Source organism: Uliginosibacterium silvisoli (assembly GCF_036017035.1).
GTDB classification, from domain to species: domain Bacteria; phylum Pseudomonadota; class Gammaproteobacteria; order Burkholderiales; family Rhodocyclaceae; genus Viridibacterium; species Viridibacterium silvisoli.
Window position 1 is genome coordinate 1 of the sequence record NZ_JAYXHS010000005.1, and the last position, 115,343, is coordinate 115,343.

Sequence of the window (115,343 nt, forward strand, 5' to 3'; positions counted from 1 at the left end):
GTCAATCTGCTCAACAGCGGTTCGACCCTCACCTTCCAGGTGGGCGCCGGCACGACGACCAACGACCAGATCACCGTTAGCACGACCGACATCCGCGCCTCGACGCTGGCCATCGACTCCGGCTCGATCCAGATCTCCGCCGCTTCGCTGGCGCTGGCTGCGATCACCAACCTCGACTCGGCGATCAACACGATCACGACGACCCGCGCTCGCTTCGGCGCCGCGCTGAATCGTACGGAAGCCGTCGTGTCCTCGCTGCAAGTTGCAGTTGAGAACCAGTCGGCTGCACGTGGGCGAATCGTCGATGCGGACTTCGCGTCGGAAACGGCCAACCTGTCGCGTAGCCAGATCCTGCAGCAAGCGGGTACGGCGATGCTGGCGCAGGCGAACAGCTTGCCGCAGCAAGTCTTGAGTCTGTTGCGTTAATAGCTTGAAGCGGGAGCCGGACACCCCGGCTCCCTCCGGCAACACAAGGAGGCCACAACATGGCGATCCAACCAGTAGGCCCTTACGTTCCACCAACCACGCCGGTCAGCCCGGCTACAGCCGTTTCGCGCGAAGCATCCACAAACCAGGCAGAAGAACCCGCTCCGAAGGCGGCCGAACTTGCAGCAAACACCCAGCCCAGCCGGGAGCAACTGGACAAGGCTGTAGGCGAGGTCAAGAAGGCCCTCGCACCTGTGGCACGGAACCTGCAATTCTCGATCGACGACGAAACCGGACGTTCTGTGGTCAGAGTGATCGATGCCTCAACCAACGAAGTGATCCGGCAGTTTCCAAGCGAGGAGCTGCTGGCCATTACGCGATCCATCGACAAGCTCTCCGGTCTGTTCGTCAAACAGAAAGCTTGATGTTTCGCTTTGGCGAGACCAGTGTTTTAGTCAGGAGAAGCAGTCATGGCAACAGGATCCATTACGTCAGCAGGGCTTGGTTCGGGCATCGACGTTGAGGCCCTTGTCACCAAGCTGGTCGCACTCGAGCGTGCACCGATCGAGCAACTGCAGGCCAAGGAAACCAGTGTCAAGACGCAACTGTCGGCCTACGGCACGCTGAAGAGCACTTTGTCCGCCTTGCAGGATGCGGCAGAAGCGTTGCAGACCAAGGACAAATTTGCCTCCAATACGGCAAATGTTGCCGACTCGGCAATTGCTGCGGCCACGGTCGATAGCACTGCCACCGCCGGTAGCTACTCGCTCGAAGTTGCCAAACTTGCCCAGACTGAAAAGATCCGGAGCACAGGCTACGCGAGCGCTACCTCGACGATTCCGACTGGCACGTTGAAGATTGACCTGGGCACGTTCGACGGCGCGAGCTTTACTGCCGACTCTGCTCGCTCGTTCAACGTCACCATCGATTCAAGCAACAACACCTTGTCGGGACTGCGCGATGCCATCAACAACGCCAACGCTGGCGTTACGGCATCGCTGGTTAACGACGGCACGTCGACTCGTCTGGTGGTCTCTTCAAAGGACACTGGCGCGAGCAACGCCTTCCAGCTCTCGGGCTTGACCGGCTTCGACTTCAATCCCGCCGCATCCGGCTCGTCGAGCATGCTTTCTACCCAGGTTGCGCAAGACGCTGCGTTCACGCTGGACGGCATTGCCATGACGCGCTCTTCGAACACGGTCACCGATGCACTCACCGGTGTCTCACTGACGCTCAAGGCGAAGACCACTGCAGCGACGACGGTGAATGTCGGAAGTGACACGACGTCGATCACAAGCAAAGTTAACGCCTTCGTCACCGCCTACAACAACGCTGTGGGGCTGATGAGCAGCCAGACAAGCTACAACGCCACCTCGAAAACGGCTGGCCCGTTAAATGGCGAATCATCAGTACGCAGCATCCAGTCTCAACTGCGCAGCATCATGGGCGGCACCGTCGGCAGCACGGTCGGCATGTCACGCCTTGCCGATGTCGGCATCCAGATCGGCACCGACGGCAAGCTGACAGTCAATAGTGACAAGCTGAGCACGGCGCTCAAGGACCCGACCAAAGATGTCGCGTCGCTGTTCACCACCAGCACCACAAACCCTGGCTTTGCTTCGCAGATCGCCACGCGCGTCAAATCGATTCTCGGCACCGATGGCATCTTGACCACGCGTACGGATGGTCTGAACAAGAACATCAAGAGTACCGATGACAACATTGCCAAGATGGAGCTGCGCATTACGGCGATCGAAGCGCGTTACCGCGCGCAGTTCAACGCCATGGACAGCACGATCGCCGGCCTGACGACAACCGGCAACTTCCTGACGACACAGCTGGCCAAACTGTTATGACACAGGCCCTCATACACAGATACAGCTGACTGAACCCGGCCAACGACAAGCCAACCTAATTCCGTAACTGCAAGACTCCTCGCGAGGAACGAAATGTTCGCAACCCAATCAGCTGCGGCCTACGCAAAAGTCGGTATCGAGACCAACGTAACGACCGCCAATCCACATCAGCTCGTGCTGATGCTGTTCGATGGCGCCCTGCTTGCCATCAACAGTGCGGCCATCTCCATGTCCAACGGCGATGTCGCAGCCAAAGGCAGCTCCATTTCCAAGGCCATCGAGATCGTCACCTTCGGTCTCAAGGCCAGCCTCGACAGCGAGTCGGGAGGCGATCTCGCCATCCGCCTTGGCTCACTCTACGACTACGTGTGCCAGCGCCTGTTCTTTGCCAACACCAACAACAACGAAGCCGCCCTCACCGAGGTGTCGACCCTGCTGACCGAATTGCGCGAAGCCTGGGCCCAGATCGGGCAACAAGTCCAAGACTCGCAGATGCAGGCAGGCTGACATGGGGATGCAGGACAACATGGTGCACTACGAAGCAATGTGCCGGCTCACCGGCCAGATGGCCGAAGCTGCACGCGGCAACGACTGGGACCTCCTCGGTTCGCTTGAACGGGAAGTCGCAACCATCCGTGAATACCTGCGTGCCGAAGACGCCAGTGACATGGCCATGGATCTGAGCGAAGCCGAACGTGAACGCAAGCGTGAGTTGATCTTGCGCATGCTGGCTGATGACCGCGAAATCCGCCGCCACACAGAGCCATGGATGGCGAGCGTGCGCGCCCTGCTGGCGGGCTCGGCCGCCGAACGCAGCGTACGCAAGGCATACGGCAGCAGCCATTGAAACCACGGAAGCCTACTCGCGGAAACTGGCTGCACAATTGATTTGCCAGCATCCGGAAAGGCGGCTCAGAATCACCCGGAGCAAGGAGTGACAGCATCCGCAACCGCGTGGCGTGAATCAAGAGTGAATCGAAAGTGAGCCAGGATTGATTCCCGCAGACCTTGCCTCCCGACTCCGCATACTCATTGACAGTGAGGTCAAGGCTCCCGCTCCGATCCAGGAGCTGCTGTCGGACTTTCCTGAACTCGAGACTGGCCAGCGTTTCTCGGCCACCATACAGAGCCCGCTGGCCGACGGTACTTTCCGCGCGCTCGTGAACGGCCGTAATCTGACGCTGTCGGTACCCGAAGGCGCCAAGAGCGGCGACGTGCTTGAGCTGATCGTCACCGGCAAACAAGACAAGACCATTACCGCCCGCCTCGCCGACACAGGCGGTACCGCCAACACGGCAGCAACGGCAGGGCAACCGAGACTGAGCGCCGCAGGCCAGCTCATCAGCCAGCTACTGACCGGCCGCTACGGCGACACTCAGGCTGCGACGCTCAATGGCAATGAACCCCTGCTGGCAGAGCCGCCCATCAAAGCGAGTGGCCTCCCCCCTGTACTGCGTCAGGCCGTCAGCGAAAGTGGTTTGTTCTACGAGGCTCACCAGGCCCAGTGGGCCGAGGGAGAAGGCTCGCTGGAGAGCCTGCTGCGCGAACCGCAAGCACGCTTCGGTACCGCCATCGCGCAGACCCTGACAGGCAGCCCCTCTTTGCCCGCTGCGTCGCCTGACACTACCTCAGACAGCCTGCCGGGCACTGGCGCGAACCCACAAGACAACCCGGACCTTGACCCTGCCCACCACCAGACCGGCCAGAACAATGCTGGGCAACTGGCGCAGAACCATCACGCACCGGGCAGCGACGCTGCTGCACGCAGCGGTACGCTGCACTCAGGTCAGGACGCAGACACACAGCGCGATGCCACAGCTGACAAGGCGCAGGGTTCAAGCACAAATGCGCTGAAGATCTCCGAACAACTCATGCCGCTGGTACATCAGCAGCTCGAAACACTCGCCACACATCAAGCTCTGTGGCAAGGGCAGATCTGGCCGGGCCAGAACATGCAGTGGCAGATATTTGACCCCGAAGGTCAATCGCACGCCTCCGGAGACCAAGGTAGCGACAGCAACGAGCCTCCCCCCTGGCAGAGCATCTTGCGCCTGAAGATGCCGCGTCTTGGCGACATTGAAGCGCAGCTCATCGTCACCGCGGCCGGGGTCGCGATACGTGTCAGCGCCGACTCCACGCGCACCATCGAGCAGTTGCGGCAAGGTGGCGAAGCGCTGGGCAGTGCCCTGGAGGCGGCCGGGGTCGCCATGACAGGCTTTGTCGTACAAGCGGGAGACTCCTTTGAAACAGGGGTCTGACACGCCTTCATCGCGCTCGAGCGCAGTTGCCCTCGCCTACCACGCCGGGGAGAGCGCGCCGCAGGTCGTCGCAAAGGGGCAGGGGCTGATTGCTCAGGAAATCATCGCGCGCGCACGAAGCGCCGGCGTCTATGTGCACGAATCGCCGGAGCTCGTCTCACTGTTGATGCAGGTGAATCTGGACGAGCGCATCCCTCCGGCGCTCTACGTCGCCATTGCAGAACTGCTCGCCTGGCTCTACCAGATGGAGCAAGGTGGCCCCACGCCGGCAAAACCGGCGCCTGGTGTATAGTCAATCCGATCCTCTCCGAGACCTCAAGGCATGGCTGAAATCGCACGTCCGGCAGCAAAGTTCGAGCTCCTTCAATCTGATGATTTCGAGCAGTACCTGCTGCATGAACGGCGCGAAGTGGCCTACGTCCTGCGTCAGCTGGCTGCACACCGCTGCATGATTACGGCATATCTCGGCAGCGGCTCGCGTTTCATCATGAGCAGCGTACTGGCTGTCAGCGACGACGATCGCCGCGTTCATCTCGACCTCGGCGCCGACGAAGCCCTCAACAACGAGGCCGCCAGCGCAAACAGCCTGCTGTGTGTGACGCAACTCGATAAAGTAAAAGTCCAGTTCTCTATCAACGCTCCACGCATCGAGACCTTCGGCAAATACCCCGCCCTGGTTGCCGACACACCCGAAGTCCTGCTGCGTCTGCAGCGCCGCGAGTACTACCGGCTGACAGCGCCGGTATCGCACTCCCTGATCTGTCGTATCCCCTCCCCCGGCCAGAACAGCCGCGTCGAAGCGCGCGTCATCGACATCTCCGGAGGCGGCCTGGCGGTCATCGTGCCACCGAAGGACATGAATCTGAGCGCAGACGAAAAGTACCTCGACTGTCGCCTGGACCTGCCGGACTTCGGCCCCGTCACGGCGACGCTGCGCGTGCGCAACATTTTCCGCATCACCAACCGCAGCGGTACCGACATGTTGCGCGCCGGCTGCCAGTTCGAAGACCTGCCGACCCCCATGGCCAATGCCATCCAGCGTTACATCCTGCGTGTCGAACGCGACCGCAAGGCCCGTGAAATCGGCGAGTAACCGATACCGGCCCTCTGCTGGAGCGACTTTTGTGACCGGTCGCCAGCGTATTTCACAGCCTCAGCGCTTTTGACTGCGCGAGACAGACGAGCCCTTGCTAGAATCGGCCTCCCGCTGGCCCCGGCCCGCGATGCTGCCCGACCCCTTACTGGATGGCTCATCCCGCTACTGGCGAAATGCAATTACCACTTCAGCGACTATCCCTCCGGCAGGTCTCCCTGCAGCCTTTGCTTGTTGGCACGGCCTGGTTGCTTGTGCTCGCAATCAGCGCGTGGATTGTTGCCGGCTGGTATTGGCACTTGAGTGCCGCGCCCGTTCAGTCCGCCCGCCCTGCGCCGGTCAGCGACCCCGTTGCTGCAGCCCAGGACATTTCGTCGCGCCAACTGTTCGGAACGCTGACCAACAGCCAGGGCCTTGCAGCTACCTCCGCCCCGCCGCCAAGCATGGTGCTCATTGGCGTATCGACGCGCTGGGGAAAACTGCCGGGCTACGCGATCATCAGGGACGGTAGCGCAAATGCAAATTCGTTCATCGAAGGCGAGGACATCGCCAGCGGCATCAAGCTGGTACGCGTACTGGCAGACTCGATCGAAATAGATCGCAATGGTGTTCGAGAGACCATCTCGTTGAACGTGACCACGACGCCATCGGCCGATACACCGCAAGCCCGCACCACGCAGCCGAATACGCAGCCCAATCTGCAACCGAACACCCAAGCCAACACCCCGCCGGCGCCTCCCCCTCCGGCCGCAGACAACTAACCGTAGCGATCAGGCAATACATGACGCCTTCATTCATTTCCGTCTTGCGCAACAACGGGCAAGCCCATCTCTCCGCCATCCTGTCGGCTTGCATCTGGCTCTCGTTCAGCCTTGCATCGCCGGCAGGCATCGCGCAAACAGCCCAGCCTGCGCCGCAAGCAACTGCCCCGGTTGCGACGACACAAAGCAAGGATGTCGTTGAAAGCGGTGAGACTGTCTCGCTGAACTTCAACAACGCCGATATCGATGCGGTGGTGCGTGCGATCGGCAAGATCTCCGGCCGCAATTTCATCATCGACCCACGCGTGAAGGGCACGATCAATATCGTCACCAGCCGCCCGGTCAATCGCACCCTGGTCTACCCGATCCTGCTCTCTGCGCTGCGCCTGCAAGGCTATGCGGTCGTCGAAAGCGGCAACGTGTCGAAGGTCGTACCAGAAGCAGACGCCAAGCTGCACGCAGTGCCGTCCGGAAAGAATGCGTCGCCCGCAGCGGGCGGAGACCGCATCGTCTCCGAGGTTTTCCAGATCAAGCACGAGTCCGCCACACAGCTCGTGCAGGTCATCCGCCCCTTGGTCACGGCGAACAATACGGTGAGTGTCTATCCAGGTAACAACTCGCTGGTGGTGACCGATTACGCCGAAAACATCAATCGCATACGGCGCATCATCGAGTCCATCGACGTGCCACAGGGCGATGCACAGGTTGTCCAGATATCCAACGCGTCGGCGGTCGATATGGCGACCATGCTGACGAAACTTTTCACGGAAGCCGGCAATACCGAAGCCAGCCAACGCGTGAGCATCGTTGCGGACCCGCGCAGCAATTCGCTGCTGGTGCGCTCAGATAACCGCTCGCGCATCCAGGCCGTGCGCAGCATGATCATGCAGCTCGACCAATCCGGCACGCTCGGCAATCTGCGCGTGGTCTATCTGAAGAATGGCGATGCCACGAAAATCGCACAATCCCTTCGGGCACTGGCAACAAACGACACCTCGCAAGGAGGCGCAACGAGCGGCCAGCGGACCCCCACAGCCTCTGCCCAGGCGAGCAGTACAGGCACGGCGCCCGGCGCGGCCGCCGCCTCGGGCACGCCGGCCAGCTTTGGCAGCAGCGTCAGCGGCGCCTACATCTACGCGGATACTTCGACGAATTCGTTGCTGATCAACGCATCGGACAGCATGTATAACAGCCTGCGCGGCATCATCGAGCAACTCGATCGCCGCCCCGCACAGATCTATGTCGAAGCACTGATTGCGGAAGTCAGCGCCGATCGCGCCAGCGAGTTCGGTATCCAGTGGAACAGTGCGGTGCCAGGCAAAGGAACCTCCATATTTGGCGGTACAAATTTCGGCGGCACCGGGCAGAATATTTTCAGCATTTCGCAGAACCCCGGTTCAGCTGGCAATGGCCTGAACATCGCAGTTGGCGGCGGCACGGTGAACATTCCCGGCATAGGCCCCATCGTCAACATCGCCGCTCTGGTACGTGCGCTGGAGCAGGACACGGACAGCAACGTGCTGTCGACGCCAAGCCTCGTCACGGTCGATAACGAAGAAGCCAAGATCGTGGTGGGCAAGAACCTGCCCTTCGTGACAGGCAGCTTTACCAATAGCGCCAACGGAGCCTCCAACCCCTTCCAGACCATCGAGCGCAAAGACGTTGGCCTGACGCTCAAGATCCGGCCGCAGATCACCGAAGGCGGCACGATCCGCATGTTGATCTCGCAGGAAGCCTCCAGCGTCCTGTCGACCGACGCCACCTTGGGCCCGACCACCAGCAAGCGCTCACTCGATTCGACGGTCATTGTCGATGACGGCGCCTTCCTGGCCCTCGGCGGCCTCGTCGAAGACAGCTACTCGGGCGGCGTACAGAAGGTGCCTCTGCTGGGCGACATTCCGTACCTGGGGGTCTTGTTCCGCTACGATTCACGCAAACGAAGCAAGACAAATCTGGTGATCTTCCTGCGCCCGGTCATCCTGCGCTCGCCGGAGGATTCCAACTCGATCACCGGCAGCCGCTATGACTACATCATCGGTCAGCAGAAAGCCAGCGTCACCGACGGCCTCCTCGACACAGGACCCAAACAGCCGTCACTGCCACTGCGGCTTGATCCCACGATTAAACTACCCACGACCGGCACGATGGATACGACACCGTCAGTACCGATCCCCCTGCCAGCGCGCCCCTTTCAGTAAAGCGCCATGAGCACCGGCACCCTGCCCTACGCCTTCGCCCGCACCCATGGCGTGCTGCTGCTGTCTGCCGAAGACAGCAGCGCCACCGTCCTGGTGCGTGAGGACGTGCAACCGGAAGCGCTCGTCGAAGTGCGCCGCATGCTCGGCCTGCCTCTCAAACTCACCACGGCCGCGCGTGGCAGCTTCGACGCACGCCTGGCAGAGGCCTACGGCGAAGCATCGCAAGATGCGGCCTCCGTGGTGGACGACCTGGGTCAGGACGTCGACGTCTCGCGCCTGATGGAAGACATCCCGGTCATCGAAGACCTGCTGGAGACGCAGGAAGACGCGCCCATCATCCGCATGATCAATGCCCTGCTGCAGCAGGCGATCCGCGAGCGAGCGTCCGACGTGCATATCGAACCCTTCGAGCGCTATTGCATGGTGCGCTATCGCCGCGACGGCACGCTGATCGAAGTGGCAAGACCGCATCGCGCGCTACATGCGGCGCTGGTTTCGCGCATCAAGGTGATGGCCGAGCTCGACATCGCCGAGAAGCGCATGCCGCAGGACGGCCGCATCGGCCTGCGCATCGCCGGCCGCGCCATCGACGTACGCGTATCGACGCTGCCCACGCAGCATGGCGAGCGCATCGTGCTGCGTCTGCTCGACAAGAGCGCCAACAACTTCGGACTCGACACGACCGGCATGGACGTCGGCACGCTGGCGTCCTTCCGTCGTCTGCTGGCCCAGCCACACGGCATCGTGCTCGTTACCGGGCCGACAGGCTCCGGTAAATCCACCACGCTGTACGGCGCGCTCCGCGAGATCTCCAGCACCACGCGCAACATCGTCACCGTCGAAGACCCGATCGAATACGACTTGCCCGGCGTCGGCCAGATCCAGGTCAACCCGCGCATTGAGCTGACCTTCGGCCGCGCGCTGCGCGCCATCCTGCGTCAGGACCCGGATGTCATCATGATCGGTGAAATCCGCGATCTCGAAACCGCGCAGATCGCCGTACAGGCCAGCCTGACCGGCCACCTCGTGCTGGCCACGCTGCACACCAACGATGCCACCTCAGCGGTCACGCGCCTGATCGATATGGGTATCGAGCCCTTCCTGCTCGCATCCAGTTTGCGCGGCGTACTCGCCCAGCGTCTGGTGCGCTGCCTGTGCACGAATTGCCGCACCCAGCGTACATCGACACCGACCGACTATGAGTTGCTCGGCGTTCAGCCCGACCAGATGCTCTACGCGCCCGTTGGTTGCCCGCAGTGCACGCAAACGGGCTATGCCGGTCGTACCGGCATTTACGAGCTGCTGGAGATCAACCCCGAGCTGGGTGCCTTGATTCACGATAACCAGCCGGAAAACGTCATCCGCGATACGGGTCTGAGCTACGGTTTGCGTCTGTTGCGCACGGACGGCCAGCGACTACTCGCCGACGGCAAGACATCGCCCGAAGAGTTGCTGCGCGTCACGCGCGACTGACTCCCGTCTTCACCTTCAACACTCCCAGCCACTGAGCAACCATGGCCGCATTTTCCTATCAGGCACTCGATCCGCAAGGCAGTGAAAGTAGCGGCACGCTTGAGGCGGACAACGCTCGGCATGCGCGTACCGTGCTGCGCGAACGCGGCCTGTATCCCACCAGCATCACACCGCTCGGTGAGAACCAGAAGGGGCAACAGCGTTTGCGGGTCAGCACGGCGGAGCTATGCCTGCTGACCCGCCAGCTCTCCGCGCTGCTGTCTGCCAAGCTCACGGTCGAACAGGCATTGCTGGCGGTCTCGGAGCAGACCGACAAACCGGCTGCACGTTCGCTATTGGCGGCCGTGCGCAGCGAGGTCATGTCCGGCTACTCATTGCGCGCTGCGCTGGACCGCTTCGACGACGCCTTTCCGGTGATCTACCGGGCTTCGGTATCGGCCGGTGAGAAGTCAGGACAACTCCCCTACGTGATGGAGATGCTGGCGACCTATCTCGAGCAGCAGGACGCGCTGCGTCGCAAGATGCTGCAGGCCCTGCTCTATCCCGCCATCGTGACCTGCGTCGCCATGATGGTCATCATCGGCCTCATGACTTACGTGGTGCCGCGCGTGGCCGAGGTCTTCGTGCAATCGCATCAGACTTTGCCGTTGCTGACACGGCTGCTGATTGGCGCCAGCGATTTCCTGCGCAACTGGGGCCTGTGGTTGCTGCTGCTGATCGTCGCAGCGGTTTTCGCTTTCCGCCACGCCTTGCGTGACGACGCCGTCCGGCGCCGCTGGCATCGCTGGTTGCTCGGCCTGCCGATGCTCGGTCGCCATCTGCGTTCGCTCGACACCGCGCGCTTTGCCAGCACCCTGGCGATTCTCGTCAGTGCCGGCGTGCCATTGCTGGCGGGGCTGGATGCGGGTCGTCAGGTGATGAAGTGCCTGCCCCTGAAAGACGCCGTTGCGCTGGCGGCAGATCGCGTGCGCGAGGGCTCTTCGCTTTCTGCCGCGATGCGCCAGGCGCGTACCTTTCCGCCCTTGCTGATCCACATGCTGGCCAGCGGCGAAGCGACCGGCGACCTGTCCACCATGCTGGCGCGGTGTGCCAGCCTGCAGCAGGCCGAGGTGGAGAACCGCAGCCTGACACTCACCACGCTGCTGGAGCCATTGTTGCTACTCGGCATGGGCGGCAGCGTGCTGCTGATCGTGCTGGCCGTGATGCAACCCATTATCGAACTCAACTCGCTCGTGAAGTAACGGGCAGGCATGATTGAACATCATCACAAGAAATCACGGAGAGACTTGATGCAACACAGCCGAAACCATCACAGCAAACGCAGCCTCGCACAACGCGGCTTCACGCTCATCGAGATCATGATCGTCATCGTAATCATGGGCATTCTTGCCGCGTTGATCGTGCCGAAGATCATGGACAAGCCGGATGAGGCGCGCACCGCCGCAGCCCGGCAGGACATCCAGACCATCATGACGGCGTTGAAGCTCTACAAACTCGACAACCGCGCCTACCCCAGTAGCGACCAAGGGCTCAACGCGCTGATCACGGCCCCCACCCTCGCGCCACTGCCGCCCAACTGGAAGAAAGGCGGCTACCTGGAACGCCTGCCGAAAGACCCTTGGGGCCAGGACTACCAGTACCTGCAGCCGGGCCTGCATGGCGATATCGATGTGTGGAGTCTCGGCGCAGATCACGAAGCAGGCGGTGAAGGCAGCAATGCGGACATCGGCTCCTGGGGCTGATCCTGCCCGACGCCCTGCAGCCTGCAAGACGACCATGACGCAACACAACTCGGCGCCGTAAGCACCATGCGTTCGGCACGGCGTGGTTTCACGCTCATCGAAGTCATGGTGGTGTTGTTGATCATCAGCATCACGGTTGCCGTGGTGAGCGTCAATTTCGGCGTACTGGACCGGCGCAACACGGCTGACGAAGTCGAGCGCCTGCAACGCGTACTGCAGTTCGCGGCCGAGCGTGCCGCGGTGCGCGGCAATCCCATCCAGGTGGAATTCCTGCCCGGCAGCTATCGCTTCAGCCAGCTCGACGCGTCGGGCAAATGGCAGTTGATGTTCGAGCCACGCGAACTGATCGAACACGACTGGCAAGCGGGGCTCGCACCCGGTCAGCTCAGCGTTGCCGATCGCCCCGTTGAAGCGGCTGATGCCCGCATCGTCTTCACTTCCGAAGCGCCACGCTTCCGGCTGGAAGTCTTGACGCCGGACGGTATCCGCACGCTGACCGGCAACTCCGCCGGGGAAGTGCTGACCGACACCGCGATCACAACGGTCGGGGTGCGCTCATGAAGCGCCAGCAGAATGCCTTCACCCTGCTTGAAGTGCTGATCGCACTGGCGATGCTGGCCATCGTGCTGACCGCGGCATTTCGCGGCATCAATCTCGTCGCCTCGCAGGCTGCTGAACTGGGCGAGCGTCACATGGCGCAATGGGTCGCGCAGAACCGCCTTGCCGAGCTACGCATGACGGAGCAATTCCCGGACACGGGCCCGAACAGCGGCAAGGTCGAGCAAGGCGGCCTCGCCTTTACCTGGCAGACCGATACACGCCCCACGGACAATCCGTTGTTCCGCCGCGTCAACATCAAAGTGCTGAATGCAGATGGCGTGCAACTGGCCAGCCTCATCGGCTTCGTATCCAGGCCATGATGCGCACCAAACGCCTCGCCTGCGGTCTGACCTTGATCGAGCTGCTGGTCGCGCTAATCATCCTCGCCGTCATCGGCCTGATGTCATGGCGCGGCATCGACGGCGCCCTGCGCAGTCGTGACCACATCGTCGGTATCGAGCAACGCTGGCAAAAGCTGTCGCGTGGTTTCTCGCTGATCGAACACAATCTGCTGCAGACAGCAGAGCGCGGCTCATCACTGCCGGCGGCCTTGCCTGACTTCACCCTGCAAAAGTTACCGAACGGCAACCAGCGTCTGATTTTCTGGCGCATGGATCCGGTACAGGGCTCGCGCCTCAGCGGTTTCCGCGTGGACGGCGACAAGCTGATGCTGCTTCGCTGGATGCACAACGTGCCGCTCAGCATGGCATCGACCAGTTCATCGAGTGCGTCGTCCGCAACCTCATCCGCCGGGTCGTCAAGCATGAGTCTCGACATATCCGGCAGCATACAGCCGGCAGCGGGCACCGACATCGATGCCGAAAGCATTCTTGATGGCGTGCACAATGTGCGCTGGACGGTACACATGCTGACATCGGACAAGAGATCAATCTGGCTGGACTCCTGGCCTCCCGCTCCCAACTCCGGGCTGCCACGCGGCATTCGCCTTGACATGGATATCGACAATGTCGGTCACGTACAGCGCCTGTTCGCCCTTCGCTAGGCGCGGCCTCGCGCGTCGACGGCCACGCCAGCGCGGCGCAGCCATCCTCATGGCCATCCTGACCGTGGCGCTCGTTGCAGCTGTGGCCAGCGCCATCGTCGCCGAGCACGGTGCGGCGATCGAGCAGCTCGAGGGGCGCAGCGATCAGGCGCAGGCGCGCTGGCTGGCACGCGGCGCGGTCGACTGGGCACGCAATGTCCTGCAGTTCACCAAGGTGCGCGGCCAGCGCGAACTGCAGACCGGCAACATCGACACACTGACGGGCAAGTGGGGCGAATGGGCCATCCGCGTGCCGCCCACGCCAGTCGACGAAGGCGAGCTAAGCGGCGAGATCGAGGAAATGTCGAGCCGCTTCAACGTCAACAAGCTCGTCAATCTCGGCGTGGTGGATGTCGCCCAGCAGGCGATCTTCCTGCGTCTGCTGGTCAACATCGGTCTATCGGAAAGTGTGGCCGATGCAATGAGCGACGCCGTCATCGACTGGATGGATGCCGACGACCGACCACGCCCCAAGGGCGCGGAATCGGCCTGGTACGCGGAGCAACGGCAAGTCATCCTGCCACCACAGGCCGCCCTGCTTTCGATCAACGAACTGCTGGCCGTTCGTGGCATGACGCCAGCACTGCTGGAACGTTTGCGGCCGCACATCACGGCGCTCCCGAGCGATGCCGATCGCATCAACGTAAATATCGCCACGGCGGAGGTGCTCGCCGCTTATATCGCGAATCTTTCTCTCGTCCAGGCACGCAAAATCGTCCTGGATCGACAGCAACGGTTTTTCACGACTGTCGCCGACTTTACCGCGCGGCTGCCGGCGGGCAACAGCTACAATGCGACCCAGCTTGACGTACAGAGCCGCTATTTCCAGGCGACCGGACGTGCAACCTGGGGCGTAGCGTCGACACACATGCAGGTGCTGTTGCGGCGCGATCAGGGCCGGCCCGAAATCATTCGCGAGACCATCCTGTGAGTACGCCTGCCACCCGCGCTGCAATCCAGCTCAAGCCAGAACTACAAGACTGCCCATGACCACGCTGCGCATCCTCATCTCCGACGCCTGGCCCGACCAGGCCGAAGCCCACTGGGTGGTCCTGGACCAGAACAAGGTCGTCTCGTCAGGTCACTCCACGCCCGCGAACTGGCCGCGCGCGACGCGCACCGAAGCCATCCTCACGGGCGCACAGGTCGGCTGGGCGCAAGCACGTCTGCCGCAAGCCAAGGCACGCGAACAGTTGCGCGCCTTGCCGTTTGCCATGGAAGAACAATTGCTGCGCGAGCCCGACAGCCAGCATTTCACGCCAACCTGGCGTGACGGCGAGAACTGGTCGGTTCTGGTCATCGCACGCGAGCGACTCAAACGACTGACCGCACAATTCGCCGCGCTGGGCCGCCCGCTGGATGCAGCATGGTCGGCCATCGCCTGCTTGCCGCTGACACCCAACGGCTGGACGCTGGCCGTCGATCACACACACTGCCTGCTGCGTCTGTCAGCCGCTCGTGCAGTGATCGATGACATGCCACCACCCGATGCCGGCGCCGACGCGCTGCCCGCCATCGTCTCGATGCTGCTCAGCCAGGCCCAGGCACAGGGCAGCCTGCCTGCCCGCATCGTGACCATGGGTGCTGGCAGCCAGGTCACCAAGGCGCTTGCCGCACATCAACTTGAAGTGGTGCCGGAAGCCACCTGGCTGTGGCATGAGGTGCCGGACGATGCTGCCAACCTGCTGCACGACGAGTTCCGCGCCGCGCATGCGCGCGGCCAGCTACTGAACGCATTGCGCCCGGCACTTATCCTTCTCGCCATGGTGCTCATCGGACATCTCGTACTTGGCATCGGCAGCGCCTTGCTGCGCCAGCAGGACCTGAAGGAAATCAAGTCGCGCATGACGCAGCTGGCGCGCACACAACTGCCGGGCCGGGCCTTGCAGGACCCATCGCTGCAACTGCACCGTGAGCTGCAATCGCAGCGCCAGCAACGCGCCCAGCTGGCCGACGATGATGCGCTGGCCATGCTCAGCGACCTCGCCGTCGCCCTCGGCAGCGACGCGATGGCTGCACTGCAAGCCGTGCACTACGACGGCGGCACGCTGGTGGTGACGCTCGCCAAGCCGATAGACATCCCTGCCTTGCAAAGTCGCCTGGAGGCCCGCGGCGTAAAGAGCGCCGTGCGCAATGCCAATGTGCTGGCCCTGCAAAGGAGCGCATCATGAACCGCAACGCTCTGACCCAGGCGCGCGAACAGATCCGTGAGGCACTGTCACGACTGAACGCCCGCGAACGCAACATGCTCGTCATGGGTAGCGCGCTCATCGGCCTCACGCTGCTCTGGCTGTTGTTCGGCTGGCAAGCCAAAGCGCATCGCGAGCTGGACGTCGCCGTGCCACGTGCCGCCGCCCAACTCGCACGCATGCAAGTGGAATCCGCCGAGTTGGCGCGTCTGCGCAGCCTGCCGACGCCGCCCGCAGCCAACCTCGCGCAGCTCGTCAGCGTATTGACCGACACGGCAGCCGGACGCGGGCTGGCGCTGACGGTGCGCAACGATGGCAACCAGCTGGTTGTCAGCGGAAAGGGCCTCAACTTCGATAACTGGACGCAATGGCTGGCCGAGACCCAGCGCAGCAATTCGGTGCGCCTGACTTATCTCGACGTTGCCCAAGCGCCGGGTGGCCCGCAGATCGAAGCGCGGCTATCCCCCCTGTGATGCATTGGCCCAACGCTGCCGTGCGCTGGCGTCTGTCAGCCTGAGATCGTCGTCATGTGGCGCAAGCTCCTCCTGTTCATCGCCCTGCTCATCTCGTTCCTGTTGATCCGCGCCCCGGCAACGGTGTGGGACGCCGGGCTGCAACATCTCACCAAGGGACAACTGGCGCTACTCGATGTCACGGGCAGCGTCTGGCATGGCCAGGCACGCCTCTCCGTGCGTGATACCGCGAACGGCCAGCGCATTCCCGTCACCCCCGTGAGCTGGCAATGGCGGCCGCTGGACTTTCTACGCGGACGTGTCGGCTGGGCCTTCTCCGTAGCTGGCCTACCGCCTTTCACACTGGCCGCTTCTCCGCTGGGAATCTCAGCCAACAGCGTTGCCTTGCAACTACCCGTGCGTACCGTACTGGAGCAGATCCCGAACACCGTCGCCCGCGCTGGTTGGCACGGCGACTTCAGTCTCAACGCCAATCAATGGCACTGCAATTGGCGCGGCCTGTGCGATGGCCATGCGGAACTGTTCTGGCGCGGTGCCGCCTCGGACCTGTTCCCCAATCGCAGCTTCGGCAACTACCGCCTGGCGATCGATGGTGAAGCTGGCAACACCCACCTGAAGCTCGACACCCTGTCTGGTGAAGTACGTCTCAACGCCAGCGGGCAGATCTCGGCCCAAGGCGCCGCACAGATCCAGGGCTCGGTCGAAGGCGACCCCGCCTTCGTCGGCCGTCTGCCCGATGTAGCAGGTCGCTGGGTGCAGCGCACGAGTGATCCGGGGCGGATATCGTTCAGCTTCAACGGCTTTGCCACGGCGAATCCAGCGAAACGATAAGACGCTGGCCGGCCGCATTTCATTGCCTCCATCGCACACCCGGGCGTAGCTCCGTGTCAGTACGGCGAGGGGAGAAATCCCGCTCGCGCCATGCTCCCGTCTTCCAGAAAACAGGGCGACGCCCCAGGCACCTGCGTGCTGAAAATTCAGCCGAGAGCCAGGTTTTTTTGCTCTGTAAGTGCCCCCGTATTCGCCTGTCGGACAAATTTACGAGGGCGGTTAGCCATGCGGCAATAGCGGGAAAACTCCCTTTAAATTCAAAACCTTGAAAATCACGCACAGAGCTTGCTTATTGGTACTGAGAGCTCTGATTCAGGGAGACAAGAGCCTTCATCACGACCAATATGCACGTCAAAAGGAGCCACCCAGCCATGCGCAAACTACTTGCAGCTCTCGCCTTCTCTGCACCTTTGCTCGCCAGCGCAACGGTCATCGATTTTGAGGCCATCGCAGACGGTGGCTCGGTCTCCAATCAATATGCAGGGGTTACTTTTTCATCGCCCGGCTCTTCTGTTGAAGTCGGGGCGTACGGGCAATCATCCTGGGGAACCGGAGCCCCAAAAATCGCCTGCCCACGTAACCTGAATAGCTATTGCGGCGGCACCATGGTTGTCGACTTCGCCAGCGCGGTGAACAGCCTCAGTTTCTATTTCACCGGCGACAATCGTGTGGGAGTCGACGGTAGTGTCGCAGTCTGGTTTGGCGCCAGCTTGCTGGGGTCGGTGGATTTGATCGGAGACGGCAATGGCCTGACAGCTCACCTGATCGATCTTGCCAGCTTCGGAGACGTGACCAAACTGGAGATTTCCATATCTCAGCAAGAATTCAGCGTCGCAGGTCTGGGCTATGACGATTTCAGCTTCAACCTCGCCAACGACGTACCTGAGCCAGGTACGCTCGCACTGGCCTGCCTGGGCTTGCTCGGTCTCGGTTACACAACGAGACGCCGCGTAGCTGTGTGAGTTGAAAAACCCACGGATGCTTCCATAAAAAAGGCGCACCTCGGTGCGCCTTTTTTATGTCCAGATAGAACAGCAGGCTCAGGCCTTCAGCGCCCCCAGCACCTCATCCAGCATTTTCTTGGCGTCCCCGAACAACATGCGGTTGTTGTCCTTGTAGAAGAGCGGATTGTCGACGCCGGCATAGCCGGAGGCCATCGAGCGCTTCATCACGATCGAAGTCCTGGCCTTCCAGACTTCGAGCACCGGCATGCCGGCGATGGGGCTGGCCGGATCATCCTGGGCTGCCGGGTTCACGATGTCATTGGCGCCGATGACCATCGCCACGTCCGTGTCCGGGAAATCCTCGTTGATCTCGTCCATCTCCATCACGATGTCATATGGCACCTTGGCTTCCGCGAGCAGCACGTTCATGTGCCCCGGCATGCGCCCGGCGACCGGGTGAATCGCGAAGCGCACGTTGACACCCTTCTCGCGCAGATACGCGGTGATCTCGAACACGGTGTGCTGGGCCTGAGCCACTGCCATGCCATAGCCCGGTACGATGATCACGCTCTTCGCATCGCGCAACATCTCCGCCGTCTCAAGCGCCGACACCGGGGTCACCTCACCCGCTGGTTGGGCTGCTTCGCCGCTGGCCGCCTTCGGCGCGCCACCGTCAGAGCCGAAGCCGCCGGCGATCACGCTGAGGAAGTTACGGTTCATCGCGGCGCACATGATGTACGACAGGATCGCGCCACTGGAGCCAACCAGCGCACCAGTCACGATCAGCAAGTCGTTGCTGAGCATGAAGCCCGTGGCCGCAGCAGCCCAGCCCGAGTAGCTGTTGAGCATGGAGACCACGACGGGCATGTCCGCGCCACCGATGGCCAGCACCATGTGGACACCGAACAGCAGCGCGATCACTGTCATCACGATCAGTGGCGTCATGCCGGCCTGTACGGTTTCAGCCTGCAGGAAGGCGTAGCCGAAGTAGATGACAACCAGCAGGCCGATCAGATTGATGAGGTGGCGGCCCGGTAGTAGCAGTGGCTTGCCGCCGATCTTGCCGGAGAGCTTGCCGAAGGCGATGACCGAGCCCGAGAAGGTGACAGCACCGATGAGGATGCCGACGTAGATCTCGATTTCGTGGATGGCCTTTTCTGCACCGCTGAAGGTGATCGACGTGTCGATGTAGCTCGCAAAGCCCACCAGACACGCTGCCAGACCGACGAGGCTGTGCATGAAGGCGACCAGCTCGGGCATCTGCGTCATCTTGACGACGCGTGCCAGGTACAGGCCGATGGCACCACCGACAACGGTGGCGCCGATGATCCACGGCAGCCCCACCGAGGCGACGCGCGGGCCGAAGACCGTAGCCAGCACGGCGATGGTCATGCCGATCATGCCGTAGAGGTTGCCGCGGCGCGCGGTCTCCTGGTTGGACAGGCCGCCCAGACACAGGATGAAAAGAATGGTTGCCCCGAGATAGGAGACAGTAGCCAGACTTGCAGACATTCTTCAGTTCTCCTTATTTGCGGAACATCGCAAGCATGCGTTGCGTGACGGCAAAGCCGCCGAACATGTTGATGGTGGCGAGCACGATGGCCCCCAGCGCCAGCCAGCGGATCACTTCGTCCGGACGCGAAATGGCCCCTGACAGCGGCGGAGCGATCTGCACCAGCGCACCGATCGCGATGATGGAAGAGACCGCATTGGTCACGCTCATCAGCGGCGTGTGCAGCGCAGGCTTGACGTTCCACACCACCATGTAGCCCACGAAGCAGGCCAGCACGAAGACCGTGAAGTGGCCCAGGAAGGCCGCCGGTGCATTGGCGCCGATGATCCAGAACAACGCGGCCGCAATGCCGAAAACGACCGCCAGCTTCTGGTGCGACATCGGCTCCGACGGTTCGCCATGGCCATGAGCAGACTTCTTCGCGATGGGTGCTGCAGCAGCAGCGGGCTTGGCTGCAGCGGCGGGAATCTTCGGGACCGGGGCGGGCCAGGTGATCTCGCCTTCCTTGATGACGGTGAGGCCACGGATCGCGTCGTCTTCGAAATTGACGTTGATCTGGCCATCCTTGGTCTTGCACAGCTCCTCGGTCAGACGGAACAGGTTGGTGGCATACAGCGTCGAGGACTGGCGCGACAAACGGCTCACGAGGTCGGTATAGCCGACGATGGTCACACCATGCCTCACGACCGCCAGGCCCGGCTCGGTCAGCTCGCAGTTGCCGCCTTGTTCGGCAGCCATGTCCACGATCACGCTGCCCGGCTTCATGGACTGCACCATGTCGGCCGTGATCAGCTTGGGCGCAGGCTTGCCCGGAATCAGCGCGGTGGTGATGATGATGTCCACCTCGCGAGCCTGCTGCGCGTACATCTCGCGCTGCGCCTGCTGAAAGCCCTCGCTCATGACCTTGGCGTAACCGCCACCGCCCGAGCCGTCTTCCTCGTAGTCGACCTTGACGAACTCGCCGCCCAGCGACTTCACCTGGTCAGCCACTTCGGCGCGCGTATCGTTGGCACGCACGATGGCACCCAGGCCCGCTGCCGTGCCGATGGCAGCGAGACCCGCCACACCTGCGCCGGCAATGAACACCTTGGCCGGCGGCACCTTGCCGGCGGCCGTGATCTGGCCGTTGAAAAAGCGACCGAAGGCATTGGCAGCTTCCACCACCGCGCGATAGCCCGCCACACCCGCCTGCGAGGTCAGCGCATCCATCTTTTGCGCACGCGACAGCTGGCGAGGCAAGGCGTCGATGGCCAGCACGGTGACCTTCTTTGCCGCCAGCTTCTGCATCAGATCCGGGTTCTGCGCCGGCCAGATGAAGGAAACCAGGGTGCTGCCCTCACGCAACAGACCGACCTCTTCATCACTCGGGGCACGCACCTTAAACACGATGTCGGCGCCCGCCCACAATTCCGCCGCGCTTGCCGCGATACCGGCACCCGCTGCGCGGTAGGCTTCGTCGCTGCAGTTGGCAGCATCCCCCGCGCCGCTTTCGACGACGACCCTGAAGCCCAGCTTGATCAGTTTCTCCACAACTTCAGGAACGGTCGCAACACGCTTCTCTCCCGCAAATATCTCCCGAGGTACTCCAATGAGCAGTGACATGCGCAGTTCTCCCTAAACACCCAACCAAGCATCCAACTAGAAATGAAATCTGTTCGTCCCGCCCGACACCCTGAGGGTTTCTCCGGCGACCGACGCAGCAGCGGCATGATCCACGAAGCGCCGCCACAAGGCTCTGCGGCAGATCATACTTGCGCACGACGGTCTGGAGCCGGTCAGGGGCGCATTGTGCCGCCGTAGCCCGCAGACGCCGCGCAGATGCATCATACTCAAGCTCGCCGCCCGACAGGCATGACTGTCGGCATGCCCACCCGTTCGGAGAGTCTTCCGTGATGAGCCGCCTCAGCAATCGTTTGAAGAATCGTTTCAAGAAACCTGCAACGCCACGCGCACCGCATCAGAGCGCCAAAGCCGGCCAGGCCCCCGGCAGCGTGCAGTATGTCGGCGAGATCAAGGTACGCGAACCTGCGCTGACGGTCTTCGACTTCGATGACAAGGAACTGGCGGAGGTCACCTTCAAGACGCTGGAAGAATCACGCACCTACCAGAAGCAGCACAAGAACATCTGGCTGAACGTGTACGGCCTGCACGACCCCGATGTGATGAAGGAAATCGGCGGACGCTTCAACCTCCACCCGCTGGTGCTGGAAGACATCGTCAACACGGCGCAGCGCCCCAAGTTCGAGGATTACGGCAGCTACATCTTCGTCGTGCTCAAGACCTTCAACTTCGATGCAGACCAACGCGATTGCCAGCCCGAACAGATCAGCCTGGTCCTCGGCAAGGAATTCGTACTGAGCTTCCAGGAGCGGCCCACGGGGGTGTTCAAGCCGATACGCGAGCGCATCCGCCAACGCCACAGCTTGCCGCGTCGTGTCGGTGTGGATGGCGTCATGCATGCGCTGATCGACGCCGTCGTCGACCGCTATTTCGTGATGGTCGAAGCCCTGTCGGAAGCCGTGGAGCAACTGGAAGACGAGCTGATCACGCAGTCACCGCGTGACGCCATTCCGCGCATCAACCACCTCAAGCATGAGACGCTGGAACTGCGCCGTGGCATCTGGCCAACACGGGAAACGCTGACCGCTGTACTGCGCACTGAAGAACACCTGATCAGCCGCGAGACGCTACCTTACTTCCGCGACATCTACGACCACTGCATACACGTCATCGAACAACTCGATGGCCTGCGCGAATTGATCGGCGGCCTGCTCGACATGCACCTCGCCAGCGTCAGTCACCGCCTCAATAACGAGCTGCGCCTGCTGACCATCGTCACGACCATACTGGCACCGGCTACCTTGATCACCGGCTTCTTCGGCATGAATTTCCAGTACATGCCCTGGCTCAACAGAAAGGATGGCTGGGAGCTTGCCGTGATCGCCGTGGTCGTAGCCGGCATACTGCTGTTGGGTACCTTGCTGTGGCGGCAACGTCGCACGCGCAAAGGGTTCTGACTAGAAAGCGAGCCATGCCGATTGCCATACCCTCACATCTGGCAGCCATCATCCATGAGCTCGGCATTGCGGAAGAATTGCTGGTTGCCCGCGGACTATCCGTTTTTGAGGAAGCTGAAGCGCTTGAACTGGCAGAGCTTGGCGAAGATGGCAGAAGGCATCTCCTCGCTCCGCATGCAACTACTGCCTGGGTCTCCATGAAAGAGGCTGCGTTTCAAGAGGGTATCTTGCTCTCCATCGTTTCAGCTTTTCGTAGCATTGCCCGTCAGACAGAAATCGTCCGATACAAACTCGCTGCGGGCTCGACAATCGACGAAGTGATGAGCGTCTGCGCGGCGCCGGGCTTCAGCGAACACCACACGGGCCGCGCCGTCGACATCACAACACCAGGCACCGCGGCCCTTGAAATCGAATTCGATCAGACGCCCGCGTTTGCATGGCTAACAAGGAATGCGCAGCGATTTGGTTTCCATTTGTCGTATCCGCCCGGCAACTCGAAAGGCTATCAATACGAGCCATGGCACTGGTGCTTTCACTGCACCTGATTTCCTTTTCTCTAAGCTGGCAACACAAGTGCAAAAAAGGGTGCAATTCACATTGCACCCTTGCTCAACAAGTCTCGTCGTCAAGCCTTGTCGGTGCCGAACTGGAAAGCCAGCGATTGCGATTTGCGATTCAGCGCAACAGAGATCGGCAACTGGCTGGCCACTGGCCCCCACAGCTGACGCGGGCCCGGCGAGGCAAACAGATCGTCTTGCGCCCAGGCTTCGCGACGCGACACGAAGTACTGCATGGCCGGAGCATCGATCTCCACCAGAGCCTTCTCGATCACGACTGCTTCGCTGCCATGACGACGCTCGACGTCGAGCAAGCCCGCCAGCGGAATGGCCAGCGGCACGCCGCCCGAGAAGATGTCGCCAACACTCGCCATGTAGCCCGTCTTGCCCGCCAGCAACAAGGCACCTGCGGTCAGGCCGAGATTCAGCGTGTACGCCGCATCGAACAAGGTGGGCGCACCGCAACGGCCTTCGTAGCCGAAGAAGTGGTTCTGCGTGGCGAACGGAATTTTCGTGCCGCTCGCGTCGGCAATTTCACGCACGCGACGCTTGGTCATGTCGATCAGCAACTGCTCGGTCGGGATCAACGACAGCTGCAAGTTGCCATGCGAATCACGCTCCGCCAGCAACATGTCCTGGATGTATTCCGGCAAGGATGCGAACAGCTTTTCATGCTCGGGCGACAGGGACTTCGTGACGAAAGCGCGCTTCTCCTCCCCCTCCAGCGCTGCCAGCACCGCTTCGTGTTGCGCCATGCCGTCGTTGAGTTCTTCGATCAAGGCCTTCATCTCGGGGATGAATTCGATCAGGCCTTCCGGCACCAGCAACACGCCATGGTGAATGCCTTTTTTCGCACGGGCCACGACGGTCTGTGCGATCTGCTCGATGATTTCAGCCAGCGACTGCTTGCGTTGCGCGATCTCTTCCGAGATCAGCGTCACCGCAGGCTTGGTCTGCAGCGCCACCTCCAGCGTCACATGCGAGGCAGCACGCCCCATCAGCTTGATGAAGTGCCAGTACTTCAGCGAGGAACGCGAGTCCTGCAGGATGTTGCCAACCAGTTCGGCATAGACGCGCGTGGCGGTATCAAAGCCGAAAGAGATCGGCAGCAGTTCGCCAAGTTGCAGGTCACCATCGATGGTCTTCGGCACGCCGATGACCTGCACGCCGCGACCGTCGGCATGCACATTGGCAAACAGTTCCTCCGCCAGCACGGCGGCGTTGGTATTCGAATCATCGCCACCGATGATGACGATCGCATCCAGCTCGTGCTTGACGCTGACTTCGCGCACCTGGGCGAACTGCTCGGCCGTCTTGATCTTGGTACGGTCGGTGCCAAGGAAGTCGAAACCGCCGGTATTGCGGATCACCGCGATATCAGCATCGGTGATCGGCGCCATGCGGCCATTGAGCAAGCCTTTCGGCCCCCCTTGCACACCCAGCAAGGTGTTGCCGGCGCCCAGCATCTGCTTGAGCCCCACTACGACATTGTGACCACCTGGCGCCGGACCACCGGAGAACAACACCGCCACGCGCTTGCCGGTCACCGCCTTTGCAAGCGCCTGGCCTGCACGCAGCACCTCGCCAGCATTGGCGGCCACCGTACGCGGAAACAGCTCAGCCACGCGTGCAGCACTGGCCGTGGCCAGCTTTTCACCGGAAGCCACAAACTCGACAGCATGCAGATTACCCGCACTACCAAACGCGGGAACGATGGGCAGCGGCAGGCTGCGCAGAGCTTCTTCTAGCAAGGAGCGATGCTGCTCCGTCTGGGTAAGGGTGTCGTTAAGCGAGGTCATCTTGAGTCTTCAGGGAGGGCAAAGAACGCGGATTATCGCCTGAATGCGCGTAGCCGGGAATTGCAGCGGCCGGACCGTGAGTGCAGCGCAGCGTGACCTGATGTCAGGACTCGCTATGATGGCCGCGCATTACCAGACAAAAAAAGCAGGAGGAGACGATGACAATGCAAGAAGCTCAGGATGTGCGTGACGCAACGCCGGCAATCGACGAACCCCGTTTCTTGCTGGACGGCCGCATTTCACGCGTGATCTCTCACGGGGTCCTGCTGGCCGTACCGGTCATGCTCGTGATCGGTATTGTTGTAGCGATCCTGCCCAAGCACTGAGTCCGTCGACGAGCACGCCCGTTTCACTGCGCCCGGCATGGGCATGGTGAAACGGGTGGTGCCACATTTTCCAGGGGCTGTCTTTTCCAGGATCTGTCTCGCGTCGGCTTGATGCAGATCATGCATCGCGCGGGGCGACGAGAGGGATGCGCAACAACAGCGTTGTGCCTGCAGATGCCCTGCGATCGAGCGCTATCGTGCCGCCAAGCAGTTCATTCACGACCTTGCGCGCCACGTACAACCCCAGGCCGCTACAGCCTTCACTCAGCCGCGTGGTGAAGAATGGCTCGAAAATCCTGTCGGCCACGTCTTCGGCTATGCCGCCCCCGTTGTCGCTGATGCTCAGCTGGACATGCGCTTCCGTCGGCCGCGTCACGCTGACCAGGACGCAGCTCGGCTCGCCACCCTGCTGCCGGGTGGGAAGCCCATGCTCAACCGCGTTATCGAAGACATTCGATAGCACCTGGCCCAAGGGTTCCGGGTAGCTGTCAAGCAGGATGTCGCTGGGGACCTCCAGCCGCAACACGCAACCGTACCGTCCCATCGCAGGCTCGAACAGCGCAGCGATATCCTCTACCAGCTCACGCAGTACGAAGCTGCGGCGCAGTGAGGACGAGTGATCCACCGCCACGGACTTGAAGCGGCCCACGCGGTCTGCAGCCATTTCCAGCGAATCGGCAAGGATGCGGCACCCTTCGCTCAGATCGTCGGTGAATGACATCATTTCAGAGCGCCGCAACGGGCCGTCGGCTAGTCTCCGGAACGCATTGCAACGTTCCAACAGACTGGTCGCCATCACCCGCGCATTGCCAATGGGTGTATTCAGTTCGTGCGCTACGCCGACGACCAGGCGACTGAGGCTCACCAGCTTCCTCGCCTCAAGCAGCTGGCCATGCGTACGTTGCAACTCCTCGAAGGCGCGCGCCAGCTCCTCGTTGCGTGTCGACAAGTCACGGGTGCGCTCCAGCACACGCTGCTCCAGCGTGTAATTGAGCTGCTCGATGCGCTCATTGCTGGCCGCCAGGGCTGCGACCCGCGCATGCTCGGCACTGTCCATGCGGCTACGTTCGATGGCAATGGCCGCCAGGGGCGTTGCTATCCTCACAGCGTCGCGATGCAAGGCGTCCGGGCCACGCACCTCGCGGAAGTACAGGGCAAAAGTGCCGAGAATCTGCCCGTCATGCGCAAGAATCGGCGAAGACCAGCAGGCGAGAAGACCGTGAGGCAGCGCCAGGCTCTTGTAGTCCTCCCACAAGGGGTCATGCTCGATATCATGCACCTCGACGGGCAAGCCCGTGAAGGCAGCCGTCCCGCAGGAGCCTGCATTCGGCCCTATCGGCGAACCATCGATTGCGGCGACGAACACAGCAGGCAGGCTGGGCGCCGCGCCATGATGCATAAGCCCGTCTTCCAGCAAGAGCACGGAGCACATCACGTCACCGGCCAAGCTCTCGACGCCATGGCACAGCAAACTCAGTGCGTCAGACAGATCGCGCCCCACGGCTACCGCTTCGAGAACAGCGTTCTGCAGACACAACAGTGCCGATGCGCGCCCCTGCTCTACGCTGGCAGCAGAAAGAGGCGAGACAATCGAGACAGGATGCTCCATGGATACTGCGCTCCGTACAGGCCGGGCCGACCGGGATAGCCTTGCGATGGCGCAAGCATGCGGACCAGTCTGTCAGTTGCCATTTGCATCGCTACAGGGATAACGACGAAACGGATCTGAACTGTATGGCGGACGCGCCCCTCGCGCAGGCAGCGTACGCCAATTGAATAGCCGGGGAAGCCGATGTGCCCAAAAGGCTTGCGTAGCGATGCGGCCAGCCTGCGGCCCAAGGCGCCCGGCGAAAGGCTTCAGGGGCGTGGCGAGGCGGGCGACGGCAGCTGCTCGAGGAAACTGACCACCTCGTCGAGCACGCGCGTCCTGCGCATGGGTGGCAGGCTTTGCCAGACGCGCTTGCCATAGGGCTTTGTGAGCATGCGCGGGTCGCAGATCATCAACACGCCCTTGTCGCGCTCGCTTCGGATCAGGCGTCCGGCGCCCTGCTTCATGTTGATGACGGCGCGCGGCAGCTGGTATTCCATGAACGGATTGCGGCCCTGCTTCTCCATCCATTCGACGCGCGCCTTGAGCACGGGGTCGTCCGGCGGTGCAAAGGGCATCTTGTCGATGACGACAACGGACAAGGCATCGCCCGGCACGTCCACGCCTTCCCAGAAGCTCTGGCTGGCGACCAGCACCGCATTTCCCAGGCGCCGGAAGCGCTCCAGCAATTCGGTGCGCGAGCCCTGCCCTTGCACCAGCAAGGGGAAGTCGAGCTTTTCCTTCTCGAAACGCGCCTCCAGCCCGTCCCGCACGCGTTGCATTGCGCGCAACGACGTGCACAAAACGAAGGCACGCCCCTGCGCAGCGCGAATCACCGGAAAGGCCGCGTCGATCACGGCATCCGTGTAGGACATGCTGTTGGGATCCGGCATGCCTTCCGGTGCGTAGAGCATGGCTTGCTCGCCATACTCGAACGGGCTGCCCCACACGGCCGTCTCGGGCGGCACTTCGAGCTGCGATAAGCCCAGCTCGTTGTTGTAGTGCTCGAAGCTCCTGCCGACTGCCAGGGTGGCCGAAGTGAAAATCCAGCTCTTGGCGTTGCCTTCGACCTGCTTCTTGAAGATATCGGCGACACGCAGCGGCGTTACGTTGAGCGAGGCGGACTGGCTGAAGACCTCTACCCAACGGATCAGGTCGGGCTCCATCATCTTGCGCCAGCGCGCGACGCGGTCAGCAATCACGCTCGCACGTTGCCAGCACTTCTCCAGCCCCTCGGAGCGCTCGGCCTGCGATTCGGCCAATCGCAGGAATTCCACGAATTCGGCTTCAAGCGCATCGACTGCCTTGTGGAATTCGAGGTTGTCGCCCATCTGCGCGTAGCCGAAGCGCGCGTTCTCGCCGCTGATGGTCAGGCGCAGGTCGCGCGCTGCTTTCTCGATGCTGCGCGTGGCGTCCTGCAGCGGCATGAAATCCTTGGCTGCCGCGATGCATTCGTGGCGCGTGTCGCGGGCGAGATCGAGAATCTGGCCCGTAGAGACGCTTTCGCCGAAAAACAGGCTGGCAGTCTCCGGCAACTGGTGCGCCTCGTCGAATACCACCGTATTGAAGGTCGGCAGCAGTTCGGCCATGCCTTCATCGCGCAACATGATGTCAGCAAAGAACAGGTGGTGATTGACGACCACCACGTCGGCCTCCTGTGCATTACGTCGCGCTTGCATGACGAAGCACTCCTTGGCGAAGGAGCATTCCTGGCCGAGGCAGTTCTCGCGCGTCGAAGTCGCCGCCAGCCACACGGTGGCGTCTTCCGGCACCTCGGCACATTCGGCCTTGTCGCCGGTTTGCGTACGCTCCATCCAGCGCGAGATCTGCTGGATGTAATGCACATCCTCGCGATTCATGAAGCGCCCGTCGGTCTTCGAATGCTGGATGTGGTAGTGGCAGGCGTAGTTCTGTCGCCCCTTGAGCAAGGCAATCGACACCGGCACCTTGAGGGCTTTGCGCACCGCCGGCAGGTCGCGGTGGAACAGCTGGTCCTGCAGGGTCTTCGTGCCCGTGGAAATGATCACCTTGCCACCCGACAACAAGGCCGGCACGAGGTACGCGAAGGTCTTTCCCGTACCGGTGCCCGCCTCGGCGACCAGCACCCGATTGCCCTTGATGGCGCGCGAGATGGCCCCGGCCATCTCGGCCTGTTGCGGTCGTGGCCGGAAGCCGGGAATCACGCGCGCAAGCGTGCCGTCTTCGGCGAAATGGATAGCTACGGGATTGATTTCTTGGGACATGGAACGGGCGGACAGAAGCTGCGTGATGTTATCACGCGGGCCCCATCGCCCCGGCCACCGCCACACTCGCCGGAAACGACTGCAAAGTCCGGAAATACGGGGTCAAAGCGTGTTCAACTGGTTTGCAGGGGCCTCTGCGCTGGGCTACAGTCCCGGGCATCCCGACGCGTACCGCCACCACTGCCCGACAGCCCGCATGCCAGAAACTGCCAACTTCGGTGCACCTGCCACTAGTCCAAGCAGCAAACACGAACCGGATCGCCGCCTGACGATCAAGGAAGTCCTGCGCCTGATGCTGCAGGACAATTTGCTGTCAAGTGCCGAGGCGGACGAGATCTTCAACAATCGCCACCTGCACAAGTCGGGTGTGCACCCCTTGAGCATCGTAGCCGATCAGAAACTCAAGGCACCCGAGCCGCCTCACCAGTTGCTGCACATCGAAGCGCTGACCGAATGGTTGGCGGGCAAGCTGGGCATGCAGTACATGCACATCGACCCACTGAAGATCCATTTCTCTTCAGTCACCGAGGTCATGACCAGCGCCTACGCCGCGCGCCTCAAGGTCTTGCCCGTGCAAGTCACGAGCAGCGAAGTCGTCATCGCCACCGCCCAGCCTTTCGAGCGGGACTGGGAGCGCGAACTTCAACCCATCCTGCGCAAGCCGATCCGCCGTGTACTGGCCAACCCGGTGGATATCGAACGCTTCCAGATCGAGTTCTACAACCTGGCTCGTTCAGTCAAGAACGCAGCGGGCGAGCAACGCGGCAATGCGCTCAGCACCTTCGAGCAACTGGTCGATCTCGGCGACAGCAATCGCCAGTTCGATGCCAACGAACAGCACATCGTGCGCATCGTCGACTGGCTGTGGCAGTACGCCTTCGACCAGCGCGCATCGGACATTCACGTCGAACCACGCCGCGACATCGGCATCGTGCGCTTTCGCATCGACGGCGTGCTGCATCAGGTCTATCAGCTGCCGATGACGGTCATCACCGCAATGACCAGCCGCATCAAGATTCTTGGCCGCATGGATGTCGTCGAGAAGCGCCGGCCGCAGGATGGCCGCATCAAGACACGCACGCCGCAGGGTGCAGAAGTCGAGTTACGCCTGTCCACGCTGCCAACAGCCTTCGGCGAAAAACTCGTGATGCGGATTTTCGACCCCGAAGTACTGGTACGCAGCTTCGCCGAAATGGGCTTCACCGAGGAAGACCAGCAGCGCTGGGATTCGATGACCTGCCAGCCCAACGGCATCATCCTCGTCACCGGCCCGACCGGTTCGGGCAAGACCACCACGCTCTACTCCACGCTCAAGCAGCTGGCGACGTCTGAAGTTAACGTGTGCACCATCGAAGACCCGATCGAAATGGTCGAGGATGCCTTCAACCAGATGCAGGTACAGCAATCGATTGATCTCGGCTTCGCCGACGGTGTGCGCGCCTTGCTGCGGCAAGACCCGGACATCATGATGATCGGCGAAATCCGCGATCTGGAAACAGCAGAGATGGCGATCCAGGCAGCATTGACCGGCCACCTCGTGCTATCCACGCTGCATACCAACGACGCCCCCTCAGCGATCACACGCCTGCTCGACATCGGCGTGGCGCCCTACCTCATCAACTCCACCCTGCTCGGCGTGATGGGACAGCGCCTCGTGCGGACGCTATGCCCGCTCTGCCGCCGGGCAAGCGCACTCGAGGGCGTGGACGAAGCGAACTGGATGCAGCTGGTCTCGCCTTTCAAGGCCGCAGCGCCCTCGCATGTCCATAAACCGATTGGTTGCCTGGAGTGCCGCAACACCGGTTATCGCGGCCGCATGGGCATTTACGAAACCTTGCTGATGTCAGCCGCCATCCGGCAACACGTCATGGCCGGTGCCGATCTGGCCCTCATCCGCCAGACCGCCTATCGCGAGGGCATGCGACCGCTACGCATATCAGGGGCCTTGAAAGTCGCCAAGGGCATGACCACCTTGGAAGAAGTCATCAAGGTTGCTCCGCCAGCCTCTGACGACATCCCGAATTAGGCGTCTGCTCCCCGCGCGGAGCCAAGTCGGGGATAATCACGCCCTCAGCAACTCATCGTCTCGCGCGAGATAGAGCACTTGACCCCGGATTCCCCCCCCACCGCCAGCCCCAACGCCGCCGACAAGGCTGCGCCCGACAGATTGCGTTCGCCGTGGCAACGCTTTCTTGCATGGCTCGATATGTTTTTCGTCGATCACGGCCTGTTCCGCGCGGCCTACAACAATCTGCATGCCTTGCCCGGTGGCCTGTATCGCGCCAGCCAGCCGACCCCGCGGCAGATCCGCAAGTATCAGCAGAAGTACGGCATCAAGACCATCATCAATTTGCGCGGTGCCGACCAGACACCCCGCTACGCCCTGCATGAAGATACCTGCCGTGCGCTGGGTATCACCCTCGTGAATCACAAGGGCATCCTGTCGCGCAGCGCGCCGGAAGTCGACGCCGTGCTGGCAACAAAAGAGATGTTCGACAACATCGAATACCCGGCCCTGATTCACTGCAAATCGGGTGCAGACCGCGCAGGTTTTGCCAGCGCCCTGTACCGCATGTTCCGTCTGCATGACCCGGTGACCAAGGCCGAAGCCGAGCTGGACTGGCGCTATGGCCACTTCAAGGGCTCGAAGACGGGCATCCTCGATTTCTTCTTCGAGGAGTACCAGGCGTTCAACGAGAAACAACCAACGGACTTCATGACCTGGCTGACACAGCACTATGATCGCGACGCGCTGAAGTCGAAGTTCAAGGCTGGCGGCGCAGCCGACTTCGTCGTCGACAAAGTGCTGCATCGCGAATGAGCCTATTGCGAATCCCGAGAGACGCCCGGTGAAAGAATCCTTCCTCCTCTACAAGCGACTGCTCGGCTACATCCGCCCTTACTGGCGTGTCGTGCTCTTGTCATTCCTGGCGATGGCTGTCGGTGCATTGTGCGCGCCCGCCATGCCTGCCCTGCTACAGCCCCTCATCGACAACTTCAACGCCCGCAGCGACGCGGTGAGTGCTGCGCCCACAACAGCAGTCGCCGCCCACGGCATGCTGGCCCAAATGAGCACCTGGGTCGACCAACTCAAGGCGGCGCTGCGACAGGACATTCGCCTGATCCCCCTGCTCATCCTCGTCGTTGCCATCGTCAAGGGCATCACCGACTACGTGGCGAGCGTGGCGAGCCAGTGGGTGTCCAACAAGGCCATCCAGGACATTCGCGAGGACGTGTTCCGTCACCAGATCCTCTTGCCTGTCGCGGAGCATCAGAAGCAGACCTCGGGCCGCATGCTGTCGCGCATTTCATACGATATCGGCCAGGCCGGCAGCGCCTTGTCTACCGCGTGGATCGTCGTCATCCAGGATTCGCTGACCATCCTGTTCCTCACCGTCACCCTGCTCGTCACGGCCTGGGAACTGACGCTGGTGATCCTTGCCATTGCGCCCGTGATCGCCTGGATCATCCGCATGGCCAGCTCCAAAATGCGCTCCTCCAGCCGCGACATGCAGAGCACGATGGCCCTGCTCACCAACATCGTCGAGGAGTCCATTGCCGGCCTCAAGGAGATCAAGATCTTCGGCACCCAGGCGCACGAGAACGAGCGTTTCAAGCGCGTCGGCAACCAGTTGCGGCGCGAGTCGATGCGCGTCGTACGCGTCTCTTCGCTCAACGTACCGCTCGTACAGATCCTCGCCTCCGCGGCAATCGCTATCGTCATTTTCGTCGCGACGTCTTTGTCCGCCAGTCGTGATTTCTCGTCGGGCCAGTTCGTCGCCTACATCACCACCATGGCGCTGCTGTTCGAACCGATCCGCCGCCTGACGAATGTGAACTCGACCATCCAGCGTGGCCTCGCGGGCGCACAAAGCATTTTCGAGTTACTCGACACGCCGCCTGAAACCGATCAAGGCAAACTGCCCGCACCAAAGAGTGGCGGCGCCATCCGTTTCGAGCATCTGGGTTTCCGCTACCCGGGACAGGAGCGCGCGGCGCTGGTCGACTTCAATCTCGATGTTGCAGGCGGGGAAACAGTCGCCTTCGTCGGCGCCTCGGGCAGCGGCAAGACGACCTTGATGAGCCTGATCGCCCGCTTCTTCGATGCGGACCAAGGCCGTATCCTGATCGACGGCGTACCCATCGACGCCATGCCACTCACCGAGCTGAGAGCGCAACTGGCGCTGGTGGGCCAGCACGCAGCCTTGTTCGACGACACGATCAGCAACAACATCGCCTATGGCCGTCAGGGCGCAACGCAGGAGGAGATCGTTCAGGCCGCATCCCAAGCCCACGCACTGGAGTTCATCCAGAACAAACCAGAGGGCTTCGCGCTGCGCATCGGCACCAACGGCAACCAGCTCTCCGGAGGCCAACGCCAACGCCTGGCCATCGCCCGCGCCTTCCTCAAGGATGCGCCCATCCTGCTGCTCGACGAAGCCACCTCGGCGCTCGACAACGAGTCTGAGCGCGTCGTGCGCGAAGCGCTGGTCGAGCTGCGCCGCAATCGCACAGTGCTGGTCATTGCTCACCGACTGACCACCATCCGCGATGCCAATCGCATTGTCGTGATGGATCAGGGGCGTATCGTCGAGGTCGGGTCGCACACTGAGCTGCTCGCAGCCAATGGGGCCTACGCACAGCTGCTGGCCAGTGGCGAAGAAATCATTCACGACTGACGCAGACGAAGCGGAACGGTCATCTCGGCAGGCACAATAGTCGCTTGAGAAAACCACCCTTCCCACAAAACGGAGCCCGCTCATGATCGCCACCCTCAACCATCAAGCCCTGCTGCAAGTCGCTATCGATGAAGCGATGCTTGGTCTGTCGGAAGGCGGCGTGCCCGTCGGCGGTGCGTTGTTCGCGGCCGACGGCAGCCTGCTTGGGCGCGGCCACAATCGCCGCGTGCAGGAAGGCGATCCATCGATCCACGGCGAAACGGATGCTTTTCGCAAGGCAGGTCGCCAGCGCAGCTATCGCGACAAGATCATGGTCACGACGCTAGCACCTTGCTGGTTCTGCAGCGGCCTGATCCGCCAGTTCAATATCGGCACCGTCATCGTCGGTGAATCGGTGAATTTTCCCGGCGGCATCGACTGGCTACGCGAGAACGGTGTGACCGTCATCGACATGGCCTCGAAGGAATGCATCGACATGATGTCTGACTACATCATCAACAACCCGGCAGTGTGGAACGAGGACATCGGCGAAGAATGAGAGCCTTGAAGGCCCTTCTGCGAAAGCTCTTGCGCAGCGACCCGCTGCCCACGCTCAAGCGACGAGGTCTCGTCGTTGGCGAGAACTTCTACATGCAGGACGGCTGTGTCATCGACGCCTGGCATTGCGGCCACATCCGCATCGGCAATGACGTGACGCTCGGCCCCAACGTCACAGTCCTCGCGCACGATGCCAGCACAAGACGCGCGCTGGGCCTCGTCCGTATTGCCAAGGTGAGCATCGGCGACCGTGTATTCATCGGCGCAGGCAGCATCGTCCTGCCCGGCGTGAGCATCGGCAGTGACGTCATCATTGGCGCAGGCAGCGTCGTCACGCGTGACGTTCCGGATGGCTCCGTCGCCGCAGGCAATCCCGCGGCGGTCACCGGTAGCCTCGCGGACTACCTTGCGCGCAAACGGGAAGAGATGGCAGCCGTGCCCAATTTCGGCGAGGAATACACCTTGCGTGCAGGAGCTGATGCCGCACGCATCGCCGAAATGAACGCCCGCATGACGGACGGCATCGGCTACATCGCCTGAGCGCCGAGGCGGCTACTCCAGTATGTCGACCTTGAGCCACACGTCGGCGCTATTGCTCGCACGCCCTGCGCGGTACTCCAGCGTACCGCGCTGCTCGTTGCTCCGCTCGACATTGCTGCCGCCGAGAGGCAGCCACTCACCCAGTCGCCCCTCAATCCGCGTATTCAGGCTCGTGCCTTCAATGACGCCATAACGCCCAATGCGCTGGTTCTGCGGCGAAATGGTCAGCACCACGCGCTCACCCACCAGTTCGGGATGTGCCACGAAACCCGTGCCGACATCGACATACTGCGTTGTCTCTGTCACATAGCCAGTAGCCGGCTGCCGTACCATCTGGCGCATGGGAATCGGCACCGAGCGGCCGAGGAAGATGGAGGCATCACCACCATCCACCGTCTGCACCTGCTGGGTTGCATTGCTCGAGCCTATCGTCGTGCCGGCATTGGCATTCAACTCGCCGCTTGCCCTCACGCCATCCGGCCCGATGATGACGCGCCCACTGGAAACTCCCAGATTGCTGCCCTCAGCGTTCATGCTGCTGCCTTGACGCACCGAGATCATCAAGCGCCGCTGTGGCGTATCCAGTGCCGCCAGCGCGCGCCGGAGTTGCGCGAGGTTTTCGGGCGAAGTACGCACGAACAGCTTGCCCGCCGCGCCGGAGATGCTGCCCCCGGGTTCGAGCAGATTCTGCAGGGTCGGCAGCACCTGTTCCGGCAACCGGTATTGCAGTGGAATGATCTCGAGGCGTTGTTGCGCCACGAGCGTCACACTCCACAGCAAAGCAATGAAACAAAGGGCTTTCTTCACATCAGCTCTCCTGTCTGCACAATCCGGCAATCCATCAGAATTCGCCCGTATCACGTATCCTTCGGGCCCCATTCACGCCACCACCCTCAGGAGATCATCATGCTGCGTGTCTGCATTATCGGCGGCAGCGGTCACTACCGCTATGTGCTCGAAGGCCTCGACAAGCGTGCCCGGCTGGTTGGCTTCGCACCGGGCTCCGACGGCGAAGACATCGGCAAGCTCAAAGCAGCCCTCGCCGACAACAAACTCGACGCAACGCAGTACGAAGACTGGCAGACGATGCTGGACATCTGCCAACCCGATATCGTCGCCATCAACTGCCATTTCGGCGACCATGGCCTCCTCAATATCGACAGCCTGAAGCGCGGCCTGCATGTCTTCTCCGAGAAACCCGTTGCCACGACACTGGGCGAACTGGCGACCTTGCGCGCTGCCCATGCAGCCAGCGGCAAGTGCTTCTCTGCCATGTTCGGCATCCGCTACAAGCCGTGGTTCCTGACTGCACATGAGGCCGTCAAGGCCGGGCGGATCGGCGAGATACGCCTGATGCAGGCCCAGAAGTCCTACAAGCTCGGCACCCGCCCTGCTTTCTTCGCCACGCGCGGCACGTATGGCGGCACCATCCCCTGGGTTGGCAGCCATGCAGTCGACTGGGTGAGATGGCTCTCAGGAGAAGAGTTCAAGTCGGTGTTTGCAACACAATCGACGCGACACAACCAGCACAACGGCCAGCTCGAAGTCAGCGCGCAATGCCAGTTCACACTGGGCAAGGAAATCTGCGCCTCGGTCAGCATCGACTATCTGCGCCCGGCCACCGCCAACTCGCACGATGACGATCGCATCCGCATTGTCGGCACGGAAGGGGTACTGGAAGTGCGCGAGAAGAACGTGCTGCTGATTGACGCCAAGACACCGGGAGTTCAGACGCTTGCGCAGTCGCCGGAGAAGTCCATTTTCTCGGAGTTTATCGACGAGGTCCTCGGCACCGGAAAATGCATGGTCTCGGCCGACGACGCATTTGCCGTCACGCAAGCCAGTCTCCTTGCACGCCAATCGGCCGACGAGAGCAAGCTCCTGAGCTTTGTCTGACCGGCCGTCGGCCAAGCGCCCTGCATCCTGTTGCAAATGGGCAACACCCCCGCAAACCCAGGCAAGCCATATGGCATTATGCCGTCAGGGAGGAGTTCACCCACGCAGGACCCGGGTCGCTTCGCTGGATTCACACTCTTACGGAAGGCAATATGAAAGTAACAACGCTTGCCATTCTTGGCGTGCTGAGCCTGAACATCGCTCACGCCGAAGGTATCAAGGCCGTCAACAACCAGATCGGTTTGAGTTTTGGGGGCCAGCACATCGACTACGTTGAAAAGGACACTTACAACGTCACCAGCGATGGCATTCTGGACTCTGAAAAAGGCTGGCAGCCAGGCTTGAAGCTTCATTACAGCCTGCAGGGCGATCGCCTGGGCATCAAGGATCTCTACTTCAAGGCCTCCTACGCCTACGCCAAGGGCATGACGGACTACAAGGGCTACTTGCAGAACCTGAACACTGGCGCGTTGACCCCCTACAACACCGAAACCCATACCAGCAGTACCGATGCACAGCTGAAGCTGGGCAAGGGCTTTCTTGTGGGTTCAAAGACGCAGCTGACCCCCTACGTGGCTTACAACTATCGCGAGTGGGAACGCGACATGTCGTTCGACCCATATGGCTATCTTGAAATGTACTCGCATGACGCGGCTTCAGTCGGCCTGCTGACGCAGTATGCGTTCACGCCTAACCTGGTCGGCTCACTGGATTTCAGCGTGGGCTATATGTTCAACGCCCAGATGGTCGTCGAGAATTATTACAAGTTCGATCTCGGCAAGCGCCCGGTGTACGCGCTCGAACTGGGCCTCGACTATGCCATTACGAAGGCATGGCACGTGTTTGGCAACATGCAATACATGCAGTACAACTACGGCGAATCGAATACCGTTCCGACCGTGATTGGCAACATGGTGGAGCCGAACTCCAAGTCAAAGATCCTGCAGTTCTACGTCGGCGCGGCCTACGCTTTCTAAACCGTAACGCCTGATCAAGAAACGGCTCCGCAATCAGATGCGGGGCCGTTTTATTTCCAGCAGGTGGTGGCAGTGGCAGACGCACCGGAGAGGCTCACTCCGGCCGGTGCGGCTCCGCCAGATATTCGCGCGTGCGCATTTCGATCAAGCGTGAAACCGTCCGCGGAAACTCCTGCGCATTCGGCCCTTCCCGATATAACTCGCCTGCCTCTGCTGCTGCGCTGACGATGAACTTGACCCGTGCGTCATAGAGAACATCAACCAGCCAGGTAAAACGCCGCGCTTCGTTACCTTGGACTCTTGTCATAACGGGCACGTCTGAAAGCAGGAGCGTATGGTGCTCGCGGGCAATTTCCAGATAGTCGTTTTGTGAACGCATGCCGCCGCACAAGGTCTGGAAATCAAACCACAGAACACCAGGTGCCATGCGGCGCGCTTTCACCTTGCGCCCCAGCAGATCGATCTCCCCTGCCTTGCCCGGCGAACCAGCTATCTCGCCGAAATGAGCCGCCAGCCTGCTATCTGCTTCGAGACCGTTCGGCACGATGAAAGTATTCATGCGTTCGAGAGAACGCAGGCGATAGTCCGTCCCGTCATCCACTTCGACGACATCGAAGCGCTCTTTCATCAGCTTGATCGTGGGAATGAAGTTCTGACGCTGCAGGCCATTCGGATAGAGCCCATCCGGAGGGTAGTTTGACGTCATGACAAACACCACACCGCGTTCGAACAAAGCCTCGAGCAAGCGCCCAAGCATCATTGCATCCGCAATGTCCGAGACGTGAAATTCGTCGAAGCACAACAGGCGCGTCTTCTCTGCAATGCTGTCGGCAACATGTGCCAAGGGATCGTCATGATCTTTCGCCTCACGCAACTGGGCGTGGATCGATTGCATGAAGGAATGAAAATGCGCGCGGCGTTTGCGCTTGTACGGAACAGCATCGAAGAAGCTGTCCATGATGAAGCTCTTGCCCCTGCCGACCCCACCCCACAAATAGACGCTTCTGGGCAAATCGGGATTGAAGATGAGCTTGCGCAGCGCTGAACGGCGCTTGGCCTTAAAGGCCAACAAACCGGTGTAGAGCTCCTGCAGGCGTTCGACTGCGCCCAATTGCGCAGAGTCTGCCTTGTAGCCACGCGCGGCCAGCAGGGCGTTGTAGGCGTCGATTACACCCAGTTCGGGAACATTGAGGATCTGGTGGGACATGACTCGTCTACTGTGGCGCGCAAAATGAAACGGGGTGAAGCGTACTTAGCGCTCCACCCCGCTCTACCGTTACTTCAACGGAACGCTTCGATCAGAAATGGAGCGAACGCTTGTCGACAGCGAGCGCTGCTTCATGCATCACTTCCGACAGCGTCGGGTGCGCATGGCTGGTACGAGCGATGTCTTCCGACGAAGCGCCGAACTCCATGCTCACGACAGCTTCAGCGATCAGCTCGGAAGCATTCGTACCGATGATGTGCGCGCCAAGGATCTGGTCGGTTTCAGCGTGCGCCAGCACCTTCACGAAGCCGGTCGAGTCACCCTGACTCAAAGCGCGGCCGTTCGCCAGGAAAGGAATCTGCCCCGCCTTGTAAGGGATGTTGGCAGCTTTCAACTCCTGCTCGGTCTTGCCAACCCAGGCGATTTCCGGATGCGTGTAGATGACCCATGGAATCAGGTTGTAGTTGATGTGACCCGCCTGACCGGCGATCACTTCAGCCACCATCACACCTTCTTCCATACCTTTGTGCGCGAGCATCGGACCCGGCACCACGTCACCCACTGCCCACACGTTCTGCAGGTTGGTGGCGCAATGCTCGTCGACCTTGATGCGGCCACGATCATCGAGTTCCAGACCGACCGCTGCGACATTCAGGCCGCCCGTGTTGGGCACGCGGCCAACGGCAACGATCAGCTTGTCGACTTCCAGCGTCTGCTCGCCATCATCGTTCTCATACTTGATGGTGACGATGTTCTCGCCAGGCAACACTTCCTTGATCTTGATACCCATGTGGATCTTCAGACCTTGCTTGGTCGTGAAGATCTTCCAGGCTTCCTTGGCAACCGCCGCATCGGCTGCGCCGAGGAATTCAGGAGCTGCTTCAAGAATGGTCACTTCCGAGCCCAGGCGCTTCCAGACCGAACCCATTTCCAAGCCGATCACGCCCGCGCCGATCACGCCAAGACGCTTGGGCGCCTCGTTGATATCGAGCGCACCGGTGTTGTCCATGATGAGCTTCTGGTCCACCGGGATGCCAGGCAAGTGACGTGCGCTGGAACCCGTTGCAACGATGACGTGCTTGGCGCTGACGATTTCGTCTGCGATCTTGACCTGCCACATGCCATCGGCCTGCCCCACAAAGCTGCCATGACCCGGCAGGAAGGTGACCTTGTACTTCTTGAACAGACCTTTGATGCCAGTGACGAGTTGCGTGACGATGTTCGTCTTGCGCTTGATCATCAGCGGTACATCGATCGTGACATTCTCGGCCTTGATACCGTGCATGACGAACGAATGGTTGGCCTGATCAAACAACTCCGACGAATGCAACAGCGCCTTGGACGGGATGCAACCTACGTTCAGGCAGGTACCACCCAGACGTGGCTCGCCCTTCGGGTCGGCATAGGAATCAAACTCACAGCAAGCCGTATTGAGCCCGAGCTGCGAAGCGCGGATCGCTGCGACGTAGCCGGCTGGGCCGCCGCCAATCACGACGACATCGAATTGTTTCGACATTATTCTTTCCTCTTAGGGGGAGGCTCCGGCGGGCTGCAATCAGCCGCGCCGGAATGGATCATCAGATTTCGAGCAACAGACGCGCAGGATCTTCGAGCGCTTCCTTCATGGTCACCAGCCCCAGGACGGCTTCACGACCGTCAACGATGCGGTGGTCATAGGACATGGCAAGGTAGTTGATCGGACGCACCACGACTTGACCGTTCTCAACCACTGCGCGGTCCTTCGTAGCGTGCACCCCGAGAATCGCAGACTGTGGCGGGTTGATGATCGGCGTCGACAACATCGAACCGAACACGCCGCCATTGGAGATCGAGAAGGTACCGCCGGTGAGCTCTTCGATCGACAGCTTGCCGTCCTTGGCTTTCTGACCGAATTCGGCAATCTTCTTCTCGATGTCGGCCAGACTCATCTGGTCAGCATTGCGCAGGATAGGCACCACCAGACCACGTGGCGAGCCAACAGCGATACCGATGTCGATGTAGCCGTGATAGATGATGTCGTTACCATCAACCGAAGCGTTCAGGATCGGGTACTTCTTCAGTGCGGCACAAGCAGCCTTGACGAAGAACGACATGAAGCCGAGCTTCACGCCATGTTCCTTTTCGAACTTCTCCTGGTAACGCTTGCGCATCTCCATGACTGGCGCCATGTTCACTTCATTGAACGTCGTCAGGATGGCGTTGGTAGCTTGCGACTGCAGCAGGCGCTCGGCAATACGTGCGCGCAGACGGCTCATTGGCACGCGCTGCTCAGCGCGATCTGCCAGCACGCTTTCAACCGACACAGGCGACGGCGGTTGCGGCAGTGGCTGACCCGCACCAACAACAACCGGCACCACGGTCGCAGCCGACGGCGCAGCAGGCTTGCCTGCGCCGATGGCGTCTGCCTTGGTCACGCGACCGCCAGGGCCCGTGCCTTGTACGCTGGCTTCGTCGATCCCCTTCTCGTTGAGGATCTTGCGCGCGGCTGGGCCATTGATGGACGCAGCTGCACCGGCACCCGCAGGGGCTGCCGCAGCTGCGGGCGTTGCAGCCGACGGCGCAGGCGCGCCTTCGTTCGAGGCACCTGCCTTGGCTTCGGTATCGATCTGTGCGATCAGATCCAGGCTGGTCACGGAGGAACCGTTGCCCTTGATGATCTTGACCAGCACGCCATCAGCCGGGGCCGGCGTTTCCAGCACGACCTTGTCGGTCTCGATGTCGATCAGGTTCTGGTCGCGCTTGACGGCTTGACCTTCCTTGGCGTGCCAGCTGACCAGCGTCGCTTCGGAAACTGACTCGGACAACTGCGGAACTTTTACTTCGATGATCATGTTGTTTTTTCCTTGGTGTATGGGGTGCGAAGGACGCGGCTTACTTCGCCGGAACGCCCTGGTCCAGAGGACCGAACGCACCTTCAATCACTGCCTTCTGCTGAACGTTGTGCTTCGCTGAGTAACCCACGGCTGGAGATGCGGAGGCCGGACGAGCGATCAGGAACAGTTCCTGATCCTTGCGCAGGCACTTCGCCAGATGCTGGCGCGATGCAAACCAGTACCAGCTACCCTGATTGCGTGGCTCTTCCTGACACCACACCACTTCCTTGGCATTCGGATATTTGTGCACGACTGCATCGAAAGCCTCTTCCGGGAACGGGTAGAGCTGTTCGACACGCACGATAACGACATCCTTGATGTCCTTCGCACGACGCTCTGCCAGCAACTCGTAATAGACCTTGCCGGAACACAAAACAATGCGCTTGGCCTTCTTCGCATCAATATTGTCGACTTCGTCGATGATGGTGCGATAGGTGCCGCTCGCCAACTCTTCCAGCGAGGACGTGGCATCCTTGTGGCGCAGCAGCGACTTCGGCGTGATGACCACCAGCGGTTTACGCAGCGGACGCACCATCTGACGACGCAGCACGTGGAAGATCTGTGCTGGAGTCGAAGGCACGCACACTTGCCAGTTGTCTTCAGCGCACAGCTGCATGAAGCGTTCGATACGCGCTGACGAATGCTCTGGGCCCTGCCCTTCGTAACCGTGCGGCAGCAGCATCGTGATGCCGGCCTGACGCCCCCACTTGGCTTCACCGGAGGCGATGAACTGGTCGATGACGACTTGCGCGCCATTGGCGAAGTCACCGAACTGAGCTTCCCAGATGATCAGCTGGTTCGGCTCTGCCGTCGCATAGCCATACTCGAAACCGAGCACACCGGCTTCCGACAGCACGGAATCGATGACCACGAACGAAGCCTGGCCGTCCTGGATGCTTTGCAGCGGAATCGCACTGCCTGCATCCCACTTTTCGCGATTCTGGTCGTGGAAAACGGCGTGGCGATGCGAGAACGTACCGCGGCCGCAATCCTGACCGGACAGACGCACACCATAACCTTGTGCGACCAGCGAGGCGTAAGCGAGGTTTTCACCCATGCCCCAGTCCAGCGCGCGAGCGCCTTCACCCATGGCCTTGCGGCCTTCGACAACCTTCGCAACCGTAGGGTGCAAGGTGAAGCCTTCCGGCATCGTCGTCAGACGCTGCGCGAGACGCTTGAGTTCGGCCAAGGGCACGCCCGTATCACCTTCATCGGTGTAGGGCTTGTGCAGGTAGGGGCTCCAATCCTGCGCGTACTTGCGGCTGTGACCCGACAGAACCGGGTTGTAGAGCAGCTCGCCACGGTCCAGATGCTCGCGGTACTGCGCAATGATGCCGTCCGGCTCGTTCGCACCGCACACACCCGTACCAATCAGGCGATCAGCGTACAGCTTGCGCGTGCCAGGGTGCTGAGCAATCTTCTTGTACATCAGCGGCTGAGTAACCATCGGCTCGTCGGCTTCGTTGTGGCCGAGTTTGCGATAGCACAGCAGATCGATGACAACGTCCTTCTTGAAGGTCTGGCGGAACTCGACTGCCAACTGGCAGGCAAGTGCCACGGCTTCAGGATCATCGCCATTGACGTGGAAGATCGGCGTGTCGGCCATCTTGAAGATGTCCGTGCAATACATCGACGAACGCGAGTCGCGTGGGTCGGAAGTCGTAAAGCCGATCTGGTTGTTGATGACGATGTGGATCGCACCACCGACACCATAGCCACGCGTCTGACTGAAATTCAGGATTTCCTGGTTGATGCCCTGACCTGCCACCGCAGCGTCACCGTGGATCAACACCGGCAGGACCTGGCTCTGGTTGCCGTCGCGGCGCTTCTGGCGCGCGAAGACCGACCCCAGCACGACGGGGTTCACGATTTCGAGGTGCGACGGGTTGAAAGCCAGCGTCAGGTGCACCGGGCCGCCAGCGGTATTCACATCGCTGGAGAAGCCCTTGTGGTACTTCACGTCGCCGGCAGCCAGCTCTTCGGCGTACTTGCCTTCGAACTCGCCGAACAAGGTCGACGGGCTCTTGCCCAGCGTATTCACCAGCACGTTCAGACGCCCGCGGTGGGCCATGCCGATGACGATTTCCTGCACGCCGTTGGCACCCGCCGTGTTGATGACGCTGTCCATCGCCACGATGGCGGATTCGCCACCTTCGAGCGAGAAACGCTTCTGGCCGACATACTTTGTGTGCAAGTACTTTTCCAGCGTTTCGGCAGCCGTCAGGCGTTCGAGGATGCGCTTCTTCTGCTCAGCGGGGAAAGCCGGCGTCGAGCGCATCGGCTCCAGACGCGACTGGATCCAGCGCTTCTGCGCGATGTCGCTGATGTACATGTACTCGGCAGCCAGCGTGCCGCAGTAGGTCTGGCGCAAAGCTTCGAGAATCTCGCGCAATGTCGCTTGGCTGTTCTGCTGGAACTGGAACGAACCGATATTGAATGGCGCCGACAGATCGGCTTCGGTGAAGCCGTAATGCGATGGCTCCAGCTCGGTAATTGAAGGACGTTCCTGACGCTTGAGCGGATCGATCTGCGCCCAGCGGTTACCCAGGAAGCGGTAGGCATTGATCATCTGCAGCACGCCAACCTGGCGCTTGTCAGCGACGCCGGTCGAGGTGCCAGCGGTCTTGCCTTGCTTGGCCATCTGCGCGAACGACGCGATGACAGGCGCATGCGCCACGTCACGGCCGTTGCCAGGCATATTCTGAAGCTGGTCGAAATAATCACGCCACTGATCAGATACAGCTGCGGGATTCTCGAGGTAGGTCTCGTACAGCTCCTCGATGAACGGCGCATTGCTGCCGAACAGATAGGAGTTGTTAAGGAAAGGTTTCATCATTTGGGATCACCTGTATTTTCGGGTGTGATCAGGGCGGAGGGCGGTGTGGGTTGAAACGGCTGGCGAGACACCCCGCCAGCCACATACTTCAGGATCGAATCAACGTTGAGCAATCGGCTTGACGTCGCGCGTCGTAGCACCGGTGTAGAGCTGACGCGGACGACCGATCTTCTGTTCCGGATCGCCGATCATTTCGTTCCACTGGGCAATCCAGCCGATGGTGCGGGCCAGCGCGAAAATACCGGTGAACAGCGGCACAGGAATGCCCATGGCCTTTTGCACGATGCCGGAGTAGAAGTCGACGTTCGGGTAGAGCTTGCGGCTGACGAAGTATTCGTCTTCCAAGGCGATCTTTTCCAGTTCCATGGCGAGCTTGAACAGCGGGTCGTCTTGCAAACCGAGTTCGCCCAGCACTTCGTGGCAGGTCTCACGCATCAGCGTAGCGCGCGGATCGAAGTTCTTGTAGACGCGGTGACCAAAGCCCATCAGCTTGACGCCGGAGTTCTTGTCCTTGACCTTGGCAATGAACTCGCCGATCTTGGCCACGCCACCCTGGTTCTGGATGTCGTTGAGCATCTCCAGGCAGGCCTCGTTGGCGCCACCGTGTGCCGGGCCCCACAGACAGGCGATACCGGAAGCGATACAGGCGAACGGGTTCGAACCGGACGAACCAGCCAGACGCACGGTCGACGTCGAAGCGTTCTGCTCATGGTCAGCATGCAGGATCAGGATGCGATCCAGTGCACGTGCCAGCACCGGGTTCGGCTTGTACTCTTCGCACGGCGTTGCGAACATCATATGCAGGAAGTTCTCCGCATAGCCCAAGTCGTTGCGCGGGAACATGAACGGTTCGCCCACGGTGTACTTGTAGGCCATCGCCACGATGGTTGGCATCTTGGCGATCAGGCGGATCGCAGCGATATTGCGGTGTTCCGGGTTATTGATGTCGAGCGAGTCGTGGTAGAAGGCCGACAGTGCACCGACCACGCCCACCAGAATCGCCATCGGATGTGCGTCGCGGCGGAAACCTTGGTAGAAGCGCGTCAGCTGCTCGTGCACCATCGTGTGGGTACGCACATTCGTCTCGAACGCATCGTACTCAGCTTGCGTAGGCAGCTCACCGTTCTTCAACAGGAAGCAGGTTTCGAGGAAGTTGGCGTTAACCGCCAGTTGCTCGATCGGATAACCACGGTATTTCAACTCGCCCTTATCGCCATCGATGTAAGTGATGGACGACTTGCAGGATGCCGTCGACATGAAGCCGGGGTCGAAGGTGAAAGCACCCGACTTCGCATACAACGAACGGATGTCGATCACGTCCGGGCCGATCGAGCCGGTCAGGACGGGGAACTCATAAGACTGACCATCCAGGGTCAGCGTGGCATTGCGTGGGGTCGTCATAAGTTTTCCTTCCCTTCCAGTACGTTCAACAGGATTACAAACTTGTGTTCGCAATATCGGGAGCGCTGCGTTTCAGCAACGCAACCGTCGATTGCCAATGCGGAACCTCGCATTCCTCTTTGCCACTGAGCATGGCCCACAGCTCATGGTCATCACAGGTCAGCAGGTCCAGCAGATTCTCCAGCTCTGGCTCGCTCAACGCGTCCAGATCGTTGGCGATGAAGCGCGTGAAAAACAGGTCGAGCTCCAGCAGACCTCGCCGGGCACGCCATTTGATCTTTTCACGCAAGACATACATCGCTCGGTTCCGTCCTTACACTGCACGCGACAGCATCAATTCCTTGATCTTGCCGATGGCCTTGGTCGGGTTCAGATGCTTCGGGCACACATCCACGCAGTTCATGATGGTGTGGCAGCGGAACAGACGGTACGGATCTTCCAGATTATCCAGACGCTCGTTCGTTTCTTCGTCGCGCGTGTCGGCGATGAAACGGTAAGCCGCCAGCAGACCCGCCGGGCCCACAAATTTGTCCGGGTTCCACCAGAAGCTCGGGCAGCTGGTCGAGCAGCACGCGCACAAGATGCACTCATAGAGGCCATTGAGTTCTTCACGCTCTTCCGGCGTTTGCAAACGCTCACGCTCAGGCACGGGCGTGTTGTTGACGACGTAAGGCTTGATCGAGTGGTACTGCTTGAAGAACTGCGTCATGTCGACGATCAGGTCACGAATGACCGGCAGGCCCGGCAGCGGACGCAGCGTGATCGGCTGCGCCAGGCTGTCGATGTCGGTCAGGCATGCCAGACCATTCTTGCCGTTGATGTTCATCGCGTCCGAGCCGCACACGCCTTCGCGGCATGAACGACGGTAAGACATCGAATCGTCCTTGCCCTTGAGCTTTGTGAGCGCGTCGAGCAGCTTGCGATCGGACGGGTCGAGTTCGACCGAAATATCCTGCATGTAAGGCGCAGCGTCCTTATCCGGATCGTAGCGATAGATCTTGAATTGAACTGTGCGCACAGTGGTATCAGTGGCCATTTTTATGAGCTCCGGAATCAGTACGCACGCGTTTTCAGCGCAACGGTTTCAACAGTCAGCGGCTTGAGATTGACCGGCTTGTATTCGAGGCGATTGCCGTCGCGATACCACAATGTGTGCTTGAGCCAGTTCTCGTCGTCACGGCCATTCGGACGTTCCGGGGTATCCGGAGCATCGTCACGCACGTGCGCACCGCGCGATTCCGTACGGGCATTTGCCGACAGCATCGTGGCCTTGGCAACCTCGATGAGGTTCTCCAGTTCCAGCGCTTCGGTACGTGCCGTGTTCCAGACTTGCGACTTGTCCTTGATCTCGGTTTGCTGAACAGCTTTTTCGATTTCGAGAATCTTGTCCACGCCTTGCTGCAGCAGATCCTTGAAGCGGAACACGCCAGCGTGAGCCTGCATCGTGCGCTGCATTTCCAGACGCGTTTCGGCCACGTCCGAACCACCGGTCTGCGTATTCAGGCGATTGACGCGCGCCAACGACTTGTCGATCTCGCTTTGCGGGATTTCCTGCAAGGCTGCCGGTTCATTCTTGATGTACTCGATCATCGACTCGCCCGCGCTCTTGCCGAACACCAGCAGGTCGAGCAGCGAGTTCGTGCCGAGACGGTTCGCGCCATGCACCGACGCACAGGCACATTCACCCGCAGCATAGAAGCCGGGGATGACGTTGCCGTAATCGACCACTTCGCCACGATAGTTCGTCGGAATGCCGCCCATCTGGTAGTGACAGGTCGGCACGACGGGGATCGGTGCCTTGATCGGGTCGGTACCGGCGAACTGGATCGAGATTTCGCGGATACCCGGCAGACGCTTGTTGATCACGTCTGCGTCGAGGTGGGTGATGTCCAGCATCACGTGATCCTTGTTCGGACCACAGCCGCGACCTTCGTTGATTTCCGTAACCATGGCGCGCGAAACGACGTCCCGCGAAGCCAGATCCTTGGCGTTTGGTGCATAGCGCTCCATGAAACGCTCGCCCCCCGCGTTACGCAAGATGCCGCCTTCGCCGCGCACGCCTTCGGTAATCAGCACGCCCGCGCCGGCAACACCGGTCGGGTGGAATTGCCAGAACTCCATATCTTCCAGCGGGATGCCGGCACGCGCCGCCATGCCGACGCCGTCACCGGTGTTGATGAAGGCATTGGTCGAGGAGTAGTAAATACGACCGGCACCGCCGGTGGCGAACAGCGTTGCCTTGGCCTGGAAGACGGTGATCTCACCGGTTTCCATTTCCATGGCGATCACGCCGAGCACGCGGCCATCCGGTGCGCGCAGCAGATCCAGGGCCATCCACTCGACGAAAAACTGGGTGTTCGCACGCACATTGCGCTGGTACAACGCGTGCAACATGGCGTGACCAGTACGGTCAGCTGCCGCACAGGCGCGACGCACCGGCTTCTCGCCGAAATTGGACATGTGACCACCGAACGGGCGCTGGTAGATCTTGCCCTCATCGGTACGGTCGAACGGCATACCGTAGTGTTCGAGTTCAACGACCACTTGCGGCGCTTGTTTACACATGAACTCGATCGCGTCCTGGTCACCGAGCCAGTCGGAACCCTTGACGGTGTCATACATGTGCCAGGTCCAGTGATCCGGCTCGGAGTTGCCGAGCGAAGCAGAAACACCACCTTGCGCCGCAACCGTGTGCGAGCGCGTCGGAAAGACCTTGGAAATGACGGCTGTTTTCAGACCGGACTCAGCCAGAGTCACCGCAGCGCGCATGCCGGCACCACCGGCCCCCACGATCACTGCATCAAACGTACGCTTGGCGACTTTCAATTAGAGTCTCCACAGAATCTGGGCTGCCCAACCGGCATAACCCAACAGAAGGAAGGCAACGATCGTGTGCAGTGCGAGGCGCACGCTGATCGGCTTGATGTAGTCCATGAAGATGTCCCGGACGCCAACCCAGGCGTGATAGAACAAGGCCATGAAGAACAGGAATGTGGCAAAGCGCATGAAGAAGCTGCCGGAGAACAGCTCGTACCAGCTGAACACGTCGTAAGACGGCAGCAAGATCACGCGCACGGCAAACAGCACCGTATACAGCGCCATGACTACGGCGGTCAGACGCTGGAGCAGCCAGTCGTTGAACCCGTAATGCGCACCAACTACGAGACGTTTCACCATATCAGCACCCCGATGGCGGCAGTCAGCGTGAGGCTCACGACCAGCACGATGACGGAACTCATGCGCGCGGCAGGCAGTTCGACGCCGACGTGCATATCAAGAAGAAGGAAGCGGATCCCTGCACAGAAGTGATGCAGGAAAGACCAGAGGAGGCCGAGCAGAACCAGCTTGACGATCGGCAAGCCGAGAAGACTGAAGTTGAATACCGTGTAGAAGGCGTCCAGCTCTTCACGCGAACCGAGACTCGCGCCGAACAGCCAAAGCAACAACGGCAAACACAGGAACAAGCCCACGCCACTGATGCGATGAAGGATCGAGACGATCCCCGGCAGTGGCAATCTGATCTGGATGAGATTCAGATGCTTGGGTCTTGGCTTACGGACTATCACTTCCGCCATACAACACACCTCCCAGTACTGGCTATCCAACTGATTAACTAACTGAGCGATTCACTAAGCAACTAAGTACGTAGCAACTAACTAAGCTCATTCAGGTAGAAATGCTCGGCCGTCGAATACAACCCGCGCCGCCACTCCACCGGTTTGTCGCCATAGGTGTAAGCAACGCGCTCCACCGACAGCAAGGGCGTGTACTCTGCCACGCCCAACAACTCTGCAACCTGCCGCTCTGCAGCGACCGCACGGATACGCTCCGAAGCACGAATCATGCGTAAGCCGAAACGGGTTTCGAAAAGGCTGTACAGCGAACCTTCCCACTCCTGCAGTATTTCCAGCGTCAAACCCTGGAACATCTCCCCCGGCAGGTAAATCTCATCCACAACCACTGGCTTCACATCGAACTTCAGCAAACGCCGGATGATGATGATCGGGCTCCCCAGGGCCACATGGAGGTTCTTCGACGCCTCCTGTCCGGCCCTTGCCCGCCAGCACTCCAGCGGAAAGCTTTTCGGCTGCCCGGCACCACCCGCAAGCGGCACCAGACGCAGAAAGCGAAATGATGCGCGCGGATCGTGATGCGAGGCAACAAATGTCCCTTTCCCCTGGCGACGCAGCAGGATGTTCTCTGCCGACAACTCGTCAACCGCCTTGCGGACCGTCCCCTGACTGACGCCGAAGCGAACCGCCAGATCCTGCTCGCTCGGTATCGCCTGCCCCGGCGCCCATTCACCTGCCTCAAGCGCCTGTAAAATCAGGCTCTTGATCTGCTGGTACAAGGGACTGAAGGTGGGCGACAGGTTTGCCATGGCCTGCATTCAAGCATAAATATTTGACACCGTCCACATAGAGTCTATGATCTTATATAAGACATTAGACAGCTTTTGACACACTTCAAAAAATCAATGTATCCTCCGCCTGTTTGCTGAGGTTTCGCTGAATGCCTTGAGGTCGATCCGGTCAGAATGTTTTGATTGTGACTCCTCGTTGCGCGTTGTGCATCGCAAGAATGCTGCGCTACAGTCACGGATGAACCAGCAAACGGGTCAGGAGTTGGCTATATGAATAGCCGACCCACCAAAAGGCCACCGCGTTGATTTTTCGTTGAATTTCTTGTCGATTCTTGTTGATTTATCGCTCCAGGAGCTTATCCATGTCCAAGTCCCCCATTCGCGTCACTGTCACCGGCGCCGCCGGCCAAATTGGTTATAGCCTGTTGTTCCGCATTGCCAGCGGCGAAATGCTCGGCAAGGATCAGCCCGTCATCCTGCAACTGCTTGATCTCCCCCAAGCCCAGAAGGCTGTGAATGGCGTGATCATGGAACTGGAAGACTGCGCATTCCCGCTGCTGGCCGGCGTGATCGCAACTGACGATCCAGCCGTTGCATTCAAGGATACGCAAGTGGCATTGCTGGTTGGCGCACGCCCACGCGGCCCCGGCATGGAGCGCAAGGACCTGCTGACCGAAAACGCCAAGATCTTCACCGTGCAAGGCGCGGCTATCGGTCAGTACGCAGACCCGGACGTCAAGGTGCTGGTCGTCGGCAACCCATGTAACACCAATGCATACATCGCCAAGGAAACGGCGAAGAAGTTTGGTCGCGTGAAGGAAAAGAACTTCACCGCCATGCTGCGTCTGGACCACAACCGCGCGCTATCGCAACTGGCTGCCAAGTCCGGCCGCACGGTCGACAGCCTGAAGAACCTGGTCGTGTGGGGCAACCACTCGCCAACCATGTACGCCGACTACCGCTTCGTCACTTCGAACGGCGACAGCGTCAAGACCCTGATCAACGACGAAACCTGGAACCGCGAAACCTTCCTGCCGAAGGTTGGCAAGCGCGGCGCAGCGATCATCGAAGCGCGTGGCCTGTCTTCCGCTGCTTCGGCTGCCAACGCAGCCATCGACCACGTGCGCGACTGGGTGCTCGGCTCCAAGGGCGAATGGGTCACCATGGGTATTCCTTCGGATGGTTCCTACGGCATTCCTGAAGGCATCATCTTCGGCGTGGCCGTGACCACCGAAAACGGCGAGTACAAGCGCGTCGAAGGTATCGAAGTCGACGAGTTCTCGCGCGAGCGCATCAACTTCACGCTCAACGAGCTGGAAGAAGAGCGCGCCGGCGTTGCGGACCTGCTGAAGTAAGAAGTAACCATGGACCGCATTCATCCCGATGCGGTACTTGTCCAGGATGGAGGGGCCCTCCCCTCCATCCCGGGAGTGGATCACTACGCAGGTAGCGAGAAGCTGATGCGCAAGGCGCTGGCCTTGCAGATCGAGCAAGCCCGCAATGGCGTAGCAACATTTGATGTGACGCTCGATTGCGAAGACGGCGCAGCCGTCGGCGAAGAAGTAGCACATACCGAACTGGTGTCCTCACTCATCATGAGCGATGACAACCGCTTCGACCGGATTGGCGCCCGCATTCACGACGTGACACACGCGTCGTGGATGACGGACCTGCAGAACATCGTGGCCGCAGCTGGCACACGACTCGCTTACCTCACGCTGCCCAAGGCGCGTGGCGTCAGCGATGTGCGGCGAGTGCTGCATGTGCTGCGCGACGCCGAGCAGCGCAACGGCCTGCATCGCCGGATTGCAGTACACGTGCTCATCGAAACGCACGGCGCGCTGCACCAGGTGTGGGACATCGCAGGGCTGGATGGTGTCAGTTCGCTCGATTTTGGTTTGATGGATTTTGTCAGTACGCATCACGGCGCCATTCCCGGCAGCGCGATGCAGAGCCCGGGGCAGTTCGATCACGCGATCCTGCGCCGAGCGAAGACGGAAATAGTGGCAGCTGCGTTGGCGAATTCGGTTGTGCCAACGCATAACGTCACGACTGAATTGAATGACGCAGCAAAGATTCGAGAGGATGCGCGGCGTGCGCGCGAGGAATTCGGTTTCCTGCGCATGTGGAGCATCCATCCGAACCAGATCGGGCCGATCCTGACTGCCATGCAGCCGGATTACACCGAACTGGTGGAAGCAACAGAAGTAATTGCCGCGGCGCAGGACGCGTCGTGGGGGCCGATACAGATGCAGGGTCGCCTGCACGATCGTGCTTCGTATCGTTACTACTGGAATTTGTTGAAGCGTGCGCATGCTACTGGCTGCGAATTGCCGGGTAGCGCACAGGAGCGTTTTTTTGACGCTTCTTTTTATCGTAATTCTTAATTGAACGCCGTCTCTGCCCGCCGGGGCGAACGGAACACTGCCGGAGGATTTGATCGTGCTTGAAGCCTATCGCCAACACGTTGCCGAGCGCGCTGCGCTGGGTATCCCGCCACTGCCGCTGGATGCAAAACAAACGGCCGATCTTATCGAGCTCATCAAGGCACCACCTGCCGGTGAAGACGCCTATCTGCTTGACCTCATCACGCACCGTGTACCGCCGGGCGTGGACGACGCCGCCAAGGTCAAGGCCTCCTTCCTCGCAGCCGTCGCACACGGTGACATCAGCGTCGCCCTGATCTCCAAGGCAAAGGCCACCGAACTGCTCGGCACCATGGTCGGTGGCTACAACGTCAAGCCACTCATCGACCTGCTCGATGACGCAGCGCTGGCGCCCATCGCTGCAGCCGCGTTGAAGAAGACGCTGCTGATGTTCGACTACTTCCACGACGTTTCCGAGAAGGCCAAGGCCGGCAACGCCCGGGCCAAGGAAGTCGTGCAGAGCTGGGCCGATGCCGAATGGTTCACCTCGCGTCCCGAAGTGCCGGCCAGCATTGCGCTGACCGTCTTCAAGGTGCCGGGCGAAACCAATACCGACGACCTCTCTCCTGCGCCTGATGCATGGAGCCGTCCTGACATCCCGCTGCATGGCCTCGCGATGCTCAAGAACACGCGCGCTGATGCACCCTTCAAGCCGGAAGAAGACGGCAAGCGCGGCCCGATCAAGCTGATCCAAGATCTCGCAGCCAAGGGTAAGCCTGTCGCCTACGTCGGTGACGTGGTGGGTACCGGTTCCTCGCGCAAGTCCGCGACGAACTCCGTGCTGTGGTGGACCGGTGACGATATTCCCTTCGTGCCGAACAAGAAGTTCGGTGGCGTGTGTCTCGGTGGCAAGATCGCTCCGATCTTCTTCAACACGCAGGAAGATGCTGGCGCACTGCCGATCGAAATCGACGTCTCGAAGCTGGACCTCGGCGACGAAATCGAACTGAAGATCGACCACGCCACAGGCAAGGTCATCGCCATCAAGGGCGGCGCAACGGTTGCCGAGTCGCAGCTGAAAACGCTCGTGCTGCTCGACGAAGTGCGCGCTGGCGGTCGTATCAATCTCATTATCGGCCGTAGCCTGACGGCCAAGGCTCGTGAATTCCTCGGCTTGCCAGCCTCCACCCTGTTCCGCCTGCCGCAGAACCCGGCCGACACGGGCAAGGGCTTCACGCTGGCGCAGAAGATGGTCGGCCGCGCTGTCGGCCTGCCGGAAGGCCATGGCGTGCGTCCCGGCACCTACTGCGAACCCAAGATGACCTCGGTCGGCTCGCAGGACACGACCGGCCCGATGACCCGCGACGAACTCAAGGACCTCGCCTGCCTCGGCTTCTCCGCCGACCTGGTGATGCAATCCTTCTGCCACACGGCTGCATATCCAAAGCCCGTCGACGTCAAGACGCACCGCGAACTGCCCAAGTTCATCTCGAATCGCGGCGGCATCTCGCTGCGCCCGGGTGATGGCGTGATCCACTCCTGGCTCAACCGCATGCTGCTCCCCGACACCGTCGGCACCGGTGGTGACTCGCACACCCGCTTCCCGGTGGGTATCAGCTTCCCGGCAGGTTCCGGTCTGGTGGCTTTCGCGGCAGCCACCGGCGTGATGCCGCTGGACATGCCTGAATCGATTCTGGTCCGCTTCAAGGGCTCGATGGAAGAAGCACAGAAGCGTGGCGTGACGCTGCGCGACCTCGTGCATGCCATCCCCCTGTACGGCATCAAGCAAGGTCTGCTGACCGTTGCCAAGGCCGGCAAGATCAACGAGTTCTCGGGCCGCATCCTCGAAATCGAGGGCCTGCCTGACCTGAAGGTCGAACAGGCTTTCGAACTGTCCGATGCTTCGGCTGAGCGTTCGGCAGCTGGCTGCTCGGTGCAGCTGAACAAGGCGCCTATCGTCGAGTACATGCGCTCCAACATCGTGTTGCTGAAGAACATGATCGCCGACGGCTACGCAGACAAGCGCACGCTGGAACGCCGCATCCAGAAGATGGAAGACTGGATCGCCAACGGCGAACTGCTGCAACCGGATGCCAATGCCGAGTACGCACACATCATCGAGATCGACCTGGCCGACATCAAGGAACCGATCTTGTGCTGCCCGAACGATCCGGACGACGCCAAGGTGCTGTCGGAAGTGCAGAACACGCCGATCGACGAAGTCTTCATCGGTTCGTGCATGACCAACATCGGTCACTTCCGTGCGGCCTCCAAGCTGCTCGAAGGCAAGCGCGACATTCCGGTGAAGCTGTGGGTTGCTCCGCCGACCAAGATGGATGCTTCCGAGCTGACCAAGGAAGGCCACTACGGCGTGTTCGGCTCTGCAGGCGCACGTACCGAGATGCCGGGCTGCTCGCTGTGCATGGGCAACCAGGCACAAGTGCGCGAGGGTGCAACCGTCGTGTCCACTTCGACACGCAACTTCCCGAATCGTCTGGGCAAGAACACCAACGTGTACCTGTCCTCGGCAGAAGTTGCTGCCATCGCATCGAAGCTCGGTCGCCTGCCGACCGTGGCGGAATATCAGGCCGACATGGGCGTCATCAACGCCGATGCAGGCAAGATCTACCGCTACATGAACTTCGACCAGATCAGCGAGTACAAGGAAATCGCTGACGAAGTGAAGGTGTAACAGGTAGAAGCGAGGCCACCAGGCACGCAGCACACGAAGAAACAGCCCGCCCGAAAATGCGGGCTGTTTTGTTTTGACCCGCACGCCATAGAGAACAGAAATCTCCCGATGACTCTTTCAGCAATGGAAACCGTAACGCCTACGAAGAAGCAACTCTTCACCGGCTTCTTCAAGACGGGTATCTCGGGATTCGGTGGCGTGCTGCCTCATGCACGTCGCATGCTGGTCGACGACCGTCGCTGGCTCACCGACAGGCAGTTCACCGAGCTTCTCGGGCTGGGCCAAGGGCTGCCCGGCCCCAACATCGTCAATATGGCCGTGGTGCTCGGTTCGCGCTTTCATGGCTGGCGCGGTTCGATCTGCGCAGTCACCGGCCTGATGCTGGCGCCACTCATCATTGTGCTGACGCTCGCCAGCATCTACGAGAAGTTCTCCGACTCGGCAATGCTTAATCACGCCTTGACGGGTGTGGCCGCTGCGGCAGCGGGTCTCATCATCGCGACCAGCGCCAAGCTCGCGGTAAGAATGGATCGCAATGCCTGGTCGTTCCTGACGCTACTCGCAGCATTCCTCGGGATCGTATGGCTACGCTTGCCGCTGCTCGCCGTACTGTTCGTCCTGGCGCCGATCAGCATCGCTTGCGGCTGGTTCAGCGTGCAACGTGAGCGGGCTGGAAAGGCGGAGGAATGAGCATGCCCCCTTCAATCCTCGAACTGTTCCTGCGCTTCTGCCTGCTATCGGTGATGGCTGTGGGCGGCGCGAGCGCGGTGCTACCCGAAATGCATCGCCAGATCGTCGAGGTCAATGGCTGGATCAGCAGCGCCGAGTTCGGGACACTGTATGCCATCACCCAGGCTGCCCCCGGCCCGAACGTGCTGATTGTCAGCCTGATCGGCTGGAAGCTCGCAGGCATCACGGGCGCAATCGTATCGACGATAGGCATGTGCGGCCCCACTTCGCTGCTGGCCTTTGGCGTCGGAAAGCTGTGGGATCGTTTCAGCCACTCGCCCTGGCGCACAGCCATCGAACGCGGCCTCGCCCCCATCACCATCGGCCTTATCCTTGGCAGCGGCTGTCTGCTGGTCCAGACCGCCGGCGAAGGCTGGGCGATCTATGCACTCGCCGGCGCCAGTGCATTCGCCTCGTACTACTCACGCCAGAATCCGCTATGGTGGCTGGCCATCGCCGCAGTGCTGGGCATGGCGCTGTTCTGAACACATCACGCATCCATCACCCGGTCCATCCAATGATTTCCGCGCAGACATCTGCCTCAACGCCCTTCGCGACCCTGTCGCCGGACACCCTGCTGGACGCTATCGACAGTCTCGGTTTGCGAACAGATGGCCGACTCGCCGCACTCAACAGCTTCGAGAATCGTGTCTATCAAGTCGGTATCGACGACGCTCAACCCCTGATTGCCAAGTTCTATCGCCCCGCACGTTGGAGCGACGCGGCCATTCTCGAGGAGCACGCCTTCACCCGCAGCCTGGCCGAAGCGGAGTTGCCGGTCGCGGCGCCATTGGAATTCGCCGGCAACACACTGCATCACCATGGCGATTTCCGCTTCGCGCTGTATCCGAAACTGCGTGGTCGTGCACCGGAGTTCGACAACAACGAAGCGCTGACCTGGATGGGGCGCTTCATTTCGCGCATTCACGCCATTGGCGAACTCGCGAGCTTCGCCGAACGCCCGGCCCTCAGCGTCGCGCGCCTGGGCGACGATTCGCAGGCATGGCTGAGCGCCCATGCGCTCATTCCGCCGGAGCTCCTCGATGCCTGGCAAGGCACGGTGGAGCGCGCCATGGGCCACGTGCGCAGCTGCTTCGCGCAGACGGGCAGCTTCCGGCACTTGCGCATCCATGGCGACTGCCATGGTGGCAACGTACTGTGGGCCGACGACGGGCCATGGTTCGTTGACTTCGATGACACATGCATGGGCCCGGCAATCCAGGATCTGTGGCTTCTGCTCTCGGGTGACCGCGACAGCATGTCGCGCCAGCTCGGTGCCGTGCTGCGCGGTTACCGCCAGTTCCGCGACTTCGACAATCGCGAGCTGCAACTCATCGAAGCGCTGCGGACCTTGCGCCTGATCCACTACGCCGCCTGGATCGCGCGCCGCTGGGACGACCCGGCCTTCCCGGTCGCCTTCCCATGGTTTGGCACGCCACGCTATTGGCAGGACCGCATCCTCGAGCTCAAGGAGCAGATCGCAGCCATGGAAGAAGAGCCCCTGGTACCTGCAGGGCTCGACTGGGAATGAAAGCCGCGAAACAGACTCCCTGCCCGTGTGGCAAAGGCATCTACGCCACCTGTTGCCAGCCCCTGCATGCTGGCGCGGCGGCGGGCACCGCCGAATCGCTGATGCGCTCGCGCTACAGCGCCTTCGTGCTGCAGCTGGCGGACTACCTGCAAGCCAGCTGGCATGCCAGCACACGCCCGGCCGAGCTCTCGTTTGACGGCGACGAGCCAACCAAATGGATAGCACTGGATGTTCGCGCACAGGCAGAGCAAGGCGACAGCGCCACGGTCGAGTTCATAGCCCGCTACAAGGTCAGTGGTCGCGCGCAACGCCTGCACGAGATCAGCCGTTTTGTGCGCGAGCAAGGGCGCTGGTACTACGTGGACGGCGAAATCCTGCCTCAGTAAACACTGCAGACAACCGGTCGTTAGGGTCAATCCGCCTTGCGATGCAGCAAGCCTGACCCATAATGAAGTTCAGTTTTCCGACCGGAGGATTCGATGGGTGCTGCTGCACGCGCCTTTTTGCGCCATCCAACTGATGTTCCCATTGAAGTCCATGCACAGCCGATCCAGGGCCGCGTCGGGCAACGTCTGATGGACGTGAGCCTGGGTGGTCTGGCCTGCCGCTCTGAATGCGAGATGGATGTCGGCACCCACGTCGAGATCTGCATCGAGCTCGTCAGTCCGCCATTCCAGGCGGAAGGCGAAGTGGCCTGGTGCCGGCACCGCAATGGTCACCACGAGATAGGCATCCGCTTCCTGCAACGAGAAGATGCTTTCGCGGCGCGCATGGTGGAGCAGATCTGCCATATCGAGCACTACCGCAACGAGGTGATGCGTCTCGAAGGCCGCGTGCTCGATGCCCGCACCGCCGCCGAGGAGTGGATCAGCAAGTACGCGGCAGATTTCCCCTCCTTGCGGACTTTCATGTCCGACTAGTCGCCGCGAGACCGGCGAAGTCCCCTGAAACACCTTTCGCGAAGCCTGGTGCTAAGATTGCGGCCTCCCCGCCGAGGCTGCGGCTTTCCCGTAGCGTTTCAACGGCGCCCGCCTCCACGGCCAGCGCTGTTCCGGCAATCACTGTTGCTCCGTTCGCTCCCCGGTGCGGAGCGGGAAAGTTGAATCTTGTCAGCGCTCTTCTTTCGCCAGTCTGTCTCGTCCCTCAACGCCCTCGCCAAACCCTTCGCTCTCCTGCTCGTACTGCTGAGTTGCAACCTGCAATCCCTTGCCGCACACGCGGCTACGGACAAGGAGATCGTCGAGGCACGCATTCCGGTGCTGGCAGCCAGCCTCAAGAACGAACATCCGCGCCTGCTGTTGCGTCCGGCCGATATTCCGGCTCTGCGTGAATTCCTGCTCAAGACGCTGCCCGCGCAAACTGATGGCGCAGCACTGGCCAGGCTGGCGGTCGCGCCACTCGACAACAAGCCGCTTCCTCCGCAGCCAGCAGCGGTAAAGAACGGTACGCAGTCGGGGTCGGAGGCTTGGCGCCAGGGTTACATGGTCGCCAACGACACCGGCAACTGGGCCTGGCGGTATGCGCTCGGCTATCAACTGACCGGCGAAGAACGTTACGGTCGTGAGGCCGCACGCTGGCTGATGCATCTGGCGAGCTGGAAGATCGATCGCGATGTCTTGCACACCAACGACGAGCTATTCATCCAGCATCTGCGTCCGATGATTTTTGCCTATGACTGGGCATGGGCGGCGCTGACTGCCGAAGAGCGTGCAACGGTCAGCGCTGCGATTGCCGCACGCCTGACATTGCTGGCCGAACACGTCCAGCCGAAGTTTGCGCTGACGACGCCAACCTCGCCCGACAATTCGCTCAGCCACCCGATGCGCTTCATCTCCACGCTGGGCTTGGGTGGTCTCGCGCTGTATCACGACACGGCAGCTGCACCTGCCTGGGTTGCCTGGAGCTACGAGTATTACCAGCGCCAGTTCCCGGTGTGGGGCGGTGATGCGGGCGGCTGGTCCGAAGGCCTCAACTACTGGGCTACCGGCATGACGCAGCATCTGCGCTTCCTCGAAGCCATGAAGCTGCAAGGCTTCGATGAGCCGCTGCAACGCCCGTTCTTCCGCAACACGCCGTGGTTCGCCGCCTATAACCTGATGCCCTACCCGGCGTCCTCATTTGGCGACCTGACCAACATCATGGGGCCGACGCCAAGCATCGCCCTGATGCTGGAGAAATTTGCCCTGTTGCAGCAGGACCCTTACCTGCTGCGTTTCGGCCACCTCCTGACGAGCAAATACCCCACCGCGTTCAGCTACTACGACTTCGGTGCGATGGACGCGATGCTGCACCTGTTCCGTCGCAGCCAGTCGAAATTGCAGGAGGCCGAGCTGACGCAATTGCCACAGACGCGCTACTTCAACGACATCGGCTGGGTCGCGATGCATTCGCGCCTCGGCAACAAGGACAGCGACATCATGCTGGCCTTCAAGTCCAGCCCGTATGGTTCGGCGAGCCACAGCTTTGCCGATCAGAACAGCTTCGTCATCAACGCCTTCGGCGAGCCGCTGGCCATCTCCTCAGGCTACCGCGAGTGGTACGACAGCCCGCACCATGTCGGCTGGACCCGTACGACTGCAGCCAAGAATGCCATCCTCATCGACGGCCAGGGCCAGCAGATCAAGAGCGCAACGGCCACCGGACGCGTCAGCCGCGAGATCTCCGGCGATCGTTTCAGCTTCGTCACGGGTGATGCCAAGGCGGCTTACGCCGGCCTCGCAACGAAGGCACTGCGTCACATCTTCTTTGTCGACCGCCGTTACTTCGTGATGCTCGATGAAGTCGCTGCGCCACAGGAGTCGAAATTCCAGTGGCTACTCCACGCACGCGAAGAGATGGGTCTGGATCCGGACAACAATCGGATCGCAATGGCCAAGGGCATCGCGCGTCTCGACACGCTCCTGCTGTCGCCCCCACCCGGTCAGTTGAGCCTCAAGCAGACCGACAGTTTCACGCCACCCGTTGCCAGCGGTTACGAGAAACGGATGCCGAATGAATGGCACGTGACGGCGGAAACGTTGAAGAAATCGAAGGAGCAGAATTTCTTCAGCGTGATGTACCCGCACCGTGACGGCTACAGCGCAGAAGATGCGACGATACGCACCATCAAAGCCAGCCGCGGCTATGCAGTGGGCATCAAGACGCAAGACGCGGACGACGTGGTATTCATGGCCACGGAGAATGATGCCGTGATCCGCGCCGAGAATATCAACATCAACGGGCTGGCTGGCTCTGTCAGCACGCGCGGCAGCGACACCCGGATCAACCTGATCGAAGCACGCAGGTACGACTCCCGACTGTTCTCCTTTGATAGTGATGAGCCGCTCAGCCTGGAGGCGACGGTCACACCCGAAACCATCAACATCCGTTTTGCGCCACACAAGGCCACGCAACTGACGATCCAGAAATCGACATCCGTGCGTACCGTAAGAGGTATCTCCAAAGACAACTGGGATTACGACGTCAACAAGCGCCAGATCACGATCAAGCTGCCAGCACAGACTGCGGACATAACCATCGTTCCTCTCATTGGCGGCCTGGATCGCGGGCCTAGCAGCCCCGGCAACTGAAGCGTTCCTCCACTCCTCGCTATTTCCGCACCTCATGTCGGCCTCAGAATTCGCGCTGTTCCGTCATCGTCCGTTTCTCAGTTTCTGGTTCGGGCGCGTTTTCACCTCGATGTCGAACAATATGCTGGCCGTGGCAGTGGGCTGGCAGATGTACGACCTCACGCACAGCGCGATGGACCTGGGCCTGGTCGGCCTCGTGCAATTTGCGCCGGCACTCTTGTTCACCCTGATCGTCGGCCACGTAGCCGATCGCTACGATCGCCGCCGCATCATCACCGTATGCCTCGCATTGCAGACACTGGTGATCGGCGTGCTGATCGCCAGCACCCACTACCACTGGATCAGCCGCGACCTGATCCTGATTTGCTCACTGCTCATCGGCACTGCCAAAGCCTTCCAGATGCCAACCCAGCAGGCGCTCGCACCACTGGTCGTGCCTCTCGAAGTCCTGCCGCGTGCCATGGCGCTGAGCTCGTCAGGCGTGCAATTCGCCATCATCGTGGGCCCGGCTTTTGGTGGCTTCCTCTACGCCGCCGGAGCCAATGCCGTTTATTCACTGTGCTGTGCGCTGACCTTCTGCTCAGCCATCAGCTTCCTGAGCATCAGGATCGACCACGCGCCCGCGCCACGCGAGCCTGTGACCTTGCGCAGCATGTTTGCCGGGCTGGATTTCATCTGGCATCGCAAGGCCGTGCTCGGAGCCATCTCGCTGGACCTGTTCGCCGTGCTACTGGGGGGCGCGACCGCACTGTTGCCAATCTTCGCGCGCGACATCCTGCTGGTCGGACCGATCGGCTTGGGCATGCTGCGTTCGGCGCCAGCAGTCGGCGCACTCACCACATCCATCTGGCTGGCACGCAAACCCATTGAACGCCGCGTCGGCAAGGTGATGTTCGGTGCCGTTGCGCTCTACGGCGTGGCGACACTGGTATTCGCCTTCTCCAAACTCTTTCTGCTATCGCTGGGAGCACTCGTCATCACAGGTGCAGCCGATATGGTCAGCGTGGTCATTCGCCAATCGCTGGTACAGCTGGAAACTCCTAACGAAATGCGTGGCCGCGTCAGTGCGGTCAATTCGATCTTCATCGGCGCCTCGAACCAGCTGGGCGAATTCGAGTCCGGCACGACAGCCGCACTGTGGGGTGCCGTCACCTCCGTTGCGATAGGCGGAATAGGCACCCTGCTGGTCGTAGCGACCTGGATGAAACACTTTCCCCAACTGACGAATCGTGAACGACTCACCAGCGACGAAACAGACAAAAACAGCTGACGGGTAGCGCCGTTTTCACACATGAGGCCCGTGCAGGCCTTATCATCGTGGCATCAGTGTCGCGTCGCGATACAAAATAATATGCACTGCGCGGCCGGGGTCAGCCGCCGGAAAAATCATGAACACTCGCCTCCATCACTTCATGGGGTGGCTGCAGCATTTGCCGCGCCCATTCATGCATGTGCTGACGCTCGCCCTGTTCGTTGCCGTCGCCGGGCTAGACTACGTCTCCGGCACTTATCTTTCCCTCTCCGCCCTCTATTGCCTGCCCGTGTCATTGGCTGCCTGGCGCATCAGCCGCAATGCTGGCATTACAACGGCGGTATTGAGCGCAGTCCTGATCGTCATCCTCAACCCGCGCGAAGTACGTGCGGACCTGGCGACGGCGGTCATGCTGTGGAACTTCATCATCGTGGCCTGCCTGTTCACTGTGGTCGCGGTGCTTGTCGCTGAAATCGGACGCCTGCTGGAAAGCGAACGTGCGCTGGCGCGTACCGACTTCCTCACCGGCGCGCGCAATCGCATGGCATTCATGAACGACGTGGATCAGGAAATCCTGCGCGCGTTGCGCCATGGCCAGGCCCTGTCGCTCATCTACATCGATCTCGACGACTTCAAGGCCATCAATGACCGCCTTGGTCATCGCGAGGGCGATCGCCTGCTGCAAGCGGTCAGCCAGACCCTGCTGCAGACCGTGCGCGGCATCGATGCAGTTGCGCGACTCGGTGGCGACGAGTTCGTCGTGCTCCTGCCCAATGCCGACTCTGACGCTGCAGCCATCGTCGCCCCGCGCCTGCGCGAAGCTTTGCTCAACCGCATGTTGCTCGATCTATGGCCAGTCACTTTCAGCATCGGTGTGCTGACGTGCCCGATCCCGCCCAACTCCGCCGAGCAGTTGATTCACCGTGCAGATGAGCTCATGTACCGCGCAAAACAGAGCGGCAAGGATCGCCTCGTCTATTCGCTGCAAAGCGCCTAGAACGGCTGACAGACAGGCTGGAAAGCGGCGGGCGGTTGGCAAGATCGGCCCGCCACGCACGCGCTCAATTTCCCACGCGCTCCGCGCTATCGGATCTTTCTCCGCTCGCACCCCGACACCTCCCGCAAATCGGCTCTGCAGTTCGGCGACGGAACTGCCGATATCATTTGCAGTCCTCTCGTGACCCGCCTCCGATTCACGTCAGTCTCACATCGAGCGCCCACATGACCGCAACTGCAGCAAGCATCCCCACGGACGTCATGCCAGACCTCAAGCATGCCAGCCAGCTCTCGGGGCGCATCCTCGAACAACTCGGGCAGATCGTGCTCGGCAAGCCGCATGCCTTGCGCCTGTCGCTGGCCTGCCTGCTGGCCCGTGGTCACCTGCTGATCGAGGACCAACCCGGCGTCGGCAAGACCACGCTGGCGCACGCTCTGGCCGTCACGCTGGGCCTCAAGTTCCAGCGCGTGCAATTCACCAGCGACCTGCTGCCGGCCGATCTCATCGGCGTATCGATCTTCGATGTGCGCGAGCAGCTGTTCCGGTTTCATCCAGGCCCGGTTTTCTCGCAAGTCCTGCTCGCCGACGAGATCAATCGCACGACACCGAAAACGCAGAGTGCCCTGCTTGAGGCCATGGAGGAGCGCCAGGTCACCGTCGATGGCAAACCCCACCCGCTGCCGGCGCCATTCTTCGTCATCGCGACACAGAATCCCTCGCACCAGATCGGCACTTTCCCTTTGCCCGAATCGCAGCTCGATCGTTTTCTGATGCGCATCAGCCTCGGCCTTCCCGATGCGGCTGCCGAACGCGCCTTGCTGGCAGGTCAGGACAGGCGAGAGCTACTGGCCCAGTTGCAGGCACTGACCGATGCAGCGACTCTGGAGGTGTTGCAGGATGCCTGCGCCGCCGTGCATGTCGGCGATCGCATCCTCGACTACGTGCAGAGCCTGCTCGCCGCGAGCCGGAGCATGAGTGGCGTGGCGCAGGGCCTGTCGCCGCGCAGCGGCATCGGCCTGCTGGCGGCCTCGCGCGCCTGGGCCCTGATCTCGGGTCGCGATCACGTGCGCCCGGAAGACGTACAGGCAGTCCTCCCGACCGTCGCGGGCCATCGTCTGCATGGTGGCGGCACCCTTCATGGCGCTGATGCGCTGGTGCGCAAGCTCGTCGAGGCAGTGCCATTGCCGTGAGCGGATCCCAAAAGTGGATCCGCCAGGCGATGGCCGCGCTACGTCAGCGCTCGCGGTGCTGGATGCAACGTGTATCGGGCCCTGAAGCCCAGCCCATCGTCCTGCCGCAGCGGCGTGTCTATGTGCTGCCCAGCATGGCAGGCCTCGGCGTCGTACTCGTGCTGGCTGTGATGCTGCTGGCATCCGTCAATTACAACCTGTCGCTCGGCTACGCATTCACTTTCCTGATTGCAGGCACGGGGGTGGCGCACATTCTTGCGACCTGGCGCAATCTGGTCGGACTATCGCTGAGTTTCCAGGCAGGGAGCGAATGCTTCGCCGGAGAGGCCGCAGCATTCCGCCTCGTTCTCGGCAGTGCCAACAAGCACGTGCGCCATGCCATACAGATACGCTCGGACGACGGCACGCCCTTGTTGATGATAGACACGGCGGATAGCGACTCACGTTACGGCCAGCTCGAGATCCCGGCATTGCGACGCGGTCGCATGCTGCCGGGCCGACTGACCATCGAGACGGTATTTCCGCTCGGCTGGGTACGCGCCTGGAGCTATGTCCTGCCGGACGTCCCGCTGCTGGTGTATCCGCAGCCTCTCGGTGACCTGCCGCTACCGCTTGCCAGCGGCAGCGATGCGCATGGCACGCAACGCGCACGCTTGTTTGCCGACGAAGAATTCGCCGGCCTGCGCGACTATCGTGCAGCAGACCCACCGAGCCGCATCGCGTGGCGCCGCGCAGCACGTGATGGCTCCCTGCTGGTCAAGCAGTTCGACGCACTCGATGCCGAGGACTGGCTGCTGAGCTGGTCGCACCTGCCTGCCGCGCTGGATACCGAAGCGCGCCTGTCACAACTCACACAATGGCTGCTGCAAGCGCGGGCAGCCAATGCGCGCGTCACCCTCGAAGTGCCGGGCGCGCGCCTGGGGCCGGACCACGGCGACGCGCACTACCAGGCCTGCCTGCAACACCTTGCACTGTTTGGCGGCAACGCATGAGCAAGCTCGCGCCCGCCTCGCCTGCCCCACGCATTCCACGCCTGCTGGCCCTGCAGCTTTGCGTACAGGCCTTGATTACCTTGTGGCCATACGTGCTCTTCCAGCCCTGGTACCTCAGCGTCTTTGCCGGCCTGTTGATCGCCTGGCGCGGCGCGCTGGCCTGGCAAGACAGGAGCGCACCGGCCGGCTGGTTGCTGGTGCCTCTGGCGTTCCTCGGCCTGGCCGCAATCGTGCTCGCCTACGGCAATCCCGTCGGACGCCTGCCCGGTCTGTCCCTGCTATGCCTGCTACTGCCACTCAAACTACTGGAGACGCGCAACACGCGCGATGTACGCGCTGCGCTACTGCTGAACTTCTTCCTCATCGTCGGCATGTTCCTGCACGAACAGTCGGCCATGATCGGCGTTGCGGCCGCTCTTGCCATGATCGGCGCCCTCGCCACTGCAGGGCGCCTGCAGCGTGCAGCCTTGCCGATCAAGGGCTCCGTCGTTCAGGCCCTGAAGCTGCTGGCGCAAGGCGTACCACTCATGCTGGCAATGTTCGTCCTGTTTCCGCGCGTCGATGGCCCGCTGTGGGGCCTGCCTATCGACGCCTATTCGAGCAAGACGGGTTTGTCGGACCATATGACGATTGGCAGCATCAGCAATCTCATTCCCTCGGGCGAGATCGCTTTCCGGGCCAGTTTCGAGGGCGAAATTCCACCACCTGCTGCCCGCTACTGGCGCGGCCCGGTCCTGACCCACTTCGACGGCATGGACTGGAAACAGGTCAGCACATTTCCGGGCCCCGCCCCCTTCCATGACGCAACGGGGCGCGCCTGGCGATACACGATGACCATGGAGCCGCACAATCTGCGCTGGCTCCTCGCGCTGGATTTCCCGACGGCGAGTGACAGCGGTCGCTTCACGACAGAATTCGCGCTCATCACCCCGCAATTACTGCGCAAGCGCATGCGCTACACCGTGCAATCCAGCCCGGATCTTGTCGTTGGCAAGGATGAGCCCGAATGGAAGCTGAAAGCCTCGCTGAATCTACCGCACGACTTCAACCCGCGCACCCTTCAGGAAGGAAGCGCGATAGCAGCGGCGACCCCGGACCCGGAGGCGCGGGTAAAGGCGGCCATCGAGTTCATGCGCAAGAGCCGCCTGCAATACACGCTGTCGCCACCACCCCTCGGGCGCAACAGCATCGACGATTTCCTGTTCAGCACCCGCGCCGGCTTCTGCGAGCACTTCGCTGCATCCTTCGTTGTGCTGATGCGTGCCGCAGGCGTGCCAGCACGGGTGGTGACAGGCTATCAGGGCGGAGAATTCAATCCCATCGACAGCACCCTGGTCATCCGCCAGTCCGACGCCCACGCCTGGGCAGAGGTGTGGATCGCCGAACGCGGCTGGCTGCGCGTTGACCCGACTGCGGCGAGTTTTCCGAGCCGCATTGAAGATGGCATCGCCGCCTCACTGCCCGCATCGGATGTATTGCCCTTGGCAGTGCGCAACCAGCTCAGCTGGCTGCGCACCTTGCGCTATCGCTGGGAAGCGCTCGGCAACGCATGGAACCAGTGGGTGCTCGGCTACAATGCGCAGCGCCAGATGGAACTGATGCAAAAGCTCGGCATCACCAACCCGGACTGGAAACTGCTGGCCTCGCTCATGGCCAGCACAGCCGGCGTGTGGTTGCTGTGGCTGGTCTGGCGGCACTTCCCGAAGCGCCAGCGACTCGACGCACTTGATCGTAACTGGCAGCGCTTCTGCCAGCGCATGGCGCGCCTGGGCCTGCCGCGCGATCCCTGGGAAAGCCCGATCGACTATGCAAAGAGACTGGGCATCGCAAAACCGCCTTACCGCGAAAGCTTCGACAGCATCGCCGAGTTCTACGCCACGCATAGATTCGGCAAGACACCCGCAACGACGCCAGACATTGCCCGCCAATCGGCTCAGCTCAACGAACTCTTCACACGACTCCGTTCATGACACGCAACCACTCACTGAAGTCCGTCGCCCCCCTTTTCCTGGCCCTGTTTTTTTGCAGTGCCGCCCACGCCCAGACAAGCGCGCCGACGCCTGATCAGTCCGCCCCCGGCGCGGCAACGCTCGCACCGGCAGCCACCACGCAGGGCGGCTTTCTGGGTCGCCCCGAAGTCCGCAACTTCATTGCCGAGATGAACACCCGCCTCAAACTGCCGACCAGCGAACTGGAACTGGCATTGGGCACGGTTGCACCGATTCCGCAGGTCATCGATCTCATCAAACCGCCCGCCAACCCTGGCGTGCGCTCGTGGCAGCGCTACCGCAGCCGTTTTCTCGACCGCATCCGCATCGACGGTGGCAAGCGCTTCCTTGCCGAACATGCGGCGGCACTCAAGGCAGCAGAAGAACAGTACGGCGTACCGAAAGAGATCATCGTCTCCATCATCGGCGTCGAGACCGTGTATGGCCGTAACACCGGCAACTTCAACACCGTAGCGGCGCTGGCAACACTGGCATTCGACTACCCGCCACGCGCCGAACTTTTCCGCCGCGAACTGGAATCGCTGTTCCTGCTGGCACATGAACGCGGCGTCAACCCGCTCGACTTCAAGGGCTCCTATGCCGGCGCCCTGGGCTTGCCGCAATTCCTGCCCAGCAGCATTCGCGCCTTCGCCGTCGACTTCGACCACGACGGAGTCATTGACTTGCGCGGCAGCCCGGCCGACGCCATCGGCAGCGTGGCCAGCTACCTGCAACAGAACGGCTGGCAACGCGGTGGCCGCATCGTGCTGCGCGCCTACGTCAAGCCGGAGACCGATCTATCGGCCTTGCTCGCACCGGGCCTGCTTCCCAGCTTCTCACCCAGCGCCCTGAGCCAGGCAGGTGTCAGTTCGGCCGGCAAGCAGACGCCTGAAGAAACCGCGGCACTGATCGACCTGGTCACACCCGGCAAACCCACCGAATACTGGCTGGGCCTGCAGAATTTCTACGTCATCACGCGTTACAACCGCTCCAGTTTCTACGCGATGGCAGTGAACGATCTGGCTGAAGCTTTCAGCGCGCCAGCCGCAGCCGGCAAACCTTCGCCAGCACATCACAAATAGTCGTCGCTACATGCGAGTACGGGGAAGAACAGGCCTCCTGGCAGGTTAATCACCGTATCGGATGCTTCACCTGGCGTCTAACATGGTTCTCCGACAAGGCTTGCCGCTGGAGAATCCATGCACGATGCGAGAACATTCTGGCTGACAGGGCTGAGCGGCGCCGGCAAGTCGACGATTGCCTCGGCCCTGCAAGAACGTCTCACGCAGGCAGGACGGCATTGCACCCTGCTCGATGGCGACGTGCTGCGCACGGGGCTGTGCGCGGACCTTGGTTTCTCTCCCGAGAGCCGGGCCGAGAACATCCGGCGCGTCGCACACGTGTGCAAGCTTTTCAACGATGCCGGCGTGACCGCCATCGTTGCCCTCATCTCACCCTATGCCCATGACCGGGACAAGGCCCGGCAAATCATCGACGCGTCGAAGTTCCTCGAGATCCACGTCGCAACCTCCATCGAACTGTGCGAGCGACGCGACCCCAAGGGCCTCTACGCCAAGGCTCGTGCCGGCGAGATCAAGCAGTTCACGGGCATTTCGGCGCCCTATGAAGCGCCTGTCGCACCCAGCTGCCGGCTCGATACCGGACAACTCGCCCTTGCCGACTGTGTCGAGCTGCTCTGCAGGCTGTGACCTCCCGTCTGCACAGACACCACAATTGATACCGATTTCGCAGACATATCGGCCGACCCGCCGGATCGGCGGGCGGTTACCCTCTGCACGGCAGATATCAATCCAGGCAGAAGGAACACCCGGATGGCGCAAGCTCTCGCCCCCAAGGTCGCTCGGCTCCAGCAGCTCCAGAAATACCTCCATGGAAAGCCCCAGCGTGGCGAACGCCTGATCATCGTCGGCGGTGCGCCACGCTCAGGCACGACCATGTTCCAGTCCATGATGAACTCGCATCCGCAGATTCACGGCGGCCCCGAGTTCGATCACCTCACCGACATCATCAAACTGCACGGCACCCTGAGCCTGGGCTTGCAGCGCGAGCGCATAGACCTGTTCGTGGATCAGGAGCAGATCGACGATGCGGTCGCCCAACTCATCGAATCCCTGCTTCTTGCACCGGCTGAGCGGCACAAGAAGCACTACCTTTCAGAGAAGACGCCAAAGAACGTCCTCGACTTCAAGACACTGATGAGAATCCTGCCGCGCGCGCGCTTCGTGCACATCGTGCGTGACCCGCGTGCCGTCTTCATGTCCATGTTCATGGTCGGCAAGCGCCTCGATGAAGGCGAGTACGACAGACCAGACTTCATCGCCGACACGGAGCAGATGGTCGAGCACATCGTGCGCTGCGTGACCGCCGGCATCGAAGCCTGCGAAACGGCTCCGGACCGCTCGGTGACGATCCGCTACGAAGACCTGCTGACGCGCACCCACTACCTCATGGAGCATGTGTTCAGCACACTGGGCCTGCCTTATGACGCAGCCGTACTGAGCCCCGCCGACCACAAGCACGAACACGAGCGCCTGCTGCTCGGTGGCGCAGACCCTTGGGTCGGTGGTCGCGGCAGCTTCACCAATCCCAGGCTGGAAAATCTCGACAAATGGCGCAAGGGCCTCGCAGCAGAAGAGATCGAAACGCTGAACGGACACTTCCGCGCTTATCCGATCTTCGCCGCGCTTGGCTACACATTCGACTAACGCGCCGTCCCCGGCACGCCACGCCCGTTACACGGCACGTCCTCCAATGATCCCTGACGCCACCCGCTTCGAATCCGATCTCCGCAGTCTCATCGCACTGGGCGACCTCGACGGCGCGCTGGCCTTCATCCGCTTTCTCGTCGACCACGTCCGCTTTGATCCTGCAGCTATCGGCGTGACCCTCGGCTCGCCAGCGCTCGACAAGCTGTGCAGCGAGATCGGTGCGCTGACGCTCGCCGAGTCCCGCCAGCGTGCAGCAGCAAGCAAGCCCGCCAGAAACGCGGATGTCATCATCCTCGCTACCGAGCTGTATGCACTGGGTGGCCATTCGCGCGTGATTGCCGACCTCATCGCCACACGCCCCGACAAGCACCACCTGATCCTGCTGAGCAATTTCTTCGACAGCGCCGAGGCCGCGGCGGCGCAAAGCCTCGCGAGTGCCACGACGCAGGTCGAGATCGCGCCCGTGGCAGGCCGACTCGACAAGCTGCTATGGCTGCAGACCGGGCTCGCACGCCATCCGGATGCGCAGGTGTACGTCTTCAACCATCACGGCGATGCGGCCACGATTGCGGCGATCCAGCCGGGCCTCAATCGCGAAGTCAGTTTTTGTCATCACGCGGACTACCACCTGTGCCTTGGCGTTCATCTTGACTGGGTGCGGCATGTCGACTTCTTCGCGCCCTGCCAGCATCGCTGCCGGGCAGCAGGCATCGCAGCGGAATACTGGCCGCTGAGCGTGCCGGATCGCGGCACGCGTTCCCATGAAACCAGCAGCTTCGGCGCGGGTACAGCACTCACCACCTGCAGCAGTGGCGTATGGAGCAAGTTCGACGAGAACTACCCTTTCCACTATGCCGACGTGATCGGCGAAATTCTGCGCGCTAGCGGCGGCAAGCACCTGCACATCGGTGGCATTCCGGACGATGGGCTCGCGCGCATCCACGCAAGCCTGGCCGCACAAGGCATCGCGAGAGAACGTTTCGAGCACATCCCGCAAGTCCCCTCCGTGTGGGCTACGCTGATCGAAAAGCAGGTCGACCTCTACCTCGGCTCCTTCCCCATCGGCGGCGGCCGCGCAACCACGGAAGCACTCGGGGCAGGCATCCCCGTCGTCACCCATCGCCATCAGCTCGACCCCTTGCTCGGCGCCTGGGGCCTCGGGCCAGCCGGCACCTGGAGCTGGGCGACACTGCAGGAGCTCGGCGACATCCTGCGACAGCTCACGCCGGCCCGGCTGGCAGAGCACTCCCTGGCCGCGCGACAGCATTACCTCACACACCACAGCCCAGGCGTTTTCGCGCAGTGCGTGCAGACCGGCCAGCCAGCCACGCCGCCAGACTTCCCTGCCCCGCCCAATGACCGCCTTGTCAGTTACCTCCTGCGTTCAGCGGTACGACAGGAGAGTCACACACCCGTTATCGAGGAGCTACACAAACGTCTGCAGGCCGTCACCGAAGCTGGTGGCCAAACCTCGATGCCGCGCACCACGCAGGCGCCTGCTGCAGGCGGCATCGCCGACGCCATCGCCCTGTATGAGGCCGGCAATCTGGAAGAAGCCGGTGCAGCTTTCAGCGAGCTGCATGCGCGCCAGCCAGGCGAACCACAGGCACTCACCTACCTTGGCCTGATCGCCCTGCGCGCCGGCATGCCGGACGATGCAAGAACGTTCTTCACCCATGCGGCAGGCAGCTCGAAAGACGCCGCCAACACGCAAGCAGCCATCGGCCAGCGCTGCCTGGAGCTGGGCGAAGCCGCTCTGGCGATCGACTATCTCGAAGCTGCATTGAAGACAAATCCGGCGCTTGTCGGCGCCTATGCGCTGCTCGCCGACGCCTTGCAGCAGCGCGGCAACGCCGAGCGTGCCCTCGCACTGCTGAAACCCTTGATGCAGCAGACACGCGAGCTGCATCCCGAAATACTGCTGCGCATCGCGCGCCTTGCCGCCGCAACGGGGGAGACCGGCACAGAGCAAGCCGCCTGCATGCTTGGCCGGCAGTACGCCGAGTGCCACAGCCGCTTGCTGCAACTGATGGCCCAGTATCACGACACTGCTGCGGCGACGCTGCTGGAAGAGACGAAGAGCTTCGTCGAGAAACACGCCAAGGTGGCACGTAGCAGCCTGTCTGCAGGTTCACGTTCACGCTTGCGCGCAGGTTTTGTTGTCGGCAGCATCGATTCGAGCCCGATCACGCAGCATCTCGAATCACTCCTCTGTGAGCTCGATGGCGAACGCTTCGAGACGCTGCTGTTCTTCGACCGGATCCACGACATGGCCAGCGCGCAGCGCCTCTCCCTCATCGTCGACGAGTCCCACACCTTTGCCGGCATGGACCCGCTCGGCGCCGCGCAGCTTGTCCGGACCAAACACACCGACATCCTGATCAGCCTCGAATGGCATGCCCAGCTACCTGCACTCATGATCTTTTCGCAACGTGCAGCGCCGGTGCAGATCAACTACAGCCGCCCCGCGCGCAGCAGCGCATTGGCCAATATGGACTACATCGTCAGCGCCGCAGCGGACAGCAGCCACTTTACGGAGCGTGTGCTGCACCTGCCGCATGACGACGATCCGATCCGCTATGCCAGCAGCTTCGGCGACATGCTGGTCGAGGCCTGGCAGGCATGCGGCGGCAGCTTGGGAGTCGCGGCATGAGAAAGTGGTCCGTGATCATCTGCAGCATCAATGCCGCGAAGTTCGCACATGTCACGCAGTGCTATGAACGCCTGCTTGCAGGGCGCTCATACGAGATCATCGGCATTCATGATGCAGCATCACTGTGCGAGGGCTACAACCGCGGGATCGCGCAAGCGAGCGGGGATATCCTCGTCTTCTCACACGATGATGTATTGCTACTCGACCCCGGCTTTGCCGACAAGGTTGAAACACGCCTGGGCACGCACGCCCTCCTCGGCTTTGCAGGCACCACCGAAGTACGTGACGCACACTGGTGGGCTGCCGGCACAGCCAGCCAGCGAGGTGCAGTTGCCCATGCCGCTCCCGGCGCACGCAGCCTGTCCTTGTTTGTCTACGGCGTGGGTGACGAACCGGTGGACAGCGTGCAGGCCATCGACGGCATGTGCATGGTTGCCCATCGCCGTGCCGTGAACAGCGTGCAGTTCGATGCCACTACCTTCGACGGTTTCCATCTCTACGACATGGATTTCAGCTACCGCGTACATCTTGCGGGGCTCGGCGTGGGCGTCATGAACGACTCGCCCATCATCCACATGTCATCTGGCGACTTCGACGCCGTGTGGGACACCTATCGCGAGCGATTCCTGTACAAGCACGCCGACGCCTTGGGTCTGGGCCCCGACGCGGTCATCCCCGCACCGCAGCCCATCCAGGCACGCGCGGCCGACTTCCAGAGCCCGGCAGAACTGATCGCCGCCTGGCAACCACGGTTGTTGCGGCGTGCAACCATCGCGCTGTTGCGAGGGCAAACATGAAGCAGGCGCTTGTCGAGCGCGCACAGGCCCTGTCACGCGCCGCAGCATGGGGGGATGCCAGCAAAGCCTGGCAAGAGGTGATCGCCGCCTCACCGCAGGACCCGCTTGCCTGGAAGAACCTCGGCCTCGCCCGCGCACACGCCGGCCAGTACCCGGAAGCCATCGACGCATTCGCCACCGGCATGCAACACGGCCTGCCTGCGGATGAGGTGGCGACAGGAACAGGCATCGTCTTCTGCCTGCGCCAGCAATACGACGTCGCCCGCGACAACCTCGAGATGGCCGTCGCCAGCAATCCGCAGAACCTGACGGCATGGAGCAACCTCGTCGTCTGCTACACGCGCCTCGGCCTCGTCGAGCAGACCTTCCAGGCTGCCGGTCACGTGCTCGCCATCGACGAAAACAATCTCAGCGCGCTGGGCAGTCTGGCTTCGTTGTGCAAGGACATGGGGCTGGCGGATGAGGCTCTAGCCTGGGCTCGGCGCGCAGCAGAGGCAGCGCCAGATCAGCCGCATCTCGTGTCGAACCTGATGTGGGCGATGTTACATGCGGACAGCATGACATCGGAGGACTTGCTTGAGGCAGGAAAAGAATTCAACCGCAGGGCTCAAGCCTTGGTCCCGGCAAACCCCTTGCAGTCCCCTCTCCCAAGCAGGAGAGAGGGTGGCCCGTCAGGCCTGGGGGAGGGAAAAGCGTCCAGCAACGCATCACGCCCATTTCCACCATCCCACCTCTCCCCTCAAAGGGAAAGGCAGCCTCAAGCCGCTCCGCGTCGCATAAAGATCGGCTGGCTAAGCGCCGACCTGCGCAACCACGCCGTGGGCCGCTTCGTCATTCCCGTCCTCGAAGCGCTCGACGCGCAGCGCAGCCAGTCCTTCATCTACAACACCGGTCACCTCGACGACGCCTGGTCCGAACGCGCCCGCCAGCACGCCACCTGGCGCGAAGCAGCCAACCTCAGCGACACGCAACTCGTCGCCCTGATCCGCAGCGACGAGATCGACATCCTCATCGATCTCTCCGGCCATACCGACGGCTCGCGTCTCGCAGCCCTGGCACAGCGTGCTGCGCCGCTGCAGGCCAGCTGGCTGGGTTTCCCGGATACGACGGGCCTGTCGACCATTGATCACATCCTCGTACCACCCGATCCGGTACTGGAAGCAGGTAACTGGTGTTCCGAAACGCCGCTTGCCCTGCCCGGCTGTTACTGCCCGCGCGAAGCGACAACCATCGACGATACGCCACGCCCGCCTCGCGACGGCAAGCCCTTCACCTTCGGCTCGCTCAACAACCTCGCCAAGCTCAGTCCGACGACGCTTGCCGTGTGGGCGACGATCCTGCAGAACGAGCCCGATGCGCGCCTGATCCTCGTCGCCACCGCTGGCGACAACCTTGCGGTGGCAGACGACCTGCGCGCGCGCTTCGTTGCCCACGGCGCCAACCCGGCCCAGCTCGATATCCGCGGCCGCATGGATTACGAGGCTTACCGCGCCTGCTGGCGCGAGATCGATCTCGGCCTCGATCCCTTCCCCTTCAACGGCGGCACCACCGGCTTCGACGCCCTCTGTGCGGGCAAGCCCTTCGTCACGCTGGCGGGCGACTCGCTGCACGCGCGCATGGGTCGCAACCTGCTCGTGGCTGTCGGCCTGCCTGAACTTGTGGCTGAGACCGTCGAGGACTACATCATCAAGGCCGTGACACTGGCACGCGCGCCAGCGGACATTGCGGCACTGCACAGTCGTCTGCCACAACAACTGCGCGCCAGCCCCTTGATGGACGTCACCGGATTCGCGCGCGGCCTCGAGGCGCTGTTCGAGCAACTGCTCATCACGGGTCGCCCTGCAGACCATCGTCACGCGCCGGACAATCAATAGGGGAAACAGGCCAGGATCGGGCCGGCATATCCAGCGATCCCCACCGCGACCACGGCGCTAGGATGCAGGCGTACAACTCTCACAAGAGCATGCCATGGCGCTATCCGACTGCCGCATCATCGAGCTACCCAAGATCCACGACATACGAGGCAACCTGACCTTCGTCGAGGGCGACCGCCATGTCCCTTTCGACATCAAGCGCGTCTATTACCTCTATGACGTACCAGGCGGTTCGGACCGTGGCGGCCACGCGCACGCCAAGCTTCACCAGTTCATGATCGCCATGTCGGGCAGCTTCGACGTAGTGCTCAACGACGGCGACCGCGAGCGCCGCTACCACCTCAACCGCTCGTACAACGGCATCTACATCTGCCCGATGACCTGGCGCTATCTCGACAACTTCTCGTCGAACTCGGTCTGCCTCGTGCTGGCTTCGGCGTACTACGACGAGGCGGACTATTTCCGCGAGAAGGACGACTTCATGGCGGCCGTGCAGGCCCTGAAGAAATGAGCGTTCCCTTTCTCGATCTGAGTGCCATGCATGCCGCCTGCGGCGAGGAGTTGCAGGCAACGTTCGCGCGCGTGCTGAGCAAGGGGCACTTCGTCCTCGGCGAAGAAGTCGAAGCATTCGAACACGAGTTTGCGGCGTACTGCGGCGCGTCGCGATGCATCGGCGTAGGCAACGGTCTCGATGCCATTCACCTGATCCTGCGCGCAATGAAAATCGGCCCCGGTGACGAAGTGATCGTACCGGCGCACACCTTCATCGCGACCTGGCTGGCGGTCACCCAGAGTGGCGCGACGCCGGTGCCGGTCGAGCCGCAACCCGGCGGCTACAACATCGATCCGCAGCAGATAGAAGCTGCCATCACGCCACGCACGCGCGCCATCATCGCCGTGCACCTGTATGGCGAACCCGCCGATATGGATGCACTGCGCAGCATTGCCGATCAACACGGCCTCCGCCTCATCGAAGATGCCGCCCAGGCGCACGGTGCGCGCTATAAGGGGCGCCGCACCGGCGGTCTGGGCGACGCAGCCGCTTTCAGTTTCTACCCCACCAAGAATCTGGGCGCCCTCGGCGACGGTGGCGCCGTCACGACCAACGACCCGGCGATCGCAGAAGGCATCCGCCTGCTGCGCAACTATGGCTCGCGCGTCAAATATCAGCACGACATCGCCGGCTACAACACGCGGCTCGACGAAGTTCACGCGGCACTGTTGCGCGTCAAGCTGCACAGGCTGGATGAATTCAATAGCTCACGGCGTCTGGTCGCCCGGCAGTACCTCGACGGCCTGTCGGACATTGCCGGCCTGCAGCTTCCCCACCCAGCCCCTCACACCGAACCGGTGTGGCATCTGTTCGTCATTCGCACTGCGCAGCGCGAACAGCTTGCCAAAGCGCTGACCGAACGCGGCATCGCAACGATGGTCCACTATCCGGTTCCGTGTCACGAGCAGGGTGCCTACCGGGGCGGCAACTTTCCGCCCTTGCAGGCGACGAGCGCACTCAGCAAGGAGATTCTCAGCCTGCCGATGTGGCCAGGGCTCGATCCAGCGCCCGTCATCGCAGCCATTCGCGAAATCCTGCGCTGAGGCCCGCCATGTCCGACTCCACCAAACCCGATACCGAAGTGGCCGACTACCTGGCGCGCTATGGCAACGTGGGCTTCGAGGACTTCCGCCGCATGGCAGCGGACGACAAACTCAGCGCCTGGGAGAAGATCGGTTTCCCGGACAGCTATCGCAAAGGCCTCGAGCAGGACATCTTCCTAGACATCGCCCGCAAGCTGCCCGCGCTCGACGGCCAGCAGCAGATCATCATCGACATTGGCGCAGGCTGCAGCGACCTCCCGCGCAAGTTGATCGACCGCAGCATTGCGCATCGACACCGCCTCATCCTCGTCGACTCGGCGGAGATGCTCGGCCTGCTACCCGACGGAACGGGGGTCGAGAAAGTCGCGGCACGCTTTCCTGACTGCCCGACGCTGATTGCGTCATTGCAGGGACGCGTCAATGCCGTGCTGGTCTACTCCGTGTTCCAGTACGTTTTCGCGGAAGGCAACACCTGGGCTTTCCTTGACGCCTGCCTGTCGATGCTCGCACCGGGTGGCTCGATACTGATCGGCGACATCCCCAATATCTCGCGACGCAAACGCTTCTTCGCCAGCGAGACGGGCATCGCTCATCACAAGCAATTCACGGGTCGCGACGAGTCGCCCACTGTCAGCTTCAATCGTCTCGAACCTGCTCATATTGACGACGCCGTCATCATGGGCCTCATCATGCGTTGCCGTAACGCGGGTTTCGACGCCTGGGTGGTGCCGCAAGACGCGTCACTGCCGATGGCGAACCGCCGCGAAGACATTCTCATAACAAGACCCTGATCAGCTTCACCACAGAGGCAGGAGACGTGCATGAACACCCCGAAGAAGACACGCAAGCTCATCATCGTCGGCGACAGCGCATTCGCCGAAATCGCGCACGAGTATTTCGAGGTTGATTCCGACTACGAGGTCGTCGCCTTCAGCGTCGAAACGCCCTACCTGAAGCAGACCGAGGTACATGGCCTGCCCTGCGTCGCATTCGAAGACATCGAGACAAGATATGCGCCGGCCGATCACTCCATCTTCGTAGCCGCCACCTACACCCAGCTCAACCGCCTGCGCACACGCCTCGCCGCCGCAGCCAAGGCCAAGGGCTACAAGCTCGCCAGCTATGTCAGCACGCGCTCCTTCGTGTGGCGCAACGTCGAGATCGGCGAGCACTGCTTCATTTTCGAGGACAACACGATCCAGCCCTACGTGAAGATCCGCGACAACAACGTGCTGTGGAGCGGCAACCACATCGGCCACCACTCGACCATCCACGAGAACTGTTTCATCGCCTCGCATGCCGTGGTCTCCGGCTTCTGCGAGATCGGTGCCAACACCTTCCTTGGCGTGAACGTGACCATCGCCAACAACGTGAACATCGGCAAGGACAACTGGATCGGCCTCGGCGTGACCATCGCCAGGAGCACGCCCGACAATACGCTCTACAAGGGTGACCGCCCAACGCCTGCCGACATCGGCACACGGCAGTTCTTCAAACTCGCGGAAGACTGATGCGCTGGCGAAAACTCGGCGTCGTCTACAACCCCGATGGCAGCCTGCCGTGGATGCACTCGCACGCGGCCATCCCGACCCCTCTCGATCTTGGCGACGGGCGCCTGCGCATCTTCGTCTCTCCACGTGACGCCAAAGGCATGAGCCGCGTCGGCTTCGTCGATGTAGACGCCACCGATCCGACACGCGTGCTGCGTGTGGCGGACCAGCCCTGCCTCGACATCGGCCGCCCCGGCACGTTTGATGACAACGGAGCGGTGTGCACCAGCGTCGTTCGCCTTGCCGATGGCAGACTGCTGATGTACTACGTCGGCTTCGAGCTCTGCACCCACATCCGCTATCGCCTGCTGACAGGTGCAGCAATCAGCAACGACAACGGCGAGCATTTCGAGAAGGTCGCAGCCACGCCGATTCTCGAACGCAGCCCCCAAGAGCTCTACTTCCGTTGCGGGCCCTTCGTGATGCGCGATACCACGCAAGAGCGGGAGCTGTTCCGCATGTGGTACGTCGCCGGGAGCGACTGGACGAATGTTGGCGGCAAGGATGTGCCCGTCTACGAAATGCGCTACATGGAGTCCCCCGATGGCCTCTTGTGGCCGCTCGAGGGCGAGACCGTCATGCGCCTCGGTAACGACGAACATGGCTTCGGACGGCCATGGATCATGCGCGCTGAAGACGGCTTCAAGCTGCACTATTCGATCCGCAAGATCTCCGTCGGCTATCGCATGGGCTATGCAGAATCCGGCGACGGTCGTGACTGGACGCGCATGGACGAACAACTCGGCCTCGACGTCTCGCCTGCGGGTTGGGACAGCGAAGAGATCATGTACTCCGCCGTCGTCGAAACGGGCGGACGGCAATACGCCTTCTACAACGGCAACGATTTCGGCGGTACGGGTTTCGGCGTCGCGCGTCTGGAATCTGCATGACGCATCCTGGAAAATTCTCGGTCGCCCGTTTCGACGCCACGCGCGACAGCGAGGGCTGGGACGCGCTATGCCGCACTGCGCCGATGGCGACCTTCCTGCACACACGTGCATTTCTCTCCTATCACGGCGACAGGTTCGCGGACGAGTCGCGCGTTGTGCGTGACGAACGCAACCAGATCATCGCGGTGTTTCCAGCCGCGCGCGCCGGGCAGTCGGACGTGGTCACCAGCCATCCCGGCGCGACCTATGGCGGCCTTGTGCATGCCGGCAATCTGCTCGGCACCGATGCGCTGCAGGCACTCGCGTCCATCGCGCGCGACTACCGGCAGGCCGGCTTCAGCTGCCTGCGCTACAAGCTCACGCCCCACATCTATCATCGCTGGCCTGCAGAGGACGATCAATATGCCCTCTGGCGACTGGGCGCCACGTGCTACCGCTGCGATCTGTCCAGCACGATAGACGTCGCGACGCGCCGCGAACCGAGCAGCCGACGCCGCCGCGCACTGCGTAGCGCGCAAAGCGCCGGCATCACGGTCATTGATGGCACAGCCAACCTTGAAGCATTCTGGCCGGTGCTTGTCGGCAACCTCGCAGATCGCCATGAAGCAAAGCCGGTGCACAGCCTGGAAGAAATGCAGCTGCTGATGGCCCGCTTTCCCGAAGAGATCGGGCTACTCAGCGCCCGGATCGACGGCAAGACCGAGGCAGGCATCCTGCTCTTCAATGCACCGAACGTCTGTCATGCGCAATACATCGCCTGCAGCACGGTCGGGCGCGAGCACAATGCCCTCGACGCGCTGTTCGAGGCCGCCATTCAACAAACACGTACACTCGACCGGCGCTACTTCGATTTCGGCATCTCCAACGAAAACGAAGGTCGTCACCTCAACACCGGGCTCTACACGTTCAAGTCAGAGTTCGGCGGTGGCGGTAGCGTGCATCGCTTCTACGAGCTGGCGCTGGATGACGCATTCCAGGCGCGCTGCGACGCCATCCTGAGCGCCTGAGACGCCACACACGCACACGCACAGACAGCAACTGAAAGATCGCACATGATGAGCAGATCGAGCGAGCAACACCCCCCCCTCAATGCCGTCGCCGAGCATCTGTACCAGGAATCCATGGCGCTGGCGCGTCAGGGCAAGTGGCAGCAGGCGCTCACTCCCGCGCAACAGGCTGTTGCGCTTGAACCCTACAACTCGGCCTATCACACGCAAACCGGCTGCGCCCAGTTCATGCTGAACGACTACCCGGCGGCAACCGACAGCCTGGTGCGCGCGATCTCCCTCGACGCCAACAATATCTCGGCACTCAACAACCTCGGTTACATCTACAACCTCGCTGCCTGCTACAAGCAGGCCGAGCCACTACTCCTGCGTTCGGTCGAGCTCGACCCGAACCAGATGGATCCCTGGCTGAGTCTCTGCTACTGCGCCCAGAACCTGGACTTCCGCGAGGAGGAGGCCGTTCGCTATGCCATGCGTGCGATCGAGCTCAATCCGAACAATGCCATTCCCTATACCTATCTGAGCCGCTCCAAACTCGCGCAGGGCGATCTGCCCGCAGCACTTGAGGCGATCCAGATTGCAGCGCACCTCGAACAAGGCAATCCGGCCTACCAGTATCGCGCCGGTATGTGCCTGCTGCAGATGGAGCGGATCGCGGAAGCCATCGACGCCTTCCAGGCGGCACTCGCGCTCGACCCGGAACACTTCGATACGCTGATCGCCCTGGCTGGCTATTTCTACAAGATCGAGGACTTTGCCGCCGCAGAAGAAGCCTGCCTCCTTGCGGAGCCCCGCGCCCCCAACAAATACCCGGTGCGCGAACTTCTTGCCAAGATCCTCTTCGTCACCGGCCGCTACGACGAAGCAAAACAGCTCTTCGACGACAACAGGCGGGCGTTCTTCGAGATGGGCAAGAAGGACATGCCCAACTCACGTACAGGCTGGGCGCCAGCACAATCCATTGCCAGCTGGAGCGAGAACCAAGCTCTCCCGCTCATACCGAAATTCCCGGAGAAGGTCTGGCAGACCGAAGACGTACGGGTGTTTGGCGCCGATCCGGAAGGCGCTCGCGCAGAGCCGGTAACCCTGCCGGGTGCGTACGTCGCCGAGGTCGAGAATGCCGTCATTCTGCCGGGCCACGAACTCATCCTCGTCGACGAGGAGCGTCGCGCACTGTACGACCGCCTGGCCTTCTTCAAGGACTTCCACGCCCTGCGCCCCGACGAGTACGTGCCTCTGAGCTCCGATACGCACGTACTGTTCAACGCTCACGAACTGGACGAACAACCCATAGAGGAAGGCATCTTCCTGCTCACCGAGGCGATGAACAACTACGCGCACTGGATCTCCGAGCAGCTACCGCGTCTGCACCTCATCGAAGACATGCCGCAGTACGACGGTGTGCCGCTGCTCATCTCCAAGGGCCTGTACAAGCAGCAGATCGAAGCACTGCAATTCATCGTGGGCGATCGTTACCCGATACGCATCCTCGACATCAAGCGCTCCTACACGGTCAATCGGCTCATCTACCCGTCCATCCTGACCGCCTACCACAAGCGCCAGTACCGCCCGGACGAGCGCGCCACAGCCACCGATGGCGCGCTGCATCCAGAAGCCGTGCACTACCTGCGCGAACGCATCCTGCCGAAGATCAATACCTCGAAGACGCCGAAGCGGCGCATCTGGATTTCACGCGGCAAGCAGCTGCGCAAGGGCCAGCGGCGCATGCTCAACGAAGCGGAGCTGGAAGCGCTGTTCGTGGAAAAAGGATTCGAATCGATCAAGCCCGAAACCATGAGCTTCGTCGAACAGGTCGAACTATTCTCGGAGGCCTCGATGATCGCCGGCCCCGGCGGCGCGGCCTTCATGAACATGGTCTTCGCCCCACCCGGCGCCAAGCTGCTACTGCTGACGAAAGACCACCCGCAGATCAACTTCCACTACTTTACGAACATCGCACGCATGATCGGCCAGGAGATGGCCTACGTCTGTGGCGAGACGGTGAAGAATGAAGGCGTGCAGGGATTTGAGACTGACTTCTTCATCGATCTCGATCTGGTGCGAGATGCGATGCGTCAGTTCCTGGATATCTAAGCCCCCTTGCAGGAGCGGGCCATGCCCGCGACAACGCAGGTAACGATCCAGTCCAGGCCTCTTGTTTTACGCGGGGTGTCGCGGGCGTGGCCCCGCTCCTGCAGCATTGCTGCCCCTCAAATTGAAGAAGAGCTTGAAAGCGGATTCTAGAAAAGTACGTCCCGCGACACACCGCGGCGTTTGATCAGCCTACGGAGTTGTGCCAGCGCTTCCAGCTGGATCTGCCGGACACGTTCGCGGGTGAGATCCATCTGCGCGGCAAGGTCTTCCAGCGTCAGCACTTCGACATCGTCGATGCCGTAGCGGTACTGGATGACGAGACGCTGCTTGTCGGTGAGTTGCCCGATCCACTCGCGGATCAGCGATTCGACTTCGCCATTGTGAATGTTCAGCTCGGGACTGATCGCCTGTTCGTCGGCGATGGATTCGCCGATAGAAAGATTCGGATCGATATCGAGAGGCGCATCGAGAGAGGCAGTGTGCTCATTCAACGCCAGCACGGCGCGCACATCTTCAACCGGCCGCTCAAGCCGCTCGGCAATGGCTTCTGGCGTCGCACTGAAGCCATTGGAAGCCTCGAGCTGGCGCTGGGCGCGCAAGACCTGGTTGAGCTCCTTGACAACGTGCACCGGCAGGCGAATCGTGCGCGACTGATTCATGATCGCGCGCTCGATGTTCTGGCGGATCCACCAGGTTGCATAAGTGGAGAAACGGAAGCCACGCTCGGGATCGAACTTGTCGAGCGCGTGCATCAGACCGAGGTTGCCCTCCTCGACCAGGTCGAGCAGCGGAATGCCTCGATTGAGGTAATGCTTGGCGATGTTCACAACCAGACGCAGGTTGTGTTCGATCATTTTCTGGCGAGCTTCGAAATCGCCCTGCTTGACGCGGCGGGACAGGATGCCTTCCTGCTCCGCAGTCAGTAGCGGGTTTATGCCAATTTCATTGAGATAGATCTGGGTGACGTCGTTGAGAAACTCGCTCTCGGGTACAACGGCAGGCGCGACATCCGCAAATGCCTCGAGCTCGGCAGGAACATCGGCTTCCTTTTCTTCCGGTTCATCGAGGAATTCCGGTTCTGCCATGTAAGCCTCTCAACGCGTAGGTAGAAACTTCAACGGGTCGGCAGGTTTGCCCTGCTTGCGAACTTCGAAATGCAGCTTCGGTTTGTCAGAGTCACTATCACCCATTACGGCAATTTTCTGACCCTTTTGAACGCTCTGGTTTTCCTTTACCAGGATTTCCTTGTTGTGCGCGTACACCGAAGTGTACTGCGCTGCATGCTGGATGATGACGAGGTTTCCATATCCCCGCAAGGCCGAGCCTGCGTAAATCACTTTGCCACTCGCGGCGGCGACTACAGGGTCGCCAATCGCGCCACCAATGTCTACTCCTTTATTGCTGCTGTCATTGAAAGTACCGAGAACCTTGCCGCCCGACGGCCAGCTCCATTCGATACCTTCATCACTCGTTTTCACGGCGGCATCTGCAAGCGGTGCCGAGGAGCTCGATGCTGAGGCGACAGGAGCAGCGACCGGAGCCGAGCTCGCCGCAGAAGGTGCTTTGGGCACGGCAACGGGGGCAGAAGCCACGGCGGGAGCAGCCTTGGGTTCGGACTGTGCCAGCGCGGCTGCCTGCAGATCCTTCCAGGCTTTATCCGAGTAAGCCATGCGGCCACCGCGCGGCTCGGTCACAATGCCAGTAGCATTTGCACTTGCAACACCGCTCGCCACGACCGGAGCACTGGTCGCGCCACCCGCTACGGCGCCCGACTGGGTAGCCACAGGCGCTGACTGGTCAAGTGGGCGCGACTCGATGCGCGGCACCACGACCGGCCGAGTACCTGCACTGCTGGCTACAGGCGCCTCCGGCGGCTGCACGCGTAGCTCTTGCCCCACGGCGATCAGGGCCGGATTGTCGATGTTGTTCCAGGAGGCAACTTCGCGATAGGAATGGCCGTTTTCCATGGCGATGCTGTACAGCGTATCGCCCTTCTTCACGACGTAGTAGCCGGGACGTGCGGCAGCTGGCGCAGCCGGGCTCGAAGACACGCTCGGGGCGCTCGGACTGCTCACGACTGGCCCGACGACGGCCTTGGTACGCGAAGTGTCGCGCGTCTCGACTGGTGCAGGTGCTTTACTGGCACACGCCGCCAGCACTGCCGTCAGCAGCAAGCCTGAAAGGGTTTGAAAACGAGGCATGCGATCGTTCATTCGGTTCCTGGCAAAAGAGGGACGAAGCGTACCGCATCGAGGCGTGTTTCTTTGAAGCCGCCGTTCAGTCCATGCTCGATGAGCAGGATGACCTGATGCGTCGATCCCAATGGCATTACCATGCGCCCGCCTGGGGCAAGCTGCTTGAGTAACGCGGGCGGCACAGCATTTCCGGCCGCCGCGAGAATGATGGTATCGAAAGGTGCAATCTCGGGTAGACCGAGACTGCCGTCGCCGTGTTTCAGGCGGATGTTGGGAATTTTCAGCGGCCGCAGGTTGGCGCGCGCACGGTCGAGCAACTTTGCAATGCGCTCCATCGAATACACGTCGCTGGCCATGCATGACAACACTGCCGCCTGATAGCCGCAACCCGTCCCCACTTCCAGCGTCTTGCCAAGCGGGCGCCCGCCCGCTACCAGCAGTTCGAGCATGCGTGCCACGACGAACGGCTGTGAAATGGTCTGCTGGAAACCCAGAGGCAGCGCGGTGTCCTCGTAAGCACGACTGGCCAGAGCTTCTTCCACGAAAGCATGGCGCGGTACGCGATTCATGGCATCGAGCACGGCCTCGTCGCCGATCTTCAGCTTGCGCAGGTGTTCAATCATGCGACCACGAGCACGGGAGGCGGAGAGACTTGCGGAACGGGCGGCGTCGATCATGAATAAGCGTGCAATGAATCTGATGGAAACAGGACGGAGTGAATTCAGGGCCAAGGCCCCACAAGCCTTGTGGGCGGGCTCAAGCAGCTTTGCGTGAGCTCGTCATGTCAGCTTTTGTCGATCAAGCTTTTTACAGCCAGTTTGCCACGCCAGCGATCTGCGCGGTGTGGGTCAAGTCTATCTGCAAAGGCGTGACGGAGACGAAGCCATGCGCAACTGCATTGAAGTCGGTCCCCTCCCCCGCATCGGCCGCCTCGCCCGCGGCGCCGACCCAGTAGATCGTCTCGCCACGAGGGTTGCTGGCGCGAATGACGGGCTCGGCTCTGTGCCTGCGGCCAAGACGCGTCACGCGCGTGCCTTCGAGTTGTTCGAAAGGCAGGTCCGGCACGTTCACGTTGAGCAGAGTTGGCGCGCCGAAAGGCTCGGCGGCGAAACGTTCAACGAGCTGGCGAGCAATGCGCGCGGCAGTGGCGAAATGCGAAGCCTGCTTGCCAACGAGTGATACTGCAATCGCCGGCACGCCGAGCAGGAAACCCTCGGTAGCTGCCGCCACGGTGCCGGAATAGATGGTGTCGTCGCCCATATTGGCGCCGTGATTTACGCCTGAGACAACGATGTCAGGCAGGTGATCGAGCATGCCTGTCACGGCCAGGTGCACACAGTCAGTGGGCGTGCCATTGACGTAGTAGAAACCATTGGGCGCGCGCCGCAGTTGCAAAGGGCGATCCAGCGTCAGCGAGTTGCTGGCACCGCTGCGGTCTCGTTCGGGGGCGACAACGGTGATATCGGCAATCTGGCTCAACTCGGCGGCCAGCGCCGCGATGCCAGGTGCGAAATATCCGTCGTCATTGCTGAGCAGGATACGCATCAAAAATCCCCGGACAAGGCGCCGGGCAGTCCTGTTGGTCGAAGGAGGATTATATAGGCGCAGCGGCCCGGAGTCCGCGCCGTGCAACGTCCGGCTGCGCCGACGCAAGGCACTTGTCAGCGCAGAAGGAAATGCGGGAGAAACCTGAGGAAGACGCCATGCCGAACGGCCTGGCTGAGAGAAAGCCTGCAGGCCGCGCGATCGCAGGCCTGCGGTATCGAGGACGATCAGTCGCTCGCCAGGCTGTCAGCGAAGACGCTGTCGGAATTGCCCGGGAATTCGAAACGCTGGAAGGCCTTGCGGATCGATGCGCTGTGACGGCTCGCGCCACGGTCGAGGAAACGGATGCCGAGCGCTGCGCCATTGCGTGCCAGAGTCATGAACGAATAGTGCCAGCGCTGCGACTCGGCGAGTCGTTCGGTCAGCTCGGATTCGTTGGAAATCTCGACGCCCGCTGCTTTCAGGGAGTCAATAAACTCGGCGTACGATTCTTTGGCGGCTTGGCCCATGCTTGTCTCCAGAACACTGATGTTGTGTGTCATGGGCAAATAACGAGGCTTTTACGTGCAGGTTGACAACGAAAATCGATTTCGCGTCGGCGTAGTTGTGAAAAAGCGTCAAATCGGGCGCGGATTGCCGCCTGGGGCCCGGCGGGCAAGGATTTTGCGGGCAATGGGCATCTGCCAATAAATGCCCGTCCAGGAGGCCCGCCATGAATGCCCAAGTGCAACAAGCCTACGAAGTATGGAAAAAATCCGCCGCCGAATTCATTGCCGAGATGGATAACGTCATTGCCGGGCAGCCTGCGGGCGGCCGGCTTACCAGCACAATGGCCAGCGTCGAATTCGCCTTCGACATGCTCGACACCCAGTATCGTGAAACCCGGCCCTTACCCAGCGAGCCTGCGGGCCTGGCCGCAAATGTCGAACACCCTGCTGAACACTAGCCTCACTGAAAGAAACTACTGGGGGCGACGCCGAACTGGCGCTTGAACATAGTCGCGAACGCGGTCGGGCTGTTGTACCCCAGCTCCAGCGCCACATCCACGACGCGGGCTCCGCCAGCCAGGTGCTCCAGCGCCGCCAGCAGACGCGCCTGCTGGCGCCATTGGCCGAAAGTCATGCCTGTCTCGCGCAGGAACAGGCGGTGAATCGTTTTCGGATCCACCTTCAAACGCACCGCCCACTCCCCGGCGGTCGACTGATCGTCCGGCGTTTGCGTGATCGTCTCGCAGATCCTTTGCAGGCGCGGGTCTTCGGGGCGCGGCAGGCTCAGGGGCAGGCTTGGCATCTGCTGCACCTCATCGAGCAGGAAGCGCATCAAGCGCCCATGACGGGAGTCCGCGTGGTATGGCAAGGGCACTTCGACTGCTGCGAGCAGCAACTCACGCAATAACGGCGAGACCCCCAGCACCGCACATTGCGTGGGTAATCCCGGCGCCGCATCAGGGCGGATGAAGGCGGTCCGCATCTCCACCTTGCCCACCATGCGGATCGAGTGTTCAACACCCGCCGGCATCCACAAGCCGCGCGAGGGCGGCACGATCCATTGCCCGATCTGCGTGCTCACGACCATGACGCCACGTACGGCGTGGATCAACTGGATGTTCGGGTGGTCGTGGCGCGGCGTCTCGTGGTCGGGCAGATAGTCAGCCGCCAGCGCCGTTACCGGCATCTCGGTGCGGTCGTAAAGCGTGTACGGCGCCGCAAAGCCCTTCAACAGACTGTCTGGATCCGGGGTGTGAGGACGTATCTTCGGCGTCTCCATGGCATGTCCATTTCTCGAAGGCTCAAGCCATATTCTCGCAGGACGGGCAGAAACTCCGCCAGTAGCATTGCAGCTCCAATGGAAGACCAGCCCTTCCATTGCCCCTGAACCCGCTCATGTTGCAGACCAGACATCCCATGGACACCAGCGCTACAGCCAGCAACGCCGCCGCCCCGAACGCCGAACGCACCCGTTTCCGGGTGCTCGGCGCCATCAGCGTCTCGCACTTCCTCAATGACATGATCCAGTCGCTGATCCTGTCGATCTATCCGCTGCTCAAAGGCACGTTCAGCTTGAGCTTCACGCAGATCGGGCTGATCACGCTGACCTACCAGGTGACTGCATCGCTGCTGCAACCACTGGTGGGGCTCTACACGGACAAGTACCCCAAGCCGTATTCGCTCGCCATCGGCATGGCTAGCACCCTATTCGGCTTGCTATTACTCGCTTTTGCACCGAACTTTGAAACAGTGCTGGTTGCCTCGGTGTTCGTCGGCACCGGTTCGTCGATTTTTCACCCGGAGTCTTCACGCATTGCGCGTCTTGCCTCGGGCGGCCAGCACGGCCTCGCGCAATCCATCTTCCAGGTCGGCGGTAACGCAGGCAGCGCGGCAGGTCCTTTGCTGGCAGCCTTGATCATCATCCCGCACGGGCAAAGCAGCCTCGCCTGGTTTGCGCTGGCAGCCCTGCTTGCCATCGGCATCCTGTGGAAGATTGGCGCCTGGTACAAACGCCAGCAAGTCGGCGGTGCCCTGCGTCGCAAGGCTGCCAGCGCCACGCACAAGGCGCTGCCGACGCGCACCGTGGCCTGGTCGATGTTCGTGTTGCTGATGCTGATCTTCTCCAAGTTCTTCTACATGAGCAGCATCAGCAGCTATTACACCTTCTACCTGATGAGCAAGTTCCACCTCTCGGTGCAATCCGCGCAGGTGCATCTGTTCGTATTCCTGTTCGCCGTTGCGGCCGGCACGATTCTCGGCGGGCCGATCGGCGACCGCATCGGCCGCAAGCGCGTGATCTGGGCATCCATTCTTGGCGCGGCGCCTTTCACGCTGATCCTGCCGTATGCCGACCTCATGTGGACGGGCATCCTGACCTTCGTCATCGGCCTGATTCTCGCGTCGGCTTTCTCGGCGATCCTCGTCTACGCGCAGGAACTGGTGCCGGGCAAAGTGGGTGCCGTGTCAGGCATGTTCTTCGGCTTCGCTTTCGGCATGGGCGGCATCAGCGCGGCGGTGCTGGGCAGCCTGGCTGACCAGCACGGCATCGAGTATGTTTATCGCCTGTGTGCGTATCTGCCGCTGATCGGGCTGATCACGGCCTTCCTGCCAAACATGGAAAAGCACAAGCTCACGCCCGACAAGGCAGTCCGCTAGTCCGCCGCGTCGCAGGCCGTCGCGATCATGGCGGCGGCGACCTGTGGCAAGGCTGCAATCAGGGGGTGGCCGGGGGCATAGGTTTGCGTCGCCGTGTAGCCGCCCTCGATGAGGAGCGCGGCACCATCCGCCAGCGCTTGCGGATCGCGCGCGCCAGCCTGCGTTGCCAGCTTCAGCAAGCGTGCCATCAGCTGCTTCTTGTTCTCCGCGACCACGCCGCGCACAGGGTGTGCGGGGTCCGGAAACTCCACGGCGATGTTCACGAACGGGCAGCCGCGATAGCCGGGCCGGCCAACGCGCTCGGCCATGTCCACGAACACCTGCTGCAATTGCTCGCGTGGCTTGCCGGGGTGCTTGGCCACGCTGGCATCGAAGTACTTCCAGAAGCGCGCCTCGCGCCCAGCGAGGTAATGCAGCATCAGCGCGTCTTTCGACGCGAACTGTCGGTACAGGCTCATTTTATTGACGCCCGCCCGCTTCACGATGGCATCGACCCCCACCGCGCGCGCGCCCTCGCGGTAGAACAACTCATCGATCGCATCGAGGATCTGCGCCTGCGCGTCCTGCGCCTGCGTCACCTTGCGCGGCCGGGCCTTTGGCGCCTGCTCTGCCACGGCGTTTGTGTCATTGATCTCATTGCCCATTGCGTCACCTCCCTGCGGAAGCCTTCCGGCCACGTTCCACTTGGTTCGCTTGACATGTTACCGATCGGTACATAGCATTACAAGCATTGTTACCGATCGGTAACATCATTCAAGCCAGTAGGGAGAACTGCACATGCAGGCAGTCGCACAATGGGCGCAGAAGCGCATCGGGAACCGCTTCCACTATGCGTGGATAGCCGTCGCATTGACCTTTCTGGTCATGCTCATCACAGCCGGCACGCGCGCCACGCCCAGCGTGATGCTGGTGCCGCTACAACAGGCTTTCGGCTGGGATCTGGCGACCATCTCCGTCGCCCTGTCGATCAACCTCGCGTTGTTCGGCCTGATGGGCCCATTCGCCGCGGCGGCCATGGAACGCTTCGGTCTGCGCGCCACCGTGCTGAGCGCGCTCGCCATCCTCTGCGGTGGCATCGCCCTCTCCAGCCTGATGCAGAAGAGCTGGCAGATGTGGCTGCTGTGGGGCTTCGTCGTTGGCTGCTCGACCGGCGCAACGTCAATGACCCTCGGCGCAACGGTGGTCAGCCGTTGGTTCAAGGAACGTCGCGGCCTTGCCATGGGTATCCTCACGGCCAGTTCGGCCACTGGCCAGCTCGTCTTCCTGCCGCTGCTGGCCAGCATCGTCGAGCGCTACGGCTGGCGCCCCGTGGTGTTGACGGTGGCAGCCGGTGTCGCGGTGGTCATTCCGCTGGCATTCCTGTTCCTGCCCGAACGCCCGGCCGCGCTGGGCCTGCCCTTGTACGGCGAGCCTGCCAACGCGCCACTGGCACCGCCTGCGAGCCGCAAGAATCCAATTGCCATCGCATTCGGCGCCCTTGGCCGGGCAGTCAAAGTACGTGATTTCTGGCTGCTGTTCTTCAGCTTCTTCGTGTGTGGCGCCAGCACCAACGGCTACATCGGCTCGCATTTCATCGCCATGTGCGGCGACTACGGCCTGAGCGCCGTGCAAGGCGCCAGCATCCTGGCAGCCATGGGCGCACTCGACCTGGTCGGCACCACGGCATCCGGCTGGATGTCGGACCGCTTCAACAACCGCGTGCTGCTGTTCTGGTACTACGGCCTGCGCGGCCTCGCACTGATCTACCTGCCGTATGCATTTGGCCTGAGCTACTTCGGCCTGCCGGTATTTGCCCTGTTCTATGGCCTCGACTGGATCGCGACCGTACCGCCCACCGTACGCCTGACCAACGACGTGTTCGGCGCGCAGGATGCCCCCATCGTCTTCGGCTGGGTCGTGGCCGGTCACCAGCTCGGTGCAGCATTCGCCGCCCTGCTCGCCGGCGTGCTGCGCAATAGCCTCGGTACCTACACGGTCGCAACGATGATTTCCGGAGCCCTCTGCCTGGTAGCTGCGGTGATGGTCCTGCGCATCAACCGCCGCGCTCACGCGCTGGTGCCCGCTTGATTCCGCTCAGGATTGCCGCCAGGACAAGGCGGGTAAGCAAACGGCCGCAGATGCGGCCGTTTTCTTGATGCAGGAAAGGCAGATAGAAGCGCTCAGCACTTCCCCTTCTTGGCCTGCCCGGGCGGACAGCCGCCATTCCCCTTGCCGCGACCGGTGTAGTACTTCTCGCCCTTGGGGCCATTGTGTTTGCGCCAGTAATCCTGATCACGGTACTCCCCGCCGTCCCAGTAGTAGCCCCTGCTATCGCGGCTGCCAAAGGTGATGCTCACCCCGGGCGCCTGGATACGCGCACTGCCTATATCAACCTGGACGTCGGCAGCACTCGCGCCCCAGGCGCTGCATGCCAGCATGATTGCAATGATGGATTTCGTCATGAAGCCTCCCTGGAGGTATATGAAAGCTGCGCCACGATCAGGCGCAATTGCGTAAAGCGCCTGATTCCACTCTATATCCAGATGACGGCAACGCCAATTCCAGTCAGCTCTCCGGCACACCAGACAGACCGGAAAGCTTTCCGTGACCTGCAACCCGACGCAGACCGCATATTCATAGTGCATCTTCAGCATCGACGAAATCACCTATATCACTTTGGCATTTTCTTTCCGATACTCATTGACTGAGTGCCGTGGTTTTGCAGAACGCTACGGAAAGCCCAACCAGACGGGGAGCACGGCTAGACATGAACCTTGGCGAAACGAATCACCTCTCCAGACTACTCCCCGACCTGATGCCACATGGGGCATCTCCTTCAAACAACACTGATCAGACCATCGACAGGATCTTGCATGCCATCCGCACTCATCTCTGCATGGATGTGGCATTCGTGTCCGAGTTCATCGGCACGGAGCGCTTTTTCCGCCAGGTCGACGCAGCGGGCTGGACACCGATCCATGTCGGCGACTCCGTGCCGCTCGAGAACGGCTATTGCCAGCGCGTCGTCGACGGTCGCCTGCCGCGCCTGATCCCCGACACCACGGCCGTGCCCGAGGCGATGGCCCAGCCGGAGACGCTGGCCATCCCGATCGGCTCGCACCTGAGCGTACCGATCCGCCTCAGCGACGGCAGGGTCTACGGCACCTTCTGCTGCTTCTCCTTCATGCCTGACCAGAGCCTCAACGAGCGCGACCTGCAGATGATGTCGGCATTCGCCGATCTGGTTGCGTACCAGATCGAATGCGAACTCGCCAGCTCACTGGCGCGTCGCCTGAAAACCGAGCGCATCGAAATGGCCATCCGCCAAGGCGGGCCGGACATCGTCTTCCAGCCCATCTACAGCCTGCTCGACAATCATCCGATCGGCGTCGAATGCCTGTCGCGCTTTCGCGGCGCCCCGCCCAGCCCTCCCGATGTCTGGTTTGCCGATGCGGCCGAAGTCGGCCTCGGCACGAACCTCGAGCTATGCGCCATCAGCCGCGCAATGGAGGCCATCGACGCCCTCCCCGAGAACATCTACATCGCGCTCAATGCCTCGCCGGAGACGATCCTGAGCGGCCGCCTGCCTGCGCTGCTGCGCTCATCTGACTCACGCCGCATCGTCCTGGAACTGACGGAACACGCCCACGTGGACGACTATCCGAGCCTGATGCGCAGCCTCGAGCCGCTACGCGCCCGCGGGGTACGCGTCTCGATCGACGATGCGGGCGCCGGCTACGCAAGCATGCGTCATATCCTCAGCGTGCAACCCGACATCATCAAGCTCGACATCAGCCTGACACGCAGTATCGATACCGATCCCACCCGGCACGCCCTCGCGGCAGCCCTCATCGAGTTTGCGCGCCAGACCGGCATCAGCGTGCTGGCCGAAGGCGTGGAGACCGCTGCCGAGCTGGAATCCCTGCGCTCACTGGGCGCCGCCAACGCGCAAGGCTATTTCCTCAGCCGCCCCCTGCCACTGGCTGACGCCATACGCTGCGCGGCACTCAAGCCCGGCCACGCCTGAAGCCCTGCCCTCCCGCGCGTCCGCTACAGAAGCGCCCCACGCGCGGGAAAGCTAATTCACTTCTCTTCGTATCGTCCGACGGCCAGCGCTGCTAAGCTCTTGCGCTGATCAGATCCATGCGCGGCCCAACCCGGCCGGCCTGCTCCACTCTCTCGCCAAGGGACGACATATGAAACGCCAGCCTTTCAACATTGCCCTCAAGACAGCGCTTGCAACACTCGTCTGTGCTGCCTTCAGCCTGCCCGCCTACGCTGGCAAGACCATAGACACCATCAAGCAGCGCGGCGCCATCCAGTGCGGTGTCAGCACCGGCGTTGCCGGCTTCTCGCTACCCGATAGCCAGGGCAACTGGTCGGGGCTGGATGTGGACACCTGCCGCGCCATCGCAGCCGCACTGCTGAGCGACCCCAAGAAGGTGAACTTCGTCCCCCTCAACTCGCAGCAACGCTTCACGGCCATCCAGTCCGGCGAGGTCGATCTGCTGGCGCGCAACACCACCTGGACACTGACGCGCGACGCCTCGCTCGGCCTCGAGTTCACCGCCATCACCTATTTCGACGGCCAGGGTTTCCTCGTCCCAAAGAAGCTCAAGGTCACCAGCCCGAAGCAACTGAAGAATGCCGAGATCTGCGTACAGTCCGGCACCACCAACGAGAAGAACCTGGCGGACTATTTCCGCACGCTGGGCATCAAGGTCAAGCCCATCGTCTTCGAAGGCTTCGAGGCTTCATACAAGGCCTTCTTCTCCGGTCGCTGCCAGGCCTACACCACCGACCTCTCCGGTCTCGCCGGTTTGCGCAACAAGGAAGCCAAGAATCCTGACGACTATGTCCTGCTCGCCGACATCATCTCCAAGGAGCCCCTCGGCCCGGCCGTACGCCGCGGCGATGACGAATGGTTCAGCATCGTGAAGTGGACCATCTTCGCCCTGATCGAAGCAGAGGAGAACGGCATCACCCAAGCCAACGTCGACGAACTCAAGGCCACCAGCAAGGATCCGGTCGTTCAGCGCATCCTCGGCACCTCGGAAGACAGCGGCAAGCTGCTCGGTCTCGACAAGGACTGGGCCTACCGCGCGATCAAGGCCGGCGGCAACTACGGCGAGATCTTCGAACGCAATGTCGGCCCGAAGTCGATACTCAAGCTGCCGCGTGGCCTGAACAATCTCTGGAACAAGGGCGGGATTCTGTACGCACCGCCCGTGCGATAAGCAGTAGTGACAACGACAACGGCTCGCAGATGCGAGCCGTTTTCACGTGGGGGCTGATATGGGACGTCCAGGTGGCGTCCACGGGGTGTCGCATAGGCGAGGCCCCTGCGCGCTACTACGACCGACTTGCCACTTTCTGCCCCACCCCAAGCACCGATGCGCGCAAGACCGGCATGGTCGCAAAGACAAGCAAGGGAGACAGGAAGGCATCGAAGAACAATGCGCTGATCAAGGCCGTGGCGAGCAAGCCCCCGGACAGGATCAGCCCTGTGACATCGCGCGCAATACCATTGCTTCGCCACAGGCATGCAAGTCCTGCACCCATCGCGATCGCCAGGGACCATCCGGCAAGCGGTGCGTGGGCAAGGCGATACGGGGTTGTCCGCGGCGTCCACGGCAGCTCCAGTCCAAGATGAGGGGTGAGCATGATCGCGAGGAGGACCAGGAACAGTCCTGACAGAAAACCACTGCCTTGCGTGTTCATCTTCATATCTGCGCGGGTAACCCGACCGGTGTGATGGCACGCAAGGCTAGCATCCAGCTGTCGCGGTATGCAGCGCGGATGGATTGACGGTTTCAAAACGGTATCCGTCCGGCAGCAGATCGCGTCAGCGGAAATGCATGTTCTGCTGTATAAGCCGTCGCAAGAACATCCCGCAGAGCGGTGTGCCGCCTTGGTTTGCGAGCCATGGCCATGTAAATCGCATTCAAGACATGCTCAGACTCGAACACCACGACGACTGCAGGCTTCTCTCATTCCAGGAAGAGCAAGCCGTGCGCTGGCTCATGAACAGCCACGGCAGGGCCTCCAACGTGAACGCGGCCATCTCGTTTGCAGGCGAAATCTCCCCGCTTCTGCTCCTGCAATGCGTCGAGGCTGCCTGCAAGACCTACGACGGGCCGAGAACCCGCTTCCGGCCCGACGCACAGGGGCGGCTTGTCAGGCACATCATGCCAATCGATGCATGCCCCATCGAGTTCATCGTATTGCAGCACGGTGACGCAATCGGGGATCCCGCGGTCTCCGCGGAAGTCGCGGCCTTCTGCGACAAGCCGTTCGCCTTCGAATACGAGAACTGGCTGCGCGTGCTGCTGATCCACACGCGTGAAGGCTCATCGGTGATTGCGATGAGCATGCCGCATGTCATCGCCGACGCCACCTCGATACGTCTCATGATCTCCAGCGTGTGGCGCGACTATGGCTTGCTTGCGCAAGGAGCGAAGCCCGTGCCACGCCAACCGCGCTACAAGCTTGTCGATTTTGTCGCCAGCCAGAGAGCCTGGGCAGCAACGCCTGACTTCAGCGCGCGTCTGCATCGACTCATCGACTGCACAACCAGCGGCATTGCGCAGGCCCGGCGGGAACTGCCGTCCGGCTATGCCAGCTCGGCACTGCAAGTGCGGCCATCCATTGCTGTTTCACAGAAATTGCCGCAAGCGCTCTGCGACGGGCTCCATCGAATATCGAGGCAAACACAGACGAGTCTGCACACGGTATTGATGTCGGGCGCGATGCTGGCCCTGTCATCGCTATTCCAGCGCCGCCATCTCTGCATTCGCCTGCCATTCTCGAACAGGGCGCATCAGGGCGCAGATGACATCGTAGGTTTCCTCGCCAACGATGTCCCCATGCCCTTCGCGATCGAAGAAGGCCAGGACTGCCGGTCCTTGATCAGGCGCGTGCAGCGCGACACGTTCTCGATGATGCGCTTTGGTGCCGTGCCATGGGCAGTCGTCAAGGCGCATATCCAGGAAGCATCCATCCGCAATCCTTTCGAGGATTACCTGATCAACGTGTTTCCCGCGCTGGACGATATCGCAGCAGAGGGCCCATATCGTGCAAGGCCCTTCCCGATGCGCTTTGCCGGCTTCACCTCGAACGACCTCAAGGTGTGGATGCAGACAGTAAACGGCCAGGTTGGCCTGTCGCTGCGTGTCGGCGCCGAAGACAGACAGCGGGCGGAAGAACTCTACATGCCAGAGGTCATTCGCGTCATTTCCGCGATGGTCGAGTGGCCAGATGAATGCGTCGGCAGGATCCTTGATGCGTCTGGAGTGTCAGCAAGCGAAGCGCATTGAGCCCGGCATTATCAGGCGCGACGTAGCAAGGAACCATCGGAATTCGCCGCTTCTTTATCCCTGCAGGTCGCGTAGTAGGCCTTCTTGTGATCGAGCTGATAGAAAAGTATTCCGTGAATGCCCTGAGCGTCACGTTTCGGCACCCTTCTGCCCCAAAGACTCCCGAGCGCTCTGCGCAGGGCTTCAGTGTTCCCGCGATCCCGGACCTCATCGATGAAGGCAATGTCCTCCCACTCAGGAAAGATCAACGCAAACTCTTCCTCGGTCGCTGCGAAGATGTCGTAGACACAGTTCTCTGCGCCGTCGATGACCTGGATATTTTTCATTTTTCCGGTACCGGTGAGTCACGCCGCAAATGCCATGCACCAAGGATGCCGAACAACGCGCCTCCGAAGACAATTGCGGAGTAAACAAGCAGCGCGAACGGCAGCCCGACCACCCCATCTGCGGTCATTGCGGCGGGCTGGATGAAGATCAGCAGGAAGCTCGCCGACAGACTCCCGGTCAGCGCGCCCGTCAGGAATTTTCCATGCGGAAAAAACCTTGCCGCGACAAAACCGCCAAGCATCAAGGCCGGCGGAAGTACAAGACAGGGAAGCCACAACAGCCACAACTCTGTCTCGATCGAAAGGGAGAAAAAAAGAAACGGAAGCGTAAAGACAAGCATTGCCGTAGCGAAAAGACTCGCTCCCAATCCCAGCAGCAGCGCTTTGATACGGAGCTTCATTGTTCGGTCGCTTTCAAGTTCATCGAGGGACTGCAGCCAGTTGTGAACGATCACTGCTCACGGCACGCGCAACAGCACCAAGTCAGGCTTAGTCCATGAGCATACGCAAGAAGCGACTTCAGGGCAGCCTACCGGACCGACGCGGCCCTTCGTGGCATCAGCCCGGCTCGGCGAGAATTGTCTTCAGAGACGCCCTTCGAGGCTTTACCATTGAGCCATGCCTGCCAAGCCTCATCCCTTGATCGCCTCCCGCCCCCCCCCTCCCGATAACCGGCGCACTGCGTACATCTGGCGCAACCGCGCCCTGCAACTCGTCGTCCTCGCCATCATCGGTCTCTTGGTCTGGTATCTCATCGGCAACACCCTCGCCAATATGCGTGCACGCGGCGCGCACGCCGGCTTCGACTTCCTGCTCGATCCGGCGGGATTCGAGATCAGCGAGGGGCTGTTCGGTTATGAGTCGGGGCAGCCTTTCTGGCGGGCTTTTCTCGTCGGGCTCGGCAACACCGTGCGTGTGGCTTTGAGCAGCATCGTGGTGTGCACGGTGCTCGGTACGCTGCTGGGCATCGGACGCTTGTCTCGTAATTTCCTGCTGCGCAGCCTGTGCACAGCTTACGTGGAGCTCGTGCGCAATGTGCCGATCCTGTTGCAGCTGCTGATGTGGTACTTCGTACTCAGCGACATGCTGCCGACTTCGGACGAGGCCCTGTCTCCCCTGCCCGGCCTGTTCCTCAGCAAGAGCGGGCTGGTGTTTCCCGTGCCGGCTTCGCCGCTGAGCTGGATCTACGCCGGTGCTGGTTTGCTATTGGGCGTGACGGCAAGCTTCCTCCATCTCCGGCGAGCCAGTCGCGTGCTGAGCGATAGTGGCCGACAGTTGCCGCGTGTGTGGCCGGTGGTGCTGATGGTCTGCGGCGGCATCGCACTCGGCTATGCCTTGGGTGGCCTCATCGGCGACACGGGCTGGGCCTTCGACCTTCCTGAGAAGAGCGAGATCAATATCTCGGGTGGCGCGGCCGTGACACCAGAGTTCCTCGCAGTGTTTCTTGGCCTGTCTACTTACACGGCTGCTTTCGTTGCGGAGGTGGTGCGCGCCGGCGTGCAGTCAGTCCAGCACGGCCAACTTGAGGCTGCGCGCGCGCTGGGGCTTGGCCGTGTGCAGCAGCTGCGGCTGGTGATCCTGCCGCAGGCGATGCGCGTGATCCTGCCTTCGCTGACGAACCAGTATCTGAACCTCACGAAGAACTCCTCACTGGCGGTGGCCGTCGGCTACCCCGATCTGGTGTCCATCGCCAACACCTCGCTCAACCAGACGGGCCGTGCGTTTGAATGCGTGGCGATCATCATGGCCGTGTATGTGTCGCTATCGATATTGACTGCGCTGTTCATGCATCGCTTCAACCGGCGTGCGGACCTGAAGGGGCTTGCATGAGCCTCAGCTCCGTCGTGCATTCGCCCATTCCACCGCGCTCGGCACCGGCGCGCACGCAAGGCTTCGTCGCCTGGGCGCGCAACAATCTCTTCTCGGACTGGCCCAACAGCATCGCGACAATCCTGCTGCTGGCCCTGCTCGGCTGGTACGTGCCGCAGCTCATCGACTGGGCGGTGCTGAAGGCCGTGCTGCGGCCCGATGTCGATGCCTGCCAGGCCACGGCAGGCGCGTGCTGGGGCGTGGTGTCGGAGAAGTACCGCACCATCCTGTTCGGGCGTTATCCGTATGCGGAGCAATGGCGGCCACTGGCGGCTGTGCTGCTGATGCTGTCACTGGTCGGCGTGAGCGCGGTGCCGCGCATGTGGCGCTGGTATCTCTTACCACTATGGCTGCTGGGAACGACGCTCTTCGTGGTGCTGATGGGTGGCGGTGTGGCGGGCCTCACGCCGGTGAAGAGCAATCTGTGGGGCGGCCTGCCGCTGACTGTGCTGTTGTCACTCGGTGGCATGTTGTTGGGATTCCCGCTGTCCATCCTGCTGGCCATGGGGCGTCGCTCTGAGCTGCCGGTGGTGCGCACGCTGAGCGCGACCTATGTCGAGCTGATCCGCGGTGTGCCGCTGATCTCGGTGCTGTTCATGGCCTCGTTCATGTTGCCGCTGTTCCTGCCACAAGGCGTGAAGCTGGATGTGCTGATCCGCGTGCTGGTCGGCATCGGGTTGTTCGCCGCGGCCTACATGGCCGAGATCGTGCGCGGCGGCCTGCAGTCGGTGCCGCGCGGCCAGGTCGAAGCTGCGCAGTCGCTCGGCCTTGGTTACTGGAAGACGCATGGTCTGATCCTGCTGCCGCAGGCGCTGCAAGCCGTGCTGCCCTCCTTGGTGAATAGCTTCATCGGCAACTTCAAGGACTGCTCGCTGGTCACCATCGTCAGCCTGTACGAACTCACCGGCGCGCTGTCGCTGGCACTCGGCGGCGATGTGGTGTGGCGGCCGTTCTTCCTTGAGGGCTACCTGTTCGTGGCCTTCATCTACTGGATCTTCTGCTTCGGCATGTCGCGCTACAGCCTGCGCATCGAACGCAAGCTGTCACATGGGCAACAGCGGGACCAAACGAGAAACTGAACGATGAGCATCATTGAATTCGACAAGGTGAACAAGTGGTTCGGCCAACACCATGTGCTGCGCGACATCGACCTCAAGGTCGAAGCCGGCGAACAGGTGGTGATCTGCGGCCCGTCGGGCTCGGGCAAGTCGACGCTGATCCGCCTGGTGAACCGGCTGGAGGCGCATGAGGAAGGTCGCCTCACGGTGGATGGCATCGTCGTGGATGACAACGGCAAATCCATCGAAGCGATCCGCCGCAAGGTCGGCATGGTGTTCCAGCAGTTCAACCTGTTCCCGCATCTCTCCGTGCTGGAGAACCTGACGCTGGCGCCGGTGTGGGTGAATGGCATCGCGAAGAAGGATGCCGAGGCGCAGGCCATGCAGCAACTGGAACGCGTGCACATCGCCGAACAGGCGCACAAGTACCCGCTACAACTCTCCGGCGGTCAGCAGCAGCGCGTCGCGATTGCACGTGCGCTGTGCCTGGCGCCGCGCATCCTGCTGTTCGACGAGCCCACCTCGGCGCTCGACCCGGAGATGATCAAGGAAGTGCTGGACGTCATGAGCGAGCTGGCCGCACAGGGCATCACCATGCTGTGCGTCACCCACGAGATGGGCTTTGCGCGCTCGGTGGCCAATCGCGTGATCTTCATGGATGACGGCCAGATCATCGAGGAAGCTCCGCCGGCAGACTTCTTCGACAATCCGCAGAGCACGCGCCTGCAGGAATTCCTGTCGAAGATTCTATAGCCACAGGCGCTGGCTGCCGCCACAATACGGGCGGGGTGGAATCGCATGACATTCGGGATATGTCGGCCCGGAACAGTCCACGGCTATTTTGTCTGCTATATGGGGCGGGTGGTACCGCGCAGTCGGCAGGGAGAGAGCCCTGCCCCGCGTCAGCAAGCCCACGCCGCGGCTGGCAATTTGCCCGGTCTCGAAAAATCGGCAATTCAAATAAAGGGAGACACACCGTGGTGGATTTTCAGGCGACAGTCCGTGGTGAGGTGCGGGCATGAAAGCGCTTCCACAGTTCAATGACGTGACACCCGGCCTGCCGCGCAAACTCCTGCCGCCCGGCACCCTGCTCGGCTTCATTCTCGCCGTTGTCGCGGTACTGCTCATATCCTTCGTCACCTACAGCGCCATGCAGGCGCGCACGGTAGCGGCCGAGCGGATGACGCGCAGCGTTGAAGTCATGGAGCAGGTGCAGACCCTGCTGTCGGCCATCAAGGACGCAGAGACCGGCCAGCGTGGTTTCTTGCTGACCGGCAACGAGTCCTATCTCGCGCCTTACACCAATGCCAAGGCAGACCTGCCCGGCCTGTTCCTCAATCTTCGCCGGCTGGTGGCCGACAGCCGCATCCAGTCGCAACGTGTCGACTCCCTCGATCAGCTCGTCACCGAGAAGCTGGCCGAACTCGGGCAAACCATTTCCCTGCACCGCTCTGGCGACGACTCGGGCGCGCTCGAACTCGTACGTTCGGATCGCGGCAAGGCCTCCATGGACCGCATCCGCACCGTCACCACGCAGATGCAGAACGAAGAGCGCTCGCAACTTGCCGACCGCCAGACTGAATGGCGCGATGCGGTCACGCTGTCCACCGCCGTCTCGTGGGGCGGCTCGGCATTGCTGCTCATATTGATCGCTGGCGCAGCGGTGATGACCTCGCGCGAATTCCGCGCCCGCGAAACCGAAGCGTGGATCAAGACGGGTCTGGCAAACCTGGCGATTGGCACCCAGGGTGACCTGCGACTCGACGTGCTCGGTGACAGGGCACTGAGTTTTCTTGCGAAATACATGGGTGCGCAAGTCGGCGCCGCGTATATCGCGGAGAGTGATGGCCGTTACCGCCGCGTCGCAACCCATGCGGGCCCCGCTAATGGTGATCATGACCTCCTGCGCCCGGGTGACGGCCTGCTCGGCCAGGCCGCGAAGGAGAACCGCGCGCTGTATATCGACAACGTGCCGGAAGACTATCTGCGCATCACCTCGTCACTGGGTCATGGCAGGGCGCGCTCGCTGCTCGTCTCGCCCGCCAGCGCAGATGGCACGGTGCAGGCAGTCATTGAACTGGGCTTCTTCCGCAATCTGCAAGCAGCAGACCGGGAGCTGCTGGACCGCATCTCCGAGCCGCTGGGCATTGCCGTGCGCTCCGCCAAGGACCGCAGCAAGCTCGAGGAGCTGCTGGAGGAAACGCAGCGCCAATCCGAAGAGCTGCAAGCGCAACAGGAAGAACTGCGCGTCAACAACGAAGAGCTGGAAGAGCAAGGCCGCGCGCTGCGGGAATCGCAAACGCAGATGGAAGCCCAGCAAGCCGAGCTGGAGCAGACCAACTCGCAGCTCGAAGAGCAGACCCAGCAACTCGAGCACCAGAAGGACTACCTCGCCAATGCGCAGCGCGTGCTCTCCGACAAGGCTGCCGAACTCGAACGCTCCAACCAGTACAAGAGCGAATTCCTCGCCAACATGAGCCACGAGCTGCGCACGCCGCTCAATTCGACGCTGATTCTTGCCAAGCTGCTGGCCGACAACAAGGACGGCAATCTCACGCCCGAGCAGGTCAAGTTCGCGCAAACCATCTCCGGCGCCGGCAACGACCTGCTCACGCTGATCAACGACATCCTCGATCTGGCGAAGATCGAATCGGGCAAGGTCGAAGTCAACACGGAGGCCGTCAACGTCGCCAACACCGTGGAGTCCCTGCATCGCAGCCTGCTGCCGATTGCCGCCGAGAAGGGCCTGGCCTTCAGCGCCAGCGTCGAGCCCGGCACGATTGAACGCGTCTCGACCGACCCGCAACGCCTCGGCCAGATCCTGAAGAACCTGCTGTCGAACGCCTTCAAGTTCACCGAGAAGGGCGAAGTCTCCCTGCGTGTCTTCTCGAATGCCGACAGCGTGCTGTTTGCCGTGCGCGACACCGGCATAGGCATTGCCCAACAGCAGCAGGAAGTCATCTTCGAGGCCTTCCGCCAGGCCGATGGCAGCACCCACCGCAAGTACGGCGGCACGGGGCTGGGCCTCTCCATCTCGCGCGATCTGGCGCGCCTGCTCGGTGGCGACATTGCCGTGCGCAGCACCGCCGGCAACGGCAGTATCTTCACCTTGTCACTCCCGCTCGCCTATACGCCGGGCATGGAGTCAAAGGCCCCGCGTGGTCTGCAAGCCCCGCCGGAAGACAGCCCTGCCCGCAGCCGCGAGGCTGACCCGGCACCGCCTCTGCCGACCCGGCCCAGCAGCCAGCGCATGGCCGCCACACTGGCGCCGATCGACATCGAAGACGATCGCGACAAACTCACGCCCGGCGCACGGCTGATCCTGGTGGTGGAGGATGACGTGCGCTTTGCCGCCATCCTGCGCGACCTTGCGCACGAGATGAGCTTCCAGTGCATCGTCACGCACACCGCCAACGACGGCCTCAATGCCGCCATGAAGTACCTGCCCAGCGCGGTACTGCTCGACATGAACCTGCCCGATCATTCCGGTCTCGGCGTGCTCGACCAGCTCAAGCACGATCCACGCACACGGCATATTCCCGTGCACGTCGCGTCAGTAGCCGACTACACGCAGGAAGCACTGGAGCTCGGCGCCATCGGCTACGCCCTCAAGCCCGTCAAGCGCGAACAACTCGTCGACGCGCTCAAGCGCCTCGAAGCCAAATTCTCGCAGAGCCTGCGCCGCGTGCTGGTGGTGGAAGATGACGAGCGCCAGCGCGACAGCATCCTGCAACTGCTCTCCAACGACGATGTGCAGATCACTGACGTCGGCAATGCCACCGATGCCCTGGCGCAACTGCAGTCGAATACCTTCGACTGCATGGTGATGGACCTCAACCTGCCCGACCTGAGCGGCTACGAGCTGCTCGACCGCATGGCCGAGCAGGACGCCATCTCGTTCCCGCCGGTGATCGTCTACACCGGTCGCAGCCTGACCCGCGACGAAGAGCAGAAGCTGCGACGCTTCTCCAAGTCCATCATCGTCAAGGACGCGCGCTCGCCCGAGCGCCTGCTCGACGAGGTGACGCTGTTCCTGCACCAGGTGGAATCCAATCTGCCTGCCGAAAGCCAACGCATGCTCAAGGCCGCGCGTGATCGCGATTCGGCACTCGAGGGGCGTCGCGTCCTCGTCGTCGAAGACGATGTGCGCAACATATTCGCCCTGTCCAGCATCCTCGAACCGAAGGGCGTGAAAGTCGAAATTGCGCGCAACGGCAAGGAAGCGCTCGACGCCCTCGAACGCGCCCTCGCCCCCAACGGCAATGGCATCGACCTCGTGTTGATGGACATCATGATGCCGGAGATGGATGGCTTCACCGCCATGCGCGAGATCCGCAAACGCGCCGAGTGGAAGCGCCTGCCCATCGTCGCGCTGACGGCCAAGGCCATGCGCGACGATCAGGAAAAGTGCCTTGCTGCAGGGGCCAACGACTACATCGCCAAGCCGCTGGACGTCGAGAAGCTGTTGTCGCTCGTGCGCGTCTGGATGCCCAAATAAGGCGCCCCCAGGCAGGCACGCAAGCCTTGCTGGCAAGGCGCGGCCCGTAGCAATCGCGGCTTGGCAAGCACGCTTGCCGAGCCGCGCTACGCTTCCGGCCCCGGGCTGGGCATCGGGCTTGCTATCCTGAAGCAACCGGCGATGCCTCGTCGCACGGTCGACACGGGTCGTGACGACACGCAGCACACCCGTACAGGTACAGCACACCGGCCGGTCAGATGAATGATGGCCGGCCATAAAGATGTGAAGGTTCTCGTGATCAACAACAAAGCTGATTTGCGCAACGTAGCGCGATGCACTCCCGCAAGCTGGCAGGCGCGGAGAACGGCTGCCCCGTCGGCAAACGCAGGACAGGTCAACCCATGAGCAGCAAGGACGAAGACCTGTCGCCCATCTTCACGCGGGATTTCGAAATCGAACTCCAGCTGCTCATCGACGCCATCTACCTCAAGTACCACTACGATTTCCGTGGCTATGCCGGCGCCTCGCTCAAGCGTCGCCTGAGTACGGCCATGGGCCGCTTTGGCTGTCGCAGCCTGTCGCAGCTACAGGACAAGGTGTTGCATGAGCCGGCCGTTTTTCCGCTGCTGATGGACTTCCTCACCGTGCAGGTCAGCGAGATGTTCCGCGACCCGCAGTACTTCAAGTCGCTGCGCGAGACCGTGGTGCCGCTATTGCGCACCTACCCTTCGCTGAAGATATGGGTGGCCGGCTGCAGCACCGGCGAAGAAGTCTATTCGCTGGCCATCCTGCTGCGCGAAGAGGGGCTGCTGGAACGCAGCCTCATCTATGCAACCGACATCAATGCGCACGCCCTGCAAAAGGCCGAATCGGGCGTCTATGAGCTCGAGCGCATCGCCGGCTTCACCGAGAATCATCGCCAGTCCGGCGCACGCAGCTCGCTCTCCGACTACTACACCGCTGCCTATGGCCGCGCCGTGTTCGACAAGTCGCTGAAGAAGCACATCGTCTTCTCCGACCACAGCCTCGCCACTGACAGCGTATTCGCCGAGATGCAGCTTGTCTCATGCCGCAACGTGCTCATCTACTTCAATCGCGAATTGCAGAACCGCGCCATCGGCCTTTTTCACGAGGCGCTGTGCCGCAAGGGCTTCCTCGGTATCGGCAGCAAGGAATCGCTGCGCTTCTCCAGCCATGCCGAAGCCTTCGATGAACTGGTGCGCCAGGAGCGCATCTTCCAGAAGCGGGACGTCTGAGCATGCCTGCCCTGCCCCTGCAACGCATCGGCACGCAACTGCGGCAACGCGTGGACGCTGTCGTCATCGGCGCCTCGGCCGGCGGCGTGGAAGCGCTCAGCACCTTGTTGCCTGCGTTGCCTGCCACGCTCAGCGTGGCCATCATCATCGTGTTGCACCTGCCGCGCGACCGCCGCAGCCTGCTGGTCGACATCTTCTCGCACAAATGCGCCTGCCCCCTGCGCGAAGCCGACGACAAGGCGCCCGTGGAAAGCGGCACAGTGTATTTCGCACCGCCCGACTATCATCTGCTGGTCGATCGGGGCAGTGATCGCGCACCACTGTTCTCGCTGTCGGTCGACGAGCTCGTCAACTACTCCCGGCCGGCCATCGATGTGCTCTTCGACTCGGCGGCTGATTTTTACGGTGAGCGCCTGCTCGGCATCGTCCTCACCGGCGCCAACGACGATGGTGCTGCGGGCCTCGCCACGATCTGTCGCCAGGGCGGTGTCGCCATGGTGCAGCAGCCCGACAGCGCGCAGAACGCCTACATGCCCCAATCGGCCTTGAAACGAACACCCGCAGCGTTGGCACTGACGCTGGAACAGATCGCGGCTGTTCTCGCCGATCTGACGAATGACCAAGCAATGGATCAGCCCCATGCAACAAGATGAACAAAAAATGCAGCCGCGCGCGAAATTCCTGCTGGTCGACGACCTCGAAGAGAACCTGCTCGCCCTGTCGGCCCTGCTGAAACGCGACGACGTCGAATTGCTCACCGCCCGCTCCGGCTTCGAAGCCCTCGAGCTCCTGCTCGTGCATGACGTCGCGCTGGCTTTTCTCGACGTGCAGATGCCGGACATGGACGGCTTCGAGCTGGCCGAATTGATTCGTGGCAGCGAGCGCACGCGCCACGTGCCGCTGATCTTCGTCACCGCCGGCACACGCGACCAGCTGCGCATGTTCAAGGGCTACGAAACGGGCGCGGTGGACTTCCTCTACAAGCCTGTCGAGCCACACATCCTCAAGAGCAAGGCCGATGTCTTCCTGATGCTCTACCGTCAGCGCCAGCAACTCGCACGTGAGCTGGAGCAACGCACGGAGACCCTGCGCCTCTCCGAGATGTTCATGGCCGTGCTGGGGCACGATCTGCGCAATCCGCTGAGTGCCATCGTCACCTCGGCGCACGTGCTGCAACATGCGTCCGACGACGCCATCGTGCAGAAGACGGCGACACGCATGCTCTCCAGCGGCAAGCGCATGGGCCGCATGATCGAGGACATGCTGGACCTGACGCGCGCGCGCCTTGCCGGTGGCATCGTGCTCAAGCGCGAGCTCGCCGACCTCGGTGCCCTCACGGAACGCGTCGTACAGGAACACGGCACGGGCAACCCCGAGCGGCGTATCGACTTCCAGCGGCAAGGTGAGCTCAGTGGTGAATGGGACGCCGACCGCCTGGCCCAGGTCGCCTCCAACCTGATCGGCAACGCACTCCAGCACGGTCGCGAAGGCACCGTCGAGGTGAGACTCGATGGCTCGCAGGCCAACGCCGTCTCGCTCACAGTGAGCAATGCCGGCTGCATTCCGCCGGAAGTATTGCCACACATCTTCGACCCCTTCCGCGGCGGTCAGCGCGAAGGCCGTGGCGAAGGTCTCGGCCTGGGCCTCTACATCGTTCAGCAGATCGTTCACGCCCACAGCGGCAAAGTCGAGGTGGAGTCCGCGGGCGACTGGACGATATTCCGCGTGAAAGTGCCGCGACGCATCGTCTCGGTCGTCAAGCTCTGAAGAGCTGTTCGCGATCTCTGTAGCGCAGTTCAGCGGGGGACTGGGCCCAGGATGACGAATATCGTCCAGAGCTCCCGAGTAGCCCCCAGCACAATACTTCCGGGCTTACTGGCTGAACTGCTTCACTGCCTGGCGCCCGGCCAGCGGATCATCGCTGAAGAAACCGTCGATGCCGGCGCGCAGATAAATCAGGATCTCACCCACCGCATCGCCCCGCTCAGTCAGTGAGCCCACGTCCCCCCTGCGCAGCTCCACCGGCAGGAAGACATTCTCTGGACGCATCGTCCAGATGTGCACGCCAAGGCCGGCTGCATGCGCGTCCACCACGAAGGACGTCGGCATGCCCATGCGGTTGTCTGCGGTACGCGGAATGACAATCTCCTTGTACGCGCCGACCGCATCCGCGTAGGTCGCCACTTCCTTCAAACCTGCGGCGGTAGTGAGATCCGCATAGCTGCGCTTGTCGCCACTCGCGATGAAATCCCACGGCGCATTGCGCGGCGTACCGTTGGCGGCAGGCTTGTTGTTCGGATTGTCGATGAGCTGCACCAGCGGCAGGTCCGTCATCTTGCGCAACATCTTCAGGTTCGCCACCTCGAAGCTCTGGATGTACACCGGCGCGCCCTTGCCGTGGAAACCTGCGTCATGCAGCGTCTTCACCAGCGTCTCTTCAAGCGGTTTTCCGATGCCGCGGAGGTAACTCGGGTGCTTGGTCTCCGGGTAGATGGCAACGCGCTTGCCCGTCTTCGCCTCATGCGCCCTCACCAGCGCGATCACCTCCGCCAGCGTCGGAATCTCGTAGCGATCGTTCAGCTTCGCGTTCTCGGGGCGATTCGCCGGGATGCGCTCACGCGCACGCAAGCTCTTCAATTCCACCAGCGTGAAGTCCTCAGTAAACCAGCCCGTCACCGGAATGCCGTCGATGTTCTTCGTCGTCTTGCGATCGGCGAACTGCGGCAGCATGGCAACGTTTGTCGTCCCGCCGATCTCGTTCTCATGCCGCGCCACGAGCACACCATCGCGCGTCATCACCAGGTCCGGCTCCACGGCATCGGCGCCCAGATCAATCGCATGCTGATAGCCCGCCAGCGTGTGCTCCGGCACATAGGCGCTCGCACCACGATGCGCGATGACGAGCGGCGCGCCACTTGAAGCGCGGCCCACGAGAGAGGGCGCGGATGCGCATGCAGTCATGAGGATTGCCACGGCCAGCAGGCCTGCGGATTGAAGTCGATACATGAGTCTCTCCCGGTTGGAGCGCTCATGCTGCCTCCTGAGCATGACAGGCATGAGAACCGGACGTGTTTTCCCAGAGCCGAAACGACGCACGAGTACTTGTCAGATGAAAAGAAGCTCGAACAGGCAACAACACCTGCGCCTGACAGATCACGCAACCAGCCGGAACCCCACCGCCGTCTCCGTCAGCAAATGCTTTGGCTGCGCCGGGTCGTCTTCGAGCTTCTGCCGCAATTGCGACATGTAGATGCGCAGGTAGTGGCTGCTCTCGACATGCGACGGCCCCCACACGTCAAGCAACAACTGGCGGTGCGTCAGTACCTTGCCCGCGTTGGTGATCAGGCAGGTGAGGAGGCGGTATTCCAGCGGCGTGAGGTGCACTTCCATACCCGCCTTGCGCACCACGCGCGCCGCCAGATCGACCGACACCTCGCCGAAGCGGAACACGGGATCACGACCATCCGTAGTCAGCATGCGCCGCTGCGCAACGCGCACACGCGCCAGCAATTCACCGACACCGAACGGCTTGGTCAGGTAGTCATCAGCGCCAGCATCGAGCGCGCCGATCTTGTCCGCTTCGTCACTGCGCGCCGAAAGCACGATCACCGGCACGCTCGACCAGGTGCGCAGATCGCGGATCAGGTCGACGCCGTCGCCATCGGGCAGGCCGAGATCGAGGATGATGAGATCCGGTCGACGCGTGCCCGCTTCCACCAGGCCCTGCTTTGCGGTACCCGATTCGAAAACGCGCCAGTCTTCCGCCTCAAGTGCAGTACGCACGAAGCGGCGGATCTGGGCTTCATCTTCGATGACGACGACGGTTTTGGTTGGATCACTCATACAGCTCTTCATAGCCACGGATGTAGGAGCGGGCCATGCCCGCGACACCACGCTCACAACCACGACCGATATCGCGGACATGGCCCGCTCCTGCATGCACGATTCGGTATTTCGGACTCATTCCGCTGGTTCCTCAGGCACTTTTGGTGGCACCCCCAACGGCAGCGTAAAGCAGAACGTCGCGCCTGTCGCGCTCGCGGGTTCAGCCCAGATGCGGCCACCGTGCGCGGAGACAATTGCACGACAGATGGCAAGACCGAGTCCGACTCCGGGCTTGTCCGACTCCTTCTCGCCACGCGCGAACTTCTCGAAGATCGCCTCTTCCTGCCCGGCCACCAGTCCACGGCCATTGTCGGCAACGCTCACCCTGAGCATATTGCCCTCCGGCGCAGCGCCCACGCTGACCGTGCTGCCAGCCAGCGTGTACTTCGCCGCGTTCTCCAGCAGGTTGCACAGCACACGCTCTATCAGCACGGCGTCATAGCGCACGAGGGGCAAGCCCGCCGCCAGATGCGTCTCGATGCAATGCCCCGCCAGCAACGTCTTGCTGGCCGCCAACGCCGTACCGACCACCTCCTCCACGGGCTGCCATTGCAGGTTGAGATGGATCTCGCCGCTCTGGATGCGCGCCATGTCGAGCAGGTTGTTAACCAGTGCCCCCATGCGCTTTGCCTCGACCTGTATCGCGTCAGCCACAATGCGCTGCGCCTGCGAAAGCGGTGGCGCAGTCAGCGGCAAGGTTTCGGCCAGACCGTACAAGACAGCCAGCGGCGTGCGCAGGTCGTGTGACAGCGCCGACAACAAGGAATTGCGCAAGCGCTCGGACTCGATGCGCAACACCGCCTCCTGCGCAACCTCGATGTAATGCACGCGCTCCAGAGCGATGGCGATCAGGGCACCGAAGGTTTCGAGTTGACGCCGCTGCTCTGGAATCAGAAGGAAGCGCACCGTCGCGGGCTTCACCGCAAGCACGCCACGCGTGCGCATCGATGTTTTCAGCGGCAGATAGAGAAAAGGGCTGCCCGGCAAGGTATCCGTGCCAAGGCCCGCAGGCTGGTTGCGATCGAACGCCCATTGCGCCGTGCCGATGTCGACGTCGCCCACCGGCTTCGGCAATTGCAGCTGACTGTGCGTGTCTATCACCAGCAGCACCGCTTCCGCACGGAACTCGCGCGCTACGGCTGTTTGTGCCATGCCGATCAGCGTCGACACTTCAAGCACCGTCGACATCTCCCGCGCGAATTCGAACAACGCACGCGAACGCTCTTCACGACTCAACGCCACGCTCGCCTGGAAGCGCAGGCTGGCGGTCATCTGCCCGATGATCAAACCCACGGCCAGCATCACGACAAAGGTGACGAGATACTGCACGTCTGACACAGCGAACGACATCCGCGGCGAGACAAAGAAAAAATCGAACGCCGCCACACTGACAAACGCCGCCAGCACCGCCGGACCACGCCCGAGCCGCACGGCAAGCAGCGCCACGACAAGCAGGAACACCATGGCGATATTGGCGAGATCGAAGTAGTTGCGCAGCGGCGTCAGCAGCAAGGCAGTCAACGCGCAGGCAGCAACAGTCAACACGTAATAACGCAGCGGCGTGCGCTGTGCGTCATCAGATCTGATCTCCACACCGACAGATGCCGGACTCTCGCTGCCTCGCTCGCTACGCCCGATCTCGAGGATGTCGATATCCGGCGCCTGACGCGCAGCCAACTCATGCAATCCGCGGATCCACGGCAGACGCGTGCCCGGTCGCGCGCGACCGATGACAAGCCGGGACAGATTGTGCGAACGCGCATACGCAATCAACCCTTGCGCACCGTCATGCGCCGTCAGCACGGCAGTCGTCGCGCCGAGCTCCTGTGCGAGCTTCAGCGTACGCAGGATGCGCTCACGCTCCGCCTCCGAGCGCCGCTGCAGCGCCGGCGTTTCCACATAAGCTGCATGCCATTCCACATTCAGCTGATTGGCGAGCCGCGCCGCGCTGCGCACAACCAGCTCCGCGCCCGCATCAGGCCCGACACCGCATAACAGGGCCGCCTCCGTCTTCCACACACCGGCGATGGCCTGCTCGCTACGGTATGCCTGCACCTCGTCTTCCACGCGGTTCGCGGTGCGCCGCAGGGCCAGCTCGCGCAGGGCCATGAGGTTGCCCTTGCGAAAGAAATTCTGCGCCGCCTGCCCGGCCTTCTCGGCGACATACACCTTGCCCGCCTTGAGGCGCGCGAGCAGTTCGTCGGCCGGTACATCGACCAGCACGACTTCATCGGCACTATCGAAAAAAGTATCCGGCAAGGTCTCATTGACGCGGATGCCGGTGATGCCGCCGACCACATCGTTGAGGCTCTCGAGGTGCTGCACATTGAGCGTGGAGAACACATCGATGCCAGCCGCCAGCAACTCCTCCACATCCTGCCAGCGCTTGGGATGACGCGAGCCGGGTACGTTGGAATGCGCAAGCTCGTCGACGAGGATAAGAGGTGGCTTTGCAGCGAGAGCTGCGTCGAGATCGAACTCCTTGAGGGTGTTGCCGCGGTATTCGATCTCTTTCTGCGGCAACAGCGGCAGGCCATCGACCAGCGCCGCCGTGTCGCTGCGGCCATGCGTCTCGACCACGCCTACGAGCAAAGCCGCGCCCTCGCTCTGCAGCTTGCGCGCGGCGGCGAGCATGGCGAAGGTTTTGCCCACGCCGGCAGAAGAACCAAAGTAGATACGCAAGCGGCCGCGCTCGGCTTGCGCTGCTTCGCGCTGCACGCGTTGCAGGAGGGCGTCGGGGTTGGGGCGGTTGTCTCGGTAGGTGGGCATGCTCGGAATGGAGATTCGTTTCTATTCAATAAGCATCATAGGCGTCGAGCAACGCGGCAACGTTGCAGTTCCCTCTCCCTGAGGGAGAGGGTGGTGCGTCAGCACCGGGAGAGGGGGAAAGCGTACATGCACAACAAACCTCGATGTGGTCTAGCACTACCATCCCCCCTCTCCCGCCCCTGACGGGGCACCCTCCCCCACAGGTGGAGGGAACGGCAACGCGCATGCCTTGCTTGAACGAGCCCCCCCTACTTCACCATCCCATCCAACGCCATATTCAAAGCCAGCACATTCACCCGCGGCTCGCCAATAAACCCCAGCGTCCGCCCCTGCGTATTGCGCTCGACCAGCACCCCTACCTCCGCCTCGGACACGCCACGAACACGCGCAATGCGCGAAGCCTGATACCGTGCAGCAGCCGGGCTGATCTCCGGGTCCAGCCCACTCGCCGAAGTCGTCACCAGCTCTTGCGGCACAACGGCAGTATTACCCGGATCAGCCGCGCGCAGCGCCTCGACACGATCCTTCACAGCCGCAATCAAAGCCGGATTGCTAGGCGCCTGATTCGAACCACCCGACGCCGCGCCATTGTTCGGCATCGGGCCGGTAGCCGATGGGCGCCCCCAGAAATACTTCGGATCGCTGAAGGCCTGCCCGATCAACTCCGAGCCGACTGCCTTGCCGTCACGCATGACCAGACTGCCATGCGCCTGCTGCGGAAACGCGACCTGGGCGACGCCGGTAACGGCCAGCGGGTAGATGAAACCTGTCAGCACGGTGAGCAATGCGAACAGTACGAGCGCAGGACGAAGAATGGACTTCATGATTTTCTCCAAAACAGTATTTACCGAATCTCAAGACGTTGTAGAACGCGGAAGAAATGGAGCGAGCGCGTGGCTAGCTAGGCGGCTCGCGCAGAGCAGTGCTCATGCACGGCGAGCGAGCCAACAACGCCAGCTACGTGCGCAGCCCTTTTATTCCGTGTTCTAGGCGAGATGGGTGACTGATAACAACATGTCGACCAACTTGATGCCAATGAAAGGCACCACCAACCCGCCCAGCCCATAAATCAACATATTCCGCCGCAGCAATAACGCCGCCCCGAGTGCCCTGTAACGCACACCCTTCAGTGCCAACGGAATCAACACCACAATAATCAGCGCATTGAAAATCACTGCCGACAGGATCGCCGACGAGGGGCTGGTCAGATGCATCACATCCAGCACCCGCAATTGCGGATACGTGATCGCGAATGCCGCCGGGATGATCGCGAAGTACTTCGCCACATCATTGGCAATCGAGAAGGTCGTCAGCGCGCCGCGCGTCATCAGCATCTGCTTGCCGATCTCGACGATCTCGATGAGCTTGGTCGGGTTGGAATCGAGGTCGACCATGTTGCCCGCCTCCTTCGCCGCCTGCGTGCCGCTGTTCATCGCCACGGCCACATCGGCCTGCGCCAGCGCCGGGGCGTCGTTGGTGCCGTCACCCGTCATGGCGACGAGGCGGCCATCGGTCTGGTAGCTGCGGATCAGCTTGAGCTTGGCCTCCGGCGTCGCTTCAGCGAGGAAGTCATCGACGCCCGCCTCCGCCGCGATGCTCGCCGCGGTCAGCTTGTTGTCGCCCGTGATCATCACCGTCTTGATGCCCATGCGGCGCAGCTCGGCGAAGCGCTCCTTGATGCCGCCCTTGACGATGTCCTTCAGCTCCACCACGCCGAGCACGCGCCCGATATCGACGACCACCAGCGGCGTGCTGCCACGCCGCGCGACTTCATCAGCGATGCGGATCACCTCTTCCGGAAACGGCTTGCCCTGTGCTTCGACATAGCCGCGCACCGCATCCGTCGCACCCTTGCGAACTTGCCTCAGTCCGATATCCACACCACTCATGCGCGTCTGGGCAGTAAAGGGCACGAACACCGGTTGCGGGTGCGTGACATCACCGGCCAGCTGACGGTCACGCAGATTGAAACGCTGCTTGGCCAGCACGACGATGCTGCGCCCTTCCGGCGTTTCATCGGCCAGCGACGCAAGCTGCGCCGAGTCGGCCAGTTCCTGTTCGCTCACATCGCTGCATGGCAGGAAGGCCGACGCCTGACGATTGCCCAGCGTGATCGTGCCGGTCTTGTCGAGCAGCAGCACGTCCACATCGCCCGCCGCTTCCACTGCACGGCCAGAAGTCGCGATGACATTCGCCTGCATCATGCGGCCCATGCCGGCCACGCCAATCGCCGACAGCAGGCCACCGATGGTCGTCGGGATCAGGCACACCAGCAGCGCGATCAACACCGTCACGCTCACAGGGTTGCCGGCCTTCGCAACTTCCACGCTGAACATCGAGAACGGCAACAGCGTCACCGTCGCCAGCAGGAACACGATGGTCAGCGCCACCAGCAGGATAGTCAGCGCGATTTCGTTGGGCGTCTTCTGGCGCTTGGCGCCCTCCACCATCGCAATCATGCGATCAAGAAACGCCTCACCGGGGTTGGCCGTCACGCGGCACACCAGCCAGTCCGACAGCACACGCGTGCCGCCAGTCACCGAAGAAAAGTCGCCGCCCGATTCGCGGATCACTGGTGCCGATTCGCCCGTGATTGCACTCTCATCCACCGACGCCACACCATCGAGCACTTCCGCATCGGCAGGAATCGTCTCGCCTGCATTCACCTGAAAAAAGTCGCCCTTGCGCAGATCGGCCGACGTCATCGGAATGAACTCGCCATCCTTCACCGGCTTGTGCAGACGACGCGCCAGCACGCTCTGCTTCATGCCACGCAGCGAAGCCGCCTGCGCCTTGCTGCGCCCCTCGG

The 115,343-nt window shown here is 61.7% G+C and carries 105 protein-coding genes (1 of these 105 running past the window's edge); 71 read left to right on the plus strand and 34 right to left on the minus strand.

What is annotated here, in order from left to right:
• The 21 genes from VVD49_RS20515 to VVD49_RS20615 form a co-directional block, all read left to right on the plus strand.
• Window positions 1–426 (plus strand): flagellin (locus VVD49_RS20515; RefSeq protein ID WP_327601106.1); only part of this gene is annotated, 426 nt, incomplete at its 5' end.
• Window positions 427–485: 59 nt separating this feature from the next.
• Window positions 486–851 (plus strand): flagellar protein FlaG, encoded by a 366-nt coding sequence (locus VVD49_RS20520; RefSeq protein ID WP_327601107.1) that lies wholly within the window; start codon window positions 486–488, stop codon window positions 849–851.
• Window positions 852–896: 45 nt separating this feature from the next.
• Window positions 897–2,282 (plus strand): flagellar filament capping protein FliD, encoded by a 1,386-nt coding sequence (fliD, locus tag VVD49_RS20525; protein WP_327601108.1) that lies wholly within the window; start codon window positions 897–899, stop codon window positions 2,280–2,282.
• 93 nt (window positions 2,283–2,375) lie between these two features.
• Window positions 2,376–2,789: a flagellar export chaperone FliS gene (gene fliS / locus VVD49_RS20530; RefSeq protein WP_327601109.1), complete on the plus strand. Its 414-nt coding sequence runs from the start codon at window positions 2,376–2,378 to the stop codon at window positions 2,787–2,789.
• A 1-nt stretch (window position 2,790) separates the two neighbouring features.
• Window positions 2,791–3,129: a flagellar protein FliT gene (locus tag VVD49_RS20535; RefSeq protein ID WP_327601110.1), complete on the plus strand. Its 339-nt coding sequence runs from the start codon at window positions 2,791–2,793 to the stop codon at window positions 3,127–3,129.
• A gap of 145 nt (window positions 3,130–3,274) precedes the next feature.
• Window positions 3,275–4,540 carry a flagellar hook-length control protein FliK gene (fliK, locus tag VVD49_RS20540; protein WP_327601111.1) on the plus strand — a complete coding sequence of 422 codons (1,266 nt, stop codon included), beginning with the start codon at window positions 3,275–3,277 and terminating at the stop codon, window positions 4,538–4,540.
• Window positions 4,524–4,832 carry an EscU/YscU/HrcU family type III secretion system export apparatus switch protein gene (locus VVD49_RS20545; RefSeq protein ID WP_327601112.1) on the plus strand — a complete coding sequence of 103 codons (309 nt, stop codon included), beginning with the start codon at window positions 4,524–4,526 and terminating at the stop codon, window positions 4,830–4,832. The genes fliK and VVD49_RS20545 overlap by 17 nt, the downstream gene beginning before the upstream one ends.
• 30 nt (window positions 4,833–4,862) lie before the next feature.
• A complete protein-coding gene (locus VVD49_RS20550; RefSeq protein ID WP_327601113.1) occupies window positions 4,863–5,633 on the plus strand; it encodes a flagellar brake protein in 771 nt (256 codons plus the stop codon).
• 176 nt (window positions 5,634–5,809) lie between these two features.
• Window positions 5,810–6,394, plus strand: a complete 585-nt coding sequence (locus VVD49_RS20555; protein WP_327601114.1) for a type II secretion system protein N — start codon at window positions 5,810–5,812, stop codon at window positions 6,392–6,394.
• Between the two features lie 20 nt (window positions 6,395–6,414).
• Window positions 6,415–8,592, plus strand: a complete 2,178-nt coding sequence (gene gspD, locus VVD49_RS20560) for a type II secretion system secretin GspD (RefSeq protein ID WP_327601115.1) — start codon at window positions 6,415–6,417, stop codon at window positions 8,590–8,592.
• A gap of 6 nt (window positions 8,593–8,598) precedes the next feature.
• Window positions 8,599–10,065, plus strand: a complete 1,467-nt coding sequence (gspE, locus tag VVD49_RS20565; protein WP_327601116.1) for a type II secretion system ATPase GspE — start codon at window positions 8,599–8,601, stop codon at window positions 10,063–10,065.
• Between the two features lie 41 nt (window positions 10,066–10,106).
• Entirely contained in the window at window positions 10,107–11,306 is a 1,200-nt protein-coding gene (gene gspF, locus VVD49_RS20570) for a type II secretion system inner membrane protein GspF (protein WP_327601117.1), read from the plus strand.
• A gap of 48 nt (window positions 11,307–11,354) precedes the next feature.
• Window positions 11,355–11,807: a type II secretion system major pseudopilin GspG gene (gene gspG, locus VVD49_RS20575; RefSeq protein WP_327601118.1), complete on the plus strand. Its 453-nt coding sequence runs from the start codon at window positions 11,355–11,357 to the stop codon at window positions 11,805–11,807.
• Window positions 11,808–11,873: 66 nt separating this feature from the next.
• Window positions 11,874–12,368 (plus strand): prepilin-type N-terminal cleavage/methylation domain-containing protein, encoded by a 495-nt coding sequence (locus VVD49_RS20580; protein ID WP_327601119.1) that lies wholly within the window; start codon window positions 11,874–11,876, stop codon window positions 12,366–12,368.
• Window positions 12,365–12,727 (plus strand): type II secretion system minor pseudopilin GspI, encoded by a 363-nt coding sequence (gspI, locus tag VVD49_RS20585; RefSeq protein WP_327601120.1) that lies wholly within the window; start codon window positions 12,365–12,367, stop codon window positions 12,725–12,727. Before VVD49_RS20580 ends, gspI begins: the two co-directional genes overlap by 4 nt.
• On the plus strand, window positions 12,724–13,410 hold the full coding sequence (locus tag VVD49_RS20590; RefSeq protein ID WP_327601121.1) for a type II secretion system protein GspJ: 687 nt from the start codon (window positions 12,724–12,726) through the stop codon (window positions 13,408–13,410). The genes gspI and VVD49_RS20590 overlap by 4 nt, the downstream gene beginning before the upstream one ends.
• Window positions 13,373–14,380 (plus strand): type II secretion system minor pseudopilin GspK, encoded by a 1,008-nt coding sequence (gene gspK / locus VVD49_RS20595; RefSeq protein ID WP_327601122.1) that lies wholly within the window; start codon window positions 13,373–13,375, stop codon window positions 14,378–14,380. Before VVD49_RS20590 ends, gspK begins: the two co-directional genes overlap by 38 nt.
• A gap of 55 nt (window positions 14,381–14,435) precedes the next feature.
• A complete protein-coding gene (gspL, locus tag VVD49_RS20600) occupies window positions 14,436–15,620 on the plus strand; it encodes a type II secretion system protein GspL (RefSeq protein WP_327601123.1) in 1,185 nt (394 codons plus the stop codon).
• Window positions 15,617–16,111, plus strand: a complete 495-nt coding sequence (gspM, locus tag VVD49_RS20605; RefSeq protein ID WP_327601124.1) for a type II secretion system protein GspM — start codon at window positions 15,617–15,619, stop codon at window positions 16,109–16,111. Before gspL ends, gspM begins: the two co-directional genes overlap by 4 nt.
• Before the next feature lie 54 nt (window positions 16,112–16,165).
• A complete protein-coding gene (gene gspN, locus VVD49_RS20610) occupies window positions 16,166–16,942 on the plus strand; it encodes a type II secretion system protein N (RefSeq protein ID WP_327601125.1) in 777 nt (258 codons plus the stop codon).
• Window positions 16,943–17,313: 371 nt separating this feature from the next.
• The gene (locus tag VVD49_RS20615; RefSeq protein WP_327601126.1) at window positions 17,314–17,904 is read left to right on the plus strand and encodes a PEP-CTERM sorting domain-containing protein; all 591 of its coding nucleotides are present in this window, start codon (window positions 17,314–17,316) and stop codon (window positions 17,902–17,904) included.
• Window positions 17,905–17,982: 78 nt separating this feature from the next.
• On the opposite strand, the gene pntB is transcribed toward VVD49_RS20615, so the two are convergent.
• Together pntB and VVD49_RS20625 are read right to left on the minus strand one after the other, a co-directional pair.
• Entirely contained in the window at window positions 17,983–19,398 is a 1,416-nt protein-coding gene (gene pntB / locus VVD49_RS20620) for a Re/Si-specific NAD(P)(+) transhydrogenase subunit beta (RefSeq protein ID WP_327601127.1), read from the minus strand.
• A 13-nt stretch (window positions 19,399–19,411) separates the two neighbouring features.
• Window positions 19,412–21,001: a Re/Si-specific NAD(P)(+) transhydrogenase subunit alpha gene (locus VVD49_RS20625; RefSeq protein WP_327601128.1), complete on the minus strand. Its 1,590-nt coding sequence runs from the start codon at window positions 20,999–21,001 to the stop codon at window positions 19,412–19,414.
• A gap of 290 nt (window positions 21,002–21,291) precedes the next feature.
• Between VVD49_RS20625 and corA the strand changes: the two genes are divergently transcribed.
• Both corA and VVD49_RS20635 read left to right on the plus strand, forming a co-directional pair.
• A complete protein-coding gene (gene corA / locus VVD49_RS20630) occupies window positions 21,292–22,416 on the plus strand; it encodes a magnesium/cobalt transporter CorA (RefSeq protein ID WP_327601338.1) in 1,125 nt (374 codons plus the stop codon).
• A gap of 14 nt (window positions 22,417–22,430) precedes the next feature.
• On the plus strand, window positions 22,431–22,961 hold the full coding sequence (locus VVD49_RS20635; RefSeq protein WP_327601129.1) for a M15 family metallopeptidase: 531 nt from the start codon (window positions 22,431–22,433) through the stop codon (window positions 22,959–22,961).
• Window positions 22,962–23,041: 80 nt separating this feature from the next.
• On the opposite strand, the gene VVD49_RS20640 is transcribed toward VVD49_RS20635, so the two are convergent.
• The gene (locus VVD49_RS20640) at window positions 23,042–24,772 is read right to left on the minus strand and encodes a diphosphate--fructose-6-phosphate 1-phosphotransferase (protein ID WP_327601130.1); all 1,731 of its coding nucleotides are present in this window, start codon (window positions 24,770–24,772) and stop codon (window positions 23,042–23,044) included.
• A 158-nt stretch (window positions 24,773–24,930) separates the two neighbouring features.
• On the opposite strand from VVD49_RS20640, the gene VVD49_RS20645 reads away from it, so the two are divergent.
• Window positions 24,931–25,098, plus strand: coding sequence for a hypothetical protein (locus VVD49_RS20645; RefSeq protein WP_327601131.1), 168 nt, complete (start codon window positions 24,931–24,933; stop codon window positions 25,096–25,098).
• 118 nt (window positions 25,099–25,216) lie between these two features.
• Here the strand turns inward: VVD49_RS20645 and VVD49_RS20650 are convergent, their stop codons facing one another.
• Window positions 25,217–26,707 carry a GAF domain-containing sensor histidine kinase gene (locus VVD49_RS20650; protein ID WP_327601132.1) on the minus strand — a complete coding sequence of 497 codons (1,491 nt, stop codon included), beginning with the start codon at window positions 26,705–26,707 and terminating at the stop codon, window positions 25,217–25,219.
• 248 nt (window positions 26,708–26,955) lie between these two features.
• On the minus strand, window positions 26,956–28,929 hold the full coding sequence (locus VVD49_RS20655) for an ATP-dependent DNA helicase (protein ID WP_327601133.1): 1,974 nt from the start codon (window positions 28,927–28,929) through the stop codon (window positions 26,956–26,958).
• Between the two features lie 196 nt (window positions 28,930–29,125).
• On the opposite strand from VVD49_RS20655, the gene tfpB reads away from it, so the two are divergent.
• The 5 genes from tfpB to VVD49_RS20680 all read left to right on the plus strand — a co-directional run bounded on the left by tfpB (window position 29,126) and on the right by VVD49_RS20680 (window position 34,685).
• On the plus strand, window positions 29,126–30,955 hold the full coding sequence (gene tfpB / locus VVD49_RS20660; protein WP_327601134.1) for a type IV pilus assembly ATPase TfpB: 1,830 nt from the start codon (window positions 29,126–29,128) through the stop codon (window positions 30,953–30,955).
• Window positions 30,956–31,033: 78 nt separating this feature from the next.
• Window positions 31,034–31,750: a fused DSP-PTPase phosphatase/NAD kinase-like protein gene (locus VVD49_RS20665; RefSeq protein ID WP_327601135.1), complete on the plus strand. Its 717-nt coding sequence runs from the start codon at window positions 31,034–31,036 to the stop codon at window positions 31,748–31,750.
• 28 nt (window positions 31,751–31,778) lie between these two features.
• Window positions 31,779–33,608, plus strand: a complete 1,830-nt coding sequence (msbA, locus tag VVD49_RS20670; protein WP_327601136.1) for a lipid A export permease/ATP-binding protein MsbA — start codon at window positions 31,779–31,781, stop codon at window positions 33,606–33,608.
• 82 nt (window positions 33,609–33,690) lie between these two features.
• Window positions 33,691–34,146, plus strand: coding sequence for a nucleoside deaminase (locus VVD49_RS20675; RefSeq protein ID WP_327601137.1), 456 nt, complete (start codon window positions 33,691–33,693; stop codon window positions 34,144–34,146).
• A gap of 5 nt (window positions 34,147–34,151) precedes the next feature.
• Complete coding sequence (locus VVD49_RS20680) at window positions 34,152–34,685, plus strand: DapH/DapD/GlmU-related protein (RefSeq protein WP_327601138.1); 534 nt, start codon at window positions 34,152–34,154, stop codon at window positions 34,683–34,685.
• A 12-nt stretch (window positions 34,686–34,697) separates the two neighbouring features.
• Here VVD49_RS20680 and VVD49_RS20685 read toward each other — a convergent pair whose 3' ends face one another.
• Window positions 34,698–35,492, minus strand: coding sequence for a secretin N-terminal domain-containing protein (locus tag VVD49_RS20685; protein ID WP_327601139.1), 795 nt, complete (start codon window positions 35,490–35,492; stop codon window positions 34,698–34,700).
• 99 nt (window positions 35,493–35,591) lie between these two features.
• Between VVD49_RS20685 and VVD49_RS20690 the strand changes: the two genes are divergently transcribed.
• Entirely contained in the window at window positions 35,592–36,581 is a 990-nt protein-coding gene (locus VVD49_RS20690) for a Gfo/Idh/MocA family protein (RefSeq protein WP_327601140.1), read from the plus strand.
• Between the two features lie 152 nt (window positions 36,582–36,733).
• Window positions 36,734–37,558: a hypothetical protein gene (locus VVD49_RS20695; protein WP_327601141.1), complete on the plus strand. Its 825-nt coding sequence runs from the start codon at window positions 36,734–36,736 to the stop codon at window positions 37,556–37,558.
• A gap of 94 nt (window positions 37,559–37,652) precedes the next feature.
• Here VVD49_RS20695 and zapE read toward each other — a convergent pair whose 3' ends face one another.
• From zapE to VVD49_RS20750, 11 genes are all read right to left on the minus strand, one after another.
• Window positions 37,653–38,765 (minus strand): cell division protein ZapE, encoded by a 1,113-nt coding sequence (gene zapE, locus VVD49_RS20700; RefSeq protein ID WP_327601142.1) that lies wholly within the window; start codon window positions 38,763–38,765, stop codon window positions 37,653–37,655.
• Between the two features lie 91 nt (window positions 38,766–38,856).
• Window positions 38,857–40,281, minus strand: coding sequence for a dihydrolipoyl dehydrogenase (lpdA, locus tag VVD49_RS20705; RefSeq protein WP_327601143.1), 1,425 nt, complete (start codon window positions 40,279–40,281; stop codon window positions 38,857–38,859).
• Window positions 40,282–40,342: 61 nt separating this feature from the next.
• Complete coding sequence (gene odhB / locus VVD49_RS20710) at window positions 40,343–41,596, minus strand: 2-oxoglutarate dehydrogenase complex dihydrolipoyllysine-residue succinyltransferase (RefSeq protein WP_327601144.1); 1,254 nt, start codon at window positions 41,594–41,596, stop codon at window positions 40,343–40,345.
• A gap of 40 nt (window positions 41,597–41,636) precedes the next feature.
• On the minus strand, window positions 41,637–44,474 hold the full coding sequence (locus tag VVD49_RS20715) for a 2-oxoglutarate dehydrogenase E1 component (protein ID WP_327601145.1): 2,838 nt from the start codon (window positions 44,472–44,474) through the stop codon (window positions 41,637–41,639).
• 99 nt (window positions 44,475–44,573) lie between these two features.
• On the minus strand, window positions 44,574–45,875 hold the full coding sequence (gene gltA, locus VVD49_RS20720; RefSeq protein WP_327601146.1) for a citrate synthase: 1,302 nt from the start codon (window positions 45,873–45,875) through the stop codon (window positions 44,574–44,576).
• A gap of 34 nt (window positions 45,876–45,909) precedes the next feature.
• Window positions 45,910–46,173: an FAD assembly factor SdhE gene (locus tag VVD49_RS20725; protein ID WP_327601147.1), complete on the minus strand. Its 264-nt coding sequence runs from the start codon at window positions 46,171–46,173 to the stop codon at window positions 45,910–45,912.
• A gap of 15 nt (window positions 46,174–46,188) precedes the next feature.
• Complete coding sequence (locus tag VVD49_RS20730) at window positions 46,189–46,911, minus strand: succinate dehydrogenase iron-sulfur subunit (RefSeq protein ID WP_327601148.1); 723 nt, start codon at window positions 46,909–46,911, stop codon at window positions 46,189–46,191.
• A 17-nt stretch (window positions 46,912–46,928) separates the two neighbouring features.
• Window positions 46,929–48,701 carry a succinate dehydrogenase flavoprotein subunit gene (gene sdhA, locus VVD49_RS20735; RefSeq protein WP_327601149.1) on the minus strand — a complete coding sequence of 591 codons (1,773 nt, stop codon included), beginning with the start codon at window positions 48,699–48,701 and terminating at the stop codon, window positions 46,929–46,931.
• Window positions 48,702–49,052, minus strand: coding sequence for a succinate dehydrogenase, hydrophobic membrane anchor protein (gene sdhD / locus VVD49_RS20740; RefSeq protein ID WP_327601150.1), 351 nt, complete (start codon window positions 49,050–49,052; stop codon window positions 48,702–48,704). It abuts the gene before it with no gap.
• A complete protein-coding gene (gene sdhC, locus VVD49_RS20745; RefSeq protein ID WP_327601151.1) occupies window positions 49,046–49,450 on the minus strand; it encodes a succinate dehydrogenase, cytochrome b556 subunit in 405 nt (134 codons plus the stop codon). The genes sdhD and sdhC overlap by 7 nt, the downstream gene beginning before the upstream one ends.
• A gap of 77 nt (window positions 49,451–49,527) precedes the next feature.
• The gene (locus VVD49_RS20750; RefSeq protein ID WP_327601152.1) at window positions 49,528–50,256 is read right to left on the minus strand and encodes a GntR family transcriptional regulator; all 729 of its coding nucleotides are present in this window, start codon (window positions 50,254–50,256) and stop codon (window positions 49,528–49,530) included.
• 344 nt (window positions 50,257–50,600) lie between these two features.
• Here VVD49_RS20750 and VVD49_RS20755 point away from each other — a divergent pair, with 344 nt between their 5' ends.
• The 27 genes from VVD49_RS20755 (at window position 50,601) to VVD49_RS20885 (ending at window position 82,734) form a co-directional block, all read left to right on the plus strand.
• Complete coding sequence (locus VVD49_RS20755) at window positions 50,601–51,593, plus strand: malate dehydrogenase (RefSeq protein WP_327601153.1); 993 nt, start codon at window positions 50,601–50,603, stop codon at window positions 51,591–51,593.
• A 9-nt stretch (window positions 51,594–51,602) separates the two neighbouring features.
• Window positions 51,603–52,625 (plus strand): HpcH/HpaI aldolase/citrate lyase family protein, encoded by a 1,023-nt coding sequence (locus VVD49_RS20760; RefSeq protein ID WP_327601154.1) that lies wholly within the window; start codon window positions 51,603–51,605, stop codon window positions 52,623–52,625.
• A gap of 55 nt (window positions 52,626–52,680) precedes the next feature.
• Window positions 52,681–55,296 carry a bifunctional aconitate hydratase 2/2-methylisocitrate dehydratase gene (locus VVD49_RS20765; protein WP_327601155.1) on the plus strand — a complete coding sequence of 872 codons (2,616 nt, stop codon included), beginning with the start codon at window positions 52,681–52,683 and terminating at the stop codon, window positions 55,294–55,296.
• 108 nt (window positions 55,297–55,404) lie between these two features.
• Window positions 55,405–55,986 (plus strand): chromate transporter, encoded by a 582-nt coding sequence (locus VVD49_RS20770; protein ID WP_327601156.1) that lies wholly within the window; start codon window positions 55,405–55,407, stop codon window positions 55,984–55,986.
• A gap of 2 nt (window positions 55,987–55,988) precedes the next feature.
• Window positions 55,989–56,510 carry a chromate transporter gene (locus tag VVD49_RS20775; RefSeq protein ID WP_327601157.1) on the plus strand — a complete coding sequence of 174 codons (522 nt, stop codon included), beginning with the start codon at window positions 55,989–55,991 and terminating at the stop codon, window positions 56,508–56,510.
• A gap of 32 nt (window positions 56,511–56,542) precedes the next feature.
• On the plus strand, window positions 56,543–57,556 hold the full coding sequence (locus VVD49_RS20780) for a serine/threonine protein kinase (protein WP_327601158.1): 1,014 nt from the start codon (window positions 56,543–56,545) through the stop codon (window positions 57,554–57,556).
• A complete protein-coding gene (locus tag VVD49_RS20785; protein WP_327601159.1) occupies window positions 57,553–57,942 on the plus strand; it encodes a YchJ family protein in 390 nt (129 codons plus the stop codon). The genes VVD49_RS20780 and VVD49_RS20785 overlap by 4 nt, the downstream gene beginning before the upstream one ends.
• Before the next feature lie 93 nt (window positions 57,943–58,035).
• Window positions 58,036–58,476 carry a PilZ domain-containing protein gene (locus tag VVD49_RS20790; RefSeq protein ID WP_327601160.1) on the plus strand — a complete coding sequence of 147 codons (441 nt, stop codon included), beginning with the start codon at window positions 58,036–58,038 and terminating at the stop codon, window positions 58,474–58,476.
• Window positions 58,477–58,662: 186 nt separating this feature from the next.
• Complete coding sequence (locus VVD49_RS20795) at window positions 58,663–61,125, plus strand: heparinase II/III domain-containing protein (protein WP_327601161.1); 2,463 nt, start codon at window positions 58,663–58,665, stop codon at window positions 61,123–61,125.
• A 34-nt stretch (window positions 61,126–61,159) separates the two neighbouring features.
• Window positions 61,160–62,395, plus strand: a complete 1,236-nt coding sequence (locus VVD49_RS20800) for an MFS transporter (protein WP_327601162.1) — start codon at window positions 61,160–61,162, stop codon at window positions 62,393–62,395.
• Between the two features lie 118 nt (window positions 62,396–62,513).
• Complete coding sequence (locus VVD49_RS20805) at window positions 62,514–63,374, plus strand: GGDEF domain-containing protein (RefSeq protein ID WP_327601163.1); 861 nt, start codon at window positions 62,514–62,516, stop codon at window positions 63,372–63,374.
• 260 nt (window positions 63,375–63,634) lie between these two features.
• Window positions 63,635–64,564 (plus strand): AAA family ATPase, encoded by a 930-nt coding sequence (locus VVD49_RS20810; RefSeq protein ID WP_327601339.1) that lies wholly within the window; start codon window positions 63,635–63,637, stop codon window positions 64,562–64,564.
• Window positions 64,561–65,556, plus strand: a complete 996-nt coding sequence (locus VVD49_RS20815; protein ID WP_327601164.1) for a DUF58 domain-containing protein — start codon at window positions 64,561–64,563, stop codon at window positions 65,554–65,556. Before VVD49_RS20810 ends, VVD49_RS20815 begins: the two co-directional genes overlap by 4 nt.
• Entirely contained in the window at window positions 65,553–67,526 is a 1,974-nt protein-coding gene (locus tag VVD49_RS20820) for a transglutaminase TgpA family protein (RefSeq protein ID WP_327601165.1), read from the plus strand. The genes VVD49_RS20815 and VVD49_RS20820 overlap by 4 nt, the downstream gene beginning before the upstream one ends.
• Window positions 67,523–68,626: a lytic murein transglycosylase B gene (mltB, locus tag VVD49_RS20825; protein ID WP_327601166.1), complete on the plus strand. Its 1,104-nt coding sequence runs from the start codon at window positions 67,523–67,525 to the stop codon at window positions 68,624–68,626. The genes VVD49_RS20820 and mltB overlap by 4 nt, the downstream gene beginning before the upstream one ends.
• Before the next feature lie 117 nt (window positions 68,627–68,743).
• On the plus strand, window positions 68,744–69,253 hold the full coding sequence (gene cysC, locus VVD49_RS20830) for an adenylyl-sulfate kinase (RefSeq protein ID WP_327601167.1): 510 nt from the start codon (window positions 68,744–68,746) through the stop codon (window positions 69,251–69,253).
• 123 nt (window positions 69,254–69,376) lie between these two features.
• On the plus strand, window positions 69,377–70,270 hold the full coding sequence (locus tag VVD49_RS20835; protein ID WP_327601168.1) for a sulfotransferase family protein: 894 nt from the start codon (window positions 69,377–69,379) through the stop codon (window positions 70,268–70,270).
• A gap of 46 nt (window positions 70,271–70,316) precedes the next feature.
• On the plus strand, window positions 70,317–72,926 hold the full coding sequence (locus VVD49_RS20840) for a tetratricopeptide repeat protein (protein WP_327601169.1): 2,610 nt from the start codon (window positions 70,317–70,319) through the stop codon (window positions 72,924–72,926).
• The gene (locus VVD49_RS20845; RefSeq protein ID WP_327601170.1) at window positions 72,923–73,723 is read left to right on the plus strand and encodes a glycosyltransferase; all 801 of its coding nucleotides are present in this window, start codon (window positions 72,923–72,925) and stop codon (window positions 73,721–73,723) included. The genes VVD49_RS20840 and VVD49_RS20845 overlap by 4 nt, the downstream gene beginning before the upstream one ends.
• A complete protein-coding gene (locus VVD49_RS20850) occupies window positions 73,720–75,597 on the plus strand; it encodes an O-linked N-acetylglucosamine transferase, SPINDLY family protein (protein ID WP_327601171.1) in 1,878 nt (625 codons plus the stop codon). The genes VVD49_RS20845 and VVD49_RS20850 overlap by 4 nt, the downstream gene beginning before the upstream one ends.
• 94 nt (window positions 75,598–75,691) lie before the next feature.
• Window positions 75,692–76,108, plus strand: coding sequence for a sugar 3,4-ketoisomerase (locus tag VVD49_RS20855; protein ID WP_327601172.1), 417 nt, complete (start codon window positions 75,692–75,694; stop codon window positions 76,106–76,108).
• Window positions 76,105–77,193 (plus strand): DegT/DnrJ/EryC1/StrS family aminotransferase, encoded by a 1,089-nt coding sequence (locus VVD49_RS20860; RefSeq protein ID WP_327601173.1) that lies wholly within the window; start codon window positions 76,105–76,107, stop codon window positions 77,191–77,193. Before VVD49_RS20855 ends, VVD49_RS20860 begins: the two co-directional genes overlap by 4 nt.
• Before the next feature lie 8 nt (window positions 77,194–77,201).
• Entirely contained in the window at window positions 77,202–77,984 is a 783-nt protein-coding gene (locus VVD49_RS20865; RefSeq protein WP_327601174.1) for a class I SAM-dependent methyltransferase, read from the plus strand.
• 30 nt (window positions 77,985–78,014) lie between these two features.
• On the plus strand, window positions 78,015–78,704 hold the full coding sequence (locus tag VVD49_RS20870; protein WP_327601175.1) for an acetyltransferase: 690 nt from the start codon (window positions 78,015–78,017) through the stop codon (window positions 78,702–78,704).
• The gene (locus VVD49_RS20875) at window positions 78,704–79,633 is read left to right on the plus strand and encodes a glycoside hydrolase family protein (protein WP_327601176.1); all 930 of its coding nucleotides are present in this window, start codon (window positions 78,704–78,706) and stop codon (window positions 79,631–79,633) included. Before VVD49_RS20870 ends, VVD49_RS20875 begins: the two co-directional genes overlap by 1 nt.
• Complete coding sequence (locus VVD49_RS20880; protein WP_327601177.1) at window positions 79,630–80,640, plus strand: GNAT family N-acetyltransferase; 1,011 nt, start codon at window positions 79,630–79,632, stop codon at window positions 80,638–80,640. Before VVD49_RS20875 ends, VVD49_RS20880 begins: the two co-directional genes overlap by 4 nt.
• A 45-nt stretch (window positions 80,641–80,685) precedes the next feature.
• Window positions 80,686–82,734 (plus strand): glycosyltransferase 61 family protein, encoded by a 2,049-nt coding sequence (locus tag VVD49_RS20885; RefSeq protein WP_327601178.1) that lies wholly within the window; start codon window positions 80,686–80,688, stop codon window positions 82,732–82,734.
• Between the two features lie 146 nt (window positions 82,735–82,880).
• Here the strand turns inward: VVD49_RS20885 and rpoS are convergent, their stop codons facing one another.
• The 5 genes from rpoS to VVD49_RS20910 all read right to left on the minus strand — a co-directional run bounded on the left by rpoS (window position 82,881) and on the right by VVD49_RS20910 (window position 86,983).
• Window positions 82,881–83,819, minus strand: coding sequence for an RNA polymerase sigma factor RpoS (rpoS, locus tag VVD49_RS20890; protein WP_327601179.1), 939 nt, complete (start codon window positions 83,817–83,819; stop codon window positions 82,881–82,883).
• A 9-nt stretch (window positions 83,820–83,828) separates the two neighbouring features.
• Window positions 83,829–84,935 (minus strand): peptidoglycan DD-metalloendopeptidase family protein, encoded by a 1,107-nt coding sequence (locus VVD49_RS20895; protein ID WP_327601180.1) that lies wholly within the window; start codon window positions 84,933–84,935, stop codon window positions 83,829–83,831.
• An 8-nt stretch (window positions 84,936–84,943) separates the two neighbouring features.
• Window positions 84,944–85,606, minus strand: a complete 663-nt coding sequence (locus VVD49_RS20900) for a protein-L-isoaspartate(D-aspartate) O-methyltransferase (RefSeq protein ID WP_327601181.1) — start codon at window positions 85,604–85,606, stop codon at window positions 84,944–84,946.
• Window positions 85,607–85,736: 130 nt separating this feature from the next.
• Window positions 85,737–86,474, minus strand: coding sequence for a 5'/3'-nucleotidase SurE (surE, locus tag VVD49_RS20905; RefSeq protein WP_327601182.1), 738 nt, complete (start codon window positions 86,472–86,474; stop codon window positions 85,737–85,739).
• A 227-nt stretch (window positions 86,475–86,701) separates the two neighbouring features.
• On the minus strand, window positions 86,702–86,983 hold the full coding sequence (locus tag VVD49_RS20910) for a hypothetical protein (RefSeq protein ID WP_327601183.1): 282 nt from the start codon (window positions 86,981–86,983) through the stop codon (window positions 86,702–86,704).
• Window positions 86,984–87,186: 203 nt separating this feature from the next.
• Between VVD49_RS20910 and VVD49_RS20915 the strand changes: the two genes are divergently transcribed.
• Window positions 87,187–87,420: a hypothetical protein gene (locus tag VVD49_RS20915; protein WP_327601184.1), complete on the plus strand. Its 234-nt coding sequence runs from the start codon at window positions 87,187–87,189 to the stop codon at window positions 87,418–87,420.
• Window positions 87,421–87,422: 2 nt separating this feature from the next.
• Here VVD49_RS20915 and VVD49_RS20920 read toward each other — a convergent pair whose 3' ends face one another.
• A complete protein-coding gene (locus VVD49_RS20920) occupies window positions 87,423–88,241 on the minus strand; it encodes an AraC family transcriptional regulator (RefSeq protein WP_327601185.1) in 819 nt (272 codons plus the stop codon).
• A gap of 116 nt (window positions 88,242–88,357) precedes the next feature.
• Between VVD49_RS20920 and VVD49_RS20925 the strand changes: the two genes are divergently transcribed.
• Window positions 88,358–89,617 (plus strand): MFS transporter, encoded by a 1,260-nt coding sequence (locus VVD49_RS20925; RefSeq protein ID WP_327601186.1) that lies wholly within the window; start codon window positions 88,358–88,360, stop codon window positions 89,615–89,617.
• Here the strand turns inward: VVD49_RS20925 and VVD49_RS20930 are convergent.
• Window positions 89,614–90,261, minus strand: a complete 648-nt coding sequence (locus VVD49_RS20930; RefSeq protein ID WP_327601187.1) for a TetR/AcrR family transcriptional regulator — start codon at window positions 90,259–90,261, stop codon at window positions 89,614–89,616. The two genes, VVD49_RS20925 and VVD49_RS20930, sit on opposite strands and share 4 nt — an antisense overlap.
• 133 nt (window positions 90,262–90,394) lie before the next feature.
• Here VVD49_RS20930 and VVD49_RS20935 point away from each other — a divergent pair, with 133 nt between their 5' ends.
• Window positions 90,395–91,684 carry an MFS transporter gene (locus tag VVD49_RS20935; RefSeq protein WP_327601188.1) on the plus strand — a complete coding sequence of 430 codons (1,290 nt, stop codon included), beginning with the start codon at window positions 90,395–90,397 and terminating at the stop codon, window positions 91,682–91,684.
• A gap of 92 nt (window positions 91,685–91,776) precedes the next feature.
• Here VVD49_RS20935 and VVD49_RS20940 read toward each other — a convergent pair whose 3' ends face one another.
• Entirely contained in the window at window positions 91,777–92,058 is a 282-nt protein-coding gene (locus tag VVD49_RS20940) for a DUF2502 domain-containing protein (protein ID WP_327601189.1), read from the minus strand.
• A gap of 353 nt (window positions 92,059–92,411) precedes the next feature.
• Here VVD49_RS20940 and VVD49_RS20945 point away from each other — a divergent pair, with 353 nt between their 5' ends.
• Together VVD49_RS20945 and VVD49_RS20950 are read left to right on the plus strand one after the other, a co-directional pair.
• Complete coding sequence (locus tag VVD49_RS20945; RefSeq protein WP_327601340.1) at window positions 92,412–93,623, plus strand: sensor domain-containing phosphodiesterase; 1,212 nt, start codon at window positions 92,412–92,414, stop codon at window positions 93,621–93,623.
• A 169-nt stretch (window positions 93,624–93,792) separates the two neighbouring features.
• Complete coding sequence (locus tag VVD49_RS20950; RefSeq protein ID WP_327601190.1) at window positions 93,793–94,833, plus strand: amino acid ABC transporter substrate-binding protein; 1,041 nt, start codon at window positions 93,793–93,795, stop codon at window positions 94,831–94,833.
• Between the two features lie 115 nt (window positions 94,834–94,948).
• Here the strand turns inward: VVD49_RS20950 and VVD49_RS20955 are convergent, their stop codons facing one another.
• The gene (locus VVD49_RS20955; RefSeq protein WP_327601191.1) at window positions 94,949–95,323 is read right to left on the minus strand and encodes a hypothetical protein; all 375 of its coding nucleotides are present in this window, start codon (window positions 95,321–95,323) and stop codon (window positions 94,949–94,951) included.
• Window positions 95,324–95,547: 224 nt separating this feature from the next.
• Here VVD49_RS20955 and VVD49_RS20960 point away from each other — a divergent pair, with 224 nt between their 5' ends.
• On the plus strand, window positions 95,548–96,912 hold the full coding sequence (locus VVD49_RS20960) for a condensation domain-containing protein (RefSeq protein WP_327601192.1): 1,365 nt from the start codon (window positions 95,548–95,550) through the stop codon (window positions 96,910–96,912).
• Window positions 96,913–96,923: 11 nt separating this feature from the next.
• Here the strand turns inward: VVD49_RS20960 and VVD49_RS20965 are convergent, their stop codons facing one another.
• Together VVD49_RS20965 and VVD49_RS20970 are read right to left on the minus strand one after the other, a co-directional pair.
• Entirely contained in the window at window positions 96,924–97,238 is a 315-nt protein-coding gene (locus VVD49_RS20965; protein ID WP_327601193.1) for a hypothetical protein, read from the minus strand.
• Entirely contained in the window at window positions 97,235–97,639 is a 405-nt protein-coding gene (locus tag VVD49_RS20970) for a hypothetical protein (RefSeq protein WP_327601194.1), read from the minus strand. The genes VVD49_RS20965 and VVD49_RS20970 overlap by 4 nt, the downstream gene beginning before the upstream one ends.
• Before the next feature lie 217 nt (window positions 97,640–97,856).
• Here VVD49_RS20970 and VVD49_RS20975 point away from each other — a divergent pair, with 217 nt between their 5' ends.
• From VVD49_RS20975 to VVD49_RS21005, 7 genes are all read left to right on the plus strand, one after another.
• A complete protein-coding gene (locus tag VVD49_RS20975; protein ID WP_327601195.1) occupies window positions 97,857–99,068 on the plus strand; it encodes an amino acid ABC transporter permease in 1,212 nt (403 codons plus the stop codon).
• Window positions 99,065–100,186, plus strand: coding sequence for an amino acid ABC transporter permease (locus VVD49_RS20980; RefSeq protein WP_327601196.1), 1,122 nt, complete (start codon window positions 99,065–99,067; stop codon window positions 100,184–100,186). Before VVD49_RS20975 ends, VVD49_RS20980 begins: the two co-directional genes overlap by 4 nt.
• Window positions 100,187–100,195: 9 nt before the next feature.
• Window positions 100,196–100,918, plus strand: a complete 723-nt coding sequence (locus tag VVD49_RS20985) for an amino acid ABC transporter ATP-binding protein (protein ID WP_327601341.1) — start codon at window positions 100,196–100,198, stop codon at window positions 100,916–100,918.
• A gap of 265 nt (window positions 100,919–101,183) precedes the next feature.
• Window positions 101,184–104,663 (plus strand): response regulator, encoded by a 3,480-nt coding sequence (locus VVD49_RS20990; RefSeq protein WP_327601197.1) that lies wholly within the window; start codon window positions 101,184–101,186, stop codon window positions 104,661–104,663.
• Between the two features lie 362 nt (window positions 104,664–105,025).
• Complete coding sequence (locus VVD49_RS20995; protein ID WP_327601198.1) at window positions 105,026–105,880, plus strand: CheR family methyltransferase; 855 nt, start codon at window positions 105,026–105,028, stop codon at window positions 105,878–105,880.
• Between the two features lie 2 nt (window positions 105,881–105,882).
• A complete protein-coding gene (locus VVD49_RS21000; RefSeq protein ID WP_327601199.1) occupies window positions 105,883–106,533 on the plus strand; it encodes a chemotaxis protein CheB in 651 nt (216 codons plus the stop codon).
• A complete protein-coding gene (locus VVD49_RS21005) occupies window positions 106,520–107,647 on the plus strand; it encodes a hybrid sensor histidine kinase/response regulator (protein ID WP_327601200.1) in 1,128 nt (375 codons plus the stop codon). The genes VVD49_RS21000 and VVD49_RS21005 overlap by 14 nt, the downstream gene beginning before the upstream one ends.
• A gap of 105 nt (window positions 107,648–107,752) precedes the next feature.
• Here VVD49_RS21005 and VVD49_RS21010 read toward each other — a convergent pair whose 3' ends face one another.
• The 6 genes from VVD49_RS21010 to kdpB all read right to left on the minus strand — a co-directional run.
• Window positions 107,753–108,886 (minus strand): glycerophosphodiester phosphodiesterase, encoded by a 1,134-nt coding sequence (locus VVD49_RS21010; protein ID WP_327601201.1) that lies wholly within the window; start codon window positions 108,884–108,886, stop codon window positions 107,753–107,755.
• A 147-nt stretch (window positions 108,887–109,033) separates the two neighbouring features.
• Window positions 109,034–109,723, minus strand: coding sequence for a two-component system response regulator KdpE (kdpE, locus tag VVD49_RS21015; RefSeq protein ID WP_327601202.1), 690 nt, complete (start codon window positions 109,721–109,723; stop codon window positions 109,034–109,036).
• The gene (locus VVD49_RS21020; RefSeq protein WP_327601203.1) at window positions 109,716–109,844 is read right to left on the minus strand and encodes a hypothetical protein; all 129 of its coding nucleotides are present in this window, start codon (window positions 109,842–109,844) and stop codon (window positions 109,716–109,718) included. Before VVD49_RS21020 ends, kdpE begins: the two co-directional genes overlap by 8 nt.
• Window positions 109,841–112,534 carry a DUF4118 domain-containing protein gene (locus tag VVD49_RS21025; protein ID WP_327601204.1) on the minus strand — a complete coding sequence of 898 codons (2,694 nt, stop codon included), beginning with the start codon at window positions 112,532–112,534 and terminating at the stop codon, window positions 109,841–109,843. Before VVD49_RS21025 ends, VVD49_RS21020 begins: the two co-directional genes overlap by 4 nt.
• A gap of 248 nt (window positions 112,535–112,782) precedes the next feature.
• Window positions 112,783–113,358, minus strand: a complete 576-nt coding sequence (gene kdpC, locus VVD49_RS21030; RefSeq protein ID WP_327601205.1) for a potassium-transporting ATPase subunit KdpC — start codon at window positions 113,356–113,358, stop codon at window positions 112,783–112,785.
• Between the two features lie 162 nt (window positions 113,359–113,520).
• Window positions 113,521–115,343: the 3' portion of a potassium-transporting ATPase subunit KdpB gene (kdpB, locus tag VVD49_RS21035; protein ID WP_327601206.1), read on the minus strand. The gene runs 256 nt beyond the window's last position; the window shows 1,823 of its 2,079 coding nt (coding positions 257–2,079); the start codon falls outside the window, past its right edge; the stop codon is at window positions 113,521–113,523.

What these genes read in the sequence shown, in the direction of transcription:
- lpdA (WP_327601143.1), bottom strand. Translation starts at nt 40,281, where the DNA reads ATGTCGAAACAATTCGATGTCGTCGTGATTGGCGGCGGCCCAGCCGGC.
- VVD49_RS20935 (WP_327601188.1), top strand. Translation starts at nt 90,395, where the DNA reads ATGCAGGCAGTCGCACAATGGGCGCAGAAGCGCATCGGGAACCGCTTC.
- VVD49_RS20920 (WP_327601185.1), bottom strand. Translation starts at nt 88,241, where the DNA reads ATGGAGACGCCGAAGATACGTCCTCACACCCCGGATCCAGACAGTCTG.
- VVD49_RS20875 (WP_327601176.1), top strand. Translation starts at nt 78,704, where the DNA reads ATGCGCTGGCGAAAACTCGGCGTCGTCTACAACCCCGATGGCAGCCTG.
- VVD49_RS20850 (WP_327601171.1), top strand. Translation starts at nt 73,720, where the DNA reads ATGAAGCAGGCGCTTGTCGAGCGCGCACAGGCCCTGTCACGCGCCGCA.
- VVD49_RS20655 (WP_327601133.1), bottom strand. Translation starts at nt 28,929, where the DNA reads ATGTCCCAAGAAATCAATCCCGTAGCTATCCATTTCGCCGAAGACGGC.
- gspG (WP_327601118.1), top strand. Translation starts at nt 11,355, where the DNA reads ATGCAACACAGCCGAAACCATCACAGCAAACGCAGCCTCGCACAACGC.
- VVD49_RS20840 (WP_327601169.1), top strand. Translation starts at nt 70,317, where the DNA reads ATGATCCCTGACGCCACCCGCTTCGAATCCGATCTCCGCAGTCTCATC.
- VVD49_RS20995 (WP_327601198.1), top strand. Translation starts at nt 105,026, where the DNA reads ATGAGCAGCAAGGACGAAGACCTGTCGCCCATCTTCACGCGGGATTTC.
- VVD49_RS20930 (WP_327601187.1), bottom strand. Translation starts at nt 90,261, where the DNA reads ATGGGCAATGAGATCAATGACACAAACGCCGTGGCAGAGCAGGCGCCA.
- pntB (WP_327601127.1), bottom strand. Translation starts at nt 19,398, where the DNA reads ATGTCTGCAAGTCTGGCTACTGTCTCCTATCTCGGGGCAACCATTCTT.
- VVD49_RS20835 (WP_327601168.1), top strand. Translation starts at nt 69,377, where the DNA reads ATGGCGCAAGCTCTCGCCCCCAAGGTCGCTCGGCTCCAGCAGCTCCAG.
- VVD49_RS20715 (WP_327601145.1), bottom strand. Translation starts at nt 44,474, where the DNA reads ATGATGAAACCTTTCCTTAACAACTCCTATCTGTTCGGCAGCAATGCG.
- VVD49_RS20970 (WP_327601194.1), bottom strand. Translation starts at nt 97,639, where the DNA reads ATGAAGCTCCGTATCAAAGCGCTGCTGCTGGGATTGGGAGCGAGTCTT.
- cysC (WP_327601167.1), top strand. Translation starts at nt 68,744, where the DNA reads ATGCACGATGCGAGAACATTCTGGCTGACAGGGCTGAGCGGCGCCGGC.
- VVD49_RS20805 (WP_327601163.1), top strand. Translation starts at nt 62,514, where the DNA reads ATGAACACTCGCCTCCATCACTTCATGGGGTGGCTGCAGCATTTGCCG.
- gspF (WP_327601117.1), top strand. Translation starts at nt 10,107, where the DNA reads ATGGCCGCATTTTCCTATCAGGCACTCGATCCGCAAGGCAGTGAAAGT.
- VVD49_RS20790 (WP_327601160.1), top strand. Translation starts at nt 58,036, where the DNA reads ATGGGTGCTGCTGCACGCGCCTTTTTGCGCCATCCAACTGATGTTCCC.
- VVD49_RS20590 (WP_327601121.1), top strand. Translation starts at nt 12,724, where the DNA reads ATGATGCGCACCAAACGCCTCGCCTGCGGTCTGACCTTGATCGAGCTG.
- rpoS (WP_327601179.1), bottom strand. Translation starts at nt 83,819, where the DNA reads ATGGCAGAACCGGAATTCCTCGATGAACCGGAAGAAAAGGAAGCCGAT.
- gspI (WP_327601120.1), top strand. Translation starts at nt 12,365, where the DNA reads ATGAAGCGCCAGCAGAATGCCTTCACCCTGCTTGAAGTGCTGATCGCA.
- VVD49_RS20755 (WP_327601153.1), top strand. Translation starts at nt 50,601, where the DNA reads ATGTCCAAGTCCCCCATTCGCGTCACTGTCACCGGCGCCGCCGGCCAA.
- VVD49_RS20695 (WP_327601141.1), top strand. Translation starts at nt 36,734, where the DNA reads ATGAAAGTAACAACGCTTGCCATTCTTGGCGTGCTGAGCCTGAACATC.
- gspE (WP_327601116.1), top strand. Translation starts at nt 8,599, where the DNA reads ATGAGCACCGGCACCCTGCCCTACGCCTTCGCCCGCACCCATGGCGTG.
- VVD49_RS20625 (WP_327601128.1), bottom strand. Translation starts at nt 21,001, where the DNA reads ATGTCACTGCTCATTGGAGTACCTCGGGAGATATTTGCGGGAGAGAAG.
- VVD49_RS20750 (WP_327601152.1), bottom strand. Translation starts at nt 50,256, where the DNA reads ATGGCAAACCTGTCGCCCACCTTCAGTCCCTTGTACCAGCAGATCAAG.
- VVD49_RS20550 (WP_327601113.1), top strand. Translation starts at nt 4,863, where the DNA reads ATGGCTGAAATCGCACGTCCGGCAGCAAAGTTCGAGCTCCTTCAATCT.
- VVD49_RS20900 (WP_327601181.1), bottom strand. Translation starts at nt 85,606, where the DNA reads ATGATCGACGCCGCCCGTTCCGCAAGTCTCTCCGCCTCCCGTGCTCGT.
- VVD49_RS20820 (WP_327601165.1), top strand. Translation starts at nt 65,553, where the DNA reads ATGAGCAAGCTCGCGCCCGCCTCGCCTGCCCCACGCATTCCACGCCTG.
- VVD49_RS20555 (WP_327601114.1), top strand. Translation starts at nt 5,810, where the DNA reads ATGCAATTACCACTTCAGCGACTATCCCTCCGGCAGGTCTCCCTGCAG.
- VVD49_RS20800 (WP_327601162.1), top strand. Translation starts at nt 61,160, where the DNA reads ATGTCGGCCTCAGAATTCGCGCTGTTCCGTCATCGTCCGTTTCTCAGT.
- fliS (WP_327601109.1), top strand. Translation starts at nt 2,376, where the DNA reads ATGTTCGCAACCCAATCAGCTGCGGCCTACGCAAAAGTCGGTATCGAG.
- VVD49_RS20880 (WP_327601177.1), top strand. Translation starts at nt 79,630, where the DNA reads ATGACGCATCCTGGAAAATTCTCGGTCGCCCGTTTCGACGCCACGCGC.
- kdpE (WP_327601202.1), bottom strand. Translation starts at nt 109,723, where the DNA reads ATGAGTGATCCAACCAAAACCGTCGTCGTCATCGAAGATGAAGCCCAG.
- tfpB (WP_327601134.1), top strand. Translation starts at nt 29,126, where the DNA reads ATGCCAGAAACTGCCAACTTCGGTGCACCTGCCACTAGTCCAAGCAGC.
- VVD49_RS21025 (WP_327601204.1), bottom strand. Translation starts at nt 112,534, where the DNA reads ATGCCCACCTACCGAGACAACCGCCCCAACCCCGACGCCCTCCTGCAA.
- VVD49_RS20650 (WP_327601132.1), bottom strand. Translation starts at nt 26,707, where the DNA reads ATGGAGCATCCTGTCTCGATTGTCTCGCCTCTTTCTGCTGCCAGCGTA.
- odhB (WP_327601144.1), bottom strand. Translation starts at nt 41,596, where the DNA reads ATGATCATCGAAGTAAAAGTTCCGCAGTTGTCCGAGTCAGTTTCCGAA.
- fliD (WP_327601108.1), top strand. Translation starts at nt 897, where the DNA reads ATGGCAACAGGATCCATTACGTCAGCAGGGCTTGGTTCGGGCATCGAC.
- kdpC (WP_327601205.1), bottom strand. Translation starts at nt 113,358, where the DNA reads ATGAAGTCCATTCTTCGTCCTGCGCTCGTACTGTTCGCATTGCTCACC.
- VVD49_RS20960 (WP_327601192.1), top strand. Translation starts at nt 95,548, where the DNA reads ATGCTCAGACTCGAACACCACGACGACTGCAGGCTTCTCTCATTCCAG.
- VVD49_RS20910 (WP_327601183.1), bottom strand. Translation starts at nt 86,983, where the DNA reads ATGGGCCAAGCCGCCAAAGAATCGTACGCCGAGTTTATTGACTCCCTG.
- VVD49_RS20865 (WP_327601174.1), top strand. Translation starts at nt 77,202, where the DNA reads ATGTCCGACTCCACCAAACCCGATACCGAAGTGGCCGACTACCTGGCG.
- VVD49_RS20845 (WP_327601170.1), top strand. Translation starts at nt 72,923, where the DNA reads ATGAGAAAGTGGTCCGTGATCATCTGCAGCATCAATGCCGCGAAGTTC.
- VVD49_RS20520 (WP_327601107.1), top strand. Translation starts at nt 486, where the DNA reads ATGGCGATCCAACCAGTAGGCCCTTACGTTCCACCAACCACGCCGGTC.
- VVD49_RS20615 (WP_327601126.1), top strand. Translation starts at nt 17,314, where the DNA reads ATGCGCAAACTACTTGCAGCTCTCGCCTTCTCTGCACCTTTGCTCGCC.
- VVD49_RS20940 (WP_327601189.1), bottom strand. Translation starts at nt 92,058, where the DNA reads ATGACGAAATCCATCATTGCAATCATGCTGGCATGCAGCGCCTGGGGC.
- VVD49_RS20965 (WP_327601193.1), bottom strand. Translation starts at nt 97,238, where the DNA reads ATGAAAAATATCCAGGTCATCGACGGCGCAGAGAACTGTGTCTACGAC.
- VVD49_RS20780 (WP_327601158.1), top strand. Translation starts at nt 56,543, where the DNA reads ATGATTTCCGCGCAGACATCTGCCTCAACGCCCTTCGCGACCCTGTCG.
- VVD49_RS20785 (WP_327601159.1), top strand. Translation starts at nt 57,553, where the DNA reads ATGAAAGCCGCGAAACAGACTCCCTGCCCGTGTGGCAAAGGCATCTAC.
- VVD49_RS20990 (WP_327601197.1), top strand. Translation starts at nt 101,184, where the DNA reads ATGAAAGCGCTTCCACAGTTCAATGACGTGACACCCGGCCTGCCGCGC.
- VVD49_RS20810 (WP_327601339.1), top strand. Translation starts at nt 63,635, where the DNA reads ATGCCAGACCTCAAGCATGCCAGCCAGCTCTCGGGGCGCATCCTCGAA.
- VVD49_RS20860 (WP_327601173.1), top strand. Translation starts at nt 76,105, where the DNA reads ATGAGCGTTCCCTTTCTCGATCTGAGTGCCATGCATGCCGCCTGCGGC.
- zapE (WP_327601142.1), bottom strand. Translation starts at nt 38,765, where the DNA reads ATGTCCCACCAGATCCTCAATGTTCCCGAACTGGGTGTAATCGACGCC.
- gspK (WP_327601122.1), top strand. Translation starts at nt 13,373, where the DNA reads ATGTCGGTCACGTACAGCGCCTGTTCGCCCTTCGCTAGGCGCGGCCTC.
- VVD49_RS21005 (WP_327601200.1), top strand. Translation starts at nt 106,520, where the DNA reads ATGCAACAAGATGAACAAAAAATGCAGCCGCGCGCGAAATTCCTGCTG.
- VVD49_RS20535 (WP_327601110.1), top strand. Translation starts at nt 2,791, where the DNA reads ATGGGGATGCAGGACAACATGGTGCACTACGAAGCAATGTGCCGGCTC.
- VVD49_RS20640 (WP_327601130.1), bottom strand. Translation starts at nt 24,772, where the DNA reads ATGACCTCGCTTAACGACACCCTTACCCAGACGGAGCAGCATCGCTCC.
- corA (WP_327601338.1), top strand. Translation starts at nt 21,292, where the DNA reads ATGAGCCGCCTCAGCAATCGTTTGAAGAATCGTTTCAAGAAACCTGCA.
- VVD49_RS20885 (WP_327601178.1), top strand. Translation starts at nt 80,686, where the DNA reads ATGATGAGCAGATCGAGCGAGCAACACCCCCCCCTCAATGCCGTCGCC.
- VVD49_RS20955 (WP_327601191.1), bottom strand. Translation starts at nt 95,323, where the DNA reads ATGAAGATGAACACGCAAGGCAGTGGTTTTCTGTCAGGACTGTTCCTG.
- gspN (WP_327601125.1), top strand. Translation starts at nt 16,166, where the DNA reads ATGTGGCGCAAGCTCCTCCTGTTCATCGCCCTGCTCATCTCGTTCCTG.
- VVD49_RS20760 (WP_327601154.1), top strand. Translation starts at nt 51,603, where the DNA reads ATGGACCGCATTCATCCCGATGCGGTACTTGTCCAGGATGGAGGGGCC.
- VVD49_RS21010 (WP_327601201.1), bottom strand. Translation starts at nt 108,886, where the DNA reads ATGTATCGACTTCAATCCGCAGGCCTGCTGGCCGTGGCAATCCTCATG.
- VVD49_RS20950 (WP_327601190.1), top strand. Translation starts at nt 93,793, where the DNA reads ATGAAACGCCAGCCTTTCAACATTGCCCTCAAGACAGCGCTTGCAACA.
- VVD49_RS20580 (WP_327601119.1), top strand. Translation starts at nt 11,874, where the DNA reads ATGCGTTCGGCACGGCGTGGTTTCACGCTCATCGAAGTCATGGTGGTG.
- VVD49_RS20770 (WP_327601156.1), top strand. Translation starts at nt 55,405, where the DNA reads ATGACTCTTTCAGCAATGGAAACCGTAACGCCTACGAAGAAGCAACTC.
- VVD49_RS20675 (WP_327601137.1), top strand. Translation starts at nt 33,691, where the DNA reads ATGATCGCCACCCTCAACCATCAAGCCCTGCTGCAAGTCGCTATCGAT.
- VVD49_RS20725 (WP_327601147.1), bottom strand. Translation starts at nt 46,173, where the DNA reads ATGTATGTCTTGCGTGAAAAGATCAAATGGCGTGCCCGGCGAGGTCTG.
- VVD49_RS20915 (WP_327601184.1), top strand. Translation starts at nt 87,187, where the DNA reads ATGAATGCCCAAGTGCAACAAGCCTACGAAGTATGGAAAAAATCCGCC.
- gltA (WP_327601146.1), bottom strand. Translation starts at nt 45,875, where the DNA reads ATGACGACCCCACGCAATGCCACGCTGACCCTGGATGGTCAGTCTTAT.
- VVD49_RS20870 (WP_327601175.1), top strand. Translation starts at nt 78,015, where the DNA reads ATGAACACCCCGAAGAAGACACGCAAGCTCATCATCGTCGGCGACAGC.
- VVD49_RS20690 (WP_327601140.1), top strand. Translation starts at nt 35,592, where the DNA reads ATGCTGCGTGTCTGCATTATCGGCGGCAGCGGTCACTACCGCTATGTG.
- mltB (WP_327601166.1), top strand. Translation starts at nt 67,523, where the DNA reads ATGACACGCAACCACTCACTGAAGTCCGTCGCCCCCCTTTTCCTGGCC.
- VVD49_RS20635 (WP_327601129.1), top strand. Translation starts at nt 22,431, where the DNA reads ATGCCGATTGCCATACCCTCACATCTGGCAGCCATCATCCATGAGCTC.
- VVD49_RS20980 (WP_327601196.1), top strand. Translation starts at nt 99,065, where the DNA reads ATGAGCCTCAGCTCCGTCGTGCATTCGCCCATTCCACCGCGCTCGGCA.
- gspD (WP_327601115.1), top strand. Translation starts at nt 6,415, where the DNA reads ATGACGCCTTCATTCATTTCCGTCTTGCGCAACAACGGGCAAGCCCAT.
- VVD49_RS21000 (WP_327601199.1), top strand. Translation starts at nt 105,883, where the DNA reads ATGCCTGCCCTGCCCCTGCAACGCATCGGCACGCAACTGCGGCAACGC.
- VVD49_RS20855 (WP_327601172.1), top strand. Translation starts at nt 75,692, where the DNA reads ATGGCGCTATCCGACTGCCGCATCATCGAGCTACCCAAGATCCACGAC.
- VVD49_RS20975 (WP_327601195.1), top strand. Translation starts at nt 97,857, where the DNA reads ATGCCTGCCAAGCCTCATCCCTTGATCGCCTCCCGCCCCCCCCCTCCC.
- VVD49_RS20775 (WP_327601157.1), top strand. Translation starts at nt 55,989, where the DNA reads ATGCCCCCTTCAATCCTCGAACTGTTCCTGCGCTTCTGCCTGCTATCG.
- sdhC (WP_327601151.1), bottom strand. Translation starts at nt 49,450, where the DNA reads ATGGCGGAAGTGATAGTCCGTAAGCCAAGACCCAAGCATCTGAATCTC.
- sdhD (WP_327601150.1), bottom strand. Translation starts at nt 49,052, where the DNA reads ATGGTGAAACGTCTCGTAGTTGGTGCGCATTACGGGTTCAACGACTGG.
- VVD49_RS20945 (WP_327601340.1), top strand. Translation starts at nt 92,412, where the DNA reads ATGCCACATGGGGCATCTCCTTCAAACAACACTGATCAGACCATCGAC.
- surE (WP_327601182.1), bottom strand. Translation starts at nt 86,474, where the DNA reads ATGCGTATCCTGCTCAGCAATGACGACGGATATTTCGCACCTGGCATC.
- gspL (WP_327601123.1), top strand. Translation starts at nt 14,436, where the DNA reads ATGACCACGCTGCGCATCCTCATCTCCGACGCCTGGCCCGACCAGGCC.
- VVD49_RS21020 (WP_327601203.1), bottom strand. Translation starts at nt 109,844, where the DNA reads ATGAGTCCGAAATACCGAATCGTGCATGCAGGAGCGGGCCATGTCCGC.
- gspM (WP_327601124.1), top strand. Translation starts at nt 15,617, where the DNA reads ATGAACCGCAACGCTCTGACCCAGGCGCGCGAACAGATCCGTGAGGCA.
- VVD49_RS20645 (WP_327601131.1), top strand. Translation starts at nt 24,931, where the DNA reads ATGACAATGCAAGAAGCTCAGGATGTGCGTGACGCAACGCCGGCAATC.
- VVD49_RS20895 (WP_327601180.1), bottom strand. Translation starts at nt 84,935, where the DNA reads ATGCCTCGTTTTCAAACCCTTTCAGGCTTGCTGCTGACGGCAGTGCTG.
- VVD49_RS20925 (WP_327601186.1), top strand. Translation starts at nt 88,358, where the DNA reads ATGTTGCAGACCAGACATCCCATGGACACCAGCGCTACAGCCAGCAAC.
- VVD49_RS20730 (WP_327601148.1), bottom strand. Translation starts at nt 46,911, where the DNA reads ATGGCCACTGATACCACTGTGCGCACAGTTCAATTCAAGATCTATCGC.